Source organism: Trinickia sp. (genome assembly GCF_057351765.1).
This window is the reverse complement of record NZ_JBMRBK010000004.1, coordinates 1-113,865: the sequence shown is the minus strand read 5'-3', so window position 1 is coordinate 113,865 and position 113,865 is coordinate 1. Positions and strand designations below refer to the sequence as shown.

General features: G+C 63.6%; 102 protein-coding genes, 2 pseudogenes and 1 riboswitch (1 of these 105 only partly in view). Of the genes and pseudogenes, 59 read left to right on the top strand and 45 right to left on the bottom strand.

Annotated elements, in window-relative coordinates; translation table 11 throughout:
* Nucleotides 1-157 carry the 5' portion of a phosphopantetheine-binding protein gene (locus ACO1XS_RS01030; RefSeq protein WP_481582434.1) on the bottom strand. The gene continues 104 nt to the left of window position 1, outside the view, so only the first 157 of its 261 coding nucleotides appear in the window; the start codon lies at nt 155-157; its stop codon lies off the left edge, out of view.
* A 491-nt stretch (nt 158-648) separates the two neighbouring features.
* On the opposite strand from ACO1XS_RS01030, the gene ACO1XS_RS01025 reads away from it, so the two are divergent.
* The 10 genes from ACO1XS_RS01025 to ACO1XS_RS00980 all read left to right on the top strand — a co-directional run bounded on the left by ACO1XS_RS01025 (nt 649) and on the right by ACO1XS_RS00980 (nt 11,141).
* Complete coding sequence (locus tag ACO1XS_RS01025; protein ID WP_486389830.1) at nt 649-1,308, top strand: COG4648 family protein; 660 nt, start codon at nt 649-651, stop codon at nt 1,306-1,308.
* Nucleotides 1,309-1,383: 75 nt separating this feature from the next.
* A complete protein-coding gene (locus tag ACO1XS_RS01020) occupies nt 1,384-3,147 on the top strand; it encodes an AMP-binding protein (RefSeq protein WP_331570193.1) in 1,764 nt (587 codons plus the stop codon).
* Nucleotides 3,144-4,115: a lysophospholipid acyltransferase family protein gene (locus ACO1XS_RS01015; protein WP_486389829.1), complete on the top strand. Its 972-nt coding sequence runs from the start codon at nt 3,144-3,146 to the stop codon at nt 4,113-4,115. The genes ACO1XS_RS01020 and ACO1XS_RS01015 overlap by 4 nt, the downstream gene beginning before the upstream one ends.
* The gene (locus ACO1XS_RS01010; protein ID WP_486389828.1) at nt 4,112-4,771 is read left to right on the top strand and encodes an outer membrane lipoprotein carrier protein LolA; all 660 of its coding nucleotides are present in this window, start codon (nt 4,112-4,114) and stop codon (nt 4,769-4,771) included. The genes ACO1XS_RS01015 and ACO1XS_RS01010 overlap by 4 nt, the downstream gene beginning before the upstream one ends.
* Nucleotides 4,772-4,782: 11 nt before the next feature.
* Nucleotides 4,783-7,302, top strand: a complete 2,520-nt coding sequence (locus ACO1XS_RS01005) for an MMPL family transporter (RefSeq protein WP_486389827.1) — start codon at nt 4,783-4,785, stop codon at nt 7,300-7,302.
* Nucleotides 7,299-8,213, top strand: coding sequence for a polysaccharide deacetylase family protein (locus ACO1XS_RS01000; RefSeq protein WP_486389826.1), 915 nt, complete (start codon nt 7,299-7,301; stop codon nt 8,211-8,213). The genes ACO1XS_RS01005 and ACO1XS_RS01000 overlap by 4 nt, the downstream gene beginning before the upstream one ends.
* A gap of 27 nt (nt 8,214-8,240) precedes the next feature.
* Nucleotides 8,241-9,482, top strand: a complete 1,242-nt coding sequence (locus ACO1XS_RS00995) for a beta-ketoacyl-[acyl-carrier-protein] synthase family protein (protein WP_486389825.1) — start codon at nt 8,241-8,243, stop codon at nt 9,480-9,482.
* The gene (locus ACO1XS_RS00990) at nt 9,479-10,291 is read left to right on the top strand and encodes a beta-ketoacyl synthase chain length factor (protein WP_486389824.1); all 813 of its coding nucleotides are present in this window, start codon (nt 9,479-9,481) and stop codon (nt 10,289-10,291) included. The genes ACO1XS_RS00995 and ACO1XS_RS00990 overlap by 4 nt, the downstream gene beginning before the upstream one ends.
* Before the next feature lie 4 nt (nt 10,292-10,295).
* Nucleotides 10,296-10,784 (top strand): hotdog family protein, encoded by a 489-nt coding sequence (locus tag ACO1XS_RS00985; protein ID WP_331570207.1) that lies wholly within the window; start codon nt 10,296-10,298, stop codon nt 10,782-10,784.
* A 60-nt stretch (nt 10,785-10,844) separates the two neighbouring features.
* Nucleotides 10,845-11,141 carry a hypothetical protein gene (locus tag ACO1XS_RS00980; protein WP_481582444.1) on the top strand — a complete coding sequence of 99 codons (297 nt, stop codon included), beginning with the start codon at nt 10,845-10,847 and terminating at the stop codon, nt 11,139-11,141.
* A 66-nt stretch (nt 11,142-11,207) separates the two neighbouring features.
* Here ACO1XS_RS00980 and arsH read toward each other — a convergent pair whose 3' ends face one another.
* Nucleotides 11,208-11,963 (bottom strand): arsenical resistance protein ArsH, encoded by a 756-nt coding sequence (arsH, locus tag ACO1XS_RS00975; protein ID WP_481582445.1) that lies wholly within the window; start codon nt 11,961-11,963, stop codon nt 11,208-11,210.
* Nucleotides 11,964-12,485: 522 nt separating this feature from the next.
* On the opposite strand from arsH, the gene ACO1XS_RS00970 reads away from it, so the two are divergent.
* Nucleotides 12,486-13,166, top strand: coding sequence for an exonuclease/endonuclease/phosphatase family protein (locus ACO1XS_RS00970; protein ID WP_486389823.1), 681 nt, complete (start codon nt 12,486-12,488; stop codon nt 13,164-13,166).
* A 15-nt stretch (nt 13,167-13,181) separates the two neighbouring features.
* On the opposite strand, the gene ACO1XS_RS00965 is transcribed toward ACO1XS_RS00970, so the two are convergent.
* Complete coding sequence (locus tag ACO1XS_RS00965) at nt 13,182-14,534, bottom strand: aminotransferase-like domain-containing protein (RefSeq protein WP_486389822.1); 1,353 nt, start codon at nt 14,532-14,534, stop codon at nt 13,182-13,184.
* A gap of 93 nt (nt 14,535-14,627) precedes the next feature.
* Between ACO1XS_RS00965 and ACO1XS_RS00960 the strand changes: the two genes are divergently transcribed.
* The 4 genes from ACO1XS_RS00960 (at nt 14,628) to ACO1XS_RS00945 (ending at nt 22,748) form a co-directional block, all read left to right on the top strand.
* Nucleotides 14,628-15,848, top strand: a complete 1,221-nt coding sequence (locus tag ACO1XS_RS00960; RefSeq protein ID WP_486389821.1) for an MFS transporter — start codon at nt 14,628-14,630, stop codon at nt 15,846-15,848.
* An 882-nt stretch (nt 15,849-16,730) separates the two neighbouring features.
* Complete coding sequence (locus tag ACO1XS_RS00955; protein WP_486389820.1) at nt 16,731-20,417, top strand: PLL family lectin; 3,687 nt, start codon at nt 16,731-16,733, stop codon at nt 20,415-20,417.
* A 100-nt stretch (nt 20,418-20,517) separates the two neighbouring features.
* Nucleotides 20,518-21,645, top strand: coding sequence for a hypothetical protein (locus ACO1XS_RS00950; RefSeq protein WP_440560798.1), 1,128 nt, complete (start codon nt 20,518-20,520; stop codon nt 21,643-21,645).
* Nucleotides 21,646-21,689: 44 nt separating this feature from the next.
* The gene (locus tag ACO1XS_RS00945; RefSeq protein WP_486389819.1) at nt 21,690-22,748 is read left to right on the top strand and encodes a hypothetical protein; all 1,059 of its coding nucleotides are present in this window, start codon (nt 21,690-21,692) and stop codon (nt 22,746-22,748) included.
* A 303-nt stretch (nt 22,749-23,051) separates the two neighbouring features.
* Here the strand turns inward: ACO1XS_RS00945 and ACO1XS_RS00940 are convergent, their stop codons facing one another.
* Both ACO1XS_RS00940 and ACO1XS_RS00935 read right to left on the bottom strand, forming a co-directional pair.
* The gene (locus ACO1XS_RS00940) at nt 23,052-25,325 is read right to left on the bottom strand and encodes a copper-transporting P-type ATPase (protein WP_414720234.1); all 2,274 of its coding nucleotides are present in this window, start codon (nt 25,323-25,325) and stop codon (nt 23,052-23,054) included.
* Nucleotides 25,326-25,827: 502 nt separating this feature from the next.
* On the bottom strand, nt 25,828-26,712 hold the full coding sequence (locus ACO1XS_RS00935) for a LysR family transcriptional regulator (RefSeq protein ID WP_486389818.1): 885 nt from the start codon (nt 26,710-26,712) through the stop codon (nt 25,828-25,830).
* A 122-nt stretch (nt 26,713-26,834) separates the two neighbouring features.
* On the opposite strand from ACO1XS_RS00935, the gene argC reads away from it, so the two are divergent.
* The 3 genes from argC (at nt 26,835) to ACO1XS_RS00920 (ending at nt 32,762) form a co-directional block, all read left to right on the top strand.
* A complete protein-coding gene (argC, locus tag ACO1XS_RS00930) occupies nt 26,835-27,761 on the top strand; it encodes an N-acetyl-gamma-glutamyl-phosphate reductase (RefSeq protein ID WP_486389817.1) in 927 nt (308 codons plus the stop codon).
* A 1,274-nt stretch (nt 27,762-29,035) separates the two neighbouring features.
* Nucleotides 29,036-32,395 carry an NERD domain-containing protein gene (locus ACO1XS_RS00925; protein ID WP_486389816.1) on the top strand — a complete coding sequence of 1,120 codons (3,360 nt, stop codon included), beginning with the start codon at nt 29,036-29,038 and terminating at the stop codon, nt 32,393-32,395.
* A gap of 28 nt (nt 32,396-32,423) precedes the next feature.
* On the top strand, nt 32,424-32,762 hold the full coding sequence (locus tag ACO1XS_RS00920; RefSeq protein ID WP_486389815.1) for a hypothetical protein: 339 nt from the start codon (nt 32,424-32,426) through the stop codon (nt 32,760-32,762).
* Between the two features lie 386 nt (nt 32,763-33,148).
* Here ACO1XS_RS00920 and glmS read toward each other — a convergent pair whose 3' ends face one another.
* The 5 genes from glmS to ACO1XS_RS00895 form a co-directional block, all read right to left on the bottom strand.
* Nucleotides 33,149-34,966, bottom strand: a complete 1,818-nt coding sequence (gene glmS, locus ACO1XS_RS00915) for a glutamine--fructose-6-phosphate transaminase (isomerizing) (RefSeq protein ID WP_486389814.1) — start codon at nt 34,964-34,966, stop codon at nt 33,149-33,151.
* 82 nt (nt 34,967-35,048) lie between these two features.
* The gene (gene glmU / locus ACO1XS_RS00910; protein WP_331572044.1) at nt 35,049-36,410 is read right to left on the bottom strand and encodes a bifunctional UDP-N-acetylglucosamine diphosphorylase/glucosamine-1-phosphate N-acetyltransferase GlmU; all 1,362 of its coding nucleotides are present in this window, start codon (nt 36,408-36,410) and stop codon (nt 35,049-35,051) included.
* A 97-nt stretch (nt 36,411-36,507) separates the two neighbouring features.
* The gene (gene ttcA / locus ACO1XS_RS00905; RefSeq protein WP_331572046.1) at nt 36,508-37,482 is read right to left on the bottom strand and encodes a tRNA 2-thiocytidine(32) synthetase TtcA; all 975 of its coding nucleotides are present in this window, start codon (nt 37,480-37,482) and stop codon (nt 36,508-36,510) included.
* A 1-nt stretch (nt 37,483) separates the two neighbouring features.
* On the bottom strand, nt 37,484-37,882 hold the full coding sequence (locus tag ACO1XS_RS00900; protein ID WP_331572048.1) for a dihydroneopterin aldolase: 399 nt from the start codon (nt 37,880-37,882) through the stop codon (nt 37,484-37,486).
* A 105-nt stretch (nt 37,883-37,987) separates the two neighbouring features.
* On the bottom strand, nt 37,988-38,848 hold the full coding sequence (locus ACO1XS_RS00895; protein ID WP_331572050.1) for an SDR family oxidoreductase: 861 nt from the start codon (nt 38,846-38,848) through the stop codon (nt 37,988-37,990).
* 13 nt (nt 38,849-38,861) lie between these two features.
* On the opposite strand from ACO1XS_RS00895, the gene ACO1XS_RS00890 reads away from it, so the two are divergent.
* Nucleotides 38,862-40,103, top strand: coding sequence for a class I SAM-dependent methyltransferase (locus tag ACO1XS_RS00890; protein WP_331572051.1), 1,242 nt, complete (start codon nt 38,862-38,864; stop codon nt 40,101-40,103).
* A 2-nt stretch (nt 40,104-40,105) separates the two neighbouring features.
* Here ACO1XS_RS00890 and ACO1XS_RS00885 read toward each other — a convergent pair whose 3' ends face one another.
* From ACO1XS_RS00885 to ACO1XS_RS00870, 4 genes are all read right to left on the bottom strand, one after another.
* Nucleotides 40,106-41,413, bottom strand: coding sequence for a multifunctional CCA addition/repair protein (locus tag ACO1XS_RS00885; RefSeq protein WP_486389813.1), 1,308 nt, complete (start codon nt 41,411-41,413; stop codon nt 40,106-40,108).
* Nucleotides 41,410-42,060 carry a glutathione S-transferase family protein gene (locus tag ACO1XS_RS00880; protein ID WP_331572055.1) on the bottom strand — a complete coding sequence of 217 codons (651 nt, stop codon included), beginning with the start codon at nt 42,058-42,060 and terminating at the stop codon, nt 41,410-41,412. Before ACO1XS_RS00880 ends, ACO1XS_RS00885 begins: the two co-directional genes overlap by 4 nt.
* 60 nt (nt 42,061-42,120) lie before the next feature.
* Complete coding sequence (locus ACO1XS_RS00875) at nt 42,121-43,074, bottom strand: complex I NDUFA9 subunit family protein (protein WP_486389812.1); 954 nt, start codon at nt 43,072-43,074, stop codon at nt 42,121-42,123.
* An 87-nt stretch (nt 43,075-43,161) separates the two neighbouring features.
* Nucleotides 43,162-45,129 (bottom strand): lytic transglycosylase domain-containing protein, encoded by a 1,968-nt coding sequence (locus ACO1XS_RS00870; protein WP_486389834.1) that lies wholly within the window; start codon nt 45,127-45,129, stop codon nt 43,162-43,164.
* A gap of 20 nt (nt 45,130-45,149) precedes the next feature.
* Between ACO1XS_RS00870 and ACO1XS_RS00865 the strand changes: the two genes are divergently transcribed.
* Nucleotides 45,150-45,749 carry a 5-formyltetrahydrofolate cyclo-ligase gene (locus ACO1XS_RS00865; RefSeq protein WP_486389811.1) on the top strand — a complete coding sequence of 200 codons (600 nt, stop codon included), beginning with the start codon at nt 45,150-45,152 and terminating at the stop codon, nt 45,747-45,749.
* A 41-nt stretch (nt 45,750-45,790) separates the two neighbouring features.
* Here ACO1XS_RS00865 and ACO1XS_RS00860 read toward each other — a convergent pair whose 3' ends face one another.
* Nucleotides 45,791-46,303 carry a winged helix DNA-binding protein gene (locus ACO1XS_RS00860; RefSeq protein ID WP_331572061.1) on the bottom strand — a complete coding sequence of 171 codons (513 nt, stop codon included), beginning with the start codon at nt 46,301-46,303 and terminating at the stop codon, nt 45,791-45,793.
* A 181-nt stretch (nt 46,304-46,484) separates the two neighbouring features.
* Here ACO1XS_RS00860 and pxpB point away from each other — a divergent pair, with 181 nt between their 5' ends.
* Genes pxpB through pxpA form a run of 3 tightly spaced genes read left to right on the top strand, consistent with a single transcriptional unit; the run spans nt 46,485 to nt 48,959 of the window.
* Nucleotides 46,485-47,138, top strand: coding sequence for a 5-oxoprolinase subunit PxpB (pxpB, locus tag ACO1XS_RS00855; RefSeq protein ID WP_331572063.1), 654 nt, complete (start codon nt 46,485-46,487; stop codon nt 47,136-47,138).
* A complete protein-coding gene (locus ACO1XS_RS00850; RefSeq protein WP_486389810.1) occupies nt 47,135-48,184 on the top strand; it encodes a 5-oxoprolinase subunit C family protein in 1,050 nt (349 codons plus the stop codon). Before pxpB ends, ACO1XS_RS00850 begins: the two co-directional genes overlap by 4 nt.
* Nucleotides 48,185-48,206: 22 nt before the next feature.
* The gene (pxpA, locus tag ACO1XS_RS00845) at nt 48,207-48,959 is read left to right on the top strand and encodes a 5-oxoprolinase subunit PxpA (protein WP_331572067.1); all 753 of its coding nucleotides are present in this window, start codon (nt 48,207-48,209) and stop codon (nt 48,957-48,959) included.
* 20 nt (nt 48,960-48,979) lie between these two features.
* Here the strand turns inward: pxpA and ACO1XS_RS00840 are convergent, their stop codons facing one another.
* The 7 genes from ACO1XS_RS00840 to ACO1XS_RS00810 all read right to left on the bottom strand — a co-directional run bounded on the left by ACO1XS_RS00840 (nt 48,980) and on the right by ACO1XS_RS00810 (nt 57,684).
* Nucleotides 48,980-50,119 carry a TraB/GumN family protein gene (locus ACO1XS_RS00840; RefSeq protein ID WP_414720299.1) on the bottom strand — a complete coding sequence of 380 codons (1,140 nt, stop codon included), beginning with the start codon at nt 50,117-50,119 and terminating at the stop codon, nt 48,980-48,982.
* The gene (locus tag ACO1XS_RS00835) at nt 50,112-51,128 is read right to left on the bottom strand and encodes a peptide ABC transporter ATP-binding protein (protein ID WP_486389809.1); all 1,017 of its coding nucleotides are present in this window, start codon (nt 51,126-51,128) and stop codon (nt 50,112-50,114) included. Before ACO1XS_RS00835 ends, ACO1XS_RS00840 begins: the two co-directional genes overlap by 8 nt.
* Nucleotides 51,125-52,123 carry an ABC transporter ATP-binding protein gene (locus tag ACO1XS_RS00830; RefSeq protein WP_486389808.1) on the bottom strand — a complete coding sequence of 333 codons (999 nt, stop codon included), beginning with the start codon at nt 52,121-52,123 and terminating at the stop codon, nt 51,125-51,127. The genes ACO1XS_RS00835 and ACO1XS_RS00830 overlap by 4 nt, the downstream gene beginning before the upstream one ends.
* A gap of 36 nt (nt 52,124-52,159) precedes the next feature.
* Nucleotides 52,160-53,077, bottom strand: a complete 918-nt coding sequence (locus ACO1XS_RS00825; RefSeq protein ID WP_331572073.1) for an ABC transporter permease subunit — start codon at nt 53,075-53,077, stop codon at nt 52,160-52,162.
* A 12-nt stretch (nt 53,078-53,089) separates the two neighbouring features.
* Complete coding sequence (locus ACO1XS_RS00820; RefSeq protein ID WP_481582467.1) at nt 53,090-54,100, bottom strand: ABC transporter permease subunit; 1,011 nt, start codon at nt 54,098-54,100, stop codon at nt 53,090-53,092.
* Between the two features lie 136 nt (nt 54,101-54,236).
* Complete coding sequence (locus ACO1XS_RS00815; protein ID WP_331572083.1) at nt 54,237-55,871, bottom strand: ABC transporter substrate-binding protein; 1,635 nt, start codon at nt 55,869-55,871, stop codon at nt 54,237-54,239.
* Nucleotides 55,872-56,043: 172 nt separating this feature from the next.
* The gene (locus ACO1XS_RS00810) at nt 56,044-57,684 is read right to left on the bottom strand and encodes an ABC transporter substrate-binding protein (protein ID WP_486389807.1); all 1,641 of its coding nucleotides are present in this window, start codon (nt 57,682-57,684) and stop codon (nt 56,044-56,046) included.
* Nucleotides 57,685-57,992: 308 nt separating this feature from the next.
* On the opposite strand from ACO1XS_RS00810, the gene ACO1XS_RS00805 reads away from it, so the two are divergent.
* Entirely contained in the window at nt 57,993-60,026 is a 2,034-nt protein-coding gene (locus ACO1XS_RS00805; RefSeq protein ID WP_486389835.1) for a hypothetical protein, read from the top strand.
* Nucleotides 60,027-60,116: 90 nt separating this feature from the next.
* Here ACO1XS_RS00805 and metF read toward each other — a convergent pair whose 3' ends face one another.
* The 3 genes from metF to ahcY all read right to left on the bottom strand — a co-directional run bounded on the left by metF (nt 60,117) and on the right by ahcY (nt 62,899).
* Nucleotides 60,117-60,944, bottom strand: coding sequence for a methylenetetrahydrofolate reductase [NAD(P)H] (gene metF / locus ACO1XS_RS00800; RefSeq protein ID WP_440558930.1), 828 nt, complete (start codon nt 60,942-60,944; stop codon nt 60,117-60,119).
* A gap of 21 nt (nt 60,945-60,965) precedes the next feature.
* A complete protein-coding gene (locus ACO1XS_RS00795) occupies nt 60,966-61,319 on the bottom strand; it encodes a phage holin family protein (RefSeq protein WP_173255805.1) in 354 nt (117 codons plus the stop codon).
* A gap of 158 nt (nt 61,320-61,477) precedes the next feature.
* Entirely contained in the window at nt 61,478-62,899 is a 1,422-nt protein-coding gene (gene ahcY, locus ACO1XS_RS00790) for an adenosylhomocysteinase (RefSeq protein ID WP_331567842.1), read from the bottom strand.
* Nucleotides 62,900-62,930: 31 nt separating this feature from the next.
* Nucleotides 62,931-63,034, bottom strand: a riboswitch (S-adenosyl-L-homocysteine riboswitch).
* A 157-nt stretch (nt 63,035-63,191) separates the two neighbouring features.
* Here ahcY and ACO1XS_RS00785 point away from each other — a divergent pair.
* Complete coding sequence (locus ACO1XS_RS00785) at nt 63,192-64,016, top strand: hypothetical protein (RefSeq protein WP_331567843.1); 825 nt, start codon at nt 63,192-63,194, stop codon at nt 64,014-64,016.
* A gap of 43 nt (nt 64,017-64,059) precedes the next feature.
* On the opposite strand, the gene ACO1XS_RS00780 is transcribed toward ACO1XS_RS00785, so the two are convergent.
* Nucleotides 64,060-64,797: an LrgB family protein gene (locus tag ACO1XS_RS00780; protein WP_331567866.1), complete on the bottom strand. Its 738-nt coding sequence runs from the start codon at nt 64,795-64,797 to the stop codon at nt 64,060-64,062.
* A gap of 30 nt (nt 64,798-64,827) precedes the next feature.
* Nucleotides 64,828-65,238 carry a CidA/LrgA family protein gene (locus ACO1XS_RS00775; RefSeq protein ID WP_331567844.1) on the bottom strand — a complete coding sequence of 137 codons (411 nt, stop codon included), beginning with the start codon at nt 65,236-65,238 and terminating at the stop codon, nt 64,828-64,830.
* Nucleotides 65,239-65,383: 145 nt separating this feature from the next.
* Between ACO1XS_RS00775 and ACO1XS_RS00770 the strand changes: the two genes are divergently transcribed.
* From ACO1XS_RS00770 to ACO1XS_RS00760, 3 genes are all read left to right on the top strand, one after another.
* Entirely contained in the window at nt 65,384-66,328 is a 945-nt protein-coding gene (locus tag ACO1XS_RS00770) for a LysR family transcriptional regulator (protein ID WP_331567845.1), read from the top strand.
* Nucleotides 66,329-66,594: 266 nt separating this feature from the next.
* Nucleotides 66,595-68,286: an isovaleryl-CoA dehydrogenase gene (locus ACO1XS_RS00765; RefSeq protein ID WP_486389806.1), complete on the top strand. Its 1,692-nt coding sequence runs from the start codon at nt 66,595-66,597 to the stop codon at nt 68,284-68,286.
* Nucleotides 68,287-68,332: 46 nt separating this feature from the next.
* Nucleotides 68,333-69,751, top strand: coding sequence for a coniferyl aldehyde dehydrogenase (locus ACO1XS_RS00760; protein ID WP_486389805.1), 1,419 nt, complete (start codon nt 68,333-68,335; stop codon nt 69,749-69,751).
* A gap of 34 nt (nt 69,752-69,785) precedes the next feature.
* On the opposite strand, the gene ACO1XS_RS00755 is transcribed toward ACO1XS_RS00760, so the two are convergent.
* Nucleotides 69,786-70,820, bottom strand: coding sequence for a serine/threonine protein kinase (locus ACO1XS_RS00755; protein ID WP_414720179.1), 1,035 nt, complete (start codon nt 70,818-70,820; stop codon nt 69,786-69,788).
* A gap of 128 nt (nt 70,821-70,948) precedes the next feature.
* Nucleotides 70,949-71,164, bottom strand: a complete 216-nt coding sequence (locus tag ACO1XS_RS00750; RefSeq protein ID WP_173255814.1) for a hypothetical protein — start codon at nt 71,162-71,164, stop codon at nt 70,949-70,951.
* On the opposite strand from ACO1XS_RS00750, the gene ACO1XS_RS00745 reads away from it, so the two are divergent.
* The 3 genes from ACO1XS_RS00745 (at nt 71,163) to ACO1XS_RS00735 (ending at nt 72,130) form a co-directional block, all read left to right on the top strand.
* Entirely contained in the window at nt 71,163-71,324 is a 162-nt protein-coding gene (locus ACO1XS_RS00745; protein WP_481582478.1) for a hypothetical protein, read from the top strand. The two genes, ACO1XS_RS00750 and ACO1XS_RS00745, sit on opposite strands and share 2 nt — an antisense overlap.
* Nucleotides 71,325-71,515: 191 nt before the next feature.
* Nucleotides 71,516-71,755: a hypothetical protein gene (locus ACO1XS_RS00740; protein ID WP_331567848.1), complete on the top strand. Its 240-nt coding sequence runs from the start codon at nt 71,516-71,518 to the stop codon at nt 71,753-71,755.
* Nucleotides 71,756-71,947: 192 nt separating this feature from the next.
* Nucleotides 71,948-72,130, top strand: a complete 183-nt coding sequence (locus ACO1XS_RS00735) for a hypothetical protein (RefSeq protein ID WP_331567849.1) — start codon at nt 71,948-71,950, stop codon at nt 72,128-72,130.
* Between the two features lie 30 nt (nt 72,131-72,160).
* On the opposite strand, the gene mgrA is transcribed toward ACO1XS_RS00735, so the two are convergent.
* Nucleotides 72,161-73,207: an L-glyceraldehyde 3-phosphate reductase gene (gene mgrA, locus ACO1XS_RS00730; RefSeq protein ID WP_486389804.1), complete on the bottom strand. Its 1,047-nt coding sequence runs from the start codon at nt 73,205-73,207 to the stop codon at nt 72,161-72,163.
* A 160-nt stretch (nt 73,208-73,367) separates the two neighbouring features.
* Between mgrA and ACO1XS_RS00725 the strand changes: the two genes are divergently transcribed.
* Nucleotides 73,368-73,580 (top strand): DUF3185 family protein, encoded by a 213-nt coding sequence (locus ACO1XS_RS00725; RefSeq protein WP_331567851.1) that lies wholly within the window; start codon nt 73,368-73,370, stop codon nt 73,578-73,580.
* Nucleotides 73,581-73,599: 19 nt separating this feature from the next.
* On the opposite strand, the gene ACO1XS_RS00720 is transcribed toward ACO1XS_RS00725, so the two are convergent.
* Nucleotides 73,600-74,361 (bottom strand): phytanoyl-CoA dioxygenase family protein, encoded by a 762-nt coding sequence (locus ACO1XS_RS00720; protein WP_331567852.1) that lies wholly within the window; start codon nt 74,359-74,361, stop codon nt 73,600-73,602.
* 305 nt (nt 74,362-74,666) lie between these two features.
* Between ACO1XS_RS00720 and ACO1XS_RS00715 the strand changes: the two genes are divergently transcribed.
* From ACO1XS_RS00715 to ACO1XS_RS00700, 4 genes are all read left to right on the top strand, one after another.
* A complete protein-coding gene (locus tag ACO1XS_RS00715; RefSeq protein ID WP_481582482.1) occupies nt 74,667-75,017 on the top strand; it encodes a hypothetical protein in 351 nt (116 codons plus the stop codon).
* A gap of 106 nt (nt 75,018-75,123) precedes the next feature.
* Nucleotides 75,124-75,351, top strand: coding sequence for a hypothetical protein (locus tag ACO1XS_RS00710; RefSeq protein ID WP_173255746.1), 228 nt, complete (start codon nt 75,124-75,126; stop codon nt 75,349-75,351).
* A 153-nt stretch (nt 75,352-75,504) separates the two neighbouring features.
* Complete coding sequence (locus tag ACO1XS_RS00705; protein ID WP_331567854.1) at nt 75,505-76,164, top strand: glutathione S-transferase family protein; 660 nt, start codon at nt 75,505-75,507, stop codon at nt 76,162-76,164.
* A 155-nt stretch (nt 76,165-76,319) separates the two neighbouring features.
* On the top strand, nt 76,320-76,952 hold the full coding sequence (locus ACO1XS_RS00700) for a LysE family translocator (RefSeq protein WP_331567855.1): 633 nt from the start codon (nt 76,320-76,322) through the stop codon (nt 76,950-76,952).
* A gap of 112 nt (nt 76,953-77,064) precedes the next feature.
* Here ACO1XS_RS00700 and metK read toward each other — a convergent pair whose 3' ends face one another.
* Nucleotides 77,065-78,252 (bottom strand): methionine adenosyltransferase, encoded by a 1,188-nt coding sequence (gene metK, locus ACO1XS_RS00695; protein WP_331567856.1) that lies wholly within the window; start codon nt 78,250-78,252, stop codon nt 77,065-77,067.
* Between the two features lie 323 nt (nt 78,253-78,575).
* On the opposite strand from metK, the gene ACO1XS_RS00690 reads away from it, so the two are divergent.
* The 11 genes and pseudogenes from ACO1XS_RS00690 (at nt 78,576) to ACO1XS_RS00640 (ending at nt 89,842) form a co-directional block, all read left to right on the top strand.
* Complete coding sequence (locus tag ACO1XS_RS00690) at nt 78,576-79,460, top strand: lipid A biosynthesis lauroyl acyltransferase (RefSeq protein WP_486389803.1); 885 nt, start codon at nt 78,576-78,578, stop codon at nt 79,458-79,460.
* Nucleotides 79,461-79,509: 49 nt separating this feature from the next.
* Nucleotides 79,510-80,376, top strand: a complete 867-nt coding sequence (dapF, locus tag ACO1XS_RS00685) for a diaminopimelate epimerase (protein WP_331567858.1) — start codon at nt 79,510-79,512, stop codon at nt 80,374-80,376.
* A gap of 59 nt (nt 80,377-80,435) precedes the next feature.
* Nucleotides 80,436-81,161: a DUF484 family protein gene (locus tag ACO1XS_RS00680; protein WP_486389802.1), complete on the top strand. Its 726-nt coding sequence runs from the start codon at nt 80,436-80,438 to the stop codon at nt 81,159-81,161.
* A 41-nt stretch (nt 81,162-81,202) separates the two neighbouring features.
* Complete coding sequence (xerC, locus tag ACO1XS_RS00675; RefSeq protein WP_331567860.1) at nt 81,203-82,132, top strand: tyrosine recombinase XerC; 930 nt, start codon at nt 81,203-81,205, stop codon at nt 82,130-82,132.
* Between the two features lie 105 nt (nt 82,133-82,237).
* Nucleotides 82,238-82,591, top strand: a pseudogene (locus tag ACO1XS_RS00670) (23S rRNA (cytosine(1962)-C(5))-methyltransferase RlmI); the annotation flags it as partial.
* Between the two features lie 102 nt (nt 82,592-82,693).
* A pseudogene (locus ACO1XS_RS00665) lies at nt 82,694-83,524 on the top strand (class I SAM-dependent rRNA methyltransferase); the annotation flags it as partial.
* Between the two features lie 130 nt (nt 83,525-83,654).
* The gene (locus tag ACO1XS_RS00660; RefSeq protein ID WP_486389801.1) at nt 83,655-84,728 is read left to right on the top strand and encodes a CobW family GTP-binding protein; all 1,074 of its coding nucleotides are present in this window, start codon (nt 83,655-83,657) and stop codon (nt 84,726-84,728) included.
* A gap of 503 nt (nt 84,729-85,231) precedes the next feature.
* Nucleotides 85,232-85,651 carry an RNA polymerase-binding protein DksA gene (gene dksA, locus ACO1XS_RS00655; RefSeq protein ID WP_173255829.1) on the top strand — a complete coding sequence of 140 codons (420 nt, stop codon included), beginning with the start codon at nt 85,232-85,234 and terminating at the stop codon, nt 85,649-85,651.
* 379 nt (nt 85,652-86,030) lie between these two features.
* Nucleotides 86,031-86,567, top strand: coding sequence for an ATP-dependent protease subunit HslV (hslV, locus tag ACO1XS_RS00650; protein ID WP_331567863.1), 537 nt, complete (start codon nt 86,031-86,033; stop codon nt 86,565-86,567).
* Nucleotides 86,568-86,574: 7 nt separating this feature from the next.
* Complete coding sequence (gene hslU / locus ACO1XS_RS00645) at nt 86,575-87,912, top strand: ATP-dependent protease ATPase subunit HslU (RefSeq protein WP_331567864.1); 1,338 nt, start codon at nt 86,575-86,577, stop codon at nt 87,910-87,912.
* Between the two features lie 196 nt (nt 87,913-88,108).
* Nucleotides 88,109-89,842, top strand: coding sequence for a carboxylesterase/lipase family protein (locus tag ACO1XS_RS00640; RefSeq protein ID WP_486389800.1), 1,734 nt, complete (start codon nt 88,109-88,111; stop codon nt 89,840-89,842).
* A 121-nt stretch (nt 89,843-89,963) separates the two neighbouring features.
* Here ACO1XS_RS00640 and ACO1XS_RS00635 read toward each other — a convergent pair whose 3' ends face one another.
* The 4 genes from ACO1XS_RS00635 to ACO1XS_RS00620 are packed head-to-tail and all read right to left on the bottom strand — an operon-like array spanning nt 89,964 to nt 92,290.
* A complete protein-coding gene (locus ACO1XS_RS00635; protein ID WP_486389799.1) occupies nt 89,964-90,197 on the bottom strand; it encodes a hypothetical protein in 234 nt (77 codons plus the stop codon).
* Nucleotides 90,198-90,240: 43 nt separating this feature from the next.
* Nucleotides 90,241-90,783 carry a response regulator transcription factor gene (locus ACO1XS_RS00630; protein WP_331571184.1) on the bottom strand — a complete coding sequence of 181 codons (543 nt, stop codon included), beginning with the start codon at nt 90,781-90,783 and terminating at the stop codon, nt 90,241-90,243.
* Nucleotides 90,780-92,045, bottom strand: coding sequence for an ATP-binding protein (locus ACO1XS_RS00625; protein WP_331571186.1), 1,266 nt, complete (start codon nt 92,043-92,045; stop codon nt 90,780-90,782). Before ACO1XS_RS00625 ends, ACO1XS_RS00630 begins: the two co-directional genes overlap by 4 nt.
* Nucleotides 92,046-92,053: 8 nt before the next feature.
* Complete coding sequence (locus ACO1XS_RS00620; protein WP_486389798.1) at nt 92,054-92,290, bottom strand: cysteine-rich CWC family protein; 237 nt, start codon at nt 92,288-92,290, stop codon at nt 92,054-92,056.
* Nucleotides 92,291-92,499: 209 nt separating this feature from the next.
* On the opposite strand from ACO1XS_RS00620, the gene argB reads away from it, so the two are divergent.
* From argB to ACO1XS_RS00585, 7 genes are all read left to right on the top strand, one after another.
* Complete coding sequence (gene argB / locus ACO1XS_RS00615; RefSeq protein ID WP_173255834.1) at nt 92,500-93,399, top strand: acetylglutamate kinase; 900 nt, start codon at nt 92,500-92,502, stop codon at nt 93,397-93,399.
* 66 nt (nt 93,400-93,465) lie between these two features.
* The gene (locus ACO1XS_RS00610) at nt 93,466-94,230 is read left to right on the top strand and encodes a pyrimidine 5'-nucleotidase (protein ID WP_486389797.1); all 765 of its coding nucleotides are present in this window, start codon (nt 93,466-93,468) and stop codon (nt 94,228-94,230) included.
* Nucleotides 94,217-94,900, top strand: coding sequence for a nucleoid occlusion factor SlmA (slmA, locus tag ACO1XS_RS00605; protein ID WP_331571192.1), 684 nt, complete (start codon nt 94,217-94,219; stop codon nt 94,898-94,900). Before ACO1XS_RS00610 ends, slmA begins: the two co-directional genes overlap by 14 nt.
* A 249-nt stretch (nt 94,901-95,149) precedes the next feature.
* Entirely contained in the window at nt 95,150-96,310 is a 1,161-nt protein-coding gene (gene metX / locus ACO1XS_RS00600; protein ID WP_331571194.1) for a homoserine O-succinyltransferase MetX, read from the top strand.
* A complete protein-coding gene (gene metW, locus ACO1XS_RS00595) occupies nt 96,307-96,939 on the top strand; it encodes a methionine biosynthesis protein MetW (protein ID WP_331571196.1) in 633 nt (210 codons plus the stop codon). Before metX ends, metW begins: the two co-directional genes overlap by 4 nt.
* A gap of 38 nt (nt 96,940-96,977) precedes the next feature.
* Nucleotides 96,978-98,264 carry an AmpG family muropeptide MFS transporter gene (locus tag ACO1XS_RS00590; protein WP_440559106.1) on the top strand — a complete coding sequence of 429 codons (1,287 nt, stop codon included), beginning with the start codon at nt 96,978-96,980 and terminating at the stop codon, nt 98,262-98,264.
* Nucleotides 98,261-99,271, top strand: coding sequence for a M48 family metallopeptidase (locus ACO1XS_RS00585; protein WP_486389796.1), 1,011 nt, complete (start codon nt 98,261-98,263; stop codon nt 99,269-99,271). Before ACO1XS_RS00590 ends, ACO1XS_RS00585 begins: the two co-directional genes overlap by 4 nt.
* A 19-nt stretch (nt 99,272-99,290) precedes the next feature.
* Here the strand turns inward: ACO1XS_RS00585 and ACO1XS_RS00580 are convergent, their stop codons facing one another.
* The 5 genes from ACO1XS_RS00580 to gatC form a co-directional block, all read right to left on the bottom strand.
* Entirely contained in the window at nt 99,291-100,064 is a 774-nt protein-coding gene (locus ACO1XS_RS00580) for an exodeoxyribonuclease III (RefSeq protein ID WP_331571200.1), read from the bottom strand.
* 66 nt (nt 100,065-100,130) lie between these two features.
* Nucleotides 100,131-100,970: a PPK2 family polyphosphate kinase gene (locus ACO1XS_RS00575; protein ID WP_331571202.1), complete on the bottom strand. Its 840-nt coding sequence runs from the start codon at nt 100,968-100,970 to the stop codon at nt 100,131-100,133.
* Between the two features lie 39 nt (nt 100,971-101,009).
* Nucleotides 101,010-102,485 carry an Asp-tRNA(Asn)/Glu-tRNA(Gln) amidotransferase subunit GatB gene (gatB, locus tag ACO1XS_RS00570; RefSeq protein WP_331571204.1) on the bottom strand — a complete coding sequence of 492 codons (1,476 nt, stop codon included), beginning with the start codon at nt 102,483-102,485 and terminating at the stop codon, nt 101,010-101,012.
* Nucleotides 102,482-103,969 carry an Asp-tRNA(Asn)/Glu-tRNA(Gln) amidotransferase subunit GatA gene (gatA, locus tag ACO1XS_RS00565; RefSeq protein ID WP_331571206.1) on the bottom strand — a complete coding sequence of 496 codons (1,488 nt, stop codon included), beginning with the start codon at nt 103,967-103,969 and terminating at the stop codon, nt 102,482-102,484. Before gatA ends, gatB begins: the two co-directional genes overlap by 4 nt.
* A 33-nt stretch (nt 103,970-104,002) precedes the next feature.
* Nucleotides 104,003-104,302 carry an Asp-tRNA(Asn)/Glu-tRNA(Gln) amidotransferase subunit GatC gene (gene gatC / locus ACO1XS_RS00560; protein WP_331571208.1) on the bottom strand — a complete coding sequence of 100 codons (300 nt, stop codon included), beginning with the start codon at nt 104,300-104,302 and terminating at the stop codon, nt 104,003-104,005.
* A gap of 394 nt (nt 104,303-104,696) precedes the next feature.
* On the opposite strand from gatC, the gene ACO1XS_RS00555 reads away from it, so the two are divergent.
* The 5 genes from ACO1XS_RS00555 (at nt 104,697) to rodA (ending at nt 110,875) form a co-directional block, all read left to right on the top strand.
* Complete coding sequence (locus ACO1XS_RS00555; RefSeq protein WP_017772379.1) at nt 104,697-105,740, top strand: rod shape-determining protein; 1,044 nt, start codon at nt 104,697-104,699, stop codon at nt 105,738-105,740.
* 99 nt (nt 105,741-105,839) lie between these two features.
* Entirely contained in the window at nt 105,840-106,946 is a 1,107-nt protein-coding gene (mreC, locus tag ACO1XS_RS00550; RefSeq protein ID WP_486389795.1) for a rod shape-determining protein MreC, read from the top strand.
* Entirely contained in the window at nt 106,943-107,455 is a 513-nt protein-coding gene (mreD, locus tag ACO1XS_RS00545; protein WP_173255846.1) for a rod shape-determining protein MreD, read from the top strand. The genes mreC and mreD overlap by 4 nt, the downstream gene beginning before the upstream one ends.
* A gap of 19 nt (nt 107,456-107,474) precedes the next feature.
* The gene (gene mrdA, locus ACO1XS_RS00540) at nt 107,475-109,715 is read left to right on the top strand and encodes a penicillin-binding protein 2 (protein ID WP_331571212.1); all 2,241 of its coding nucleotides are present in this window, start codon (nt 107,475-107,477) and stop codon (nt 109,713-109,715) included.
* An 11-nt stretch (nt 109,716-109,726) separates the two neighbouring features.
* Nucleotides 109,727-110,875, top strand: coding sequence for a rod shape-determining protein RodA (gene rodA / locus ACO1XS_RS00535; protein WP_331571214.1), 1,149 nt, complete (start codon nt 109,727-109,729; stop codon nt 110,873-110,875).
* 15 nt (nt 110,876-110,890) lie between these two features.
* On the opposite strand, the gene ACO1XS_RS00530 is transcribed toward rodA, so the two are convergent.
* The 4 genes from ACO1XS_RS00530 to queC all read right to left on the bottom strand — a co-directional run bounded on the left by ACO1XS_RS00530 (nt 110,891) and on the right by queC (nt 113,627).
* On the bottom strand, nt 110,891-111,625 hold the full coding sequence (locus ACO1XS_RS00530; protein ID WP_331571216.1) for a tetratricopeptide repeat protein: 735 nt from the start codon (nt 111,623-111,625) through the stop codon (nt 110,891-110,893).
* Between the two features lie 95 nt (nt 111,626-111,720).
* Nucleotides 111,721-112,167 (bottom strand): 6-carboxytetrahydropterin synthase QueD, encoded by a 447-nt coding sequence (gene queD, locus ACO1XS_RS00525; protein WP_331571270.1) that lies wholly within the window; start codon nt 112,165-112,167, stop codon nt 111,721-111,723.
* A gap of 10 nt (nt 112,168-112,177) precedes the next feature.
* A complete protein-coding gene (gene queE / locus ACO1XS_RS00520) occupies nt 112,178-112,810 on the bottom strand; it encodes a 7-carboxy-7-deazaguanine synthase (RefSeq protein ID WP_331571218.1) in 633 nt (210 codons plus the stop codon).
* An 82-nt stretch (nt 112,811-112,892) separates the two neighbouring features.
* Nucleotides 112,893-113,627 carry a 7-cyano-7-deazaguanine synthase QueC gene (gene queC / locus ACO1XS_RS00515; RefSeq protein ID WP_486389794.1) on the bottom strand — a complete coding sequence of 245 codons (735 nt, stop codon included), beginning with the start codon at nt 113,625-113,627 and terminating at the stop codon, nt 112,893-112,895.
* Nucleotides 113,628-113,865: the final 238 nt, after the last annotated feature.

The following is a 113,865-nucleotide window of genomic DNA, read 5'->3' as shown; positions in this document are numbered from 1 at the left end:
TCGAGATGAGAAGCGCGATCTCGAGAATATCGATGGAATCGAGCCCAAAGCCTTCACCGTACAAAACCGTGTCGCCGGATACGTCGGTGATCTTGATATCCTCGAGGTTCAATTCGCCGATGATCAATCCGGCGAGCTCTTGTTCCAATTCATTCATGATGCTTACGGCGAGCTGACAACAAGGATGCAGCCTGAAACGGCGGGCGCGCGGCGCTGGGCGAGCGGGCACGGCGTCGTTGGTCCGCTCCGGCTTATTGGGGGGCCCATCCGGGCCGATTAAGGGGTCCCTTCAGGTTCGAGCGATTCTAGACGAAGCGTTTCCTGCCGTATACCCGAATGGTTACTGAATGAAGCAGCCGAACAACGGGCGGCCTCCCCGGACGAGGCCCCGTTGCGCACGGTGCCTGTTCGTTCGGAGCGGCGACGTGCGCTAAAATCCGGCGCTGCCCGCCGGTGATCGACTTGCAAAAAAGTTACAAAACGCAGCACCGGCGCCCACTGAACTCCGTATGATCGATCGCACAAAGCGACAGACTCAAAACTCGCGGGCGGTTGCCGTCGGCGGGTCTTATTCGGGATGGCACTGATTTTTTTTCGCCGGGTTTCATTCGCGCGTAACACAAGGTACTGCAGCACGGGGAGCGTCGAATGAGCCGTTTGCGATCCATCGTTCGCGGCGCAGCCGGAGCCGCACTCATCGTCGGCTATGAGATCGGCGCGCATCGCGCCGTCAGCACGCCCGGCCTGGAACCGCTCGGCCTTGCGCTCGTGCTCGCGCCGGCGCTCGTTCTCGCCCTCGGCTACGCGGCACGCTCGCCGCGGCGCGCCGTGTTGCTGCCGCTCGTGGCCATGGCCGCCGCGGGGCTGTGGCTCGCGCGGGGCGCGCTCGTGCGCCATTACGAGTGGGGGCTTTTCCTCGAACACGTGCTGTTCAACGGCGCGCTCGGGTACCTGTTCGGCCGCACGCTCGCGAAAGGGCGCGTGCCGCTGTGCACGCAGTTCGCCGCCCTCGTGCGGGGCAACCCGCTTGCGCCGGAAATCGCCGTCTATACGCGGCGGGTCACCGCTGCCTGGACGCTCTTTTTCGCGCTTGTCATCGCTGTCTCGACGCTGCTTTTCGCGACTGTCCCGATCGAAATCTGGTCGACCTTCGCCAACTACCTGACGCTGCCGCTGACCGCGCTCATGTTCATCGCGGAACATGCATGCCGCCGGTTCGCGCTGCCCGGTGTGCGGAGCTCGGGGATGGTCGCGAGCATTCGTGCTTATCGGCGCTCGACCGCGGGGCGGCCCGCCACGCAGCGATGAATGTCCAGGGAAGGTCTGCCAGGCATCGCCTGCGAGCCGCCCGCTTACCGCTTATGCCAATTCGCTAGCAACGTTATGTCGAGTTTTCCGCTGGTCTCTCATGTATCGCTCGATCGGACCATCGCCTGGCGCGATGGGGCGAGTGTCACGGTACGTGAATTTCTCGTCGACGTCAGGACGCTTGCGGCCGCCCTGCCGGCGGGCCGGCATGTGTTCAATGTCTGCAAGGACCGCTACCGTTTCACGGTCGGCCTCGCCGCCACGCTGCTCGCCGAAAAGGTGAGCCTGCTGCCCTCGACCTACACGCCGCAAACCGTGCGGCAACTGCAAGCGTTCGCCCCCGACGCGTTCTGTCTTCACGACATGGACGAGTGCACGATCGAGCTGCCGCGTTTTCGCTACCCTGCCGCGCCGCGCGCAGCGCTGGCGACGTACGACGATATCGCCGTGCCGCAGATCGACGGCGCGCGCATCATGGCGTACGTATTTACTTCGGGCTCCACCGGCGCGCCGGTGCCGCACCGCAAGACCTGGGGATTTCTCGTCAAGAACGTGCGCGCCGCCGCGGCGCGGCTCGGCCTCGTCGAAGCGGCTGGCACGACGCTCGTCGGCACGGTGCCGCCGCAGCACATGTACGGGTTCGAATCCACGGTGCTGCTCGCATTGATCGGCGGGCTCGCGTTCAGCAACGGTCAGCCGTTCTATCCCGACGATATCCGCGGCGAACTCGAAGCAGTACCGGCGCCGCGCGCGCTCGTCACCTCGCCGATCCACCTTCGCGCGCTGCTCGCGTCCGAGCCCGCGTTGCCAGGTGCGGCGCTGATTCTCTCGGCCACGGCACCGCTTTCGGAAAAACTGGCGAGACAAGCCGAAGCGCGCCTCGGCGCACCGCTGATGGAGATTTACGGCAGCACGGAGACGGGCCAGATTGCGACGCGCCGCACCGCGCATAGCGCCGCCTGGGAGCTTTTCCCCGAAGTCACCTTGACGGCGCGCGACGCGGCGACCGGCAGCGACGAGGGTCCCGAAATATGGGCGGCCGGAGGCCATGTCGAGGTGCCGGTACAAATGGGCGATGCGCTGGAGTTGATCGATGCAACCCACTTCTTGCTGCACGGCCGCAAGGGCGATTTGATCAACATCGCCGGCAAGCGCTCCTCGATCGCCTATCTCAATCATCAGTTGATGGCGATTCCCGGTGTCGACGACGGCACCTTCTTCATGCCCGACGAAACCGCGACCGACGGATTGGACGCCGATACGCAAGGCGGTCCGCCTGTCACGCGGCTGATGGCCCTCGTGGTGGCACCGACGCTTTCGGCTGCCGAGCTGCAACGCAAGCTGCGCGAGCGGATCGATGCCGCATTCATGCCGCGCCCGCTGCTATTCGTCGACAGTTTGCCGCGCAATGGCACCGGCAAGCTCCCGCGCGATACGCTGGCGCCGTTCGTGGCCGCGCTGCTGCAGCGCTGCGCTGCGCCCGCGAGCGAGGCAAACGCACCGCCGCCGAGCACCCGGAGTGCGGCCGAGAGCCAGCACGAACCGATCGTCTTCGAGATTCCGGCCGATCATCCGGCGTTGCCGGGTCATTTTCCGGGCCGGCCGATCGTACCGGGTGTCGTACTGCTCGACCATGCGATCGCGCGGATCGGCGCGGCCCTCGGGTGCGAGTTGAACGCATGCACGATCGGCTCGGCGAAATTCACCGCGCCCGCTTCGCCCGGTGAACCGCTCGCGCTCTCGTTCAGCTGCGACGAACGCGGCGCGATCCACTTCACCATCCGCACCGGCGAGCGCACGGCAGCCGCCGGTGTGCTGACACGGCGGCAACGGGCATGAGTACGAAAGGGAACCGCGATCATTCGACGTGGGCCGAACGCCAGGAGCGCGGAAACTTCGCCGTGCTGCGCATCATGACGTGGCTCTCGCTGCACTTCGGCAGACCGTTGACGCGCATCGTCCTGCACGGCATCACGTTCTACTTCCTGCTGGCCGCGCCGCTCGCACGCCGCGCCTCGCGCGCTTATCTCGCGCGCGTGCTGGGACGCCCAGCGCGTTGGCGCGAGATCTACCGGCACCTGCTCGTCTTCGCGACGACGATCCATGACCGCATCTATCTGCTCAACGAGCGGTTCGATCTGTTCGATATTCGCGTCGAAGGCGGTGCGCTCGTCGACGAGGCGCTTGCCGCGGGGCGCGGCGCATTTCTCATCGGAGCGCATTTCGGCAGCTTCGAGGCGCTGCGCGCGATCGGCCGCACGCGCCCGAATCTGCGTGTCGCGATCATGATGTACGAGGAGAACGCCCGCAATATCAACGCAGTGCTCGCGACCGTCAATCCCGCCGTGAAGCAGGACGTCATCAGCCTCGGCCGGCCCGAAGCGATGCTCGAAGCCGTCGAATATCTCGATAGCGGCGCGATGATCGGCATGCTCGCCGATCGAACGCTGCGGCAAGAAGACGGCAGCGCGCTGCAGCAGTGCGCGTTTCTCGACGGCCGCGTCGGATTTCCGCTGAGCCCCTTGCGCATGGCCGCGATGCTCAAGCGCCCGGTCATTTTCATGGCAGGGGTTTATCGCGGCGCAAACCGCTACGACATCCACTTCGAACCGCTCGTCGATTTCTCGGACGCCGGGGCCGGCGATCGCGCGGCGCGCGTGCAAGCCGCGGTCGAGCGGTATGTCGGACTGCTCGAGCAGCACTGCCGCAGCGCCCCCTACAACTGGTTCAACTTCTTCGATTTCTGGCAGGACGGCGAGCCCACCTTGCCGTGCACATCTCAATCGGCGAGCGAGGTGGACGCATGAGGCGAACGTCTGACTTCAACGCTTTGCGCGCTAACGCGCGTGCGGCGTGGGCCGTCGCCATACTGGCCGCCGCCACGTGCTGTCTGAGCGCCGCGCCCCTTGCCACGGCCGCGGCAACGCCTGCGCCTGCGGCTGCCGGCACGGCGCAATGGACGCTCGACCGGCTCATGTCGACGCTGGCACACAACAAATCCGGTCGCGCGAGCTTCACCGAAACGAAATATCTCGCTATCGCGGACAAGCCCATCGAATCGACGGGCGAGCTGGCCTTCGTCGCGCCCGATCACCTCGAGAAAGTGACGGTGACTCCGAAGCCCGAGCGGCTCGTGGTCGATGGCGACAAACTGACGGTCGATCGCAATCAGCGCAAGTACACGGTCTCGCTCGCGCACTACCCCGAGCTCGCGGCATTTATCGAAAGCATCCGCGCGACGCTGGCCGGCAATCGTTATGTGCTCGAACAGCTCTACAAGGTCTCCATCGGGGGCCACGGAGACGATTGGACCTTGACGCTGACGCCGCTCGATTCCCGGATGCTGAAGACGGTGCAGACGATCAAGCTCGACGGCACGCGCGATGTACTGCGCACCGTCGTGATCGAACAAGCCGATGGCGATCATTCGGTGATGCAGCTTCGCAACGCTTCGAGACAGTGATGCGAGACCCCATGGCGCACCGACCCGATTCCGGTTCTCCTCGCCGCGCGCTACTGCGCCGGCGCGCGGTGCAGCTCTGGTTGCTGTTTCTGATCGGCTGCGCGATCGCGATTCAACGCGCCCACTTCACGGCCGACCTTTCCGCATTCCTGCCGCGCGCGCCGAGCGCGCAGCAGCGTTTGCTCGTCGATCAATTGCGCGAGGGCGTCATCTCGCGGCTCATCATCGTCGCCATCGAAGGCGGCGATGCGGCCACGCGTGCCGAGCTCTCGCGCGGCATTGCCGCCACACTGCGCCGCGATTCGCGCTTCGTTTCCGTGAACAACGGCGAGCCCGTCACGCAGGCGCGCGACGAGCGCTTCGTTTTCGAGCATCGCTATGTACTGAGCCCCGCAGTCACGCCGCAGCGGTTCTCTGCCGAGGGCCTGCACAGTGCGCTTGGCGAGAGCCTCGATCTGCTGAGTTCATCGGCGGGGCTCATGTCGAAAGCGCTGCTGCCGCGCGACCCGACGGGCGAGGTGACGGCCATCGTCGGCCAGTTCGACGGCGAGGCACAGCCGGCCTCCGCCGATGGCGTATGGGCCTCGCGCGACGGCAAACGCGCGTTGCTCGTCGTGCAGACGGCCGGCGCCGGCTCCGACACCGACGCGCAGGAAAGTGCGATCGCCGCCGTGCGGGCGGCATTCGCCTCAGCCGCGCATGGCAAGCCAGCCGCATCGTCATGCCGGTTGCTGCTCACGGGGCCCGGCGTGTTCTCCGTCGAAACGCGCGATACGATCAAACACGATGTCGAGAAGCTGTCCGTCATCAGTCTCGCGCTGATCGTCGGGCTGTTGTTGCTCGTCTATCGTTCCCCGCTCACGCTGGCGCTCGGGCTCGTTCCCGTTGCGTCGGGCGTGGCTGCGGGCCTCGCGGCAGTGAGCCTTGCGTTCGGAACCGTGCACGGTCTCACGCTCGGATTCGGTACGACGCTGATCGGCGAAGCCGTCGACTATTCCATCTATCTGTTCATTCAATCGGCGCGGCATGACAAGCCAGAGGGCAATGGCGATGCGATGCGCGCATGGATCGCCCGTTATTGGCCGACGATCCGGCTCGGCATGTTGACGTCGGTCTGCGGCTTCGCGTCGATGCTGTTCTCAGGCTTCCCGGGGCTCGTGCAACTGGGCCTCTATTCGATGGTCGGCCTCGCGGCGGCCGCCGCGGTGACGCGTTATGTGCTGCCTCACCTGGGCACTCGCGCACCGGCCGTTCGCGATCTCTCGGGTCTCGGCACCTTGCTGGCTCGAGCGGCGGATGCGGCAGCTCGCCTGCGCTGGCCGTTCGCGGCGCTGATGATCGGCGCAGTGGCCGCCCTCGCGCTGCATCGCGGGCAGTTGTGGAGTCACGAACTGTCGTCGCTGAGCCCCGTCCCCGCGTCGAGCCAGGCGCTCGATGCGGCGTTGCGGGCCGATGTCGGGGCACCCGATGTCCGCTATCTGGTTGTCGTCTCGGGCGCGAGCGAACAGGCCGCGCTCGAAGGCGCCGAAAAAATTGCCGCGCGGCTGCAACCGCTGGTCGATTCGGGCACGCTCGCCGGCTTCGACAGCCCGGCCCGCTATCTGCCGAGCGACACGACTCAACGCGCGCGGCTCGCGAGCCTTCCGCCGGCGGACGTGCTCGAAACGCGCATGCGCTCGGCGGTGGCCAACCAGACTATCGGCGTAAAGCCCGGCGTTTTCGCCCCGTTCATCGCCGATGTCGAGAAAGCGCGCAACGCTTCGCTTTTGCGTCGCGAAGATCTGCGAGGAACGTCGATGGGGCTGGCCGTGGACGCGCTGCTGACCGAGCGCGAGGGCCAGTGGCAAGCGATGCTTTCATTACGCGCGCCCGCGCAGCCGGGCGCTGCAACACAGCCCGCGAACGAGACGAGTCTCGACGCGCATGCGATCCAAACGGCCGTCGCCAGTGCCGGCGTAGCAGGCGCCCTTTTCGTCGACCTCAAAAAAGAAGCCGACGCCCTCTACGTGAACTACGTGTACGAGGACATTCGTTTGTCGCTGGCTGGATTCGCGGCGATCGTCGTGCTGCTGTTCGTCGCATTGCGCGACCCGCGGCGCGTCGTCAGCACGCTCGTGCCGTTGATCGCGGCCGTGCTCGTCGTCACGGCTGCGTTCGCGCTGTTCCATGAGCCGCTCACGATCCTGCATTTGATCGGGCTGCTGCTGATTGTCGCGATCGGCTCGAACTATGCGCTGTTTTTCAATCGACGAAACGATGCGTCGCGTGCCGATTCGGCCGGGACGTCCCCCGCCGCACAGACCGTTGCACCGCTGACGCTTGCCTCGCTGCTGATCGCCAATCTGGCGACTGTCGCAGGATTCGGATTGCTGGCGCTCTCGCATGTGCCGATGCTCGAATCGTTCGGGCTCACTGTCGGCCCGGGCGCGATTCTGGCGCTGCTCTTTTCGGCGATTCTGGCGCCGCGCGCACCGCACACGGTATTGTCGCGGGCAACGACCGATGAACCGGGCCAAAGGAAGACGGCATGAACGAGCCAACGCCACTGCCGCTCGTCCGTCCGTCTGCCGGTTCGCAGGCCGGCAACCCGCGCCGCTGGCGCCCCACCCCGCTCGTCGGCAGCACGATTGCATTGCACGCAGGCGCCGTCACAGCACTGGCCGTGCAACCGGCGTGTTGGCCCTATGCGGCCGGCGCAGTCGCGCTTTCTCATACCGTGCTGACGGCCGCAGGGCTGTGGCCGCGCAGCGCGTGGCTCGGACCCAACTGGACCGCGTTGCCCGAGTCCGCCGCTGACCGGCAGCAGATTGCGATCACGATAGACGACGGCCCCGATCCCGAGGTCACGCCGCGCGTGCTCGACCTGCTCGATCGCTATGAAGCTCATGCGACGTTCTTCTGCATCGGCGAAACCGCGCGCCGCCATCCCGCGCTCGTCGAAGCGATCGCGACGCAGGGACACGCCATTGAAAACCACAGCCAGCATCATCGGCATCATTTTTCGCTGCTTGGGCCGGGCGGCCTGCAACGCGAGATCGATGCCGCCCAACGCACGCTGACGGAGTTGAGCGGTACGGTGCCGCTCTTCTTTCGCGCGCCCGCCGGACTGCGCAACCCGTTTCTCGAGCCCGTGCTGTGCCGGCTCGGCCTGCAGCTCGCGAGTTGGACGCGGCGCGGATTCGATACTCGGACATCCGATGCCGGCCTCGTCGCAAAGCGGCTGCTGCACGGCCTCGCGCCGCGCGACATCCTGCTGCTGCATGACGGCCACGCCGCGCGCGACGTGCGAGGCCGGCCGGTCGTGCTCGATGCACTCGACACAGTATTGCGTGCGGCGCGCGACGCGCGACTGCAATGCACGACGCTGCGTGCCGCCATTACGGAAGTACCCGAGACCAACGCAACGGTAACGGTCGCCAAGACGACCGCTCATCATCGATAAAGTACATCGGCATCCGGATTGATTCCTGTGAAACCACTGCAACTGACCCACTTCACCGCGACGAGCTGCATCGGCAGAGGCCTCGACGCCACTTTGCAAGCGTTACGCGAGTCTCGCGGCGGCCTGGCGCCGTGCCGCTTCGAGCGTGCCGAACTCGAGACATGGATCGGCACCGTCGACGGCGTCGACGACACCCCGGTACGCGCCGATCTCAGCGCGTTCGATTGCCGCAATCATCGGCTCGCGCAACTCGGTCTGACGCAGGACGGTTTCGCCGAAGCCGTCGAATCCGCCGCGGCGCGCTACGGGGTCGCGCGCGTCGGCGTGTTTCTCGGCACGAGCACCTCGGGCATTCTCCAGACCGAGCTCGCCTATCGACGGCGCGATCCGCAAAGCGGCGCGCTGCCGGCCGACTTCCACTACGCCGAAACGCACAACACGTACTCGCTCGCCGCTTTCGTGCGTGCGTACTTCGGCCTCGTCGGGCCGGCGGCCGTGATTTCGTCGGCATGTTCATCGGGTGCGAAGGCTTTTGCTTCGGCCCGCCGCATGATCGAGGCCGGGTTGATCGACGCGGCCGTTGTCGGGGGCGTCGATTCGCTGTGCCTGACCACGCTTTACGGTTTCAACTCGCTCGAACTGCTTTCTTCCGAACCGTGCAAGCCATTCGATATAACGCGCAAGGGCATTTCGATAGGAGAAGCAGCGGCATTCTTCCTGCTCGAGCGGCCGCGCAACGGCCACCGTGCGGGGATGGGTACGGAGACGAGCGATGACGCGATCCTGTTGCTCGGCATCGGTGAATCGAGCGATGCGCATCATATGTCGTCGCCGCATCCGGAGGGACTCGGTGCGCGGCGCGCGATCGAAGGCGCGCTTGCGACGGCCGGCTTGGGCCCAGCCGATATCGACTACGTCAATCTGCACGGTACCGCGACGCCGAGCAACGATGTCGCCGAATCCCTTGCGCTCAATGCCCTGTTCGACGGAACGCCTGCGAGCTCCACCAAGGGTGCGACCGGCCACACGCTCGGCGCGGCAGGCGCATTGGAGGCCGTGGTTTCGGCGCTCGCGTTGCGCCATCAGTTCGTGCCTGCCGGGGTCGGCACGACGCAGCCCGATCCGGTCTTGCAACTGGACTATGTCCTTGCAAGCCGGGACGCGCGAGTGCGTACCGTACTCAGCAACTCGTTCGGTTTCGGCGGCACCAATTGCAGCCTCATTCTTGGCCGCCGTAATAGCGTGCGCGGAGGAAGTGAAACATCATGAGCAAGACGAGCGCATATATCGAGGGGCTCGGACTCATCGGCCCCGGCTTCGCCAATTGGCCGCAAGCCGTGCCGGTACTGAGCGGCGCTCAGGCGTATGTCCACGCGCCGGCCGCCATTCCCGCACCCGCCGCCCTGCCATCGGCCGAGCGACGCCGCACGAGCCAACCCGTGCGGTTGGCGCTCGCAATCGGCTTCGAAGCGGCGCAAGCGAGCGGGCGCGACGCCGACGCACTGAGCACCGTCTTCACGGCATCGGGTGGCGATGGAGAGAACTGCCATGCAATCTGCGAAACGCTCGCAGGCGACGAACGGGAGATTTCGCCGACACGGTTTCATAACTCGGTTCATAACGCGCCCGCGGGATATTGGAGCATCGCGGCCCATGCCATGACCTCGTCGAACGTCTTGTGTGCCTACGATGGGAGCTTCTGCGCGGGGCTGCTCGATAGCCTTTGCGCGGTCAGCGTGGATGCGCAGGATTCGCTGCTGATCGCATTCGATACCGAATACCCGGATCCGCTGCGCGGTGTTCGCCCTACGGCGGATGCATTTGGCGTCGCACTGGTGCTGACGCCGCGCGAAAGCGAGCGCGCCGTGGCGCGTATCGATGTCGAGTTGACCGATGCGCCGGCGACGACGCTTGCGTCGCCGGCACTCGAAGCGGTGCGTCTCGGCAATCCCGCGGCGCGTGCATTGCCATTACTCGAAGCGCTGGCCGCAAAGCAGGCCCGGACCGTTGTGCTCGATTATCTGGACCATTTACGTCTGCGGGTGGAGGTCGTGCCCGTCGATGCTAGTAAAACCTGACGCAATGACTGCTGACAATCGATCCTCACTGCCGCTCGATCATGCGTGGATCGCCGCGCACATTCCGCATAGTGGCGCGATGTGCCTGCTCGATGAAGTCGTGCAATGGGATGAAGAAACCATCCGCTGTACGGCAACGAGCCACCGCGATCCCGGTAATCCACTGCGCATGAACGGCCGTCTTGCCGCTGTTTGTGCGATCGAATATGCCGCGCAAGCGATGGCGGTACACGGGGCGGTGCTCGGCGCAGCTTCGGAGCGGCCGCGCGCGGGGTTTCTCGCGAGCGTGCGCAACGTGCAAACGCATGTCGAGCGGCTCGACACACTGGAGGCACCGCTTGTTGTCGAAGCCACGAGAATCAGTGGCGATGTCAACAATATCCTCTATCGGTTCGTTGTTAGCTGTGATCACCAGACGATAGTCGAAGGGCGCGCCGCCGTGATTCTCGACGCCTCGGCTGTCGGTGCCGTCTCGCGGCAAGAGGCCGGTTGAAAGGATGGCCGATCTTCAGGACCTCCGATGAACTTTATGACGATGAAAAGGAGCAATCATATGAGAACAACAGTCCGTCGTTTGCTGCTTGTCGCTTTGATTCCGGCGATATTGAGCCCTGCCGCTTATGCGGACGTGAAGGAAACGGCGCATGAGGCGAAAGAGAACGTGAAAGCCGCCGGCAAGAAATTCGGCGAGGATGCGCGCGAGGCTGCACATGGCGCGGCCAGTACCGCCAAGGCAGCCGGCCACGCCATCGCAAGCGGTGCGCGCAGTGGGTACTACGCGACCAAACATGCTGTCCGGAAGGCGGTCGGCAAGGATAAGGCGACGTCGGACGAAGAGACGAGCAAGTAGCCGAAGCCTGGGCGGTGGGCGGCGTTCGATGAGCTTCGGCGATGGATCGCAGCGTTGCGACTGCTTTTACTCGATGTCATCTTGCGGTGGCGTCGACTCGCCCCGCCCCACCGCCAACGACGCAAGGTCGGTCGCCGGATCGAGCGGCCGCCCTGCTGCGACACGTTCGCTGTATCGGTCGACGAGGTAATCGGACCGCCCGCGTAGCAGCAACGTGAACTTCACGAGTTCCTCCATCACGTCGACGACGCGGTCGTAGTATGGCGACGGCTTCATACGCCCTTCGTCGTCGAACTCCTCGAACGCTTTGGCGACCGAACTTTGATTCGGGATGGTGAACATGCGCATCCATCGGCCGAGCTGGCGCAATTGATTGACCGTGTTGAACGATTGGGAGCCGCCGCTTACTTGCATGACGGCGAGCGTTCGGCCCTGCGTGGGGCGGATACCGCCCATGAACAGAGGTAGCTGGTCGATCTGCGTCTTCATGACGCCGGAAATCGTGCCGTGACGTTCAGGACTGCACCAGACCTGGCCCTCGGACCAGATCGAAAGGTCGCGTAATTCCTTGACCTTCGGGTGGTCGTTGCCTTCGACCGCATCGGGGTAAGGCAGCCCGCGCGGATCGAATATGCGCGTCTCGGCACCGAAATGCTGCAGCAGGCGAGCGGCTTCCTCTACGAGCAAGCGGGAATAGGAACGCTGGCGCAACGAGCCGTAGAGCAGCAGGATGCGCACCGGTGGGGCGTCCGGCATGCCCAGACGTGCCGCTATCGCGGTGTCGAGGAATTCGGGGTTGGCGGCTGGGAGGAGAGGGTCCATTACGTCGATATTAAGGCAATTGTCTGCGATGCGATGAGCTCACCGCGACGGCTCGCATTTGCACGGGCGGAGGCGTTTGAAGGAGATCTGCTCGGCCGCCAGGCGCTTCGCGCGTGGCCGGCTGTCACCGATGATAACGGCTTCCGTTCCGCAGCCCGCGAGTTCGGTCATCAGTCTGGCATGGGCTTGATCTCGACCAGCCGCTGGACGCCGTGCCGAACGAGATACGTCGCGAGTTCGAGATCGGTGGGAATGGGTTCGTCTGTATCGCGACACACCCAAGGCTCAGCAAACGATCGACCCAGTCGCGAGGCAATTTCCCGGTTTCGCTGCGTTTCGTCGGGTGATACCGCATTTGACGTATTTATCGCGGACCTGCTGTTCCCGTACCTTCCCAAATACGCGAGACGCGTCTCGGATCAGCCCCATCGATCCGAGCTATTCCGGTGTCGGCCCCGCAGCCGAGACGCATGACATACATCGCCAGCAAGTCCCCACATTGCTTTGAGAGGAGCAACGAACATGACTTACATCACCATCGCAGCTTTCAACATCGAGAAAAACGGGCAGTCGTCGGATCCCTTCAAGCAGCAAAAGGTTTCCGAGTTCGTCGACTTTTGCTGCAAGCGAGGGACGGACTTGATCTTTCTCTGCGAGGTGCACTCGGCGCGAATCCAAGACTACATTGCTTTTCTAAAGAGCGTGTATTCCGAGCACTACCTTTGCGAATCGCTCGACGGTGGGCATAGCAATGCCTATGTCGTCATGCACAAAAAGTCCGTCGGTTTTAGTTTGTCCTACGACCAGCTGAACCACCTGAATCGCAACTTCCTGTTGTGTACGATCGAGAACAAGCTCGGGGTCGGATTTGCTCATTTCAAATCCGGTCAGACGGGCCTGACAAAAAACCAGATCGAGAATGCAGCCGAATTCATGCACGGTGCGCTCGGCGACACCTGGGCGATCGCGGGCGATATGAACTGGGATATGGCCAACTTCAACAAGCTCAACCTACCAGCCGGGTCCCATTGCGCGAGCTGCTGGCCCGATATGACGCAGGCTAGCGGCGGCATCCTGGATTGGTGTCTTGCAGGCAAGGGCGTCAAACTGGCGGCAGCGAACGGTTACACAGAGTTCCATAAGGACTTCCAGACGATGGATGGTCCTGATCACCGGCCGGTGTTGTTTCAGCTCGAGTTTTGATCGGGGGGATGGGAGTTAGCACGGTCCCTTTATCAGCGTATCGGCCACGGTTGCAAGCCCGATTTCGAGCTGCCGGATCGTCATGGGAGCAGCCATGGCGATCCTCACAGACCGGGTTGACGGCACATTAGGCGTAGCGAATGCGGCCAAGGGCGCAATCGCTACGCCTTGTCCTTTCAATGCGTCTACCAAGGCGTCAGGCCTCCATGGTTTCGGCAGCTCGAGTAAGAAATGAAAACTAGTTGGGTGCGCCGTGATCGGCCATGCCCCGAGGAGACGTCGTGCAACCTCTTGCCGCAATCGCGCCTCGTTGCGCTTCGCGACGATCCAGCGAGCAAGCGTTCCGTCGCGCATCCACGCGGAAACCAGCCCGGCAGTGATTGCGCTTGCCGACCATAGGGTGGCATGCAGTCCTTCATAAAGTCGTTTTCTGAGCCGCGCGGGCGCGACCAGATAGCCCGTTCTCAAGCCCGGTGCCGCGCTCTTCGACATGCTGTGAATTTCCACCACCCTATCCGGAGCCAGGCTTCGCAGCGTCGGTGGCGGCGAAGCCTCGAGAAATCCGTATACGCTGTCATCGACCAATAAGAGGTCGTGACGATGTGCCACGTCAACCAGGGCGAGCCTGCGTTCGAGTGGCATTACCACACCGGTCGGGTTGTGGACCGTGGGCATCGTATAGACGACCCGAATTCGGCCCCGATGCTTGCGGCAAAGCTCATCCAGAGAATCCGGAACGATGCCGCTGTCGTCCATCTGAACGCCGACCAATGGGATGTCCAAAAGCTTTGCGGCATTTTTGAATCCGGGATACGTCAATGACTCGACGGCGACGAGATCACGCCGAGTGAGAAGGCTCGACAAAATGACGTTAAGGGCATGCTGGCTACCACTGCAGACCATGACGTCCGCGGTATCGATGGGAGCGTCGGCAGTGGATAACCACTTTGCTGCCGCCTCCCTGTCCTCCAGACGTCCGGGGGGCGGGTGATAGTCGAGCAACGTCGCTATGTCTCCCTTGTCCGATAGCGTTCGCAGCGCTCGACGCAACTGCACGGCTTGCTCAGGCAAAACCGGATAGTTAAACGCCAAGTCGATCAAATCCGCGTCACGCTCGCTGGTCTGCGAAAACTCCGCCGCGGCGCGCGTCACCTGCGTGCGGACAAACGTGCCGCGTCCTACTTCGCCTACCGCCAAGCCGCGCTCGATCAGTTCTCGATATACGCGGGCAGCGGTTGCCGCAGCAATGCCATGTGCTTGCGCGTAGTCGCGGTGGGCCATCAACTGACTCCCCGCGGCGAGCGAGCCATCCTGAATCAACGAAGCAAGTCTTTCCAGATGTTCTCGGTATCGCGCCGGAGCAGCCATGATCTCGATGAATTGATATTAGTGCAATGTAATGATTGCACTAGAAACGGAACGCAGCAATACTTTCGCGAAAATCAATTTCCGAAGGCGCCCATGAGCGATGTTCTTTTCCCATCCGGTTCACGCGCGGATCGATGGCCCGTCTACGTAGTAGCGTTGACGCTTTTCCTCATTACGAGCGCGGTGAACCTTCAGGCGCCGCTCTATACGACCTACGCCAGAGCCAGTCACCTGGGCGCCGGGGCACAAACGGTTGCCTTTGCCTGTTACGTGGCGGGATTATTGCCGACGTTGATCTTTCTGGGCGGCATATCGGATCGCTTCGGGCGTAAGTGGCCGTTGGCTATCGCGCTACTGCTCACGACTGTTGCAACAGCGGTGCCGATGAACTGGCCTCGACTGGAGGCTCTCGCGGCGGCGCGCATATTGTGCGGCATTGCCACAGGCCTGATGGCCGGTTGCGGAACCCAGTTCCTGGTCGAACTGCTCGGGTCTCGCTCGGCAGCGTCCACGCGAGCGGCGGTCATCGTGGCGGCATCGACCTCGCTGGGATTTGGTAGCGGCGCGCTCGCTACTGGCCTTTGCCTTCTGGCTGCGCCGTCTCAGCACACTCCGATAAGCTATGGTGCCTATATTGGTTGCGCCGTGTCGGGTATGGTCTTGCTGGCCATGATCCGAGAGTCGTCATTTTCCCGTTCGTCATCATGGCTGCGCATGCCTGTCTTCGTCAGCGGAACGCTGCCCTACGGCATCGCCGTATTCATTGCATGGTCTGCATCCGGAATGGTCATCGGTCTCGTTCCTGCAGCGCTCTCGTCCCATGGACACGATGCATGGACCGGTTTCGCGACGTTCTTCGTCATCTCGACCGGGCTCGTCGTTCAGCCGATGGCCCGCAAACTATCGCCTCTGAGTTCGCTGCGCATCGGGATGCTCCTCATACCGTGCGGTCTCACAGTCTTGATTGCCGGCGTAGTGCTTCAGTCATTGCCGGTGCTTCTGATCGGTGCAATGCTCGTCGGAGCCGCTTCATACGGCTTTACCTATTCCGCGGGCCTCGCTGCAAATGCGGCCAGTGCGAGCGACGCCAACCGAGCACGAGCGACATCCGGCTATTTCCTTTTTGCATATTGCGGATTCAGCGTGCCCGTGGTCGCAAGTGGGCTAATGGCGGACCGCATCGGCGTGAACCCGACGCTTTGGGTCTTCGACGGCGGGATCGTCATCGCAACGGCGTTGCTTGCGCTCTGGATGGTATGCACGCGAGAAACGACTCCCGCGTCCGCTTATGCGCGAGTCACGCCTGAAAATTGAGTTGACCCAATATAACGGTCCAGCGTGCCGATAGGCGATGCGTTCGTCTGGAAATGCGGTTTCGGCGAATCCGCTCAATTCAATATGGCGATGGCCGCGCTCGGTCCACGCCGCACGCTGCACAAAAGCATGGTAGCCGTCCAACGATCGTGACCAGCCAGATGCCCTTTGAGCATTGGCACGATGCGATCGGCGAGCCCACCTCGCCGGGGAATCCATGTGCAAGCGTCGAAATGGTTTGAACCGTCGCCGAACGGTTTATCGGGAAATTCCATTTCGGGGTAGATCTTTTCCCTCTAAAAACGATTACAGCGTCATTTAAACAATACCGCACACGACCGTCGCAGAAATAACGATGGTCTGCAGTATTGAGTTTCATACGCAAATCGCATCGGAAATCCGATGAACTTATGAAATAAATACTACATTGGGTGATCATACCTGTTAACTCTAACAGCTACTTGTATGTTCCCCGGAGAACTAGATTACGCAACAGGTGTCGTTTTTAATAACTAAGGGACACGATGAGCCCGATATTTCACCATGCCAGCCCTCCTTGTGGCGCAGCAATTCACGGCACCACTTCAGATTATCGCTTATTAATCTCAACGTAATCGATTTCAAGGGCGAAAAGCCCTCAGCTTTATCGCCGTCTTGTGCGCGAGAAGAAACCTGATCAAGCCGACACTCGACGACGAATCAAGGGAATAAGAACAGACGATGTACGGGGCATCGGTTTTGTCACCCTCACCTAAACATCGCTTCTGAGACGTCAATTTCGTTTGCTCCGCCCATGAAGGCGGATCTCGAAACCATCGGGGAGCACGGTGGGGGTCACGCCTCGCCGGGTCTGCCCGACCACTTCTACAGGAGTTGTCAGTCATGACCCAGAAACTTCCCAGCATCAAGACGGCTGTGGCGCAAGCCGTGGCTAGGCCTTATGCCCGGGCAACCGACGCTTCCTCTCCCCGCATCGAGACCGAAACCAAGTTCATGCAGCAATACCGGATCGCTGCAGCCGTACATGGCGGGGGAGACATCGTCGCCATACGAAACGGCAACGGTCAGGTGGAAGCGTTCACTGTCGGCACCGATGGCACCGTCTGGAATTTCTTTCCCGATCCGACGAGCGACACCGGCTACAACGCAATGAGCACGGGATTGGCCGCGCGCTGGGTCGTGGCCGGGCTGAACTCCGCGGGCCGCATCGTACTGTTCGCGGCAAACAATCTCAACCTCAACTACGTTGTCGAGACCAGCAAAACGGGAGCCGCCCGCTGGGGAAGCATGATGACGGCCACTTTACCGCTGCCCGTGAACGCGACGGCTATTGCAGGCCTGTATGCCGCGCAGGTAGCAGGCAAGCTCTATGTGGCCGCACTCACCAAGTTCCAGAGCGCGTCCCCGGGCAGTTCCTATGCACTGGCGACCTCCGTTTGGGATCAAAAGCCGGGCGTATTTCAGTCCACGTCAGTGACCCTGTCTTCGCTCAATTGCGTCTGGTCCGGCTCGTCGGCCAGCACCGCCGAATTCACGGTGCTCGATACGGTGTACCTCGGCTACAACGTCTCGACGCAGCAGGTGAAACGCTATCCGTTCGCCGCCACGTTCAAGTCCTTGGCGGTCACGACGAGCCTGGATACCGCCGGCAACAACAAGTATTTCAGCGTGCTGTCCGACGGAAACCTTTATCAGATGGTGGGCGGCTCGGGTGGCGTCCCCTATAGCTGGGCTCAGGTCACCCAAAGCATGAGCTTCCGGGACGTGCAAAGCGCGGTGTCTGCGTCTGGGCAGATCGAACTGTTCACGCTCGACACCGGCGCGCATTTATGCCATTTCACACCGAACCAGCAATCGGCCACGGGGTGGTCCAACACCATGGTGATCCAGACGGGTGTCGCGCTGCTCGGTGTGACTCAACTCGATCAGGGAGACATCGAAGCATTCACGGTGGGAACGACCCAGGCCACGCTCAGCCTGCTCATCGAGCAGCAGGACAGCGGCAACTGGCAGATTACCTCCCTGGAGGTGCCAACTTCGGGGCAGGTCGAGGAGTTTATCTCGTACTCCACCGACATCATGGTTTATGACGCGGCTGGCGCCCCGATGCCGAATGCACCCGTACAGGTATGGGCGTCGTCGCAAACTCAGATCGTCGTCAACGGGGCGAGCTACACCGTGGACGCCCATACGCCAGCGAACCTTACCTGTTCGCCCGGTGGATCGCTGAGCATCACGCAAGGCACAGGCATGCTCGGCATTCCCGCGCTGCAGATCAATCTCGTCAACGTGATGCCCTCAGGGCAAGCGATCGCGCTCGAACAATATGCCGGAGTACAGGCGCAACTCGCCACAGTCACCGGCAACGACTTGATGGACGCGCGCACGGCGGATGGACAGTACCTACTGCAAGACCAGTACCGCACCGTCGAACAGACTAATGAACTTGCCTCGGCCTTCAACGAGTGCATGGCGCTGACGCAGTCCGCTTCCGTGAAGCGCTCCTTGCAAACTCCTGTCCTGGGCGCGGCTCCCAAGCAGGGTGTGTCGTGCGTCGAAGCCGACCGAACCGCGGACTTGACCCGTCTGGGTGCCCCGACTCAAGCCCGGCATTGGCAGCTCGATTTCAGCGCGGGCAAGCCCAAGTTCCGCACGCTGACGGCGCAGCAGGCCGAGCACCTGATCCACGAAAAACGTGCCAAGCATGTGCTGACCACTCAGTCGGTGGGTGGCTTCATGGACTGGATCGGCAGCATCGGCGATTTCGTCGAGGGGGTGGTCAGCGGCATCCTGGACGTCGTCGACACCATCATCACCACGGTCGGCAACGCCGTCAAAGCAGCCATCACCTTCGTGGTCAACGGTGTTCAGTACCTCTTCGAGACGATTGTGCAGTTCGTGCAAGACGCCTTCGACCTTGTCGAGGTGTTCTTTGCCCAGGTGAAGGTGATCTTCGAACAGATCTTCGAATGGCTCGGCTTCCTGTTCTCCTGGCCGGACATCCTGCGCACCCACGATGCGCTGTACTACACACTGGACCAATTCCTGGATTTCCTCCCCGGTGCGGTCGGCGGCATCCAGGTCAAGTTCGACCAGGCCATCGCTCAGGTCAAGGACCAGATAAGTATCATCTTCGATCAGTTGGTCAACAGCGTAGGCGGCACATCAACGCTGGGTGGCTACACCGATTCGCAAACGCCGACCGAGCCGGTCTACAGCTCGGGCAATTCCAACAACATCGTGCTTAACGCTACTGTGGAGAACTCGCCCGCAGCGAAGCAAACCACGGCGGTGCCCGCCTCCAACACCGGTCCTTGGGACATCTTGACCCAGCAGATACAGAGCCTGGCAACGTCAGTGGAGAACGATCCAGCGTTCAATGACGCGCTCGCGTACATGAACAACCTGGGCGGCAGTCCCGACCAAATCTTCAGCCAACTACTCAGCGCACTGTTGCGGGTCATGCAAGGCCTCGCCAACGCTATGCTCTCGGGCGTTCAAGCCGTCGTCGACGGGGTGCTGCAGTTGGTGCAGACCTTCCTGACTTCGCTGAAGGACCTGTTCACCGCCGATTGGAACATCCCGTTCGTGACGCAGTTCTACGCTTGGCTCACGAATGGATCGCAGATGAGCCTGGGTGACTTGTTTGCACTCGTGCTCGCCATTCCCTCGACGATCATCTACAAGGCGATCTACGGCAAGGCGCCTTTCCCGGATCAGGCGAGCGTGGACAGCTTCAAGGCCTCCTTCAGCGCGCAAACGATGCTGACCAACTCTGGCCTCGCGGCGACCAGCGCGGCCGGCAAAGCCGTATCCGTCAAGGCATCCAAGGTGCAGGCCACGTCCGTCCAGGACAACACGCCGAGTGCAGCGCAAGAACTCTTGGGCATTGCCTCCATTGTCTCCACAACGGTTTACGCCTTCGTCTCCGCGGCCCTCGACGTGCGCCCTACTACCGGGGCCGGTGTCGTGGACCCTTTGGTCAAGACGCTCACGAAGTTTGCCCTGGGCGGCGAGATCGTCGCTCAGGCCGCAGCCTGTCCGTGGATTTTCTCGTCCGGCGGTCCGGACTGCGCCACGGCCGACGGTGCAAGCAAGTGGATGTACCTCTACACGACCCTGGGCGTGACGCTCGACTCGGCCTTCACGATCTACGACGAGGCATTCCCCGAGAACAACGACACCGTCTGGGGCATTGTGCTGGCGTCGCTTTATGGCGTAGGTCACGCGGTGGTCACCGGAGTCACTTTCACAAAACTCTCGGGCTACTCGCAGGCTGGCAACATCGTGATGCTCATCCCGGAGATCGGCAAGCTGCTCAAGCTGCCCGCTGTCGAGACCGCGACGAGCGGGATCTCTCTGGTGGTGATCGCAGCGGCGGATGCGCTGTGCCTCACGTCTGCCGGCATCCTGGGATTCGCGGATCTGAACAATTCGAGCAACGAGTCGCGTCGCTTGGCAGCGGTGCCTGGCGCCGTGCCTCGCATCGGGCTCGACGCCATGCTTGGCGCAGTACGCGGCGCCGCGTCCGGCGCTGCGCCTGACGCTGTGCCGGCTCTCGCACACTGAGCCAACCGAGCCAAGACGCCGGCAAGAGTCGGCATCTTGGCTCGCCTCATAGCCATCGCTACCCCCGACTTACTCACCCCTCCCAAAATAGGAGACCGCTATGCTCATTCGCACACCCAAGAGCTCAGCTTTCGTCAGCCGCACGCCTGTGGGCCTGCCGTTGGTCCTGGTCCAAGGCACGAGTGAATTCAATGGGACCTATATGCGTCCCAACTCGGGCAACACGGGAAGCGTCCCTGCCGGCGGCCCATACTCTGCCTCGCCGGACATCTGGTTCGCCGGCAGCACGCCCATCGCAAACTATCAAACCGCTCTCGCCACGGACTCGAGCTACGCCACGTCGTCGAACAACAACATCTACTCAGGCCAGACCAACATCCTCTACGTTCGCGGCAAGAACGGGGCGACCTCGAACAAGACCAACACGGTGCAGCTGTACTACGCCCCTTCCGGCATCATCAATGCGCCGAGCCAGTGGCAGAACAATGTCATCAAGACGGACATCGGCGGCACGTCCGGCAACATCACCAACCTGGCTCCCGGCGCGGTGGGCGTGTGCGATGCGACCTTCGTGTGGACCAATGTCACTCCGCCCCCTCCGGGCAGCGATCACTACTGCGTGTTCGCCCAGTTCAACGACGCTAACAACAGCAATCCCTTTCCAAGCGTCGATACCGCGTTGGACATGGGCGCGTTGATCATGAACAACCTGGGCTGGGGGTGGCGCAACACATCGATGATCGCAGCCACGCCAACGTGGCAGTACACGACGCCGCTCAACATTCCGAGCGACTACCCAACCACCAATGCGTATTCCATCTTCATCGCCCCCACCGGCTATGTCGGCTGGGATGCGGAGTTCTACAGCAGCCGCCCGGACTCACAAGGCAATCCGATCAAGCTTGGCCGCACCAAGGTCACGCAAGACGGAATTCTTTTGGGCGTGTCATCCGCCGTTCTGGATCCGGGTTACCAGTCGCTCATGACGGTCAACATGTACAGCCCCAACGGCCAGCCGCCGACTTCAGGGGCGCGCGTGCCGATGTCGGTCAATTACGTGGCAGGCACGCAAAGTTATCTCGAAGCAATCTCGCGCAACCTCATCGATACCGAGTTCATGTTGCGCCTGCGCCGTAGTTGTCCCGAGCTGGTCGGCGTCGAGCCTACCGCTTGGATCATCCAGGGCACCTACAACTGGCAAGTTACGACCAACCCGGCCATCAAGTGACGGCCCCGAAGATTTCCGTCATCCCTAGAGCAAGGAGACTTTCAATGAGCACAGCATTTGCGCATGACGCAGCGCCGGCGCTGCAGGGAACCGCTTCGACCTACGACGGCCTGTATCTGCGAGACAACCTCAAGTCTCAAGGCACGCTTCCGGCCGTGGCCCCGTTCAATGCCTGCCCCGACATCATTCAGAGCAGCACGCCGGTTGCCGACCCGCAGAAGACTTTCGGCACGGTCAGCAGTTGGAACACGATCTATCCCACTTCTCCAACGCCGGGCAAAAACTACTACTACGTGCGCGGGCTTAACGGCTCGACGGATGACTTCGACGGCGAAATCAGCCTGTTCTGGACGCCGGCCCAGTTGATCCTATTTCCTTCGACCTGGAAGAACAATCCGCTGCTGACCGCTGCCGGCAGCGAAGGCGTGAAGGTGCAGGCCGCGCCGGGCTTTGTCGGGGTCGGCAACGACGGCTTTGTGCTCGACACCGGCGTCGAGTCACTGCCGAACCCCAACGCGTTCTATAGCTTCGTTGCGCAGAACAACGCGGCGGCCATCCCCACGATAAGCAGTTGGCTGGAGATGTCTCAACTGCTGACCCAGCAAATGGGTATCGGGTTTCGCAACGTACTGACCTTCGACCCGGTCAATGGTCCTCTGCTCGCCCGGATGGGATTCAACATTCCGATGAGCATCGGAGAATCCGCGACGTTGCAACTCACGATATCCACCCAAGGCATCCCAGCGGGCGACACCATAGCTCTGATCGGCGACTGCTTCACTCCTGAAATGAAGTCCATCCTGCTGCAGCCGATGAAGACCACGGGCAATAGCTACGTAGCCGGCATTCAGATCGACGTGGACCCCGGGTTTAATTCATCCGTCGCGTTCCAGTACTGGAATACCTCAGGTCAAGTACCTGCTGCGGGCAGTTCCCTCACCCTGAGCGTGAACTACGAGGTGCCGCAAGAAAAATATGGTCGTGCGCTGGAGCTTGGAGTGCTCGATTCACGGTATGCACAAGCTCCGCAGACGGTAGGCGTCGGGCCACAACAGATTGCACCGGTTGGGCAGGTGACCTACGTGGTGGCCGCGTCTAGCTAGGCAGTGCTTGGTTCGATACGCGACTCGCGGCGGCGAGGCGCGTATCGTGTCCCAACTTTGACCCTTCCCCTCTTCGTGCGTTAGGTGATGAAATCCCGATACGGCGATGCTTCAGCCTTGACGAGCGCCTGCAGGTTGGTGGGCCGATTTTAGAGCGCGGGCCGGTAGGGTGGGCCTATTACAAATGATGGACGGGGCGGCGGCGCGCGCCGTGTGCTCTTGGGTGCGTCCTGCCTGTGGTTATCCGATTCACAATATCGGTTGCTTCGCCGTCCGTGCTAACGCTTCATGCTGCACGACAAGCTAAATCTTCGCGTTTCGCAGTCGCAGCGCGTTCGAAATGACGGAAGCTGAACTCAGGCTCATCGCAAGCGCTGCAATCATCGGCGAGAGCAGCAACCCGGTGAACGGGTAAAGCACGCCGGCCGCCAGCGGAACGCCGAATGCGTTGTACACGAACGCGAAGCCAAGGTTTTGCTTCATGTTGGCGACCGTTGCCTCGGATAGCTCTCGCGCACGCGCAATACCGCGCAAGTCGCCCTTGACGAGCGTCACTTGCGCACTGCTCATCGCCACGTCCGTGCCCGTTCCCATCGCAACGCCGACATCGGCTTTCGCGAGTGCCGGAGCATCGTTGATACCGTCCCCAGCCATCGCCACGACATGTCGGGCTTGCTGAAGCTGTGTCACCAGTTCGAGCTTGTCGGCAGGCTTCACCTCGCCATGGAACTCATCGATGCCGAGCTTCTCGGCGACGGCCTTGGCAGTGACCACGCCATCGCCGGTCGCCATCACGACGCGAATACCGTTCTCCTTCAATGTCGAAAGCGCCTCCGGCGTCGTCGCCTTTATCGGGTCCGCGACTGCCAGCAGTCCGGCCAGGCCGCCATCGGCCGCCAAGTACATGACACTGGCGCCTTGCGCGCGCATACCGTCCGCCTCCTTGGCCAGGGATTCCACAGAGACAGCGTCAGTCTGCATCAGCGCGGTGTTGCCAAGCGCGAGTGTTCTGCCGGCGACCAGTCCTCGCACGCCAATGCCCGTCGCAGATTCAAAATTGTCCGGGCGGTCCAAAGTGAAATTCTTCTCACGCGCAGCGGCAACGATGGCTGCGGCAAGCGGATGCTCACTACCTTGGTCCAGACTCGCCGCCAGACGAAGCACTTCATCGCTCGTGTATCCGTTTGTGCCCACGGCCTGCTCGAAAGCTGGACGCCCCTCGGTCAGCGTTCCCGTCTTGTCGACAATGAGCACATCGACCTTGCGCAGATTTTCGATCGCGGCTGCATCTCGAAAGAGAATCCCGGTTGTGGCGCCTTTGCCGCTTGCGACCATGATCGACATCGGCGTCGCAAGGCCCAGCGCACACGGGCACGCGATGATGAGCACCGCCACCGCATTGATTAGACCGAATACCCAGCTAGGCTGGGGTCCAAAGATGCCCCACACAATGAAAGTGAGAAGCGCGACGCTGACGACCCCGACGACAAACACCCCGGCTACCTTGTCCGCCATACGTTGCATGGGCGCCCGAGACCGTTGCGCCTGCGCGACCATCTGGACGATTTGCGACAGTACGGTCTCGGAGCCGACCTTTTCTGATCGAATGACGAGACTGCCCGTCGCGTTCATCGTTGCGCCAATGACGTGGTCCCCAACGCGCTTCGTGACGGGAATGGGCTCGCCAGTAATCATGGACTCGTCCAGCGAACTCGAGCCATCGGTCACCACGCCATCCGTGGGGACTTTCTCGCCGGGTCGCACGCGAAGCAGGTCGCCCACATGCACATGGGACAACGGAACGTCTTCCTCGGAGCCGTCGGGGTTGATGCGTCGGGCGGTCTTGGGGGCGAGCCCGAGCAGCGCCTTGATGGCTGCGGATGTTTGCGAGCGGGCCTTCAGTTCGAGCAATTGCCCGACAAGCGTCAGCGAAATGATGACCGCCGCCGCTTCAAAATACACGCTGACTCGGCCGTGCGCGCTGTACGTTTCAGGAAATACGCTGGGGAAAAGGGTGGCGATGACACTGTAGATATAAGCCGCGCCTGTCCCTAGCCCGATGAGCGTCCACATGTTGGGGCTGCGGTTCATGAATGAGCGCACGCACCGTTCAAAAAACGGCAGGCCTGCCCACAGGACGACTGGCGTAGAGACGATGAACTCGACCCAGTTTTCGGTGCCGGCGTTCATCAGTCCGAGGCGATGGCCAAACATCGCCAGCACGAAAACTACGACGGTCAGTGGCAACGTCCACCAGAACCGGCGTCGGAAATCCACCAGTTCCGGATTCTCACCATCGTCGACGCTGGGCAGAATCGGTTCGAGCGCCATGCCGCACTTCGGACATTGCCCGGGATGGTCCTGGCGAATTTCCGGGTGCATCGGGCACGTGTAGATGGTGCCCTCACGAACTTCGTGTGGCTGCTGATGGTCCTGATGGTGATGAGCATGCGCGTCGTGTCCGTGCCTCGCGCAAGGGTCGTGCTCGTCCGTCTCAGGTGCGTCATGCCCGCCCGGTGACGCGTGCCCGGAAATCCGGTGACGGTGAGGCTCGTCTGCTCCATGTTGACCGCTCATCTTGACGCTCCTTTTCTACTCTCCGCCAGCACCATGCGGATTCCTCGCGATTCACGGTTCTCATATCCGGTATCTATCCTGGGTCAACCGCAATGCGGTTGACCGGCCAACTGCTGAATCTTCAACCTTCCCACAATGGGAAAGTCAAGAGCGCCATATTGCGAGTATCGGCCTATGGGCTCGGCCGCGGATGGGCTCTCGAGTGCTGCCAAGAGTTTCGGCATTTCTGTCTGGCGTTCGCTTCCCGGTGCATCGAGCAGGCCCACCTTGCAGGCCACGACCGGACGGGTGAAACCCGGCGGCTACTACGGCCCGATAGGCTTCGGCGGGTACAAGGAGTCTCGGGGGAAGCCAAGCTGGCACCGACGGCGCAGGACCCCGCGCTTGCACGGCGACTCTGGGATGCATCGGTCGCAGCCACCGGCATCGATCCGGGGCTTGCGGCGGTGCGCTGACAACGCCTTCGCCGAGAGCCGGTCAGCCCTCCGGAGCGCGCCGCAATCTACCGCGCCTTGAGTTCCCACAATGCGTCGAGCACGTGCTGTGTCGCGCGCTCGATCGGGCCCGCCCGATGGGCAATGCCCAGCTCCCGCGAGAGGGCTGGGCGCAGCGGACGCATCACAATGCGCGCATTCGACTGCGGCGCCCCCGCCTCATGCGGCAAGAGCGCCGCGCCATAGCCTGCGGCGACAAGGCTCTTGATTGCGTCGTTGAAATTGAGTTCGATCCGCGGCACCGGCCGGTAGCCGCCCAACGCGAACCATTCCGATATGAGCCGCGACAGGCGCGTTGTCGCATCGTTGAGAATCAGGGGTTGCTTCGCGAGCCACGCGGGCGTAATTCGGGCCGGGCAACGCCAGTCGGCAGGCAGGAAGGCCATGACCGGATCGCGGCGCCACGACCGGATCGCGAGTCCCGCGACCGGGGATTGCGGCAGGGCGACGAGCCCCACATCGAGCGTGCCTTGCGCGAGCCGCGCCAGCGTCTCCTGCGACGTGAGTACCGCGATCTGCACGTCGATGTCCGGGTACTGCTCGCGAAGTTGCGCTACCGACTGCGGCAACAAATGCGCGATCGCGCCGGTAGACGCGCCCAGGCGTACGCGCCCGGCCAGCCCCTGCACCTGCCGGCTGAGGTCGTCCAGCGTCGACTCGATCTCTGCAAGCAGATGGCGCGCCCGCTCCACCAGCACTTCGCCGATTGCCGACGGCCGCACGTCCCCTCGCTTGCGGGACAGCAACGGGGCACCGACGCGGTCTTCCAGTTCGGCGATGTGGAGGCTGACAGTCGGTGGTGCGAGATGCAGCAGCCGCGCCGCAGCTAAAAAGGACCCGTGGTCCGCGATCGCAACCAGCGTGCGCAGGCGGTCGAGACTGATCTCGCGCATCGAAATTCTCCAGTTTGGAAAATCTGAATCAGCTGCTCAGAAAATTCAACTTTTCCTATTCAGGTCAGTAGGCGGATGATACAGCCTCCCCCGCATGATCGAATTCGAGGAGCGCAGCCACTATGAGCCTACCTACAGTTTTTATTGACGGCGACCAGGGCACCACTGGGCTGCAGATCCATGAGCGTCTGGGCGAGCGCGCCGACTTGCGGCTCGTCGCGCTGCCCGCCGCGGAGCGCAAGGACCCGCGGCGGCGAGCGGAAGCGATCAACGCATGTGACATCGCAATTTTGTGCCTGCCCGACGCCGCCGCGCGCGAATCAGTCAGTTTCATCCGGAATCCGCATGTGCGCGTGATCGATGCGAGCTCAGCCCATCGCACCCAGCCTGATTGGGTTTATGGCTTCCCGGAAATGGCCGACGGGCACGCACAGAGAATCATGGAGGCCCAGCGCGTTACCAATCCGGGCTGCTATCCGACGGGAGCGATCGCCTTGCTGCGGCCGCTTTTAGAGGCCGGCCTGCTGCCGCACGACTACCCCGTGGCGATCCACGCGATCTCCGGCTACTCGGGGGGCGGACGAGCAGCAGTCGACGCATACGAGTCGGACGGCGCCTCGCGTGCAGCACCCGTTCAGGTCTATGGCCTCGCACTCGAACACAAGCACACGCCGGAGATCGAACTGTACGCGGGGCTCGCGCACCGTCCGTTCTTCGTACCGGCCTACGGCGCGTACCGGCAAGGGATCGTTCTCACCGTGCCGATTGAGTTGCGCCTGCTCTCGGCCCGTGTGGACGGCGAGCGGTTGCACGAATGCCTGGCGCATCGATATGCACACGCGCGTCATGTCGAGGTCATGCCACTAGCGGATGCGGACGCGCTAACGCATCTCGATCCGCAAGCGCTGAACGGAACCAACAACCTCCGGCTCGGCGTATTCATCAATGCGGACCGTGGCCAGGTGCTACTGTCCGCCGTCTTCGACAACCTCGGTAAAGGCGCATCCGGCGCGGCCGTACAAAACCTGGATCTGATGCTCGCCGCATAAGCGGCGACAATGTCGGCCCACCGTGATGGCGGCCGAGGCGATCGAATTGTCCCATCCATTGGCCCGCGTCTTCGGCACATTGTGCTTGGGATGCCGTTTCCCAGGTTCGTCTTCCTATTCCGGCATGCCGGCCTCGGCTTTTTTCAGAAACCCGATGATTTAGTCTTCCGTAAAGCGCTTTTTCATGCTCGTCTTCTTCTCCGAAAACGGACTTTACTAGGTTCTGACTGGCTTGGTTTGTTGGGGGCAGGTCACACGTTGCGTGCCCCCTGTGGCTGACGCCTTACTAGCGTGGCGGCGAGACAGAACATGATGTTTCTTTACCGAGCCCACCGGTTGAATGCTAGCATCCAACCGGCGGGCGGGCGCGAACATTAAGCCCCCGCGAAAGGCGTAGTGTCGCGCTAGCCCCATCGTTGGCCATCGGTAGCCGGTCTTCTATGCCGGCGAAGGGACACTATTCCAACTCTGAGGTCGTTGGCAAAGTCTCTTCGCATCGGCATTCGCGCAGCCCGCCAGCGGCTCTACCGCCGTACACAATTCGTGTGCGGTCTACGAGCTGCCTCCGAAGTCGCACGTTCGCTTTTCGTCATCCATTAGCCCGCCAATCCTAGACATCACAGCATTCTGAGTACGCTCCACGCTATTGACGAGGGGGTCACGTTCAACCTCTTCTAGCAAGTGCGACGACGACTGCATTGGACTGCTCCGCGACATTTGCTCCTTTCTTTCATTGGCTAAGCTTTTCCAATCCTCCCACAGAGACGCAATGAGTTCGTCGTGCTGCTTACACCAAACCATCCGAGCCTCTCGATTGCTAACCGCAGCGGTCAGACGGACGTTCTCCGCTTCAGACTTTTCGAGCTGAGCCTGCCGAGTCGCGGCCAAAGACTCCCAGTGCCGCGCAGCGTCGAGCTCGGATTTCGGCGCCACGACGTAAGGTCCGCCAGACATAAACCCACTCCAGCTCGGTAGCTTGACTGCCAGTCCGATGACGAGCAGTACGCCCGCTCCGAACGAGAGTGGACTAACGCGAAACGCGCGGAAAATGAACTTTCTAAACCAACTCGATTCTGCCATCGGTTAATCCCCAGTAGTCTGTCAAGACAGAAGAACTATCGGCAGAAACGGTGCCGGCTTTAGCCATAGCCCGACCTTTGCTTTTGTCTTTTCCGCTTTTTGTCAACGGCGCCCAGAAGCGCGAGGCCTGACCGCGGCGACCGAGTATTGCAGTTGTACAATCAACAGGACGGGGCTCCACGGAAGAAATCGAGATGAGCGCGGACAGCGAATTGTGCGGCGCATGCGCGCGGGTTGAGGTGTTGCTCGGGCACGACATCGAAGAACCAACGGAATTACGATTTCTCCAGAGGCTCCGCGCGGACCTTGAGAGTAGCGGCGAGCCAGCACTAGTCCTGGGGAATTTTTATTGCGGACTTCGTCGTACCCAGGTGGACTTCGTCGTAGTCACGAGGCGTGGCGCCACGGTCATCGAGATAAAGGGCTACCGGCTACCTGTCGAGGGTGGGGTCAACGGGCAGTGGGTATCGCTGTTTCCCGGAGGAGCGCGTCGGACAATCGTTTCCAAAAATCCATTCCAGCAAGCGCTGGACGCTCGATATGCCGTTGCAGACGCGCTCGCGAAGATAGCCGCCGTTGACTCGGTCAGTGCAAAGCGAGCGGTTGGTGGAAGCCTTTGCTTGTTCCCCGAGCCTCTAGTGGGCTCCAATATTCCGGAAAGCAACTTCAAGTGTACGGTCGGCGGTTATCGTCAGCTCTTGTCCCAAATACAGGGGGCACGCGAGGGGGCGATATCGCTTGATACGTGGCGCGAGTTTGCCAGCCAAATCGGCCTGACTCCGCACTCGGATGTATGCCATAGCGAGTGGGAAAGCTTTGCGGCCGAGTACAACTCTCAGTGGCAGGCAACCACTGCCGCGACCAGCAGACCGTTCGTCCCGTTGCCACTCTTGATGGATGAGCGCGCGGTCCCCCTTGCTGAATGCGTGCAGCAACTGCATGAAGGCAACAATCTGTTGGTCGTCGGCCCGTCAGGTTCAGGAAAGTCAAGGGTGCTGGAGGAGTTGTCGACGCTTGTGGGCTCGGCCTGCATCCTGCCCATATCGGTTGAGGCACGCGTCTTTTGCGGAAATCTTCGACCGCTCTTAGAGCGGTCGGTCTCCCTAGCGACGAACTATACGCTGGCCGATGTATTGCGATGCTCGCGTCGCAGCGCTAATGCTGCGGTTGTGCTCGTCGACGGCTTCAATGAATGTCCGTCTGAGCATCGACAAGCTCTCATACGCGCGCTCTTTGCTTTGCGTCGCCGCTACGGTGTCCGCGTGGTTGTATCTAGCCAGAACGAGATGCCCGTGCCATGGTTGCCAAGTGCCCTTGCAAAGGTACCGGTGCCAAGTTCTTCGCATTTGAGAGGGGTGCTTGAATCACACCTTGGTCGGAGCATTGTTGAAACTGAAGAACATGCGTTGGAAGTCGTTGCTACGGCGCATGACGCCGAGATACTTGCGAGCGTTATAAGCAATCTAGCCTATTTGGACGGGCGATTTTCGCTGTACGCGGCCTTTACTCGGCAACTCCTAGGTTGCCAAGCGCCTGCAGGACATCCTGCTCTCGCCCGCTTGGCTGCTCGGATGCGCGAGCGGTTTCTTTCCAGTCTTTCTGAGCACGAGTTACTCCGCGAACTCACTTCGTTGCTTGAATCGGAGACTGCAGCCACGCGGGTGTGGGAAGTCGCAAGAGATTCCGGCGTGATGGTAGTCCGGTCCGGCCGGGCATTCTTTCGACACGACCTCCTCGGCGACTATTTCAGTACCGTCTCGCTGTTGGCGCAATGCAAGGACGCCGGCGCGAAGGTTCGTGCATTAGACAGGCCAATCAATTCACCGCTGCTTGAGTTCGCTGTTGGTGCGTGTGAGACCCTTTCCGATGTGGGGATGCTATTGCAATCGGCTTCGTCCGAGTTGTTGATGGCATGCCTGGACGGGAAGTGTGGTGCCAAGGCCAAGTCGTATGTCCTCGACCGAGTACGAGATGTGCTGGATGTGGTCGTCAGTGACTATCGTCGACTGGTAGTCGAGCTTGTTACAGATGGTGACGGTCGGCATCACGTCAATGTTCGCTTGCCGGATAGCGAGGAGACACCTTCGTACGGTAACTTTATGGCAGTCGTCCCGTACGCACTGCGCCACGGCGTGTTGCAGGACGTATTGCGAACGTTTGGACAGGTGGACCGGTACATCCGGGACGCAGCTGAGCACTTGCGCGCCCAACATTCGGATATCAAGATTGCATTTCGCCGGCGAGCCTATAACGCCATTTACGGTTCGCCCGGTGACCTGCTAGTCAGAGCAATGCGCGATATCCAGCAAGGCCTCTCGTTACTGTACCGACGTAGCGCACCGGGTGCCCTAAGTGCGGCATTGTGGGAGAGGCTCTCACGTCCAGCAGACCTATCACCGGGGCAGTTGCTCGTCGTCACGGCCGTACTAGGTCAGCTTGACCTACAACCGAGTTGCGTCCCGGTGAACTTCCCAATCGTAGCTCAACAACTCTGGGACACCGGGCTTCAGCGATTGCGCTCGGAGGTCGTCCAACTCGCACGGCGCATCGGTCCGCAACTTGATGCCCAACAGCGAGACGAACTTCGGGACACGCTAAGCTCGTGGCTCAGCGATAGCGATATCTTCACTAACTCGATGGTTTTCGATGCCTTGCAGGGTGTAGGCGGTCCAGAGACGGACCTTTCCGTCGAGTCTGCCTACGAAGAGTTTCTTGACGTGCTAAGGATGCAGCACTCGGAATCGGCATGCGAGCGTGCGATGCACATGTATGTGTGCACGTTCGACCATCCTTGCGAAGAGCTCTACGCAGAGGCGTTCAACGAGCGGCTGGCGGATAGTGAGCGGCAAGAACTGCTACTTCGAGCGGCGGCAGCCTCATATTCTGACTTGACAACCCCGATGGTTATCGCGGAGCTAGCGCGATACCCTGTTCCTGCTGCCGTACAGTGCTTCAAAAAGTTTGCGCAAGCCCCCGAGATGGGCGGCGCATGGGTGGAATCGGCGGTAGAAACGTACTTGCGGTCAATCAAGGCACTTGCCGAGATGGGCGTTCCGTTCGAATTCGCGGACGGTGTCGTCGCCGGTACGTCGGCCTGGAGCCAGGCTGCGCCGCTTCTGCACTTGCTGTGCTCACGCTTGGGCGACCCGGAAGGTAAGCAGTTGGCTCTTCTGTGGGAGCAACTCGAGAACTGCGGTGTCGGACGCGCATTCGACGTGGTCATGCGTACTGAAACGAGCTTCATGTTCCACGGGAAGGACACCAAAATTTCGTTTGTACCCGCGTGTAACGATGGGGTGCGCAGATTGGCGCGTGCCGTATTGAGCTCCGACTACCAATCAGAGACCGAATTCGAGCGACTGTCACAATGGCACGACGTTACGAGTGAGCATCGGGTTTTTGCGTTGCAGGTGTTGGGGCACATTGGTCGGAAAACCGACATCGAACTGGTCAGGGACTGGACTGAGGATGCGACTCTCGGACCACACGCGATTGCTGCTGCGAGGGCACTTGAATCCCCGACATGGGTGGTGGATGCCGGCGGTTCTCGCTAAGAAAAATGCCAATGTATACGAGGTAAGAATGGACGAGTCGGGCTCGAAGGAGTTGGATGTCGACGCGTGGTTTGCCGCAAGACCGACATTGACCGAGGAGCGCAGCCACCCAAATCACTGGTTCAATCGCGCGGCTGACCTGCATGCGTCGGCAGGCGCCCTGTGGTACTCAATGGAAAATGATGGACGCCACGGCATCGGCGAAGAGCTGGGCTTCTCGAAAGATTTCAGTATGAATGTCGCGTGTTACCCCGTTTACCAACAAACCAGCGAAGCGGTGCGGGTGCTTGCGGAGAATTGGCCGCAGTATTACGCGGGAGGAGCGGTTGAGTGTCCGCTAGTGAGAGACGGCGGCCGCCCGCGCTGAGTGTTCGAGAGGGGGGAAGTAAACGGAGCCTGCGCGCCTGGAAACAACGGGCGTTCCGGTGCTTGTCTCGCGGCAGACGAAGGCCAAACGGGAGCTTGGGAATGTCTTAGGCGCAGCGCCGGTATAAACCCGATGCACTAAACGCTCGGTCGCGACTTGCGCACCGTAACGACGACTCGGGAACTGGGCCGCCCCGCATCCAGTTCTCGAGTCGTCGACGCTTGGGGCTGAGAGCGCGACAAAAGCATCATTTCTCGCTTTTCACAACCCCGACCACATGAAAAGCCTTTAAATCAATAAGTTATCGATGACCGTCACAACATGTGTGTCACAGAAATCACAACTATGATTGTCATCGGTCAAGAGACAGTTACGGTATTCCCCCCTCACTCCACCGTAACCGACTTAGCCAAATTCCGCGGCTTATCGACATCCGTCCCACGCGCACAAGCCGTGTGATACGCCAACAACTGCAGCGGCACCACATGAAGAATCGGCGAGAGCATTCCATAATGCTCGGGCATCCGAATCACGTGAATGCCTTCTCCATTCCCGATCCGCGTATCCGCATCGGCAAACACATACAGCTGCCCACCGCGGGCCCGCACTTCCTGAATATTCGATTTCAGCTTTTCGAGCAGCGCGTCGTTCGGCGCCACCGTCACCACCGGCATCGCCTCCGTCACGAGCGCGAGCGGCCCGTGCTTGAGCTCTCCAGCCGGATAAGCTTCCGCATGAATATACGAAATTTCCTTGAGCTTCAACGCACCTTCTAGCGCGATCGGGAAGTGCATGCCACGCCCGAGGAACAGCGCATTTTCCTTGCGTGAAAACTCTTCCGACCAGGCGATGATTTGCGGCTCCAGCGCCAGCACGCTGTTCAATGCCGCGGGCAAATGCCGCAAGCTCTTCACATACTGCGCCTCGAGCTGAGCATCCACATGCCCGCGCAGCTTACCGAGCGTCACCGCCAGCACAAAAAGCCCAACGAGCTGCGTGGTAAAGGCCTTCGTCGAAGCCACACCGATCTCGCGCCCGGCCCGCGTCATAAACGCCAGTTCCGTCAAACGCACCATCGCGCTCGTCGAAACATTGCAAATCGCGAGCGTATGCTTATGCCCCAACTCCTGCGCATGCTTGAGCGCCGCAAGCGTATCGGCCGTCTCGCCCGATTGTGAAATCACCACCACCAGCGCCTTCGGGTTCGGCACCGACTCGCGGTAGCGATACTCGCTGGCAATCTCCACCTGCGTCGGAATTTTCGCAATCGATTCGAGCCAATACTTCGCGGTCAGCCCCGAGTAATAGCTCGTGCCGCAAGCCAGAATCAGCAAGCTGTCGATCTCGCGAAACGCCGCTTCGGCGCCTTCGCCAAACAGCGCAGGGTCAAGCGTATCGCCCTGCGGCAACGTATCGGAGATCGCGCGCGGCTGCTCGAAGATCTCCTTTTGCATGAAGTGCCGATACGGCCCGAGTTCAACGGCACCGCCATAAGCGTGAACCGTGCGAACTTCGCGCTGGGCGTCCTGCCCGGCACGATCGCAAATGCGCACGCCGTCGAGCGTCAGCTCGCAAACATCGCCCTCTTCCAGGAACATGAACCGGTCCGTGCTGCCGGCAAGCGCCAGCGCATCGGACGCCAGAAAGTTCTCGCCCTCACCCAAGCCCACGACGAGCGGCGAACCTTGTCGCGCGCCCACCACCGTATGCGGCTCGTCCTTGTGCACGACGGCGATCGCATACGCGCCATGCAGTTGCCGCGTCGCCTCGCAAACGGCCTCGTAGAGACTGCCGCGATAAAGGCTGTGCACGAGATGAGCGATCACCTCCGTATCAGTCTGCGAAACGAACTCGTAGCCCTTGCCGCGCAGCATCTCGCGCAGCGACTCGTAGTTTTCGATGATGCCGTTGTGAACGAGCGCGACGGCATCGCGCGAGAAAATCGGGTGAGCGTTGTCGGTCACCGGGGCGCCGTGCGTGGCCCAGCGCGTATGCGCGATGCCGGTCACGCCTTCGAGCCGTCCTTCATGGACTTGCGCATCGAGGTCCGCCACGCGCGACACGCTGCGCGCACGGCGCGGCGCGTCGCCGGCCAGCACGGCCACACCGCAAGAATCGTAGCCGCGATATTCGAGGCGGCGAAGTCCTTCGATGAGAACGGAGACGATATTTCGCTGCGCAACCGCGCCGACAATGCCACACATGGTTCTATCCCTTCCTCGATGAAACTTCCGCCATTTGCAGCGCACGCCGCGCGCGCGCCGGTTCGTATTCTGATCGGCCTCGTCAGCCCTTTTTCTTCACCGGACGCACGTAACCCGTTCGGGTACGCTGCGTCTTCTCATTGAGCACGAGCGTATCTTCGGGTACATCCTTCCAGACGGTCGTCCCCGCGGCAATCGTGACGCCCCGCCCAACACGCACAGGTGCCACGAGCTGCGTATCGGAGCCCACGAACACGTCGTCCTCGATCACCGTGCGATGCTTGTTCGCGCCGTCGTAGTTGCAAGTGATCGTACCGGCGCCCACATTGACCCGCGCCCCGACGTCCGCATCGCCGATATAAGTGAGGTGGTTCGCCTTGGAGCCCCGCCCGAGCGCGGCATTCTTGACTTCGACGAAGTTGCCGATGTGCACCTCGTCCGCAAGCGCCGTGCCGGGCCGCAGCCGCGCATAAGGGCCAAGTACGGTGCGCTCGCCCACGGCCGCCCCGTCGATATGCGTGAACGGCTCGATGCGCGTACCGGCGCCGATCGTTGCGTTGCGCAACACGCAGTGCGCGCCGACGCTCACGTCGTCACCGAGCGTGACCTCGCCTTCGAACACGCAGTTGACGTCGATCGAAACGTCGCGCCCGCAGCTCAATGCACCGCGCACATCGAGCCGCGCGGGATCGGCCAGCGTCACGCCGGCTTGCAGCAACGCGTCGGCGACGTTGCCTTGATGAATCCGCTCGAGCTCGGCCAGTTGCGCCTTGCTGTTCACGCCAAGGGTTTCCCATTCCTCGTCGGGCTGCGTCGTGACCACATCGAAACCGGCTTCGATGGCGCGCTCGACGACATCGGTCAAATAGTACTCACCCTGCGCGTTGTCGTTCTTCAGCGCGCCGAGCCACATCGCGAGCTGTGCCGTGGGCGTCACGACGATGCCGGTATTGATCTCGGCAATGCGCAGCTCTTCGAGCGTGGCATCCTTCTGCTCGACGATGCGCACGACGTAGCCCGCGGGGTCCCGCACGATGCGGCCGTACCCGTGAGGATCGTCGAGCGTGACCGTGAGCAGGCCATAGCGGCCGTCCACGGCTGCGTCGACGAGGCGTTTGAGCGTCGACGCCTTCGTCAGCGGCACATCGCCGTACAGCACGAGCGTGGGCTGGGCCGGATCGAGCAGCGGCAGGGCCTGCTGCACGGCGTGACCGGTGCCAAGCTGCTCATGCTGCACGGCGAACTTGATGTCCGGGGCGGCCACGGCCTGCTGGACGGCCTCGCCGCCGTGCCCGACAACGACGACGATGCGAGTCGGAGACAGCATTCGCGCCGTTTCGATGACATGGGATAGCAATGGCCGGCCGGCCAATGGGTGGAGCACTTTGGGCAACGCGGAGCGCATCCGTTTGCCGGCGCCTGCGGCCAAGACGACGATATTCATTGCGTCGACACGAATAGAGAGGTATCAGGTGCGCGATTCTAACATCGCGCTCTTTACACCAAAGCGGCACGGCACACGCTCAAGGCGCGCCCGCGCATCAGAGGTCGTCGAATTGCGCGAACGAGATCGGTTGTGCTGCGCCGGCATCCCCGCCGCCCGCTCCGTCCGCTGAACAAGGGTCATCGTCGAAAGCGATGTCTCCAAGCGGATCGGCGTTGCCCGTCGCGCGCAATCCCGCAAACGGAAAAAGCCGCGGATCCATCAAATGCGACGGCACGACGTTCGACAGCGCATTGAACATGTTCTCCACACGCCCCGGAAACCGTTTGTCCCACTCGCGAATCAGCGCTTTCATTTCCGCACGCTTCAGATTCGGCTGACTCCCGCACAGATTGCAGGGAATGATCGGAAACGCACGTAATTCGGCGTATTTCTCGAGGTCGGTCTCTTTAACATAGGCGAGCGGCCGGATCACGACGTTCTTGCCGTCGTCCGACTGCAGCTTGGGCGGCATGCCCTTGAGCTTGCCGCCGTAAAAAAGATTGAGCAACAGCGTCTGCAGGATGTCGTCGCGATGATGGCCGAGTGCGATTTTCGTGGCGCCGAGCTCGCCGGCCACACGGTAGAGAATGCCGCGCCGCAGCCGCGAGCACAGCGAACAGGTGGTCTTGCCCTCGGGCACGAGCCGCTTGACGATGCTGTAGGTGTCCTGGTTCTCGATATGGAACGGCACGTTCATGCTGCTCAGATATTCGGGCAGCACATGCTCGGGAAAGCCGGGCTGCTTTTGATCGAGGTTCACGGCCACGATATCGAAATGGATCGGCGCGCGCTCGCGCAGCCGCAGCAAAATATCGAGCAACGCGTAACTGTCCTTGCCGCCCGACATGCAGACCATGACCTTGTCGCCATCCTCGATCATGTTGAAATCGCCGATCGCCTGCCCGACCAGACGCGCAAGCCGCTTGAACAGCTTGTTGTTCTCGTAGGCTTCCTTCTGTTCGCGGCGCGTGAGCGCCTGGCGCGCTTGCCCTGCCTCGGCGTTCGCGGCGGCGTGTTCTGGCGCATTCATCTCAATCTTCCTCTTTGATGCGAAAGACTTCGACGCCCACGGCATCGCAGTCCGGATAAACGTCAGGCTTTTCGGTCGATACGCTCACGGCCCTCACCTGCGGATGCGCGAGCAGCACGCGGGCGACGTCGTCGCACAGCGTTTCCTGCAGATGGATATGGCCGCGGCCGACGCGATCGGCGATCGTCGCGCGCATGAAGTCATAGTCGACAACCTCATGAAGCTTGTCGTCGACAGGCGTCGTCTGCGCGAGCGGCACGAACAGCTCGACGTTGATGACGACGCGCTGCTCGCCGCGCTTTTCGAACTCGTGCACGCCGATATTGATGAAAACTTCGTAATTGCGCAGAAAAAGCCTGCGACAGTCGGCGAGCCGGGGGTGCAAGAGAGCGCAAACCATATTCATTCCAATCAAAAAATGCGCACCGGCGATGCCTCATCGCATCCGGCCAAGCTCGCCAATCGAGCGTCGCGCCCGGCACAGGCGCCCCGGTCTCCCGAAACGCTACTTGCCTTCGGGCGTCAAAAACATCACATCGCGCGGCAGCGGCACGAGATGCTGGCCACCATCCACGACGAGCGTCGCCCCCGTCACGCCCGACGCATCGGCGAGATAGCAGGCCGCCTGCACGATGTCCTCGAGACGCGACGCACGGCCGAGCGGCGTGACGCGGTGCGCGGCGGCAAAGCCTTCGGGCGTCTGATCGGCCGAGGGCAAGGTCAGCCCCGGTGCGATACCGACCACGCGCACTTTCGGTGCCAGCGCCTGTGCCAGCGCCACCGTTGCCGTCTGCAGCGCCGCCTTGGACAACGTGTAGGACAAATAGTCCGGATTCAGGTTGTAAAGCTTCTGATCGAGCACGTTGATGACGACACCGCGCTCGGCCTCGTCTTCGCACGCGGCCGCGGGCGTCGCCGCATGCAGTGCGCGCGCCAGTACGAGCGGCGCACCCAAGTTGACCGCCATCAGTTGCAGCAGCGTCTCGTAGCCGACGGTCACCGCCGTATCCTCGACGAAACGCGAAGCGTTGTTGACGATGCAGCGCGGTCGGCCCAGCGCGGCCGTGCAGGCCGGCACGAGCTGCGCCACGTCCTCCTCGACCGCCAGATCCGCTTCGAGCGCGCAAGCGCGGCGGCCCAGCGCGCGAATCTCGGCGACGACGCCCTCGGCCTCGCGGCCCGATGTGCCGTAATGGACGGCCACATCCCAGCCTTTTGCAGCGAAGCCGAGCGCCAGTGCCCGGCCGATGCGCCGCGCCGCGCCCGTGACGAGCACGACGCGCCCGTGCGCGCCGGCGCCACCGGCGGGAGTGGCGCGACTGGCACCTGCGTCAGGACTCGCGCGCGGATCGGATGGGGCGCTCATTTACAATGCCGGAATGAATCAGAATGCTCACAAACCCGGTAGTTTACCCGTTCCGGACGCGGACGCGCTGGCGGCCTCCCAGGCGCTCGTCGCGCTCGTTCGAGACGACATCGCGGCGGCGGGCGGCTGGCTGCCGTTCGATCGATACATGGAGCGCGTCCTGTATGCCCCGCGCCTCGGCTACTACAGCGGCGGAGCGCGCAAATTCGGCCTGCGCGCGCAAGACGGCAGCGACTTCGTCACGGCGCCCGAACTCTCCCCGCTTTTTGCGTCGACACTCGCGCGCCCCGTCGCCCAAGCGCTGGCCGAGAGCGGCACGCGCGAATTGATCGAATTCGGTGCCGGCACGGGCAAGCTCGCCGCGGGCCTGCTCACGGCACTGGACGCGCTCGGCGTGCCGTTCGACAGCTACGCCATCGTCGAGCTGTCGGGCGAGTTGCGCGAGCGCCAGCGCGAGACGATCGAGGCGCTCGCCGGGGAGCTCGCGCAGCGCGTACGCTGGCTCGATGCGCTGCCCGAGCGCTTCGCCGGTGTCGCGTTAGGCAACGAGGTACTCGATGCGATGCCGGTCAAGCTTTTCGTACGCACGGGCGGCGTATGGCATGAGCGCGGCGTCGCGACGGGCGCGGACGGAAAACTGGGCTTCGCCGACCGCCCCACCGGGCGTGAAGACGCCAACGCTGAACATGGCGGCACGGTGCTCACCGATTACGACGCCGCCGTGCTGGCCGAACTCGACGAGCGGATCGACCCGTCGATCGACTACGTAGCGGAAACGCACGCGGCTGCCGCAGCCTTCACACGCACTGTCTGCACGATGCTTTCCAGCGGCGCGGCGTTTTTCATCGACTATGGCTTTCCACGTCACGAGTACTACCATCCGCAACGTGCGCAAGGCACGCTCATGTGCCATTACCGCCACCACTCCCACGACGATCCGTTCTTTCACCCGGGATTGCAGGACATCACCGCTCACGTCGAATTCACGGCGATTGCCGTCGCGGGAACGGAAGCGGGCGCCGATCTGCTCGGCTATACGTCGCAGGCCCGGTTTCTGATGAATGCGGGCATCACGGAGGCACTGGCCGAACTCGACGCGTCCGACACGTCGCGCTTCCTGCCGGCGGCGAATGCGGTACAGAAGCTGCTATCCGAAGCCGAGATGGGCGAACTCTTCAAGGTGATCGCCTTCTCGCGCGGCATCGAGCGGACCGTGGATGCGTTCGCGCGCGGCGATCGTTCGCACACGCTATGACGTCATGAAGCGCCGGCGTCCTCGCTGAGCGCGTCGGGCGCCTGGCCCAGCGCCGCCGCCACGGCCGCGACACGCGCGCGATGCACGGCTTCCTTTATCTTCTCGGCTCCCGCGGGCTTGCCCTCCTGCGCTTGCCCCTGCCCCTGCTGCGCCTGGGCTTGGGCGATTGCCCCGGCATCCACCGCCCGGGCGGCCACGAGCGCCACGCGCAACCGCTCGGCCTGAGGATACTCGCGCATTTCGAAGCCGAGCCGCCCGCGCGCATCCGATTCGCAGGCCTGTAGCGCTTCGGCGAAGCGCGCCGGCTTGCGCAGTGCATCGGAGCGCTCCAGAAGGCGCACGAGTGCCGCCGCGCCCATCTCCATCACGCGGTGAATGTTGCCGTGCTCGCGCGCCACGAGCAGCGCCAGATCGCGGCATTCGTTCGGCACACGCAACCGCTCGCACATCGGCCTGAGCAGATCGACGCTGCGCATCTCGTGGCCGACATGTCGCGGCAAGACGTCAGCCGGTGTCGTCGCCTTGCCCAGATCGTGCGTGAGTGCGGCGAATCGCACGGCCAGCGCATAACCGCGCGCGGCGGCGTAATCGACGACCATCATCACATGCACGCCGGTATCCACTTCGGGATGGTAGTCAGCGCGCTGCGCGACACCGAAGAGCGCGTCGACCTCGGGCAGTACGCGCGCCAGCGCCCCGCAGTCGCGCAATGCCGCAAACATGCGCGAAGGCTTGTTTTCCATCAGGCCGCGCGAGATTTCCTGCCAGACGCGCTCGGGTACGAGCGCATCGACTTCGCCGGCCGCGACCATCGTTTTCATCAGCGCCAGCGTATCGGGCGCCACGTCGAAATCGTGGAAGCGGGCCGCGAAGCGCGCGAGGCGCAAAATGCGTACCGGATCTTCGACGAACGCCTCACCGACATGCCGAAACCGCTTTTCAGCGAGATCGCGCTGCCCAGCGAACGGATCGATGACAGGCCCCGTCAGTTCGCCGTCGGGCCGGACTTCGCGCGCCATCGCGTTGATGGTCAGGTCGCGCCGTGCCAGATCCTCTTCGAGCGTCACGTCCGGCGCATAGTAGAACTGAAACCCGTGATAACCGGCGGCCGTCTTGCGCTCGGTACGCGCGAGCGCGTACTCCTCCTGGGTAGCCGGATGCAGAAAAACGGGGAAGTCCTTGCCCACGGGGCGATAACCCTGCGCAACCATCTGCTCGGGTGTCGCGCCGACCACGACATAGTCGCGGTCCGACACGGGCACGCCGAGCAGTTCGTCACGAATGGCACCGCCTACAGCGTAAATCTTCATTGCGGCGTTTCGTATTTGTCGAGCCGATGCGTTTCCCGCAGGGCGCTTTCGATCCACTCCCGCACCGCCGGCAACGCGGTGATGTGCCTGGCGTAAGCGCTCGCCGCCTCGGACAGCTTCGGGGCATAGGTATTGAACCGCATGACGACCGGCGCATACATCGCATCGGCGATCGTAAACGACGCGCCAAAGAGGAAAGGACCGCCGTAGCGCGCAAGGCATTCGGACCAGATCGCATCGATGCGGGCAATGTCGGCCAACGCACCGGGCGTGGCATTGGCACCTGGCCACTTCGCCCGGATGTTCATCCACATGGCCGAACGAAGCTCGCCGAAGCCGCCGTGCATTTCGCTGGCGGCCGAGCGCGCATGCGCGCGCGCCGCGGGTTCGCGAGGCCATAGCGCCAGCTCGGGAAAGCGCTCCGCGAGCGTTTCGGCAATGGCCAGCGATTCCCATACCGACTGCCCCTCGTCGGTGACGAGGCAAGGCACCTTGCACGAGGGCGAATACTGGAGAATCCGTGCGGGCGTGGACGCTTCTCCAAGCTCGATGGAGATTTCGTCGAACGGAATGCCCGCCTGGCGCATCAGCACCCAGGGCCGCATCGACCACGAGGAATAGTTCTTGTCACCGATTACGAGTTTCATATCGCGAGTTGTGATGAGAAGGTTGAGCAAGCGACTGACTACGGCACATCACGACGGCCGTCAACGACCGGCCGTCGTACGAAACGCACTGAAGCGCGATCTGAGCGAAGCATTGCCGAGATAGGCCGGCGCGATGGCCTCCATGCTCGCCGGCTCGATGCCGAGTTCGGGTGCAAGCGGGCCGCTCAGCACGGCATCGCGCGTCATCGAATCGAGGTTGTCTCGCGTGAGCACGGCTCCCGGCAACATCTCGAACGTCATGGCCTGCATATAGGCGAGAGCATCGGGCAAACGCACGATGCGCGCGTGACGCCGCACCGCGTCCCCGCAGAACTTCACGAGCGCTTCGAGCGTATAGACCGTCGGCCCGCCCAGTTCGTAGGTGCGCCCGCTTGCCGCATCGAGATCGAGCGTGTTCACGATCGCGCTCGCCACGTCGCCGACAAAGACGGGCTGAAACTTCGCATCGGGCTTTGCGAGCGGAATCACCGGAAAGAGGCGCTGCAGTAGGGTAAAGGTATTCAGGAAGTTGTCTTGCGGCCCAAATACGACCGACGGACGAAAAATCGTCGTGGCCAGGCGCGATCCGGCGCGCACGGCTTTTTCGCCATCGCCTTTCGAGCGCAGGTACATGCTCGGCCCGGCGGGATCGGCATTGAGCGCGCTGATATGAACGAGCCGATGCACACCCTTGCCTTCGCAAGCGGCCACGATTTTCGCCGGGAGCTCGACATGCGCGCTCGCTAATTCGCGCCCGTAGGGACGGCCCCGCCCGCCATGGAGCGTGCCGACCAGGTTCACGACCGCATCGGCGCCCTCGACGAAGCGCGCGAGCGCGACAGGATCGAAGACATCGACTTCGAGCACGTCGATGGGCAGCATCGTCAGATGACGTGCGCGTGTGCGACTTCGCGTGGCCAGCCGGACGGACTTGCCCGCCGCGACGAGCGCATTGGCCAGATGTGAGCCGATAAAGCCGGAACCGCCGATCAACGCTACGGATTGATGCCGCATCTTCGCCTCCTTTCGCTATGGCCGCCGAAGCACTCGCGCGCGCAGGGCGCACAGCGAGCTGCGCACCGGGGCGGCCGCTAAGCGGCGTCAGTTTGGCAGGATGGCGCCGAGCCTGGCCTTCAGCGATTGCGGACGGCCTTCGAACAGCGCCGCGTAGTAGACCGTGTTCGACAGCACATTCTTGACGTAGTCGCGGGTCTCGTTGAACGGAATGGTCTCCGCGAAAATGGCCCCTTCGACGGCACGCGGCAACGCCGCCTGCCATTGCCGCGGCCGCCCCGGGCCGGCGTTGTAGCCGGCGGTCGCGAGCACGGCCGAACCGTCGAACTGATTGTAGATCATCGACAGATAGGTCGTGCCGAGCAGGATATTCGTGTTGATGTCGTTGAGCTCGGCCGGCGAGACGGCGCCAAGACCGATCTTCCTCGCGACCATCTTCGCGGTGCCCGGCATCAGCTGCATGAGGCCGCCCGCGCCGACACCCGAGCGCGCGTCGATGATGAAGCGCGACTCCTGACGAATGAGCCCGTAGGCCCATTCCACGTCGAGCCCGTTGGTCTGGGCATCGCGCTCGACGATATCGCGAAACGGCGACAGGTACCGCAGCGAAAAATCATGCTCGGTTCGCGTGCGATCCGCCGTGTTGACGGTGCGATCGTAAAGCTGGATTCGGCGGGCATACTCGGCCACCGCCAGCAATTGGCGGTCCGTCATCCCGCGCAGCGGCCAATTCCACTCGCGATTGCCCTCGAGCCGCAGGTTCAGCGCAAAAAAGCGCCGCGCGAGCTCGAAGCCCGGCGTCTTGGCGACAGCCTCGACTTCCGCGTCGGTCACCGTGGTCTTCGGCGGGATCTCGATCTTGCGGCCCAACTCTTCGGTGGCCAGTTGGCCATAGAAATCGAAGCGCGAGGCGATACGCTCGAATTCCTCGTTCGCCGCGGCCGTCTCGCCGGCCTGCTTCAGCGCGCGCGCGTGCCAGTAGACCCAGGCCGGCCGGCCGCGCAGCGGTGTGGGCATCTGCTCGATCGACCAGCGCACCATCGTCCAGTCGCCCGCCAGCAAGGCGCTGCGTGTGCGCCACTCATAGGCCGGGTACGAAAGCGGTGCATTCGCGGACAGGCGGAACCAATCGACCGCGCCCGGCACCTGCCGCGCCGCGGCCTGATAGCCGATCGTGCCCCAACCGATCGCACGTTCGGCGAGCGAAAGCTGCGGCGCGACCGTCGCGAATGTGGCGGCCGCCGCGGCCGCGTCGTTGCGCGCCATGACGGTGATGGCCAACAGGGCGAGCTCGTGCGAGGCGGAATCCGCGCCGATACCGTTCGCGAGCAGGAGCGGCGGCGCGCTCGTCGCCTGTTCGAAGCGCGTCGCATCGGGTCGCGCCGCGCCGAGCGCGTCGGCAATACGGCTGCCCGTCGTCGTGGCGTTCTGCTCGTAGGCGAGCAGGATCTGCTGCCACACGTCCTCGGGCGTGAATTGCTTCTCAGCCGCAAGTGCGGTGATCAGATCGACGCAGCCGTCGCCGTAATAGCGCGGCTCCACGAGCAGCGCGCGCGCCGCATCGGCCACGTATTCGCCGCGCGCGGCGCGCGACTCGAGCGCATAACATTTGATCTGCGTATCGTCGTCCAGCACGAAGCGGGCGTATTGGGCGTCGAAATTGCGCCAGTCGTGCCGCGCGCCGAGCACCGTCAGATAGTCGTTGCGCATGCGGTCGGCGAGCGCTTCGCCGTCGTGCCGCTTCAAGAAAGACAGCACGGGCTCGTCGGGCGCGTCGAGCCGGGCATGGCCCGAGCTGTCGAAAAGCTGGGGCTTGATCTGGAAGTACTCGAGATAAGACGGCGCCGGATAGTCCGGGATCATGCTCGCGAGCTGCGCGGCACGCGCCGCGTCGTTGTTGCGGGCCGCCTCGCGCAATTGCACGAAAATGCGGTCGTCGCTCATCGGAGCGAGGGCCGCGTGACGCCCGGCGGACGCCGTGCCGCACGCAACGAGTGCCGCCGCGGCGAAAGCGGAGCAAGCCGCGCGATATACTCGAAAGAAGCGTTTCGACATCATGATCGGTGGAGCAAAAATTGAGCGACAGCATAGCACGCAACGTTGCGTCGAATTCGAAAGCCGAACTGCGCAAAGCCTTGCGTGACGTGCGTCACGCGGCGGCTGCGGCAACCGGCGCGAATGCGGCGCTCGGCATGCATGTGCTCGAAGCGCTCGAGCGCTTCGCGCCGCACACGGTGGGGTTCTATTGGCCGCTGCCGGGGGAATTCGATGCACGCGACGCACTCTCGCGCTGGCTCGCGCAAGACGTTCGTCGGCAAGCCGCTTTGCCCGTCATCACGATGAAAGGCCATGCCCTCGTTTTTCATGCATGGGCACCCGATACGCCGATGCGAATCGGCCATCACCGGATACCCGAGCCGCTCGACACACCCGCCGTGTTGCCCGACCTGCTGCTGATTCCATGCGTGGGCTTCGATGACGAAGGCTACCGGCTCGGCTACGGCGGCGGCTATTACGATCGAACACTGGCCGGATGGCCAGGCACGAGCCGTCCAGCGACCGTCGGCATTGCCTATGACGCCTGCCGCATCGCCTCGCTGCCGCGCGAGCTGCACGATCTGCCGCTCGATGCCATCGTCACCGAAACGGGCGAACGCGCGCGCTTTACGACCTGAGCGCGCCCGCGCCAACGAAGGAACCGAGCGCCGCCGCGCCGCTACAGCGAAGCCGCCGCGCGCGCAGCCGTATCGTAAAGGCCCGATGCGTTTCGCATGAGTTGCGCCGCCGCGCCGATCTGCTCATTGACGAGGCCGCTTTCCTTGAGCGCGGCGATGAGGCAACGCTCGCGGACATCGCGGTACCGCGCGCAGAGCTCGCGCCCGGTGGCGGTCGCCGAGAAGAACACTTCCTTGCCTGTCTTTTCGCTTTTTACATACCCTCTAGCCACGAGCTTCTTCAACGCATACGTGGCGACGTGCGTATCCTCGATGTTCAGCACGAAGCAGATGTCGGCGAGCTTCTTTTTGCGGTCCCGATGGCTCACGTGGTGCAGCAACGACACCTCGACAGGCGTCATGTCCTTGCCGCCGGCGGCTGCCATGCAGCGCACCATCCAGCGATTGAACGCATTGCTCGCCATGATGAGTCCATACTCGAACTCGGACAGCTCGGCACTGGTCTCGGAAACGAGGTGCTCCGAGGACACGATCTTGGTCGGTTGACGCGACATGGCAGCCACTTTGAATACGACGAAACGATGATGGTCGCAGTGTACGACGCGCGCGCCGCCCGCACGCTTGGCGAAAACTCTTATTTGTAAATTATCGATATTTTATCGATAATACGTTAGAACGGAACGAGCGGCGGCTTTGGCGCGCCCTTTTTGGATCGATGTCAACGAGACTCCGGCGATGACCCCACCCCGCATCTTTCCGTTCGGCGACGCAGCCTTGGTCTGCGAAGTGCCGCCCCCCGCCACGCTCGAGTGCCAGGAGCGCCTCTGGGCCATGGCCGAGATTGCGCGGCACTGGCCGCACGTCGTCGAAGTCGTTCCCGGCATGAACAATCTGACAATCGTCTTCGATCCGCTCGCGGCCGATAGCGCAACGCTAGCCGGCGGGCTGGCGACAGCCTGGGAAAGCGCCGAAAGCGCCGCGACGGCGGGGCGCCTCGTCGAGATCCCCGTGCATTACGGCGGCGAATCCGGGCCGGATCTCGCCGATGTGGCGCGGCACACGGGGCTCGACGCGGAAGCACTCGCCAGGCGGCATGCCGCGGGCGAATACATCGTGTTCTTTCTCGGCTTTCAGCCGGGCTTCGCCTACCTCGGGGGGCTCGATCCCGCGCTCCATACGCCGCGCCGCGCGGTGCCGCGGATCGAAGTTCCGGCAGGCTCCGTGGCGATCGGCGGCGCACAGACCGGTATCTATCCGGCTGCATCGCCGGGCGGCTGGCACTTGATCGGCCGAACGGCCGTGACGCTCTTCGATCCCGCCGCCACACCGCCCACGCTCTTGCAACCCGGCGATCGCGTCCGCTTCACCATTGCGGAGATCGAACGATGATCGAAGTGCTTCGCGCAGGCATCCTGACTTCGGTGCAGGATCTGGGCCGCCCCGGCTACCGGCATCTCGGCATCGCCACGGCGGGCGCGCTCGACACGCTCGCGCTCGAAGTCGGCAACCGGCTCGTCGGCAATGCGCCGCAGGCCGCGGCCATCGAGGTGACGATGGGGCCGACCGCGCTGCGCTTCACGCAAGCCACACGCCTTGCGATCACGGGCGCGCAGTTCGACGCCTCGCTCGACGGCAAGCCCATCTATGCGTGGTGGAGCCTTCCCGTGCGGGCGGGACAGGAACTGATCTTGCATGGGGCCGTGCGTGGCATGCGCTCCTATGTTTGCGTGCGCGGCGGCATCGATGTGCTGCCGATGCTCGGCTCGCGCAGCACAGACCTGTGCGCGCGCTTCGGCGGACTGGGCGGACGGGCGTTGCGCGAAGGCGATCGTCTCGCCGTCGGCACGCCGTCGACACAACCGGGCTCGGGCATCGCTGTGCAGGCGCCGCCTTTCGGCGTCAAGGCGCCGCAATGGTGCCGCTTCGCGGCGGCCGGCCAGGAACCGGTCCGGCGCGGCAAGCATCTGGCCGGGGCCGAGCGTGCGGTGGCGATACGCGTGCTGCGCGGCCCCGAGTACGAAAGCTTCACGGCGCTCGCGCATGAAGCGCTTTGGTCCGACGAGTGGCGCGTGACGCCGCAGAGCAACCGCATGGGCTACCGGCTCTCGGGCTCGACGCTCGCGCGCGAAGCGCAAGGCGATCTGCCTTCCCACGCTGTCTTGCCGGGCACGATCCAGGTGCCGCCGAGCGGGCAGCCCATCGTGTTGCTGGCCGATGCGCAGACCACGGGCGGGTATCCGCGCATCGGAGCCGTCATTCAGGCGGATTTATGGAAACTCGCGCAACTGCGATTGAACGGCAGCGTACGGTTCGTACCGAGCTCTCGCGAGGAAGCCGTCCTCGCCCTCGGTGAAGAGCGCGCCTATCTGCGCCAGATCGATGTCGCGATGGTCATGTATGAGGAGCGGTTGCGACAGTCGGCACGCGCCGCTTGAGCGGTCTTGGAACGAGGAAGTCATGGAAATCGATTTGAATGCCGATCTTGGCGAAGGCAGCGGCTCCGACGAAGCGCTGCTCGATCTCGTCAGCTCGGCGAATATCGCGTGCGGCTGGCATGCCGGCGGGTCCAACGCGATGCGCGACTGCGTGCGTCTCGCGCTTGCCAAGGGTGTCGCCATCGGCGCGCACCCGAGTTTTCACGATCCCGCCAACTTCGGCCGCAAGGAAATGGATTTGCCGGCCGAAGACATCTATGCCGGCATCCTCTATCAGCTCGGCGCGCTCGCCGCCATTGCGCAGGCTCAAGGCGGCCGCATCGTGCACGTGAAGCCGCACGGTGCGCTCTACAATCAGGCGGCGCGCGATTCGGCGATCGCCGATGCGATCGTCTCGGCCGTGCATGACTTCGATCCGTCGCTGGCCATTTTCGGTCTCGCCAACAGTGGTTTCATCGAAACGGCCCGCCAGGCCGGCCTCGCGGCAATCGAGGAGGGCTTCGCCGATCGCGGTTATCGCGCCGACGGCTCGCTCGTGCCGCGCAGCGAACCGGGCGCGCTGATCGAATCGGAAGACGAAATGCTCGAACATGTGCTTTCGATGGTGCGCGACAAACGCGTGCGCACAGTCGACGGAACGTGGGTGCCGCTCAACGTGCGCACGCTGTGCCTGCACGGCGACGGCCCGCACGCGCTTGCGTTCGCGCGCCGGCTGCGTGCCGTCCTCGAATCGAACAACATCGACGTGCAACCCGCCTGGACCTTGCGTACGTAACGCCCGCGCACCTGCGCCCATCACGCCGGATCGACGACGAACCCCCGCTCGCGCAGCAGCGCGAGGACACCCTTCGGCCCACCCAGGTGCAGCGCGCCGATCGCCACGAATATCGGACGATTGGGCGCGGCGAGCTGGACCATGCGCGCCGTGAACCGGCGATTGCGCTCGAAGACGATCTTGTTGTCGAGCGAGCGGGCAGCAGCCTTCGACGACGCGAGCCGTTCGGACTTCGCCGAGGCCCACGCCGAAATGGCATCGGCATCGCCCACGCGCCAGAGCCGGTGAAGCGTCTTGACATCGTCGACCGTCTGCTCCGGCGTCTCCTCCAGATCCTGCGCGAGCATTTCGCGCTGTTCGGCCAGCGTCAGGTTCGTGAACGCGCGCATCTGCTCGCCGAGCGTCTCGAGACCGACCACCTTGCCGCGCGAGCGCAGATAGACGTTTTGCAGCTGGGCCTCGGTGCCATATTCGGTCTGAAGACCCGCGCTCAACGATCCATAAGTCTCGACGAGCAGTGCCGCGAGCCACGGCCGCGTCTTCTTGATCTCGCGCAGCGCGGCCGGGTTCTCGCGCAGCCGCGCGGCGAGCTTGCGCATGAGCGGCGCCGGTAAAAGCCGCGGAAGGCAAGCGTAGTTGCACACGCCGTATTTCGATACGTCGTCTTGCGAGGCAATGAGGTCGTCCGGCGAAAGTTCCAGCGCGAGCGTGGGGGCGGCGGCAAGCGCCGCCAGGATCGGCCGTCTGAACGGCGCGCTCGGCGGATAGTCGGCCGGATCGCCGACGTGCAGCGTGCCAAGCACGTAGATCGTCGTCGTACCCTTCGTCGCCACGTAAAACGGCATATGCGCGGGCTGCGCGACGACCGGCCCGCTCGCACTCGTGCTCGACGCCTCGGGCGGCCCGTGAAACCCGGGAATGACGGGAGCAGGCGCCGCCGGGGGCGGGGGCGCGGCAACGGCCGAACCCGGAAGACGCACCGGCGGCATCGCAGTGCCGCTCGGTCCGGCCACCGCGCGCGCGAGCCCGAGCACCGCCTGCGCCCCGCAGTCGACGGCGTTCGACAGCAGCAGCACCAACACGAACGCGCGCAAGCGGCGCCGCCGCATGCCGGCGGCCGCGCCGCCACGCACGTGCCGCGCCGCCTGCGCATCAGGCATCCGCGTCCCCCACCTCCTCGGCGCGATGACAAGCCACGAGACGCCCGTCGACGTCCCGCAAGCGCGGCTCCTCGACGCGGCACTGCTCGATCGCATACGGACAACGCTGATGGAACGTGCAGCCCGACGGCGGATTGAGCGGCGACGGCAACTCGCCTTGCAGCTTGATCTGGATGCGCCGGTCGGACTCGAAAATGGCCGGCGTCGCCGACATCAGCGAGCGCGTATACGGGTGGCGCGGATTGGCGAAGATCGTCTGCTTGGGGCCAAGCTCGGCGATGCCGCCGAAATACATGACCATCACGTCGTCGGCGATATGCTCGACGACGGCCAGGTTGTGCGAGATGAACACGTAGCTCGTCTTGAACTGCTCTTGCAGGTCCATGAAAAGATTCAGAATCTGCGCCTGGATCGAGACGTCGAGCGCGGAGACGGGCTCGTCCGCCACGAGGATGCGCGGGTCCAGAATCATCGCACGCGCGATCGCGATGCGCTGGCGCTGCCCGCCCGAAAACATATGCGGGTAGCGCTTGGCATGCTCGGACCGCAGCCCGACCGTGCGCATCATATGAGCGACGCGTCCGGCGCGCTCCGACGCCGAGAGCGCCGAGTTGATCGCGAGCGGCTCGCCGAGCGTCTGCTCCACGGTCTTACGCGGATTGAGCGACGCGAACGGGTTCTGGAAAACCATCTGCACATGGCGGCGCAACTGGGCAATGCGCTCGCGCGACGCACCGGCAACGTCCTCGCCCTCGATGACGAGCCGCCCCGAGGTGGGTGTCTCGATCATCGTCAACTGGCGTGCAAGCGTCGATTTGCCGCAGCCCGATTCGCCGACGACGGCCAGCGTCTTGCCGCGCGAGAGCGCAAACGAGACGTCGTTGAGCGCTTTCACCGTGGCGTGGCCGAAGAGACCGCGACGCACCGGATAGTGTTTCGTCAGCCCCTCGGCGACGAGCACGGTGTCGCCGCGCTCGGGCGCACGCGGTGCTTCGGGTACTGCGTTCATCGTGCGCCTCCGTGGGTCGAGCAAATCGAATCGAGATTGAGCGGCTTGATGCAGCGCGCACGCATGCCGTCGTTGCCCGCTTCCAGCGCCGCGAGTTCGGGCCGGCCTTTCCAGCAATCGTCGGCGACATACTTGCAGCGCGGCGCGAACAGGCACCCGCGCGGCCGGTCGTCCCGGCCGGGCACCATACCCGGCAGCGCCGCGAGACGCTTCGCGCCGAAATTATGCTCGGGAATGGCCGCGAGCAGCGCCTCGGTATACGGGTGGTGAGGGCTCGCGAAGATGTCGGGAACGCGATTCGTCTCGATGATCTCGCCCGCGTACATCACGGCAACCCGCTGCGCGACTTCCGAGACGACGGCAAGATCGTGCGAGATCAGCACGAGCGCCATCCCGCGCTGCTTTTGCAGGCTGACGAGCAAGTCCATGATCTGCGCCTGGATCGTGACATCGAGCGCCGTCGTCGGCTCGTCGGCGATCAACAGCTTCGGGTTGCAGGCGACGGCCATGGCGATCATGACACGCTGGTTCATACCGCCCGAGAGCTGATGCGGAAACGCGCCGAGGCGGGTTTTCGCATCGGGAATGCCGACCTGGTCGAGCAATTCGAGCGCGCGGGCTTCCAGCGCCGCGCCGCGCAGGCCCTCGTGCAGCCGCAGGACCTCCTTGATCTGGTAGCCGACCGTATAACTCGGATTGAGGCTCGTCAGCGCGTCCTGGAACACCATCGCGATGTCCTTGCCCACGGTCTTGCGGCGCTCCTTGGGCGAGGCGTTCATGAGATCGCGCCCGTCGAAGGCGATCTCATCGGCCGTCACGATGCCCGGTGCGTCGATGAGCCCCATGACGGCCATCATCGTCACGCTCTTGCCCGAGCCCGATTCGCCGACGACGCCGACGACCTCGCCCGGTGCGATGGAGAAGTTCACGCCATCGACGGCAGGCGCGCCGCCGAACGTGACCGACAGATTGCGGATCGTCAGAAGGTCGCGCATGGCAGTGTCCCGCGGTGAGTGTGGAGGTCGTTCCATTCATCCCATCCGTTTCAATTTGGGATCGAGCGCATCGCGCAACCCGTCTCCGAGCAGATTGATCGCCAGCACCGAGATCAGTATCGCGAGACCCGGCATCGTGACGATCCACCAGGCGTTGTCGATGTAATCGCGTGCGGAGGCGAGCATCGCGCCCCACTCGGGCGTCGGCGGTTGAACGCCGAGGCCGAGAAAACCGAGCGCGGCCGCATCGAGAATAGCCGACGAAAAGCCGAGCGTCGCCTGCACGATCAGCGGTGCGGTGCAATTGGGCAGCACCTGCGAAAACATGAGCCGCAACGTCCCCGCGCCAGCCACGCGCGAGGCGAGCACGTACTCCTTGTGCAGCTCGCCTTGCGCCGACGCCCGGGTCAAGCGGACATAGCCGGGCAGCGCGACGATCGCGATCGCGAACATCGTGTTGACGAGACCCGGTCCGATGATGGCGACGACGGCCACCGCGAGCAGCAGCGAGGGCAATGCGAGCAGCACGTCCATGAGGCGCATGATCGGCGTATCGGCCCATTTGTCGAAAAAGGCGGCGACGAGCCCGAGCACGATGCCCGGAATGAGCGCCAGCACGACGGACACGCAGCCGATCCAGAACGACATGCGCGCACCGTAGATGAGGCGGGACAGGATATCGCGGCCCGCCTCGTCCGTGCCGAGCACGAAGTGCCAATTGCCGCCCGCGAGCCATGCGGGCGGAATCTTGACGAACTCGCGATATTGCTCGATGGGACTATGCGGCGCGACCATCGGCGCGGCCACGGCGAGCACGATGAACACGAGCACGATGACGCCCGCCGCCACCGCGCCGCGATTGCGCGAGAAGTTGTGCCAGAACTCGCGGGCGGCGAGCCTGCGGCCGCTCGCCGGTGTCACGGCCTCGGGAATTGCGTTTTGTATGTCTGCCATGTCGGGGCCTCGCTAGCGCGTGTGACGGATGCGCGGATTGAGCACGCCGTACAGCAGATCGACGGCAAGGTTCACGATGATGACGAGCGTGGCGATCAGCAGGATGCCGCCTTGCACGACCGGATAGTCGCGCCGGCCGATCGCGTCGATGAGCCACTTGCCGATGCCGGGCCACGAGAAGAGCGTCTCGGTCAACACCGCGCCGGCCAGCAACGTGCCGACCTGCAGCCCGATCACCGTCACGACGGGAATCAGCGCATTGCGCAGAGCATGCACGATGACGATGCGCGCCGGCGAGAGCCCCTTGGCGCGCGCCGTGCGGATATAGTCCTCGCGCAGCACCTCGAGCATCGACGAGCGCGTCATGCGCGCCACGACGGCCAGCGGAATGGTGCCGAGCACGATCGAAGGGAGAATCAGGTGGCTCACGGCCGAGACGAACGAACCTTCGTCGGGCACGAACAGCGAATCGATGAGCAAAAAGCCCGTGACGCGCGGGATGTCGTACTCCACGGCGATGCGGCCCGAGACCGGTGTCCAGCCGAGCGTCACCGAAAACAGCATGATGAGAATCAACCCCCACCAGAAGATCGGCATCGAATAGCCGGCCAGCGCCGTGCCCATGACACCGTGGTCGACGACGGTGCCGCGCCTGAGCGCCGCGAAGATGCCCGCCGGCAGACCCAGCACGAGTGCGAACACCATCGCGCAGATCGACAGCTCGACGGTGGCCGGAAAACGCGCAAGAAACTCGCCCATCACGCTCGTGTTCGTGATGATCGATGTGCCGAGATTGCCGTGCAGGGCTCGCCACACGTAGTGGATGTACTGCAACGGCAGCGGCTCGTCGAGGCCGAGCCGGTGCAGCGCCGCCGCGTGCATCGCGGGATCGACGCCGCGCTCGCCCATCATGACTTCGATCGGATCGCCGGGAATGAGGTGAATGAGCGCGAACGCGAGAATGGTGATGCCGATGAAAGTCGGTATCACCATTCCCACGCGGCGCAAAACGAATCGGAACATGGTTCGCCCCTTGATCTGCGTGGGGAAAAATGCGACCGGCGACGAGAGGCGCATGTCCTCTGTCGCCGGATCGATCGCGGCACCTTCCGGTTACCGCAAATGACGTCCATCGAACATACCGGAGCGACGCCGGCGGCTACTTGAGGCTCACCCCGTCGAAACGCGTATAGCCGAGCGGATCGATCTTCATGTCGACGACGTTCTTCGTCGTCGGCTGATAGACCGTCGAGTGCGCGATCGGCGAAAACGGCAGCTGGTCGGCGAAGATCTTTTGCGCCTCTTCGTAGTATTTCGTGCGCTGCGCGCGGTCCGTCGTCGTCCGGCCCTTTTGCACGAGCTCGTCGAACGGCTTGTAGCACCACTTCGAGAAGTTGTTTCCGTTGATCGCCTCGCAGCCCAGCAACGTCCCGAGCCAGTTGTCGGGGTCGCCGTTGTCGCCGGTCCAGCCGATGAGGTAAGCGTCTTGCTCGCCCGCATGGCCGCGCTTGATGTACTCGCCCCACTCGTAGGTCACGATCTTCGCCTTCACACCGATCTTCGCCCAGTCCGACTGGATCATTTCGGCCATCAGCTTCGCGTTCGGGTTGTAGGGACGCTGTACGGGCATCGCCCACAGCGCGATTTCAAAGCCGTTCGGATAGCCGGCCTTCTCGAGCAAAGCCTTCGCCTTCGCGGGATCGTACGAGGCGGCCTTCAGGTCCTTGGCGTAGGACCACTCGGTCGGCGGCATCGGATGCGTCGCCGCCTGACCCGCGCCCTGATAGACCGAGTCGACAATGGCCTTCTTGTTGATCGCCATGTCGAGTGCGCGGCGCACATCGACATTGTCGAGCGGCTTATGCTGCACGTTGTAGGCGAGATAGCCGAGGTTGAAGCCGGCTTGACTCGGCATCTCGACACTGCTGTCGCTCTTGAGCGTGGCGATGTCGGCCGGCTTCGGATAGCTCATGACCTGGCATTCGTTGCGCTTGATCTTCTGGGCGCGCACGTTCGAATCCACCGTGATCGAAAAGATCAGCTTCGAGACCTTGACCGTGTTCGGTTTCCAGTAATCGGGGTTGCCGTCGAAACGGATCGTCGCGTCCTTCGTATAGCTGCGGAAGATGAACGGGCCCGTGCCGACGGGGAACTGGTTGATGTCGGAGGCCTTGCCGGCTTTCAGCAACTGGTCCGCGTATTCGGCCGACAGAATCGACGCGTATTCCATCGCCAGATTCTGGATGAACGGCGCGTTGACCTCGTTCAGCTCGAAGCGAACCGTATACGGATCGACCTTTTCGACCTTCTTGATGAGCTTGTCGAGGCCCATGTCGGTGAAGTACGGGAACGATACGTTGTACGCCTTGCGAAACGGCTGATTCGGATCGAGCATGCGCTCGAACGTAAAGACCACGTCGTCGGCATTGAATTCGCGCGTGGGCTTAAAGAACGAGGTCGTCTGGAACTTGACGCCGTGACGCAGATGGAACGTGTACGTCTTGCCGTCGGGCGTGACTTCCCATTTCTCGGCCAGCCCCGGCTCGATGTTCGTGCCGCCGCGCGCGAATTCGACGAGGCGGTTGTACACGGTAAACGTGTTGGCGCTGAAATCGACGCTGGTCGTGTATTGCGCGGGATCGAAACCGGCGGGACTGCCTTCCGAGCAGTAGACGAGGGTCTTGTTGGGAATCGTCGCGGCCTGCGAGATCGTCGCGGCGCCAAGCGAGGCCGTCACGGCTGCGGCCGCGAGAGCGGTGACCCGCGCGGCACGCAACAGTTTGTTGAGTTCCATCATTCCTCCAAGTCGTAGTCCGGCTAGCCGGCGTAGCCGGATATTACTGACCTTTGATTACCCGAACAAGCGGTCGAAAATATATGATGGCGGGTTGGCCCCAGCGCCGGCGCGGGTCGCAAGAAGGGGGCCCGGCCCAATTCGGGCCAACGCCTCGGCTCCGGGCTTCGCGCTAACGCAAGCCCACGTTCCAGAACTGCGTCGGTCCGAACGGATCGATCTTGAAGCCCGTCACCTCCTTGCGCAGCGGCTGATAGACGAGCGAATGAGCGATCGGCGTGAACGGACGTTGATCGGCGAAAATGCGTTGCGCCTGCCGGTAGAGTTTCGTGCGCTCCGTTGTATCGGTCGTTTCCCGCGCCTTGACGATCAGATCGTCGAACGGCTTGTAACACCATCTCGCGAAGTTGCTGCCGCCGACGGCCGAGCAGCCCAGCAATACGCCCAGCCAATTGTCCGGGTCGCCGTAGTCGCCCGTCCAACCGATCAGCAGCGTGTCGTATTCGCCCGCGTGCGCGCGTTTCACATATTCGCCCCACTCGTAGGTCACGATGTTCGCCTTCACGCCGATCTTCGCCCAGTCCGCCTGGATCATCTCGGCCATGAGCCGCGCATTCGGGTTGTAAGCGCGCTGCACCGGCATTGCCCACAATGTGATCTCGAAGCCGTCCTTGAATCCGGCATCGGCGAGCAGCCGCTTTGCTTTTGCGATGCCGCGCGGCGCGTCGGCGATCGACTCGTCGTAAGACCACTGCGTGGGCGGCATCGGATGGCTCGCGATCACGCCCGCGCCCTGATACACCTCGGCCAGAATCGCCCGCTTGTCGATCGCCATGTCGAGCGCGCGGCGCACGTCGACGTTATCGAGCGGTTTTTTCGTCGTGTTGTAGGCGAGATAGCCAAGATTGAAGCCGGCTTGCGACGGCACCTGCAAATCGGGATCGGCTTGTAGCGAGGCGAGGTCGGCCGGGCGCGGGTAGGTCATGACCTGGCATTCGTTGCGCTTGAGCTTCTGTTCGCGCACGCCGGCGTCAGGTGTAATCGAGAAAATCAGCCGCCTCAAGCGCACCGCGCCCGGCTTCCAGTAATCGGGATTGCCGTCGAAACGGATCGACGCATCTTTGGTATAGCCGCGAAAAATGAACGGCCCCGTCCCGACGGGAGCGTTGTTGATCTCCGACGCCTTGCCCGCGTTCAGCAGTTGCTGCGCATACTGGGCCGAGAGCACGGACGCAAACGGCATCGCCAACTGCGAAAGGAACGGTGCATTGACAGACGCCAGTTTGAATCTCACCGTGTATGCGTCTATCCGCTCGATGCGCTCGATAGTCCTGTCGAGGCGCAGGTCCGTGAAATAGGGAAACGCTACCGGATAGGCCTTGCGAAACGGCTGGTTCGGATCGCGCATGCGCTCGAACGTGAAGACGACGTCATCGGCGTCGAACTCGCGCGTCGGCTTGAAAAACGAAGTCGTCTGGAACTTCACGCCGTGGCGCAGATGGAACGTATAGGACCTGCCGTCCGGTGAAACCTCCCAGGACTCGGCCAGGCCCGGTTCGACCTTCGTGCCGCCATGCTCGAATTCGACGAGCCGGTTATAGACGGTATAGGCCGCGGCCGAATTTTCGACGCTGCTCGTGTATTGCGCCGGATCGAAGCCCGCCGGACTCGCGTCGGAGCAGTAGACGAGGGTTTTGGCGGGAAGCTCGGCGGCCCCGCAGGCAATGCTGCCGAACATGGCGCAGGCCACTGCGGCCGCTGAAACGATGAACGAAGTCGAACGAACGCCAAAAAGCGGGTGACGGACCGACATGGGCACTCCCTCGGTAACCGGGCCGCACAAGCGTAGCACGGCGCGTTCGCATCGCGGTCCGCGGATCAGCGGATCAGCGGATCAGCGGCCAGGGCGAATCGAGGAGAAATCTGATTCGGCCAACGTCTTTGGGCCCGTTGCGCTGGAATCAGTCCTAGATTTTCGCGAATAACGCTGTCTCTCTCACCTGGCGGTTAGCCTGCGCACCGCAGTCGAGCGCGCGTTCGTCGCGTCTCGCGCTCCCGATTCGTTCACTCATAGAGGCATAGATGTTTCGTTGTTTATCGGTCCGTATCCGCACGATCCCCTTGGCATTGCTGCTAGCGACCACATCGGTCGTTTCGCTCGACGCGCTCGCCGATTCAGGCGACTACCGCATGCGAAGCGAAACGCGCTCGAATGGCGTAGGCATCGTCCAGCAAGTCGACGCCAACACGTTTCCTCAATTTCAGGGTTCGCGCCCGGCATCCTCCGCCCCGGACACGCCGGGCGTCGAGGCGAGCCACCTGCGAGCCATTCGCATGCTGGTGCCGAGAGCTGGCGATATCGCCATAGCATCACAGGACGAATCGACCCAGTTCATCGTCGAGTTCTACAATCACGCTTTGTACGTGGTCTATGGCGGCCCTTCCCTTTCGAAATCCAAAAATCCCTTCCTGCGGACCGACAGAGGGTCGACCTGGCGAGACGACACGCGCCGGTGGGCGCAGACGGTGAAGGTCAGCGCTTCCCGCGCGACGCATTTCATCGTGACGCTGTATGTCGTTCCCCGTCTCGACGACACATCGTCGTCCAACGGCAAGGGCAACTTGCTCCTCACAGTCAACGAGGCCACCGTGCAAGGCATGCACGTGATCACCGGGCGAACGCTGGCCAATGACATTGCGCTCTCGGTGGATGAAAGCAACTGGTCGCATTGGCGGCAAGCACCGTTGCGTGCGGGGCTCGTACGCCGGCACCAGGACGACGTGCTCCATCCGCTGCGCACCTCGACCAGCCGCCTGCCCTTCATCGAACAGCGAACGCTCGATCTGCGCGCCGATTCGGGCGGACGCCGGCGCGACAAGCGGTGCCTGAACAACGTCATCTTCGACATGAGCAATCTCATGCTGCCGTTGTTGCTGGACGTCTACTTCGGCCGCGCGGATCTGTGCTCATTCGATCCCCATCCCAACGAGGACATTGCCGCGCCGCTGCCGCTCGTGGAAGTGACCGATCCTCAGGACATCCCGCGTCTGCCCGAGCCAACCGTTTTCGAGGCCTCCGCGCTCGAGCCGAAAGAGTTCGGTTACACCGATGCATTCGACGCCGCCATGGGCGTCCAGTTTTGCAATTCCAACCACCTCGCCGGAGAGGGCGAGCAGCCGTGCACGGACGAAGACCGGCGCGCGGTTGCAGCCATTGGCGAGCTCACCCCGCTGGAAGTCGACGAGTTGCTTGCCAGCATCGCTCGCATGTTCGCGCCCGATCAACAGGGCGCGGGTACGCTGCGCACCGGCAACGCCGAACTCGATCGATGGCTCAACGCCGATGTGAACCGGGCCGAGCAGGCGCTCAACGCGGCCAAGGCGATCGTGCGCGTCTCCGATGCCGCGGCAAACGTCAACGAAACGATCAAAAAGAAGAAGAACAAGAAGGAAAAAGTCGTCAAAGCGAGCTGCGTCATCAAGCAGAAAGACGACGGCTCGGACGAGGTGAAAAACGGCGCGGACGACGAATTCACGCTTTGCGTCAAAAAAGCGAAGAAGCAGCTCGGGGAGACCGGCCCGACCGTGGCCCTGCCACCGCATGTCGACGATAGCGATCGTTTCCATCTGCGCGGCACGCCGGGATTCACGCGACTCGTCCGGGAATTCCGCAACACGGGCAGAAGCCTGCCTCCAGGCATGGCCGGCGATCATTTCGCCCAATTCACGACAGCAATCGCCCGAGATCGCGCGCCGACCGGCGACAATCTCGGCCTGATCTACATCAACGATCCCACGCTGCGCGGCAATGTCCGGTTCAAATATGGAATCGAGCACATCTGGGCACCCGGCGCAGGCGGTGGGGACGACGCGGGGCACCGGGATGACTGGCAGACTCGTCTGCCGGGGCTCTCGGTGAGCGGGCGCGACGTGCTGACACAGGTAATCATGGCCGCCTTGACCGATCCATTCGCCCAATTCAGGCAGACGCGCTCACGCAACGGCAACGTCGTACGCACGTTCGAGTACTTCACGTTCCGACAGGGCCAACGTCTTTTCGCCATCAGGAACGTGCGAATCGTGCTCGGTCAGAATGGGATGGTCATTACGGCATTCCCGCTGAAAAACGCCAGCGCGCAATCGCTCGAAATGTAAGCCGTTCCGGCTGCGGGGGAAGACATCCCCGCAGCATCGGTACCCGCGCGGCGCCGGGACTGCTCGACGGATCCGGCGGCCGGCGGGCGTTCAGCCCAACCGCTCGCAAATCGCCTTCGTTGCCGCGGCTCCATTGAGCGTATAGAAATGCAGCCCCGGTGCACCTTCTTTTACGAGGCGCTCGCAAAGCTGGGTGACGACATCGAGTCCGAACGCGCGAATCGACTCGCGATCGTCGCCAAAGCTTTCGAGCCGGCGCGCGATCCAGCGCGGCACTTCCGCACCGCACATATCGGAAAAGCGCATCAGTTGCGTGTAGTTCGTGATCGGCATGATGCCGGGCACGATCGGCACATCGACGCCGAGCTTACGCACATCTTCGACGAAGCGGAAATAGGCGTCCGCGTTGTAGAAGTACTGCGTGATCGCCGAGTTGGCCCCCGCTTTGACCTTGCGTGCAAAGTTCTCGAGGTCTTTTTGCGGCGAGCGCGACTGCGGATGATATTCGGGATAGCCCGCGACTTCGATGCGAAACCAATCGCCGTATTCGGCGCGAATGAAGGCGACGAGCTCGGACGCATAGCGCAGCTCGCCGACCTCACCCATGCCCGAAGGCAAATCGCCGCGCAATGCGACGATATGACGGATGCCGTGACTGCGATAGCGCTCGAGAATGTCGCGCAGGCTCTGCTTCGACGAGCCGATGCACGACAAATGAGGCGCGGCTTCGAGCCCGTCGCGCGCCAGTTCGAGGACGGTATCGAGCGTCCCTTGCTGGGTCGAACCGCCGGCCCCGAACGTGACCGAGACGAACTTCGGCGCGAGCCGCGCGAGTTGCGCGGCGGTGGCGCGTAGCTTCTCGACGCCGTCGGGTGTCTTTGGCGGAAAAAATTCGAAAGAGATTTCGATGGTGGCCATGGTGCGACAGAAGAACGGCAATCAGCCTAAGCTGCGATTGCCGAATATGAGGGCCGACAGCAACCACGACACGATGCTGTACAGAATCGAGCCGAAAAACGCCGACCAGAATCCCGACACTTCGAAGCCTTTCAGTAGCGACGCCGCGAGCCAGAAGCAAAGCGCGTTGACGACGAGAATGAAAACCCCGAGCGTAACGATCGTCACGGGCAGCGTGAGCAGAATCAGCACGGGACGAAGCACGGCATTGATGAGCCCGAGCACGAGCGCGACGATGAGCGCTGTACCGAAGCTGCGAATATGGATCGACGGCACCAGGTAGGTGATGATCAAGAGCGCGAGCGCATTGATCAGCCAGGTCAGCAGCACGGTCATCTCAGGACTCCTTTCGGTTTCGTTTCGGTTCGGTATCGGTTCGAGGTCGCCGCCGGACGCAAGGCGAGGCCCGCCGCCGGCCAGGGCTGGCTAGGGGCGGCCGTCGACCGGCGCGTTCCGCGCAAGCATGCCATACGCGCCGGCGCGGAGCCGACCGTTCAATAACGGTAGTGATTCGGCTTGAACGGACCGTTCTTGTCGACGCCGATGTAGCTCGCCTGATCGTTCGTGAGCTCGGTCAGCTGCACGCCGATTCGCGCAAGATGCAAACGCGCGACCTTCTCGTCGAGATGCTTCGGCAGCACGTAGACCTTGTTCGCATACTCGGCGCCGCGCGTGAACAGCTCGATTTGCGCGAGCGTCTGGTTGGCGAACGAGTTGGACATGACGAACGAGGGGTGGCCCGTTGCGCAGCCGAGATTCACGAGGCGGCCTTCGGCCAGCAAAATGATGCGCTTGCCGTCGGGGAACACGATGTGATCGACTTGCGGCTTGATGTTTTCCCACGTGTACTGGCGCGTGGAAGCAACGTCGATCTCCGAATCGAAGTGACCGATATTGCAGACGATGGCGTTGTGGCGCATCGCCTTCATATGCGCGTGCGTGATGACGTGATAGTTGCCCGTGGCCGTGACGAAGATGTCGGCCTTGTCGGCCGCGTACTCCATCGTCACGACACGATAGCCTTCCATCGCGGCCTGCAGCGCGCAGATCGGATCGATTTCCGTGACCCAGACCGTTGCGCCGAGCCCGCGCAGCGACTGCGCGCAGCCCTTGCCGACATCGCCGTAGCCCGCCACGACCGCGACCTTGCCGGCGATCATGACGTCGGTCGCGCGCTTGATGCCGTCGACGAGCGATTCGCGGCAGCCATAGAGGTTGTCGAACTTCGACTTCGTCACCGAATCGTTGACGTTGATGGCCGGAAACGGCAGGCGGCCGTCCTTTTCCATCTGATAGAGGCGGTGCACGCCCGTCGTGGTTTCCTCCGTCACGCCGCGGATCTGCGAGAGGCGCTTCGAATACCACGTCGGATCGATGGCGAGATGGCGTTCGATCGATTTGAAGAGCGCCGTTTCCTCTTCGTTCGTCGGCTTGGCGATCGCGCTGCGATCCTTCTCCGCCTTCGAACCCAGGATGAGCAGCAGCGTGGCATCGCCGCCGTCATCGAGAATCATGTTGGCGAATTCGCCGTTCGGCCATTCGAAGATGCGGTGCGAGAATTCCCAGTACTCGTCGAGCGATTCGCCCTTGAACGCGAAGACCGGCGTGCCGCCCTTGGCGATGGCCGCGGCGGCGTGGTCCTGCGTCGAAAAGATGTTGCACGAAGCCCAGCGCACGTCGGCGCCGAGCGCCTCGAGCGTCTCGATCAGCACGGCCGTCTGAATCGTCATATGCAGCGAGCCCGCGATGCGCGCGCCCTTGAGCGGCTGCGCGGCTTTGTACTCTTCGCGGATTTGCATGAGCCCGGGCATTTCGGTCTCGGCGATGTTGAGCTCCTTGCGGCCCCAGTCCGCAAGCGAGAGATCGGCGACAACGAAATCCTGCGAGTGATTCGATTCGATAACTGCGGCGTTCATCACGCCCTCCTTTCTAAATGAGTTCTAGAAATAGACGTGAGCGCCGTTCGATGGAACCGCCGCGCGTTTTCATGCGGGGTCCGATTGAAGTTTCCGAGCCTGGCGGGCAAAGCCGTCGCAACGCTCCTCGGAAACGGGGGGAATTGTAGCAAAAACACGCGCGCAACGGTCCCGGCATCGCATGCTGCCCAGGCTTGCGATCCCGCAGTCGGATAAACGAGAGTTTTCTCGTTGCCGCTCTTGCAGCCGTTCCGGATAGTGCCCGGATGTTTTCGTCAAAAAAGGGATACCCGTGTCATTCGGATTGAACAGCCAATTTCGCAAGGCTACGCGAGGGTTCATCAGCCAGATGGCGATCTCCGCGAAGGCGATTCAGGCAGGCGGCGCCCACGGGGCTGGTTTCGATTTGCGGATACCGTCGACCGTCAAAGGACCGACCGTCCATCTCGGCTATTGGGGAGCGGGCAGCCGTTCCGATGAAATACTCCCCGGCTACTGGGTGCCGCAAGGTGGCTATTGCGACATCCCCAAGACGCCTGAGGAAAAGTGCTTCGTCTTCACACCCGACTTCAGCGGTTGCTCGCTGCTGGTGGACCAGATCGGCAACGACGCGTATCGCGTCTATCACGTACAAGGCGGAAGCGCCCGTTTGCAGCCGGAGTATTACCGGCGCCACGACAGCACGCCGCAGCGGCTCGGCCTCGCCGCGGCGATGACCTTCGGTGACTATGGGCACGTCTGCGGGGATCGGTTTGGAATGGGACAGGTCCGCACCGAACGACGTGGTTTCGCATTCCTCAAATACGAGCAAGGGCGCTGGTGGATCTACTTCCAGGGACAGCACGAATTGACCGACTTGAACTGCGACGCATCGCGGGACCCTCTTACGCTCGGCGTGCGTAACGGAGGGCGCATCCCTGTGGCGGATCTCACGTGTGAAGTGCCGCGGATCAACGCGCGACACGATCCGCAGGTCGAGCGCAAGCGCAACGAGGCCTGCCTGCCGCCGAAAGCGCCTTTGCACGATCTGCCGATCAGCCGTCAGATCAAAACCCAGCGGCGCCTGCTGCCCAACGACGAAGTATGGGCGGGCTTTTCCCCGGCATTCGGTCACTGAGGGCGCTGCGCCGGCGCGGCGCCGGCCCCAACCGCGGCACGCGTTACCCGAACGCGCTGCCGAGCAGCGAGCCGATCACAGGTGCAATCAGCACCATGACGACACCCGCGATCATCATCGTGAGGCTTGCGATCACGCCTTCCTCGCTGCCGAGTTCGCGCGCCTTTGCGGTGCCGACCGCATGGGCCGCCGCGCCGAAGAGCGCACCACGGGCGAGCCGCGTGCGCAGCGGCATGAGCGCCAGGACGAACTCGCCGAGCAGCATGCCGCACACGCCCGTGGCGATGACGAACAGCGCCGTCAGTTGCCGGGGCGCATGGATTTCATCGGACACGGCGAGCGCGAACGGTGTCGATACCGAACGCGTAAGCAGACTGCGCGCGACGTCCGGGGCCAGGTGCAGGAGCTTGGCCAACGCGAACGAGCCGCTCACGGCTACGACGATGCCGACGGACACGCCCGCCGCGAGCGAGAGCCAATGGCGCTTCATCAGTTCGCGGTATTCGTAGATCGGCACGGCGAATGCGACTGTCGCCGGCCCGAGCAGCCACATGAGCCAGCGCGTATCGGCAAAGTACACGGCATAGGGGATGTGGGCGATGACCACGAGCGTCGCGAGCAACGCGGGCACCACGACGAGCGGCGTCAGCCACGGGCGCGAAAATCGCGCATAGAGCCGCTTGCCCGCGGCATAGAGCGCGATCGTCAGCGCGAAGCAGACGGCCGCGATGGCTTGCGGACCGAAAGCGGACACCGGCGACGACAACATCGAGGCAAGCATGGTCATGTTCCGTTCAGGTGAGGCGAGCCATCAGCCGCGCGCGACGCGCGCATGCCGCAGGGCAAGTCGGCGTTCGAAACGCGCGGCCTGATCGACGGTGAAGGCCACTGCAACCATGACGGTCAACGTGCCGGCCACGACGACGAGCGCGAGCCGCCAGCCGTCGGACTTGAAAAGCCCGCCGTACTGGACGACCGCGACGGCCGCCGGAATAAAGAAAAGCAGCATGTTCGACAGCAGCCAGTCCGCCCCCGCCTTCACCCACTTCGGCGCGATGCCACCGGTGAGCAGCAGTGCCAGCAACGTCGCCAAGCCGACCACGCTGCCCGGCACCGGCAGGCTCAAGCGCCGTGCGGCTTGGTCGGCGAGGAACCAGAGTGCGGCCAGCAGCGCGCTTTGCGCGACGATTTGCGCGAGATTCCCGATGCGCTTGACGGTCATGGCAGAACTCCCTATTGACTTCATGAACCAAGTGTAGTCAGCTCGCGTCCATAAATAAAATGACTTAAAATCATCCGATCCATTCCAATTTGGAACAACATCGACGCGGGGCGGCCTCGCACCGCACGGCGCTGGAGGGCAGGCCATGGAATTGCGCGCGCTGCGTTATTTCGTCGAAGTCGTGCGGCAGCAGAGCTTCACGCTCGCAGCCGAGCGTCTTTTCGTCACACAGCCGACCATCAGCAAGATGGTGAAGGCTCTCGAAGAGGAGGTCGGTGCGCCGCTCCTGTTGCGCGAAGGCCGGCAAATGGTGCTCACCGACGAAGGCCGCATCGTGTTCCAGCGCGGCCAGGACGTATTGGCCGCGCACACGCGGCTACAAGCCGAGCTCGACGATATCGGCACGCTGGGGCGCGGCGAACTCACCGTCGGCATTCCGCCGATGGGCGGCTCGCTCTTTACGCCGGCCATCGCCGAATTCAAGCGTCGCTATCCCAAAATCGAGCTGAAGCTCTTCGAACAAGGCTCGCGCGGCATCGAAGCCGCGCTCGCGGCGGGCGAGCTGGAGCTTGGCGGCTTGCTGCTGCCCGTCGACGCCGAGCTTTTCGACGTGCTCCCGATGTCGCGGCAGCTGCTGTGGCTCGTGGCGCGCACCGGCACACGCTGGGACAACGTGGAACGGGTCGGGCTCGCCGACCTTGCCGAAGAACCGTTCGTCTTTTACGGCGAGAGCCTCGCGCTGAACGATGTCGTTACGCGTGCGTGCCGGCAATCGGGCTTCGCTCCGACGATCGTCGCGCGCAGCAGCCATTGGGACTTCATGGCGGCGCTCGTGCATGCGGGGCTCGGCATCGCGTTGCTGCCCGCCCCGTACTGCGACCGTCTCGATCCGACACACTTCACCTGCCGCCCGCTGGGCGAGCCCGAAATTCCCTGGGAGATGGCAATCGGCTGGCGGCGCAACGGCTATCTCTCGCATGCCGCCCGTGCCTGGCTGGAGGTGGCGCGGCAAACGCTGCCAGGCCAGCCGGGCGACGATTTCGTCTATGCGCGCACCGGCAAGGCGGCCGGCAGTCCGGATGTCTGGTGAGCCGTGCGGGGCGTGAGCTCGTCGTCATCGGCGGTGGGCTCGATTGACAACCGACATGAGGCGTTCGATCGTTGTCGCGAGCCCTCCCTCTAATCGTTCGGCCCATTCAGAACCTATGATGCAGGTGCGATGCACCGACGACGCCACCGGCGCGGCAGGAAGCGTCGCAGCCGCCAAGCCAGCGATCGCCGGAACGGGCAGCGGGCAGCTGGCGGCTGTAGTGTCCTCCTCGGACGAAAGTCCCAGGTTTCTCGGAGCAAACTCGGATGAAACCGCAGAGCACCCACGAAGTCACGAATCAAACGCCGCCGCTCGAAGGCTATAACCTCTTTGCGAGCGACCCGGTACTCGCCGCGGCCGTCGATCGCGAAGGCGCGCACTGGCACGCCGAGGCGCTCGTGCGCGATGGTGCACGCATCGGCAGGCGCGAGATTCTGGCGCTGGCCGATCTCGCCAATCGCCACGCCCCCGAGCTCTTTACATACAGCCCGCGCGGCGAGCGCATCGACACACTCGAATTCCATCCCAGCTGGCACCGGCTGCTCGAATTGCTGCGCGAAGAGGGTCTGCACGCGCTGCCGTTTTCCGAGCCGCGCCCCGGCGCCATGGTCGCGCGATGCGCTGGCTACTTCCTGCACGCCCAGCTCGAATCGGGTTCGCTGTGCCCGTTGACGATGACGTTCGCGAGTATTCCGGTATTGCGCCGCGAGCCGGCGCTCTTCGCGGCGCTGGCCGACAAGCTTTATTCGCGCGAGCACGATCCGCGCGACGCGCCGCTCGAGGAGAAGCGCTCGATGCTGGTTGGCATGGGCATGACGGAGAAGCAAGGCGGCTCGGACGTTCGCTCCAATCGCACGAGGGCGTTCGCACTGGATCGGGGAGGGCGCGGCAACGCCTACCGCCTCGTGGGGCATAAGTGGTTTTTCTCGGTGCCGCAATCCGACGCGCATCTCGTTTTAGCGCGCGCCGACGACGACGAAGGACTCTCGTGCTTCTACATGCCGCGCTTCGCCCCCGACGGCACGCGCAACGCAATCCAGATACAGCGGCTCAAGGACAAGCTCGGCAACCGCTCGAACGCGAGCAGCGAAGTCGAATTCCTGGATGCGTTCGGCATCATGATCGGCGAGCCGGGCAGGGGTGTACCGACGATCATCGAGATGGCGAACTACACCCGGCTCGACTGCGTGATCGGCAGTGCCGCACTGATGCGCGCGGCGCTCGTGCAGGCCATCCACCACGCCCGTCACCGGATGGCATTCGGCAAGCGGCTCGCCGAACAGCCGCTGATGCGCAACGTGCTGGCCGATCTCGCGCTCGAATCGGAGGCGGCGACCCTGCTCTTCATGAGGCTTGCCCGCGCGTTCGACGCACACCTCGCCGCCGATGCGGGCGAACTCGGGGCCGACAGCGATGCCGAGCGTGCCTGGCGGCGCATCGTCACACCCGCGGCCAAGTTCTGGGTATGCAAGCGCGCGCTCGAGTTCACCGGCGAGGCAATGGAAGTGCTCGGCGGCAACGGCTATGTCGAAGAGAGCCCGATGGCGCGCTTTTACCGCGAGGCACCCGTCAATTCGATCTGGGAAGGGTCGGGCAACGTGATGTGCCTGGACGTGCTGCGCGCGATCGAACGCGATCCGCCCGGTATGCAAGCGCTACTGGCGCAATGGCGACGGAATGCTGACGGACACGCCGTGCTCGGCACCGCCCTCGCCGAACTCGAGGCCTTGCTCGGCGGCCCCCCGGACGCGCGCGAAGTGCTGGCGCGCCGGCTCGCGCAGCACATCGTCCTGTGCGCGCAAGCTGTGTCGATGCTCGAGGCAGCGCCCGCCGCGAGTGCCGATGCCTTCATTGCAACGCGGCTCGGGCAGGGTGCGGGCCGGTGTGGCCGCGTCTATGGAACGTTGCCGGCGTCGTTCGACCACTCGGCCGTCATCGCGCGCGCATTCGAGCATTGAGCGAGCGCCGAACGCGCGTTGGATCGACACAGGGAGCAACGGCGCCATGAACAACGATTTACCCGAGGATGCAGCGCTCGGCGACTTGCTGCACGCTCAGCGTGCGGCCTTCCTGCGCACGCCGTACCCCGACTGGGCGCAGCGCGCCGCGCATCTGAAAGCGTTGCGCGCGATGCTGCTCGATCACCGCGACGCACTGGCCGCGGCCGTCGACGCGGATTTCGGCCAACGCGCGAAGGCAGAAGTCCTGCTCTCCGAGGTCTGGCTCATCACAAACGAAATCGATGCGGCGCTTCGGCACGGCAAGCGGTGGATGCGCGCGCGCCGCCGCGCGACCGGCATCTGGCTCAGGCCCGCGCGCGCGAAAGTGATGCCGCAGCCGCTCGGCGTCGTCGGCATCGTCGCGCCGTGGAACTACCCGCTGCTGCTGTCCGTCGGCCCGCTCGTCTGCGCGCTGGCGGCCGGCAACCGCGCGATGGTGAAGATGCCGGAACTTGCGCCACGCACGTCCGCGCTGTTCGCGCGTTTGATCGCACAGACGTTCGCGCGCGACCATGTGAGCGTCGTGACCGGCGATGCGGCGGTCGGGGCGGCGTTTTGCGGACTTGCATTCGATCATCTGCTGTTCACGGGCTCCACGGCGGTGGGCCGCGAGGTCATGCGCGCCGCGGCGGGCAATCTCACGCCGGTCACGCTCGAGCTGGGCGGCAAATCGCCTGCAATCATCGGCCCGCACGCCCGCTTCGACGCCGCGGTGGACAGTATCGTCGCGGGCAAGACGCTGAACGCCGGCCAGACCTGCATCGCGCCCGACTACGTGCTGTTGCCGCGCGAGCGCGTGACCGCCTTCATCGAGCGCGCCCGCGCCCGCGTGGCCAAGCTGTACCCCGATCTCCGCGGCAATCGCGATTACACGTCGATCGTGGCCGAACGGCATTACGCGCGGCTCATGCGCATGGCGGACGAGGCCGTTCGGGCAGGCGCGCAGCTCCATCCGCTGTCCGACGCGCCCAACGATGCGGCCCGCCGCGTTTTTGTACCGTGCGTCATCACGAACGCGCCCGAGCACACCGCCGCCATGCGCGAAGAAATCTTCGGCCCGCTGCTGCCGCTCGTACCTTACGACACGCTCGACGAGGCGATTCGTTACGTCAACGGCCGCGAGCGCCCGCTTGCGCTCTATCTGTTCGACGACGATCGTTCGAACGTCGAGCGCGTACTGCGCCATACCGTCTCAGGCGGCGTTTCGGTCAACGAGACACTGCTGCATATCGCATGCGAGGGACTGCCTTTCGGCGGCGTGGGCGCGAGCGGAATGGGCGCGTATCACGGTTATGAAGGATTCGTGACTTTCTCGACGCTCAAGCCGGTGTTCGTGCAGGCGCGCGTAAACGCGCGATCGCTGCTGCTGCCCCCGTACGGGCTGCGCTTTCGGGCCATCATCGCCACGATGCTGAAACTCTGACCGTGGCGATTCCGATTCCAATTCCAATAGATGCTCAGACCGGCCAGAGCGGCCCTTCCTGCATCGCGCCGATTTGCTCGCGCAGTTCGAGCACGCGCGCTTCCCAATAACGCTGCGTGTTGAACCACGGAAACGCGGCCGGAAACGCCGGGTCGTCCCACCGACGCGCGAGCCACGCCGCGTAATGGATGAGCCGCAGCGTGCGCAGCGCTTCCACCAGATGGAGCTCGCGCGGCTCGAAGTCGCAGAAGTCCTCGTACCCGGCAAGCAGATCGGTCAACGCGGCTGACGCATCCGCTCGTCCGCCCGGCAACAGCAGCCAGAGGTCCTGCACCGCCGGCCCCATGCGGGAATCGTCGAAATCGACGAAGTGTGGGCCGGAATCGGTCCATAGAACATTGCTCGCATGGCAGTCCCCGTGCAGCCGAAGGTGCGCCACCTCGCCGGCCGCCTCGAACGCGCGCTCGACCGCATCGAGCGCCATCGCAGCCGCGGCGGCATAGGCGTCGCGCAGCTCGGCCGGAATGAAGTCGTGAGCCAGCAGGTAATCGCGCGGCTCGCGGCCGAACGACGCGATGTCGAGCGTCGGACGCACGGCGTAGGGCACGCGCCGGCCCACCGCATGAATGCGCCCGATGAAGCGCCCCATCCATTCGAGCGTGTCGCGCCGGTCGAGATCGGGCGCGCGCCCGCCTCGCCGCTCGAAGACGGCAAAGCGAAAACCGTCGAATGTATGCAAGGTACGCGATTCGACGATACGGGCCGGCACGGCGGGAATCTCGTGCTCGACGAGCTCGGCGACGAAGGCGTGCTCTTCGAGAATCGCCTCGTCGGACCAGCGCTCGGGCCGATAAAACTTGGCGATGACCGGCGGGCCGTCTTCGACGCCGACCTGATAGACGCGGTTTTCGTAGCTGTTCAGCGGCAGCAGCCGCCCATCGGTGCGCACACCGGTCGGCGCGAGCACCGTATCGAGCGCATCGAGCACGCACTCGGGCGTGAGTCGCGTAAAGGGGTGCGTGGACGACTGATCGTCCATGCCAGGTCCATCGGGAAAATGATCGTTCATGCCGGCATTGTGCCGCAACGGCACGCGTACGGCATCCACGCAGTGGGGCGAAGCGGCATCGCCCCCACGGCCCGCCTGTTGGGGCCGGCGTTGGCTGTCAGACGGCGGCTGTCAGGCGGCGGCCGCCGTCAGTGGACGAGCGCGCCAGCCGGACGGGCGACGAGTTCGCCCGTATCGATGAGATCTTCGAGGAAAAAAGGCTCGGTGCTCAGTTGCAGCGATGCGCCGGGTTCACCGGCGTACCAGACGACCATCGCCATATCGCCGAGTATGCGCATGACGATGCCGCGCGCGCCCGTGGGCACGGCGATATGCACGGACCTGACGATCGAACCGACTTGCATGATGTTTCCCCCGTGTCAGTGGTGGATGATGAAGATGCGCGAAGACAACGCGCCCGAGCCGGCAGACAACCGTATGGCGGGGCAAAACGCACATTCGATGACACCTTGGCACATGCAGGCATTGTTGCCGGAACCGGCCGCAGTGCAAAGCAGAATGTAACGGGCTATCTGCCGTCACTTCCCCCGATCATCCTTACAAAGTACTGTCGCATTCGGCCTGCCGGCGGCCCGTGCCCCGGGGTACGATTGGTGCTGTAGGCCGGGGGCGGCTTTGCGCGTGATCCGAGACGCGCGTTTTCCACGGAGCGCGAGCGTGCCCCCGCTCGAGCGCTCGGGACAAGGAGATCATCGATGAACACGTTGCTGCCCTACGCGATTGCCGCCGTGTCCGGCGCTGCGATACTGGCCCTCGGCGGGTGCGCGCACGGGCCCGATTACGTCAAGCCGACATCGACCACCGCCAAGGTGTCCGATGCAGCACCGGTCCAGCCGCAGCCCGATTTGCAGCGCCCGCAACGCGGCGATACACCCCCGCCCGGCGACCCGGCCGCCGCGAAGGCCCGCCCCACCGCCCCTGGCGTCGACGGTTGAGACGCCACGGAAGGCCTGTTCGCAGGCCCCAAGGCCCAGCCCTTCGCGCATATGACGCAGCCCAGGATATAACCGCCAAGGGCGGCGCCATCTCCTATACTCGATCAATAACGCGCCGGGTTTTCGCCGGCGCGACGATTACAGCTTGCACCGGCAGCGAATCTGCTGCGGGCTGCGGACAAGGAGACGGGCATGGCGACGTTCACGGTCAGCGACTTCATTCTCATGATCCCGATGGCGCTCGCGGGCGCGCTGTTTCTCGGCGCGCTGCCGACCTCCTCGAGGTTCCTCCACAACGTGCTACGCGTGTTCGGCGCACTGCTCGGCGTCGTGTTCGCGGTCGCGCTCGTGGAAGGGTTGCCCGCGCTGGTGTAGCGGCGTGCGGCAGCGCGGGCGGGTGCCGCCTTAGCGGATCGGCTGATCCGTCGAGGGCTTTTCCCAGAGGTTGATCCCACCCTCTGTCGCATAGCGATCGATTTCGGCGAGTTCTTCGGCCGAAAACGCGAGTTGCGCGAGCGCCCCGACGTTCTCGCGCACCTGCTCGGCCCGGCTCGCGCCGATCAGCACGGAAGTCACGCGCCCATCGCGCAGCGCCCAGGCCAGCGCCATTTGCGCCAGACTCTGGCCGCGCCGCTCGGCGATCGCGTTGAGCTTGCGCACGTGCTCGATGTTCTGCGGGCTCAAATGGCTTTGCTGCAGCGAACCGCCACCCGGCTTGTTGATGCGCGCGTCGGCCGGGATGCCATTTAGATATTTGGAAGTCAGCACTCCCTGCGCCAGCGGCGTGAAGGCGATGCAACCGGTTCCAGTCTCCTCCAGCGCATCGAGCAGTTCGTGCTCGACCCAGCGGTTGAGCATGTTGTAAGCGGGCTGGTGAATCAGCAGCGGCACCTTGTACTCACCGAGCAACCGTGCCATCTCGCGCGTCTTTGCGGCCGAATACGACGAAATGCCGACATAGAGCGCCTTGCCTTGCTGCACTGCGCTCGCCAGCGCGCCGGCCGTCTCCTCGAGCGGCGTATCGGCGTCGAAGCGATGCGAATAGAAGATATCGACATAGTCGAGACCCATTCGTGCGAGGCTCTGATCGAGGCTGGCCAGCACATATTTGCGCGAGCCCCCTCCCTGGCCATACGGTCCCGGCCACATGTCCCAGCCGGCCTTGGTCGAAATCAGCAATTCGTCACGATAAGGGCGGAAGTCGTCCCTGAAAAGCCGCCCGAAGTTGGTCTCGGCGGTGCCGTAGGGCGGGCCGTAGTTATTGGCCAGATCGAAATGCGTGATGCCGAGGTCGAACGCGGTGCGCAGGATTTCGCGCTGCGTCGATAGCGGCGTCGTATCGCCGAAGTTGTGCCATAGGCCAAGTGACAAGGCCGGCAGCTTCAAGCCTGACTTGCCACAAGTGCGGTACTGCATATCCGAATAGCGTTGCGAAGCAGCTTCATAGCCCATAGGAATTCCTTTCATGCGGGTCGACAAATGACGATGCTGTGCTGCCGATGCCTCGCGATTGCGCAGCGAAAAATCGGCAGCCGGATGCACGCCGGGTGGACATCGACGGTGCAACTTTCATACACTGCGCCGTTAGCGTGCCAATGACGGAAACTTCTCCATGATCAAAGCGATCTCGATTGCGTTACTTGCGGGCGGCGTCATATTGCTCTATTTCGGCGGGCAATCGTTCCATTCTTTCGCCAACGACATGTCGCGCATGTTCACGGGCGCCCCGACGAACAAGACGATATGGCTCATTGCCGGCGGCATCGTGGCGACGCTCGCGGGTCTCATCGGGCTCATATCGACGGGCCCGGGCCGCAAAGGCTGATTCGCACGCCCCGCCGGCACTACAGTACGATCTCCGGTTTCGAAGCCGAACGCGTGCCTGGCAACGGCACGTTGCTCGCGCCATGGTAAGTGAAAACGAGCGAGAACTTGACCTCGTCGGTCTGGTTGCGACCGGCCGAATGCAGCGTGTTGCAGTGAAAGAAGACGACATCGCCGGTCTGCAGTTCGGGGCAAACGGCCGTGTCGATGATCGACTTGTTTTCGGGTAAGTCGGCACGGAAGAATTTCGCCGCGTCGAAACGGTCCGACGTGAAAGTCATGGCATGCGAGCCGGGCACGAGCCAGAGCGCGCCGTTCTCGACGAATTCGGGACCGAGCGCAAGCCACGTCGAAACGAGATCGTCGCGCTCGAACGACCAGTAGCGCGCGTCGCGATGCCATCCGGTCAGACTGCCGTACGCCGGATGCTTCGTCATCATGCAGTTGTGATGGGCGCGCGACAGGTGCGGCGTCTCGCCGAAGTAAAGCTCCATCCAGCCCCGGATCTCGGGCGAACTCGCCCATTCGCGCATCAGCGCATCGCGCCCATACGCATCGAGCAGCCGCCGGACCGTATGGCCGCCCGGCGCGTGTTTGGACTCGGGCGCGCCGGGATAGCGCAAGTCGGCCTCGTATTCGACTGGCTGCGCGGCTTCCCGCAATTGTTGCTGCGCGCGGGCCTTGATGGCGGCGCACCGCTCGGGCGAGACCAAGCCCGGCACGACCACGAAACCGCGTTCGCGCAGCGCCTGCACCTGTTCTTTTTTCGAATGCTCTGACATGAAACGGTCCGTTCGCCGATGGCGGTTGGTCGGAAACGATTTATTTTAAAGCGCCGGAGCGTGCACGGCACGCGTGCCGGCGCACCGCCATTGTGCATGAATGCGCTCGGGTCGACCCCGACTTACGCATGTCACGATTCGCGTGTAGGCTGCCACCCATGTCGATAGTCCTACAACGCCCGCCGCGCACGCGCGCAGGTGCGGCTCTTCCTGCCGGTTTTGCCTCTCCGTTTCGCGATGGCATGGTTGCTGCATCAAGCGCAGCGCCTCCCGTCGATCGCGACACCGTTTCCGTTTCGGTTCCCATGCACAGACGAATCGCCATCCGCCTCAAGCATGCCGCGCTCAAAGCCGCACGCCCCGCGCGGCGCGGCGTCGTTCGCGCGCTGCGCCACCACGCCGTGCGCGCACGCCGCAGCGTCCGCTCTTTCGATCATCAGGCGCCCACCGGCTTGCTGCGGTCCTGGCTGCGGGCCCTGGTCGCCGTGCTGCGCACGCGTCGTGCCGCGCGGCGCTTTTCGCTGCGCGCGCTGCTCGTGAAGCCGGCCGTGCGCCGTGTGCAAGCAGCGCAAGCGCGCTTCGTACACCAAGCGACGAGTCGGCGGCCGCGCAGGCTCGCGCCGAGCGCCGGATGGTTCGCGTTCGCCGCGCGTTGAATCGGCTGTCACCGAGCGGTATCGAACCGGATGCACCCATCCGTCGCCTGATCCCGTTCCGGCGACAGGGCTGGCATGCCGGCCCCGATAGCGGTTTAATGTCGGCATGAACACGCCATCTCGGGGCAGCCCCGATCCTCATCCGCACAAGCGCCCGTCGAAGCGGATGCTCACGGCGCTGACGTTCCTCGTCGGCTTCGCGACGCTCGGCCTCGGCATCGCCTGGCTTGTCTATAGCTGGATCGTCGACCGGGAAGTGCCTTACTTCGCCATCCCGCTCGTTCTTACGGTGCCTGTCATCGTCGCCGTCGCTTTTCGCAATTGCTGGGATTAGCGTCGTTCGCGGGAGTGACGATCTCGCGAACGTCGCCGCGGCAATCAGGCGCCTCAGGTGTCGATTTCGAACGGGCTCGTTCGTCGTCAAGCTGAACGGCAACGAGCCGTTCCGGGGAAATCCCCGCTGCTCATTCGACGAACGAGGCTCCGAATGTCATTGATTCTGTACGCGCACCCGTTTTCTTCCTACTCGCAAAAAGTCCTGGTCGCACTCTACGAGAACCACACGCCGTTCGAATGGCGCCAGCTCTCGCGGGAAAACCCCGAGGTGCTCGCTCAGTTCGCGGCGCTTTGGCCAATCAAGCGCTTTCCGCTACTGATGGACGGCACGCGCGTCCTGAAAGAGTCGACGATCATCATCGAATATCTCGCGCTGAATCACCCCGGGCCCGTCCAACTCCTGCCCACCGATCCGCAGGCCGCACTGGAGGTACGCAGCATGGATCGCTTCTTCGACAATTACATTTCCAGGCCGCAGCAGCAGATCGTCGCCGATGCGAGGCGCCCCGACGGCACGCACGATACGTATGGGGTCAAAGAAGCCAGGGAGATGCTCGAGACGGCCTATGCGTGGCTCGATAAAGTCATGGCCGAGCGACAGTGGGCCGCTGGCGACATGTTCAGCCTTGCCGATTGCGCGGCCGCACCGTTTCTCTTTTACGCGGATTGGTCGCACCGGATCGATCCGTCGTTTTCGCACGTCATCGCATACCGCAAGCGGTTGCTCGCGCGCCCCTCGTTTGCGCGCGCCGTCGATGAGGCGCGGCCCTATCGATCGTTGTTTCCGCTCGGCGCGCCCGACCGGGATTGATCGTCGGCGAAGACGGCCGATGCTGCCGTCTTCAAGCGCTCGCCCTTTTTCGTAGTCGGCGCCGTGGCGGCTCCCGCGACTGCCGTATGTTCGTGCCGCACCTGGCGCCGCGCACCCTATACTGACTCGCTCCCACCTCGCGAGGCGTCTGCTCCATGCATGAGACCACACTGGCCGTTTTCGCCGCTGTCGCCTTTGTCGGCATCGCCACGCCCGGCCCCACGGTGTTGCTCGCACTCACGAACGGCTCGCGGTACGGGCTTCGCCGTGCGGCCTACGGCTTCGCTGGCGCCGTCGCGTCAGACTTCGTCCTCATTTCGGCGGTGGCGATCGGCCTCGGCGCATTGCTCGCGGCCTCGACATTCTGGTTTTCGGTCGTCAAATGGGTCGGCGCGGCGTATCTCGCCTACGTCGGCGCGCGCCTGCTGATGTCGAGGGGTGCGTTCGAGCTCGATGACGAGCAAGCGTCGGGTGGACGTCAGCGCAATCGTGCGATCTTCCTCAAGAGCTTTCTGACAGCCGTGACGAATCCGAAGGGCTATCTGTTCTTTTCCGCTTTCTTGCCGCAGTTCATCACGCCCTCTGCACCGCTCGCGCCACAGTATGTTGCGCTCGCAATCACTTTCGCGGCCCTCGATCTCGCGATCATGTTCGGCTATGCGTTGCTCGGTGCGCGCGCCATCCGCCTGCTCAAGCGCTCTGGCGCCCGTTGGCTCGAACGCGCCTGCGGTGGGATGCTGATCGGTCTTGCCGGCTCGCTGGCGCTTTACCGCCGACATGCGGCGTAAAGCGCAGGCGGGCGGCCCGCTTCGCTGACGGGGCGTGTACGTCACCGACGTGCCAATAAAAACCCCGACCTGAAGTCGGGGTTTTCTTCACACCGCGCATGACCGCAATGCGTTACGCCACAGCCGCGACAGCCTCCGTCCCGGCCGCCTGCGCAAGCACGAGCGCTTTGTCCGTGCTTTCCCACGTGAATTCGGGTTCCTCACGGCCGAAGTGACCGTAAGCCGCCGTCTTTTCGTAGATGGGGCGCAGCAAATCGAGCATCTGAATGATGCCCTTCGGACGCAGATCGAAATGCTCGCGCACGAGTTGCGTGATCGTCGCATCGGACACGCGGCCCGTGCCGAACGTATTGACCATCACCGAAGTCGGCTGCGCCACGCCGATGGCGTACGACACCTGGATCAGACAGCGCGAGGCCAGCCCGGCCGCCACGATGTTCTTCGCCACGTACCGGCCGGCGTACGCCGCCGAGCGGTCGACCTTCGACGGATCCTTGCCGGAGAACGCGCCGCCACCGTGGGGCGCCGCGCCGCCATAGGTATCGACGATGATCTTGCGGCCCGTGAGGCCGCAGTCACCTTGTGGGCCGCCGATCACGAACCTGCCGGTCGGATTCACGAGGAACTTGATGTCGCCCTTGATGAGCTCGGCAGGCAACGTCGGCTTGATCACTTCTTCGATGACCGCTTCGCGCAGCATCGACAAATCGATATCGGGCGCGTGCTGCGTCGAAAGCACGACGGTGTCGATCGAATGGGCCTTGCCGTCGACATAGCGCACCGTGACCTGCGACTTCGCATCGGGACGCAGCCACGGCAAGCGGCCATCGCGGCGCAGGCTCGCCTGACGCTCGACGAGACGGTGCGACAAGTGGATCGGCAACGGCATCAGCTCGGGCGTTTCGTCGCACGCATAGCCGAACATCAGACCTTGGTCGCCTGCGCCTTGATCGAGGTTGTCATCGTGCGCGCGATCGACGCCCTGCGCGATATCGGGAGATTGCTTGTCATAGGCAACCAGCACCGCGCACCCGCGATAATCGATGCCGTAGTCCGTGTTGTCGTAGCCGATACGTTTGATCGTATCACGCGCGACTTGAATGTAATCCACATTGGCCGTCGTCGTGATTTCGCCGGCCAGTACGACGAGACCCGTATTGCAGAGCGTTTCGGCGGCAACGCGGGAGTATTTGTCCTGCGTGAAGATGGCGTCGAGGATCGCGTCCGAAATTTGATCCGCGACCTTGTCGGGATGGCCTTCGGAAACGGATTCGGACGTGAAGAGGTAGTCGTTTGCCACGTTGCAGACTCCATTGGTTACGGTTGTCGATTTCACGTAGCCAGCTCCGGGAGCCTGAAGCGGCGACGCTTTAGCGGATTTCCCTTACCGCGAGTGGGCCTTTAAGTGCCCCCTGCGGCTTCGCCCCGCAAGTTGTCTATTAACTCGGCGAAGTCCGTATTATAGCGACTTCTCGTTCCTGTCACAGAGTGAACTGCCGTGTCTTGTGCCCCCTGTTTGCCGCATTGCGCGCTTACACCGGTCCCGTCGTTCGTATCGGGCACCATGCCGCCTTTCGCGCCGGCGCGACATGCGCCGCGCCCGCTGCCGACTGGAGCACGCGTATGTTGAGGCGCATCGGCACGAAGTTCGCCATCGGCTTGCTCAGGTTCCTCGCGATTCTGCCTTATGGCCTCGTCGCGCGCTTCGGCGACGGGCTCGGCTGGCTGCTCTATCAGGTCCCGAGCCGGCGCCGCCGTATCGTTCACACGAATCTGTCGCTTTGCTTTCCGCAGTGGAGCGACGAAAAGCGCGCACAGATCGCACAGCAGCATTTCCGCCATGCGATCCGCAGCTACGTCGAGCGTAGCGTTCAATGGTTCGGCTCGCAAAGCAAGCTCGAAAAGCTCGTGCAAGTCGACAGCGCCGTCGATCTGACCGATCCCGATCTGCCGCCCACGCTCTTTCTCGGCTTGCACTTCGTCGGCATCGAGGCGGGCTCGATCTTCCTCAATCACGCACTCGGGCGCCGTTGCGGCTCGCTCTATCAGCCGATGTCGAACCCCGAACTCGAGGCCGTCGCCAAAGCGGCGCGCGGGCGCTTCGGCGCCGACATGGCAAGCCGGGCCGACAGCGCCCGCGTGGTGCTGCGCTGGCTGCGCGATCGCAAACCGGTCATGCTCGGTGCCGACATGGATTACGGCCTGCGCAATTCGACCTTCGTGCCGTTTTTCGGGGTGCCGGCCTGCACGCTGACCGCCGTCGGCCGCTTCGCCAAGGTCGGCCACGCCCAGGTGGTGCCGTTCATCGGCGAAGTGCTGCCGAACTACAAGGGCTACCGGCTCAAGGTCTTCGAGCCGTGGCAGGACTACCCGAGCGGCGACGACGACATCGATGCGCGCCGCATGAACGCTTTTCTCGAACAACAGATTCCGCGGATGCCGGAGCAATACTACTGGGTTCACAAACGCTTCAAGACGCGTCCGCCCGGCATGCCGAGCGTCTACTGATCGGGCGTCGCCCGATACGCGCCGCGCGTCGCTTACAATAACGCCCATCATGAGACTTCAATTCACCAAGATGCAGGGCGCGGGCAACGACTTCGTCGTGCTCGACGGCTACAGCCGCCCGCTCTCGCTGACGAGCGAACAGGTGCGCGCGCTGGCCGATCGCCATTTCGGCGTCGGCGCCGATCAGCTGCTGCTCGTCGAGCGGCCGAGCGCGGCCGGGGCCGATTTCAAATACCGCATCTTCAATTGCGACGGCGGTGAAGTCGAACATTGCGGCAACGGCGCGCGCTGCTTCGTCAAGTTCGTGCGCGACGCCGGGCTCACCGATAAGCGCAGCGTGCGCGTCGAAGTACACGGCGGAATGATCACGTTGACGATGCAGGACAACGGCGAAGTCGTCGTCGACATGGGTCGCCCCGTCTTCGATCCGGCGCGCGTGCCGTTCGATACCCAAGGCCTCGCCGCGCGCACCGAGGGTGCCGACGCACTCTGGCCGCTCGAGGCGGCCGGCGAGCCGCTCGAAGTCTCCGTGGTCTCCATGGGCAACCCACACGCCGTGACGATCGTCGACGACGTCGAGGCCTACCCTGTTTCGTCGGTCGGTCCCGCGCTGGAACGGCACGCGCGCTTCCCGCAGCGCGTCAACGCCGGCTTCATGCAGATCGTCTCGCGCCATGAAATCGCGTTGCGCGTGTTCGAGCGCGGCGCCGGGGAGACGCTCGCCTGCGGCACGGGTGCTTGCGCAGCCGTTGCCGCCGGCATTCGGCGCCATCGGCTCGACTCGCCGGTGCTGGTGCGCACGCACGGCGGCACGCTGACCATCGCCTGGGACGGGGCGCGCGATGAAACGTCCGCGCTGACGATGGCCGGCCCGGCCGTGACCGTCTTTCGCGGCGAGATCGAATTGGCCGACTGAGAACCCACCCCACCGTCCGCGCGCTTGCCGCTCACTTATCCGCCCAAAACGCTCACACCATGAACGATCGCGAAGTCGCCGAATACCTGCTCGCCAATCCCGAATTTTTCGTGCAACACGCCGAGCTGCTCGCCGCGGTGCGACTCGCGAACCCGCATGGCAAAGCCGCCGTGTCGCTGCAAGAGCGGCAGATGGAAATGCTGCGCGAAAAGAACAAGCTGCTCGAAAGGCGCCTGGCCGAGTTGCTGCGCTACGGGCACGAGAACGACAGCATCGCCGCGAAGTTCAACCATTGGACCGCACGCGTCATCGCCGAGCGCGATCCCCACGCGCTGCCGCGTACCGTCACGCATGGGCTCACGGAGGTCTTCGACGTTCCGCACGCGTCCTTGCGCCTCTGGGACGTGGCCGATGTCTACACGCAGGCCGAGTTCGCCCGTCAGGTAGGTGAAGAAGTCCGCATCTTCGCCAACAGTCTGGGCGCCCCGTACTGCGGAGCGAATACCGGTTTCGAAGCCGCCCAGTGGCTCGGCGCGGGCGCGCAGCCGAGCGCCCCCGCTTCGGCCGAAGAAGCCGGCACGCCCCCGGGCGAAGCAGGCGGCATCCAGTCGGTCGTGCTGCTTGCGCTGCGCGATCCGCAGGCCGATGAAAGTGCGCCCGCCTTCGGCCTGCTCGTCATGGGCTCGCCCGATCCGCGCCGCTTTCACGAAGGCATGGCGACGGACTTCCTCATGCAGATCGGCACGCTCGCGAGTGCCGCGACGAGCCGCCTGCTTGCCCGCTGAGTCGGCTGCCAGCCGCATCCAGACCATCCCCGCGAAACGCCATGCAGCCGGCCGATACGGACCTGATCGCCGCCTACCTCGCGAGCCTCGCTCATGGACGGCGCCTGTCCGAGCACACGCTGCGCAGCTATACGCACGAGCTTGAGGGCTTGACCGCGCTCGCCAACGGACGCCCGCTTGCGAGCCTTTCGGCTACGGATATCCGTTCGGCGGTCGCGCGCGCGCATAGCGGCGGCTTGTCCGCGCGCTCGATCGCGCATCGGCTGTCGGCCTGGCGCGCGTTTTACCGATGGCTCGCGGAACGCGTCGACTTGCCGGCGAACCCGGTAGCAACGGTACGTGCGCCAAAGCAGCCGAAGCGCCTGCCTAAAGCGCTGTCCGTCGACGACGCCAACGCGCTGATGGAAGCCGCCTCGCCCGAAAGCGGCGAGGGGCTGCGCGACCATGCGATCCTCGAGCTCTTTTATTCGTCGGGATTGCGCTTGGCCGAACTGGTTGGGCTCGATGCCGGGTTCGCCGAGGGCGATGGATATCGTTCGGCGGGCTGGCTCGCTCTCGATACCGCTGAAGTGACGGTTCTCGGCAAAGGCAAGCGGCAGCGCACGGTACCCGTCGGCAAAAAGGCCATCGAGGCGCTCGAGGCCTGGCTCGCGGTGCGCGAGCAGTTCGTCAGGCACGACCCGCACCCGCTGTTTCTTTCGGTGCGCGGCGCGCGCATGTCGCCGAACGTCGTACGCGAGCGCATCAAGCGCGCCGCCCGTACCGCGGGAATTCCGGCGAACGTCCATCCGCACGTCCTGCGGCACTCGTTTGCAACGCATCTGCTGCAATCGAGCGGCGACCTGCGTGCCGTGCAGGAGTTGCTCGGCCATGCGAGCGTGGCGGCGACACAGATCTACACCTCGCTCGATTTTCAGCATCTCGCGCAGGTCTATGACACAGCGCATCCTCGCGCGAAAAAGCGCGACTAGTTGCAATCGATCGCAATGGGCCGCGGCGGCTCGGGTCGACACCCGATCCCCGGCTCGCCTGCCGGTTCAGCCGAACCGGCAGCGACAACTCGTTTCTCATACCGCATGAATACCGTAACGCTCAAACCGTCGAAGGAAAGATCGCTGCTGCGCCGTCATCCATGGGTGTACGCGAACGCCATCGAGCGGATCGACGGCAAACCCGCCTCGGGCGCGACTGTCGTCGTACGCGCGCACGACGGACGCTTTCTCGCGCGCGCCGCCTACAGTCCGCACTCGCAGATCCGCCTGCGCGCCTGGAGTTTCGACGAAGCCGAACCGATCGATCACGCCTTTTTCAAGCGCCGCGTCCAGCAAGCGCTCGCGCATCGCCGATCGTTCGTGCCCGACACCGGCGCCGTCAGGCTCGTCTTCGGCGAAGCGGACGGCCTGCCCGGCCTCATCGTCGACTATTACGTTCCCGATCTGGCAATGGCCGGCGGCCCAGCGCCGGCAGATCCAAACCCGACGCTCGCTACGCGGGCAAGCCACCTGCCGCTGCCCGGCGACGAGGCCGCAGCACATGGCCAGCTCGTCTGTCAGTTCATGGCGGCCGGCGTGGAGGCGTGGAAAGATGCGATCGTCGCCGCTCTCACGGGCGCAACGGGCTGCCCCAACGTCTATGAGCGCTCCGACGTCTCGATCCGCGAAAAAGAAGGGCTCGCGCAAACGACGGGTGTCCTCGCGGGCGCCGCGCCCGCCGATACGCTCATCGTCGACGAAAACGGCGTGCGCTATCGCGTCGATGTCCGCAACGGCCACAAGACGGGCTTTTATATCGATCAGCGCGAGAGCCGAGCCCTCGTGCAGGAGTACTCCGCCGAGCGCGACGTGCTCAACTGTTTTTGCTATACGGGCGGCTTTTCTCTGGCGGCACTGAAGGGCGGGGCACGGCGTGTCGTATCGATCGATTCGTCGGGCGAGGCGCTCGCGCTCGCACGCGCAAACGTGGAGGCGAACGGCTTCGACGCCGCACGCGCCGAGTGGCTCGACGCCGACGCGTTTCGCACGCTGCGGCGTCTGGCCGACGAAGGCGAGCGCTTCGACCTCGTCGTACTCGATCCGCCGAAGTTCGCCCCGGCCCGCGAGCATGTCGACCGGGCGGCGCGCGCATACAAGGACATCAACCTCTCCGGTTTCCGCCTGCTGCGCCCGGGCGGGCTGCTTTTCACCTACTCGTGCTCGGGCGCGATCGATGCTGAGCTGTTTCTGAAGATCGTCGCCGGCGCCGCGTCCGACGCGCGGGTGGATGCCCGAATCCTCAAGCGGCTCGGCACCGGCCTCGATCACCCGCTGCTGGCTTCGTTTCCGGAGGGCGAATACCTGAAGGGGCTGCTGTTGCAAATTCTCTGAGCGCCCGCATCTGTTCCGCGCGAGCGCGCTCCGAGCGGGACGTCCCGCTTGACAGGTATGCTTCAATATTTCCAGGCCAGGGTGCCGAGCTGTACCGGCCCCGATTTCATCGAAAAACAGGCGAGTCACAATGATTCCAGTCACCATCCTGACCGGCTTTCTCGGCAGCGGCAAAACCACGTTGCTCAAGCGCATCCTGAGCGAAAAGCATGGTATGAAGATCGCCGTGATCGAAAACGAGTTCGGCGAAGAGAACATCGACAACGAAATCCTCGTACAGAACGAAGCCGAACAAATCGTGCAGATGAGCAACGGCTGCATTTGCTGCACGATCCGCGGCGACCTGGCCCGCGCGCTCGGCGACCTGGCTGAGCGCAAGCGTTCGGGCGAGATCTCGTTCGACCGCGTCGTCATCGAAACGACGGGTCTCGCCAATCCGGGCCCCGTTGCCCAGACGTTTTTCATCGATACCCAGATTGCCGACGAGTTTCTGCTCGACGCGATCATCACCCTCGTCGACGCGAAGCACGCCAACGCTCAGCTCAACGAACACGAGGTGGTGCAACGCCAGGTCGGCTTCGCCGACCGCCTGTTCCTCACGAAGGCCGATCTCGTCGACGAAGCCACGCTGGGCGATCTACGCCACCGGCTCGTTCATATGAACCCGAAAGCGACGATCAAAACCGTGAACTTCGGCGACGCCGATATCAAGGAGATCTTCGATCTGCGCGGCTTCAACCTGAACGCGAAACTCGAGATCGATCCGGACTTCCTGGCCGAAGACGACCACGAGCATCACGATCATGACCACGACGGCCACGATCATGCCCATTGCGATCACGACCATGGCCAGTGCGAACATGACGGGCACGAACACGGGCACCACCATCATCACGCCCATCACGACGACCGGATCAAATCGTTCGTCTATCGCAACGACCGGCCTTTCGATCCCAACAAGCTCGAGGATTTTCTCGGTGGCGTGCTGCAAATCTACGGCGAGCGGCTTTTGCGTTATAAGGGCGTGCTCTATATGAAGGGCGTGGACCGCAAGGTCGTATTCCAGGGCGTGCATCAAATGATGGGCAGCGATCTGGCGGCCAAATGGCTGCCGGTGGAGAAAAAGACCAGCAAGATGGTCTTCATCGGCATCGATCTGCCGCAGGACTTGATCACCGACGGTCTCGATGCCTGTTTGGCGTGAGCGTGTACGATACCGCTCGCAGCTTGCACCAGGAGTTCGCTTTTTATAAATTCGCGCGTTATATTTTCGTGCTAATAGGGCCGCGCAGCAGGGTTTTCTCTGTTGCAGCGCGCAAGGGCGATTCAGTTACAATACGTGCCCGCTGGACCTTGACCAGTAAGCAGCGAAGCCCGCGCCCCATACGCGCGGGGCGTAGCGAACGGCGCCGGAAAACCTGATCCGGGCAACGCCGAACGAAAATGACAAAGCGGAAGGCCGGGCGAAACCCCGGGCGACACGGCGCTTCGTGCCGGTGTCGCCTAAGGAAGGCGTGCCCGGCAAGGGACACCTCATCGAAACGGGAGTGCATCCAAAGATCGGTTTCCAGAGGAGTTCGGCCCCGCACGGGCGCTGGCCGTCACGACTGCCAGACATGCCGAGTGGCGCACAGTGCGCTGCTTGCGGGCAACACGAAAGTGCGGGCAATATGTATGGGTTTTGCCTCACATTGAAGAAGCACGCAGATGACGACGAAACGACTCTTGACCGAAGCCGAAATCCTGAAGATGAGCGACAAGGATTACATGAATGAAGACCAGCTCGCCTTCTTCAAGAACCGGCTCGAACAGCTGCAGGCAGAGATTCTGCGCAATGCCGGCCAGACAACGGAGAACCTGCGCGAAACGGTGATCGTGCCGGATCCGGCCGATCGCGCGACGATCGAGGAAGAGCATGCGCTCGAGCTGCGCACGCGCGACCGCGAGCGCAAGCTGCTGAAGAAGGTGCAGCAATCGCTCGCGCGCATCGAAACGGGCGAGTACGGCTGGTGTGAGGAAACGGGCGAGCCGATCGGCATTCCGAGGTTGCTGGCACGTCCCACGGCCACGCTGTCGCTCGAGGCGCAAGAGCGCCGCGAGCTGCGCCAAAAGCTGTTCGGCGACTGACCGGACCAGACCCGCGCGGCGATGAAGGCCGCGCGTCTTGACGCTGCTTCGAAGAGGCGCGCGGCATCCCGCGCGCTTTTTCTTTGTCGACCGCGGTAAGTGCCTCGGCACTTCCGCAGTCCGATTCCTACTGAAGAACACCCCTTTTTGCCCGCCCGCTCGCCATGTCGCGCGAAAGCGCGTTGCGGCGCCCGCGGGGCGGCAATCCACACGTACCTGTTGCCTTGGCTCTTGATAAAGCCGCACTCGCCCTAAAATGAATCCGACGTGCGTCATCCGCGAGCCGCGGCGCCGTTGTGACCGCAGCTCGTCCACCACCCGATTCCTCCGTCCGGCGCGTTTTGCCGGCGGCGCTTTCGACGTTTTTGAAGGAACGAGAATGGAGCAATTTCACGGCACGACGATCGTTTCCGTGCGACGCGGCAGCCAGGTCGCGCTCGGCGGCGACGGCCAGGTCACGCTTGGCAACATCGTCATGAAAGGCGGTGCGAGGAAGGTCCGGCGCATATACAACGACAAGGTGCTCGTCGGCTTCGCCGGCGGCACGGCCGATGCGTTTTCGCTGCTGGACCGCTTCGAGGCGAAGCTCGAAAAACACCAGGGCAATCTGACGCGCTCAGCCGTCGAACTCGCCAAGGACTGGCGAACCGATCGCATGTTGCGCCGCCTCGAAGCAATGCTTATCACGGCCGATGCGCAAACGACGCTCGTCATCACCGGCAACGGCGACGTGCTCGACCCGGAGGGCGGCATTTGCGCGATCGGCTCGGGCGGCGCCTATGCGCAAGCCGCGGCCCGGGCGCTCGCTGAAAACACCGATCTGTCCCCGCGCGATATCGTCGAGAAATCGCTCTCGATCGCGGGCGACATGTGTATTTACACCAACCATAACCGCGTCATCGAGACGATCGAGTGAGGACACGATGAGCACTATGACACCGGCCGAGATCGTCTCGGAGCTCGACAAGCACATCATCGGACAGAACAAGGCCAAGAAAGCCGTCGCTGTCGCCCTGCGCAACCGTTGGCGCCGTCAGCAGGTTGCCGAGCCGTTGCGCCAGGAAATCACGCCCAAGAACATTCTGATGATCGGGCCGACGGGTGTCGGCAAGACCGAGATTGCGCGGCGGCTGGCCAAACTGGCCGACGCGCCCTTCATCAAGATCGAAGCCACGAAGTTCACGGAGGTCGGTTATGTCGGCCGTGACGTGGATAGCATCGTGCGCGATCTGATCGAAATCTCGCTGAAGCAGACGCGCGAATTCGAGATGCGCAAGGTGCGTTCGAAGGCGCAGGACCAGGCCGAGGACCGCGTTCTCGACATCCTGCTGCCCACCGCGCGTCCGGTGGGTTTCGGTTCCCATTCGAGCGAGGCAGGTGAAGACAACGCCACGCGCCAAACCTTCCGCAAACGGCTGCGCGAAGGGTTGCTCGACGATAAGGAAATCGAGCTCGACGTCGAACTGCCGCAAGTCGGCATGGACATCATGGGGCCGCCCGGCATGGAGGACATGACCGAGCAGATCCGCTCGATGTTCGCCAATCTCGGCGGCGGCAAGAAAACGCGCCGCAAGCTGAAGGTCAAGGAAGCGCTGAAGGTGCTGACCGACGAAGAAGCGTCGAAGATGCTCAACGAGGAAGAAGTCAAGGCGAAGGCCGTCCAGAACGTCGAGCAAAACGGTATCGTGTTTCTCGATGAGATCGACAAGATCGCTTCGCGCGGCGAAGTGGGCGGCGGCGAGGTGTCGCGTCAGGGCGTGCAGCGCGACCTGTTGCCGCTCGTGGAGGGCACGACGATCAATACCCGCTACGGGATGGTCAAGACCGATCACATCCTTTTCATCGCGAGCGGCGCATTTCATCTGTCGAAGCCGAGCGACCTGATTCCCGAATTGCAGGGCCGTTTTCCGATTCGCGTCGAACTCGATTCGCTGTCGGTCGAGGATTTCGAATCGATTCTCGTGGCCACCGACGCGAGTCTCGTGAAGCAGTATCAGGCGCTGCTCGCAACCGAAGAAGTCGAGCTCGAGTTCGGCGAGGACGGCATTCGGCGCATGGCGGAAATCGCGTATTCCGTGAACGAGCGCACGGAGAACATCGGCGCGCGGCGGCTTTACACGGTCATCGAAAAGCTGCTCGAGGACGTGTCGTTCTCGGCCGGCAATCACACCGGCAAGAAAGTGCGCATCGATGCGGCGTACGTCGATAAAGCGCTGGGCGATGTAGCGCAAAGCGAAGATTTGTCGCGCTACGTGCTTTGAGTCGGATGGCGGGATGGCCGCGACGGTCGTCCCGCCTCGATGCCGGCACGCGGCGGCCCCTCGCTCCTCCGCACCGTTATTCCGTCTGATTCGAAAAATCGAGACGAGCCCCGATTATTTCGACATCAATGATCGAGCCTCCCACCGAACGGTGGGGTCGTAGACCCACAGTTCAACCACAAAAGGAGGCAAGACTGTGAGAGTTTCGTTCGATCGTGTCACCCATCGTGCCGTTGTTGCGGCGCTCGCCGCCAGCGGCTCTCTCTTGTGCATCGCTCCCGGCGCTCATGCCGCCCGCGCGCCACTAGCCCCCGAAGTCCGGCTGACCGACGGCGTCGTCGAAGGCATCAAGATGCGTGGTCAGCATAAAGACATCCGCGTGTTTCGCGGAATTCCGTATGCGGCACCGCCCGTCGGCGAGTTCCGCTTTCGCGAGCCGCAGCCCGTCGCACGCTGGGCTGGCGCATTGAAAGCCCGGCAGTTCGGGCCTCGTTGCATGCAGGCGCCTGTGACCGGGGCCGCCAAGCCGGATTTCCGCTCGAAGGAGATGAGCGAAGATTGCCTCTACCTGAACGTCTGGACGCCGGCGAGCAATGCGGACGCCAAACTGCCCGTACTCGTCTATTTTCACGGCGGTGGATTCGTCTCGGGAGATGGCTCGGAGCCTCGCTATGACGGCACGGCCATGGCTTCGCGCGGCGTCATCGCGGTGACGGTCAACTACCGGCTCGGTGTATTCGGATTCCTGGCATCGCCCGATGCCGCAACGGAATCCTCGAACGGTGCGATCGGCAACTACGGTCTCCTCGACCAAGTCGCCGCACTGCGCTGGGTACGGGACAATATCGCGCAGTTCGGCGGCGATCCGACGAAAGTGACGATCGCCGGCAATTCGGCCGGCTCGGTCGCGGTCAGCGCTCACATGGTCTCGCCGCTCTCGCGCGGGCTCTTTGCCGGAGCCATCGGCGAAAGCGGCGGCGCATTCGCGCCGAACCGCCTGTGGGCGCGGGAGCAGGCAGTCGCGGCGGCGACTCAGTTCTCGACGCGCGTCGGCGCAACATCGCAGCAGCAACTGCGCTCTTTGCCGGCACGCACGCTGCTGACGGCGTCCACCCAGCTCAAGTTCGCGCCGGGCTCGGCGATTTTCTGGCCGCATGTCGATGGCCACTTCCTGCCTGCGTCGCCCGAACAGGTGTTCGCCAGCGGCGGGCAAGCGCAGGTGCCGCTGCTCGTGGGATCGAACGCCCAGGAACAGCCTTTCACGGCGCTGCTCGGCAAAGCGGCCCCCACGCCGGAGGCTTGGCGGGAAGCGATTCAAACGCACTTCAAGGATCACGCGGAAGAGGTCCTTGCGCATTACCCCGGCAACGACACGGAAGAGGTCAAGCATGCGGCGGCCGCGCTGGCAGGGGATCTGTTCGTCAACCACAGTACGTGGCGGTGGATGGATCATCATCGGCAGACGGGCCAGTCGCCCGTCTTCTATTACCGCTACACCCAACCTCTGCCACCGGAGCTGAAAGCGTCGTCCGAGCCTGCTCAGCCGGACCAACCCGCGCCCGGAGCGGCGCATAACGCGCAGGTGGCCTACTCGCTCGGCAACCTGGAACACTTGCGGCAGTACGCGTGGACGGCGGCTGATTACGACGTTTCACGCGTGTTCTCGCGTTATATCGAGCAGTTCGTGAAGACGGGCAATCCGAACGGTGCAGCGTCAGGCGCGGCGGCAACGGAACAAGGCGTAGTGGCCACGGCGGGCTCCGTGCCGGATTGGGGCGCCGTTCGTACCGATAATCGCGGGATGTTGCAGCAGATCATCGGGGAGAACACCCATGCTTCGTGGGATCGCAGCGCACCGCGGCAAGGGTTGATCCAGCGCCTCGTGGAAAGCGGGCAATTGAACGACTTCGCGCTTCCCATCCCTCAATAGCAGGCGTCTGTCATCCTGTAGCGCAGCCGTCATTCAACAACGGCTGCACCGGACCGGGCGTCGACGAGCGGGTCGACGCCCACCGCAGCCCTGCGGCAGCTTTGCCGCTCATGCTTCTTCTTCAATCGCGGCGATACTTGCGCGCATATCGCTCCCTGACGAAGCGGCTGATGTAAGTGCTCAGTCCCGAGCCGGCGCGCGCGAGGCGCTGCATTTCGGCCACATCGTTCGCGCCTGTGCTTTGCGCGGTATACAAGTAGACCCAGCCGTCCTCGAACTCGACGGCAATGCGCTCCCGGCCGATCTCATACGACACGACGCCCGATCGGCCGCTCACGTTGCGGTAAATCTCCATCGCCGGTCCCTTCGCATGCGCCCAGAGCAAGTCGCAAACTGCCCTACTGCTTCACCGGCCGCTTTGCCAGCTTCCTTTGCAGCGTCCGCCGATGCATATTGAGCGCCCTCGCCGTGGCCGAAATGTTGCCGCCGTTCTCGGCCAGCGCGCGCTGAATATGCTCCCATTCGAGCCGCGCCACCGAAAGCAGCGCCGGGCTTTCGAGTGCCGCTTCCGCCTGCTCGACGCTCGCTTCTTCCTTCAGCGCGCTCAAGATCGACTCGATATTGGCCGGCTTCGCAAGGTAATTGTCTGCCCCGTCCTTGACCGCCTGCACAGCCGTAGCGATGCTCGCATAGCCGGTCAGCACCAGCATGCGCGCGTCGGGCTGAAGCTCGCGCAGCGGCGCGACGAGGTTCAAGCCGGAATCGCCGCCCAGATGCAGATCGACCGTGATCAGATCGAACTTGTGCGCATTGGCAAGGTGAATCGCCTCCTGCGCGTTATGCGCCTGATGAACCTCGTAGCCGCGACGCGTCAGACCGCGCGCAAGAATGCCCGAGAATACTTCGTCATCGTCGATGACGAGAAAAGGGGTGTCGCTCATCGTAGGGTCTCCCTGGAATCGGATGAAGAAGAGGCGGCGGGCACACGCAGAATCGCGCGCGTGCCTCGCGGCACACCATCGGCCAGCTCGATCGAGCCGCCCAGGCGCGCCGCCGCCGAAAACGCGAGATAAAGCCCGACGCCATGACCGCCTTGGGCGCTATCGACCGGCGTCGCGCCGAGTTGCGCACGCAGCGCGGGCGCGATGCCGGGCCCGCAGTCGCGCACTTCGAATTCAATGACGCCCGCCGACACCATCGCCGCAAGCGTCACGCTGTCGCGACTCACGCGCGCCGCGTTGTCGAGAAGGATGGTGAGGATCTGCCCAACGGCCGTCGTATCGTCGACCCACGCTTCGGCGCAAGGTGCGCCGAGCCGCTCGTATTTCACGTGGGGATGGCGCAGGCGCCATTGCTCGGAAAAACCGCCCAACCATTGCTCGAGATTTTCGCGATGCGAAGATTCGGAGGCACGGCTGCGCAGCCGTGCGAGCGCCGACGTGCAAAGCATCATCTGCTGCTCCAGCAGATCGAGGTCCGGCGCATAGGGCGCGAGTCCCTTGTCGTGCTGGGCTGACACGCGCAGCTCCTCGGTCAGCATGGCGATCGTCGAAAGCGGCGTGCCCATCTCGTGCGCGACGGTTGCCGCCTGCACCCCGAGCGCCACGGCGCGCTCGTCGCGCAAGAGCCGCTGCTGCGCCTCGCCGAGCGCGGCGTCGCGCTGGCGCAGCGCATTCGACATGCGTGCGACGAACCAGGCGATGAGCCCGACGCTCACCATGAAGTTGACCCACATGCCGGCGCGGTAGTAATCGAACAGATTGGCCGGGTTGTCCATATTGAGCGGCACGGAATCGAAGCCGAGCGCGACATAGCAACACATCGCAAAAATGGCCAGCCAGATCATGTGTCGCCAGGGCAGCACGGCGGCGGCGATCGCAAGCGAGGGCAGATAAAGCGAAACGAATGGATTCGTCGTGCCGCCCGACAGAAAGAGCAGCCCCGAAAGCGCCGCGAGATCCACCCAAAGCTGGCCGAGCAACTCGAGATCGGTTTCCGGCCGGGCGCTGGCGACGCGAACCCAGGTCAACGCATTGAAAAGCACCTCGAGCCCGATGATCGCGAGCATCGCCGGCAGCGGCAGATGGACGCCGAAGAACTGCTCGACGACGGCGATCGTCGCAAGCTGGCCGATGATGGCCAGCGAGCGAAGCCAGAACAGATGGGCCAGGTTCACGCGGCCGGTATTGGTGATTCGGTGCATCGAAAGACTCAGTCGGGAAACGCAGGCGTGGGCGGGCAGCGCGGCGCGCTCGCTTCGGCGAGACACCGCGGGCACAGGCACCCACACCCCGGTACGAGCCGCTCGGCCGCCACCGGCGGCAGCGAAGCACACCAGCACTCGAGGGGCTTCGCATCGCGGCCGCAATCGAACGGCGTACCGCACCGGGGACACCGGGCAGGGCGCGCCGCCGGGCACTCGGGCGATTTGTGCTGAGAACGGCTCATGACGATTGCCCGCAAAAAACCAAACATGGACGACAAGTGCATCATGCCAGCGTTCCCGGCACGGCGCATGCGTGCCCTCCCGCCAAGCCGCATGCGGCCGTGGGACCTGCGACCAAAAACCGCGGAACATAGCACCAGTCCTGTACAATTCGGCCTGTTTTCGCCTGTCCCACTCGTTCGAACCCCTGTTGCCTGCCGAGCTTGCCGCCATGTCCGAGCCTCACGACCTCGCCCAGATCGCGCCTACACTGAAAGCCGAAATACTGGCCGAGGCCCTGCCTTATATCCGTCAGTACCACGGCAAGACCGTCGTCATCAAATACGGCGGCAATGCGATGACGGAAGAGAGGTTAAAGCAAGGATTCGCACGCGATGTGATCTTGCTCAAACTTGTCGGCATCAATCCCGTCATCGTGCACGGCGGCGGCCCCCAGATCGATCAGGCGCTCAAGAAGATCGGCAAGCAAGGCACGTTCATCCAGGGCATGCGGGTGACCGACGAAGAAACGATGGAAGTCGTCGAATGGGTGCTGGGCGGTGAAGTCCAGCAGGACATCGTCACGCTCATCAATCACTTCGGCGGCCAGGCCGTAGGTCTGACAGGCAAGGACGGCGGCCTCATCCATGCGCGCAAGCTGATGATGCCGGATCGGGACAATCCCGGGCAGTACGTCGATATCGGCCAGGTGGGCGAGGTGGAGGCGATCAATCCGGCCGTCGTGAAGGCGCTGCAGGACGACGCGTTCATCCCCGTCATTTCGCCGATCGGCTTCGGCGAGGACGGCCTGTCGTACAACATCAACGCGGACCTCGTGGCCGGCAAGCTGGCCGTCGTGCTCAATGCCGAAAAGCTCGTCATGATGACGAACATCCCCGGCGTCATGGACAAGGCCGGCAATCTGCTGACCGATCTTTCGGCACGCGAGATCGACGCGCTTTTCGCCGACGGCACGATCTCGGGCGGCATGCTGCCGAAGATCGCCTCGGCGCTCGACGCCGCTAAAAGCGGTGTGCGCTCGGTACACATCATCGACGGCCGGATCGAGCACTCGGTGCTGCTGGAAATTCTGACCGAGCAGCCGTTCGGCACGATGATCCGCTCTCACTGAGGCCACGAGCGCGGCGCGGCTGCCTGCGGCCCCGGCGCGCCGCGCCGCCCCCTGCCCGCCCACGTCATGCCAATTCCCGCTTCCCGCCGGCGCCGTCCCGCACATCGCGGCGGCGGCCCCGTCTGGCTGTTCGATCTCGACAACACCCTCCATAGCGCATCGCACGCGATCTTTCCGTCGATCAACGAGGGGATGACGCGCTACATCATCGACGCGCTCGGCATCGGGCGCGCCGAAGCCGATGAATTGCGGCTCGCCTATGTGCGGCGCTACGGGGCAACGCTGCTCGGCCTCGCGCGCCATCATCCGGTCGATCCGCACGAATTCCTGCGCGTGGCGCACGCGATGCCCGAACTGCGCCAGATGCTGCGCGCCGAGCGGGGGTTGGCGCGCCTGATCGACGCGCTGCCGGGCCGCAAGATCGTGTTGACCAACGCGCCCGAGGGCTACGCGCGGGCCGTGCTCGATGAACTCGGCATCGAGCGCCTGTTCGAGCGAGTCATCGCGATCGAACATATGCGCCGGCGCGGCCAGTGGCACGCGAAACCCGATCTCGCGATGCTGCGCCACGTGCTGCGAGCCGCGCGCGTGCGGCTCGCCGAAGCCGTGCTCGTGGAAGATACGCGCTCCCATCTGAAGCGCTACCGGCGCCTCGGCATCGGCACCGTGTGGATCGTCGGACACCTCGTCGCACCGGTGCGCGGCGCAGGCGGCGAGCGCCGCGCGGCTCGAATGCCCGGTACAGGACGCCCCCACTATATCGATAGCCGCATTCGTTCGCTAAAATCGCTCCGACGGGTCATCTCGCGGAGCTCCCATGCGCTCGACTGAACGGCAAGCAGCGATCCTCGACGGCGAGGCCGAAGGTGTAGCGAACCCCGTGGGGGCCGGCAAAGCGCCGCGCATGAAACCGGGCGAGCGGCGCGTGCATATCCTGCAGACGCTCGCCACGATGCTCGAAGCCCCGAAAGGCGAGAAAATCACGACGGCGGCGCTCGCCGCCCGGCTCGGCGTCTCCGAGGCGGCGCTTTATCGGCAGTTCGCGAGTAAGGCGCAAATGTTCGAAGCGCTGATCGAGTTCATCGAAAGCACCTTTTTCGGGCTCATCAACCAGATCGCGGCCAAGGAGCCGAACGGCGTGCTGCAGGCGCGCGCGATCGGCGTCATGCTGCTGAACTTCGCGGCCAAAAATCCCGGCATGACACGGGTGCTGACGGGCGAGGCGCTCGTCGGCGAGCACGAACGCCTGAGCGCGCGCGTCACGCAGATGCTCGAACGCGTGGAGACCTCCGTGAAGCAGTGCCTGCGCGTCGCGCTCATGGAGGCGAACCAGGGCGCGCACGACGCGGCCGCGCCGCTGCCGGCCGACTACGATCCCGCGCTCCGAGCCAGTCTGCTCGTCAGCTACGTGCTCGGCCGCTGGCACCGCTATGCGCGAAGCGGCTTTGCGCGCGCGCCGGCCGAACACGCCGAAGCCGAATTGCGGCTGATTCTCCAATAGCGCAAGCACCGGATTTCCGCTATTCTTTGCCGTCTGCTTGCTGGATGCGGCCCCGGTCATGGGGTACCGTGTCGGGTGGCTCGAGGGTTCGAGCTCAAGCTGCGCGCCGATTTGTCGACTTGATTGCGGGCGCGCGAATCCCCCGAGACGGGATTCACTATAAATGCGGCTAAAGAGGTCGTCAGCCGCGCCCGCCTTGCCCCGCGCATCGCCGACACCATTTAGCCGCCCTGTCATGAGGCGGAATGAATGGAATCGATCGGTATCGTCACGCCACAACGTATGCAGTTCAATGAGCCGCTCGCGCTGCAAAACGGCAGCACGCTCGCAGGCTACGATCTCATGGTCGAAACGTATGGCACGCTCAACGCCGCGCGCTCGAACGCGGTGCTCGTCTGCCATGCGCTCAATGCCTCCCATCACGTCGCAGGCTTCTATGCGGATCAACCCAAGGACATCGGCTGGTGGGACAACCTCGTCGGCCCCGGCAAGCCGCTCGATACGAACCGGTTCTTCGTCATCGGCGTGAACAACCTGGGCTCGTGCTTCGGCTCGACGGGGCCGATGAGCATCGATCCGGCCACCGGACGCCCGTATGGCGCGAGTTTTCCCGTCGTGACCGTCGAGGACTGGGTCAACGCGCAGGCGCGCGTGGCCGATGCGTTCGGCATCGAGCGTTTCGCCGCCGTCATGGGCGGCAGCCTCGGCGGCATGCAGGCGCTCGCCTGGAGCACGATGTATCCGGAGCGCATCGCGCACTGCATCGACATCGCTTCGACGCCGAAGCTTTCGGCACAGAACATCGCGTTCAACGAAGTGGCGCGCTCGGCGATCCTGTCCGATCCGGATTTTCACGGCGGCGACTACTACGCTCACGGCGTCAAACCGAGGCGAGGCCTGCGGGTCGCCCGCATGATCGGGCATATCACCTACCTGTCCGACGACGACATGGCGACGAAATTCGGCCGAGCGCTGCGGCGGGAGAACGGCGAGAACGGAGCCGCCGGTGGCGCCGCCTACAACTTCAACTTCGAGGTCGAATTCGAAGTGGAGTCGTACCTGCGCTATCAGGGCGACAAGTTCGCCGATTACTTCGATGCGAACACCTACTTGCTGATCACGCGCGCGCTCGATTATTTCGATCCCGCCCGCGCTTTCGGCGGCGATCTGACGGCCGCGCTCGCCGCGACGCGCGCGAAATATCTGGTCGTCAGCTTCACCACCGACTGGCGCTTCGCGCCGGCGCGCTCGCGCGAGCTCGTCAAGGCGCTGCTCGATCACAAGCGGCAAGTCACTTACGCGGAAATCGACGCGCCGCACGGTCACGACGCGTTCCTGCTCGACGACGCGCGCTATCACAATCTGCTACGCGCCTATTACGCGCGCATTGCCGAGGAGGTCGGCGCATGAACCAGTCCGCTATCGATTCGCTCGCCACACGCGCCGATTTTCGCGCCATCGCGCGCTGGGTCGAGCCCCGCTCGACCGTGCTCGACCTGGGCTGCGCGGACGGCACGCTGCTCGCGCTGCTCACCGAGGAGCTCGAGGTGCGCGGCTACGGCATCGAGATCAACGACGCCGGCGTGCTGGCGTGCGTCAAGCACGGCGTGAACGTCATTCAGCAGAATCTCGAAGATGGCCTGCGACTCTTCGAAGACGACAGCTTCGATTTCGCGATCCTCTCGCAAACGCTGCAGACGATCCATCAAACGGCAGCGATCCTGCGCGAAACGGTGCGCGTCGGCAAGGAATGCATCGTCTCCTTTCCGAATTTCGGTTACTGGCCGCATCGCCTGTCGGTGCTGTGCGGACGCATGCCCGTTTCGCGTTCGCTGCCTTATCAATGGCACAACACGCCGAACGTGCGCGTACTGACGATCGAGGATTTCGAAGCGCTCGCTCCCGAAGTGGGAATCGAGATCCTCGATCGCGTCGTCCTGCATGAGGGCCGGACGGTGCGCTGGGGCCGAAACTGGCGTGGTAGTCTTGCGGTCTATCGCGTGAAGCGCGCCGCACCGGGTGTTCCGTCCCCGGGCTGACGCCGCACCAATCCGAGAGGCCGCCTATCAAACGAGATATTCCGAACCCGCCGCACGAGCATGCCCCGCTGGGCGCTCACGAGGACCATCCCGGCTGGCGGGCATTCCTGAACCGGCACATGCTGATTTGTGTCTTTCTCGGCTTCACGTCGGGATTGCCGCTTTTTACGCTCGTCTATCTCGTACAAGCCTGGCTGCGCTCCGAAGGCGTCAATCTCAAGGAAATCGGCCTGTTCGCACTGATCCAGTTTCCCTATACGTGGAAGTTCGTCTGGGCGCCGTTGATGGACCGGTACGTCCCACGGCTGCCGGGCTGGCGTCCGGGGCGCCGTCGCGGCTGGATGCTCGTTACTCAGTTGCTCGTCGCCGGCGCGATCGCGGCGCTCGGGTTCGTGTCGCCGCGCGAGGAAATCTGGACCGTTGCGGCACTGACGGCACTCGTCGCGTTTTTCGGTGCGAGCCAGGACATCGTCATCGATGCCTATCGACGCGAGTTGCTCGCCGATACCGAGCAGGGGCTGGGCAACGCGATACATGTGAATGCCTACAAGGTCGCGGCGCTCATTCCGGGCTCGCTTTCGCTGATCCTTTCCGATCACCTGCCGTGGACCGTCGTGTTCGCTGCCACCGCCGCATTCATGCTGCCGGGCATCGTCCTGACGCTCGTGGTGAAGGAGCCGCAGGTCAGCGGTAAGCCGCCGAAAAACCTGCGCGCGGCTATCGTGGAGCCATTCACCGAGTTCATTTCGCGCGACGGCTGGAGCGCAGCACTGCTGATCCTCGCGTTCATCTTCCTCTACAAGCTCGGGGATGTGATGGCGACCACGCTGTCCACTTCGTTCTTTCTCGACATCGGCTTCGACAAGACCGCGATCGGGGTGATCGCCAAAACGACGGCGTTCTGGGCAAGCCTCGCGGGCGGCATCATCGGCGGCGCCTGGCTCGTGAAAGTCGGCATCGCCCGTGGGCTTTGGGTGTTCGGCGTGGTACAGATCGTCTCCACGCTCGGCTTCGCCTGGCTGGCCAAGATCGGCCCGTCGCCCGCGGCACTCGCGCTCATCTACGGGTTCGAGACATTTGCCACGGGTTTGACGCTGGCAGCCTTCACAGCCTATATCGCCAGCACCACCGATCCGCGCTACACCGCGACCCAATTCGCGCTGTTCACGAGCCTCGCTTCCGTTCCACGAACGCTGGCCTCGGCGGCGAGCGGTTACATCGTCACGGAAATCGGCTGGTTCGACTATTTCTTTCTCTGCGCCTTGCTTGCGGTACCCGGCATGCTGCTATTGCCGAAAGTAGCCCCATGGAACTCGCGCGCATGAAGCGAGGGGCCACCTCGCGCCGTTCCCGCCACTGCACGGTGCGGCCCCTCGTGCGAATACCCGCGCTGGCATCGGCCGCCCTCGTGTTGCTGGCGGCGCAACCGGTGCAGGCCGCCAATCCCGGCGCCAGCTCGGCGGCGAGTGCGCCGGCCGCGGCACCCGCCCCGGCATCGAGCCCACTCGCGCCGAATGCGACCGTGCGTTTCGGCAGCGGCCCGACGTTCCGCAGCCTCGTTCCGTCGCCGCTTCTCGAAGCGCAGTCGGCCGTCGAGTACACGCAGTTGATCGAGCGGGCGCGCGGCGAGGGACGTCTGCTGCCGGCGAGCGACCCGCGCGTCGAGCGCGTGCATTCGATCCTCATGCGCTTGGCGCCTTACGGCGATAAATGGAGCGAGCGCGTCAAGGATTGGCGATGGGAAGTCAACGTCGTACGCTCGCGCGAGATCGGCATGTTTTGCCTGCCGGGCGGCAAGCTCGTCGTCTATAGCGGCCTGCTCGATCGCATGCGCCTCAAGGACGACGAACTCGGCTTACTGTTCGGCCACATGATCGCCCATGCGCTGCGCGAGCAGGTGCGCGACCGGCTCAGCGCTCAACAAGCGGCACCGTTCGGTACCGATCCGCTGCCGCAGCTGTTCGGCGTGACCGAGTTCGACGGCTCACCGCCCCAGGCGCCGGGCCTCGGCAGTCCGATCCTGGCCATGCGCTACGATGCGACCGACGAAACGGAGGCCGACGTGATCGGCGCCGACATCGCGGCGCGCGCGGGCTTCGATCCCCGCGCGGCGCTGTCGCTCTGGGACAAGCTGGCCGACGCGACCCGCGGCGACCGCGGCACCGGCTTCATTCACGTCCACCCGTACAGCGAAGCACGCAGGCTCGATATCATCAAGCGCCTGCCCGACATGCTCGCGCAGTACGCGAAAGCGCGCGGCGTCGACCCCGACCGGCTGCCCGACTATCCCGGCGTCAAATCGCCGAAGGCGCGGCCTACGCGCGATCGTTGATCGCGACGCCCCGTCGCGATCAGCCCCAGTGATCGTAATCGACGGTAAGCGGCGCGTGATCGCTGAACTTGATGTCGCGGAAGATGGAGGTCCGTTTGGCCTTCGCGGCAATACCGGGTGTCGCGATCTGATAATCGATCCGCCACCCGACGTTCTTGGCGTAGGCTTGGCCCCGGTTGCTCCACCACGTGTACTGCTCGGGGCGCGGATCGAGCGTGCGAAAGACATCGACATAACCGACTTCGTCGAACAGCGTCGTGAGCCATGCCCGCTCCTCGGGCAGGCAACCGGAGTTCTTCTGGTTGCTCTTCCAGTTCTTGATGTCGATTTCCTTGTGGACGATATTGACGTCCCCGCAGAGAATGACCTCGCGCGATTCGCGCAGCTTGGCCAGATGCGGCATGAATTCGCCCATGAAGCGGTACTTGGCCTGCTGGCGCTCGTCGCCGCTCGAGCCGGACGGCACATACACCGAAACGATCGACAGTTCGCCGAAACGCGCTTCGACATAACGACCTTCCGGATCGAATTCCGCGCTGCCGAACCCGATGACGACATCGTCGGGCTGGCGCCGCGTGTAAAGGCCCGCGCCGCTATAGCCCTTTTTGACGGCGTGCTGGAAATAGCCCGTGAAATCGTGCGGCGCAAGGAACTCGGGCGTCATGTCCTCCTGCGAACATTTGACTTCCTGTACGCACAGAACATCGGCTTCCTGGTTGCCGAACCATTCGAAGAAGCCTTTTTTCGCGGCAGACCGAATGCCGTTCAGGTTGGCGGTAATCACGCGCAGCATGCTCGTTTTCCTTTCGTTGCTCGTTGTTCGTTGATTCGACTGCGGCCCGCGATACCGAGGCACGCGTCAGACGACGGTCACGCCCGTCAGGGACGCCTTGGCGGGCGGATACTCGAGCGAAAGACTTTCGAATACGCGCAGCAGCAATGCCGCCACCATCACGTTCCGATGCGATTTCGAGTCCGCCGGCACCACGTACCAAGGGGCGTAGTCGGTCGATGTGGCCGCCAACGTATCGCGGTACGCCTTCTGGTAGTCATCCCATTGTTTGCGCGCATCCAGATCGGACACGTCGAATTTCCAATGTTTGGTCGGGTCGTCGATGCGCGCCTGCAGGCGGCCGCGCTGCTCTTCCTTCGAGATGTGCAGGAAACACTTGAGAATCGCCGTCCCGGAATCCGCAAGGAGCGCCTCGAAATGACGGATATGGCGCGTGCGGGCGGCGAACGCCTCGTCGTTCAGTTGTCCGTGCACACGCGGCACGAGCAAATCCTCGTAGTGGCTCCGATTGAAGATCGTCAGCTCGCCCGCCGCGGGCGCGTGGACATGCACGCGCCAAAGAAAGTCATGCGCGGCTTCGTCGAGTGTCGGCGCGCGAAACTGCACGATGCGCAGGCCCAGCGGGTCGACCTCGTGGAACACCGCGCGAATCGTGCCGTCCTTGCCGCTCGTATCCATGCCCTGCAAGATCAGCAGGACACGCTCGCGGCGTTGCGCGTGCAAGCGCTCCTGCATTTCGTCGAGTTGGACGGCGAGCGCCGCCAGCCGCTCGCGATCGGCCTGCTTCGAGCGGGCGGAGAACGGCTTGCCGGCCGGATCGAAGTCCGTCAGATTGAAGGCGTCGCTTTTCTTGCCGCTGTCGAAGAAGGGGACTCGGAAGTCGTCCAGATGCACTTGTTTTGCCATGACTTCATTCACGCCTTTCGAAGCCGCCGCCGTACCGCTTCATGAGAGCTTCTTCTTCAGTAGCTCGTTGACCTGCTGCGGATTGGCCTTTCCTTTCGTCGCCTTCATCGCCTGCCCGATCAGCGCGTTGAACGCCTTTTCCTTGCCGGCCCGATACTCGTCGACCGATTTCGGATTGGCCGCCAGCACTTCATCGATGATCGCTTCGAGTGCGCCCGTATCGGATATCTGCTTCAAGCCCTTGGCTTCGATGATGCGGTCCGCCGCAGCGTCGTCGGTCGCCTTCTCGTCCCAGATCGCAAGGAAGATCTCCTTGGCGATCTTGTTCGATATGGTGCCGTCGGCGATCCGTTGCAGCACAAGCGCCAACTGCGCCGCCGACACCGGGCACGCGCCGATCTCGAGACCATCGCGGTTCAGTTGCGACGAGACCTCGCCCATCAGCCAGTTCGCGGCCGTTTTCGCCTGCGAGGCGCCCAGCTTCGCCACGACAGCCTCGAAGTAGGCCGCCATTGCCTTGCTCGATGTCAGTACAGCGGCATCGTAGGGCGTCAACCCATACTGCTGCACGAACCGTTCCTGCATCGCGGCCGGCAATTCGGGCATCTCGAGCTTCACGCGCTCGATCCAGCCCGCATCGATCACGAGCGGCATCAGATCCGGGTCGGGGAAATAGCGATAGTCGTGCGCGTCTTCCTTGCTGCGCATCGAGCGCGTCTCGCGCTTATCCGGATCGTAAAGACGCGTTTCCTGCACCACGGTGCCCCCGTCTTCGATCAGTTCGATCTGCCGGCGCACCTCGTATTGAATCGCCTCTTCGAGAAAACGGAACGAATTGAGGTTCTTGATCTCGGCGCGCGTACCGAACTGCTCCTGGCCTACCGGGCGCACCGATACGTTGGCATCGCAGCGGAACGAGCCTTCCTGCATGTTGCCATCGCAAATGCCCAGCCAGACGACGAGCGCGTGGAGCGACTTCGCGTAAGCGACGGCCTCCGCCGCGCTGCGCATGTCGGGCTCCGTCACGATCTCGAGCAGCGGCGTGCCGGCACGGTTCAGATCGATACCCGTCATGCCGGCGAAATCCTCGTGCAGCGACTTGCCGGCATCTTCCTCGAGGTGCGCGCGCGTCAAATGGATCGTCTTTTCATAGGCGGCGGTGCCCGTCTTCTCGTTGGCCGGAACCTGGATCGTGATCGCGCCGCCCTGCACGACGGGGATTTCGTACTGGCTGATCTGGTAGCCCTTGGGCAGATCGGGGTAGAAGTAGTTCTTGCGCGCAAAAATGCTGCGCGGCGCGACCGTCGCCCCGACGGCGAGTCCCAGGCGGATGGCCCGCTCGACCGCGCCCTTGTTCATGACCGGCAACACGCCGGGCAGCGCCAGATCGACGGCGCATGCCTGCGTGTTGGGCTCGGCGCCGAAGCGCGTCGAGGCGCCCGAAAAGATCTTGGAGGCCGTCGAGAGCTGCGCGTGCGTCTCGATGCCGATTACGACTTCCCATTGCATGGTCATGCCTCCGGCGCTCGTTGGTGCCAGTCGGTCGCGCGCTGATACGCGTGAGCGATCTGCAACATACGGGCCTCGTTGAAGTAATTGCCGATGATCTGCAAGCCCACCGGGCGCTTCGCGCCCGCACCGGCGCCGAAACCGCAAGGCACGCTCATGCCGGGCAGGCCGGCCAAGCTCACCGAGAGCGTGTAGACATCCGCCAGATACATCTGCACGGGGTCGTCGCCTTTTGCGCCGATATCCCATGCGACCGTCGGCGCGACGGGCCCCATGATGACATCGCAGTGGTGGAAGGCTTCCTGGAAATCCTGCGCGATGATGCGGCGAATCTTCTGTGCCTGCAGGTAGTAGGCATCGTAGTACCCGTGCGAGAGCACGTACGTGCCGACGAGAATGCGGCGCTTGACCTCGGGGCCGAACCCTTCGGCGCGCGACTTCTTGTACATTTCGAGAAGGTCACCGTACTGAGCCGCGCGATGACCGTAGCGCACGCCGTCGAAACGCGACAGGTTCGATGAGGCCTCGGCCGGCGCGATCACGTAGTAGACCGGGATCGACAGCTCGGTCTTCGGCAGCGAAACGGGCACGAGCGTCGCGCCGAGCGCCTCGTACTCCTTGAGCGCTGCGTCGACGGCCGCGCGGACGTCATCGGCCAGACCGGCGCCGAAATACTCGTTCGGCAAGCCGATACGCAGGCCGGCAAGCGGTTTGTCCGCGCTGCCCGACGCACCCCAAGGCTTGTCGAGATAACGCCCGAAATCCTCGTCCTCTCTCGCGAGGCTCGTGGAATCGCGTTCATCGAAACCGGCCATCGCATTGAGCAGCAGCGCGCAATCCGCGGCGCTCTGCGCCATGGGCCCGCCCTGGTCCAGCGAAGACGCGAACGCGATCATGCCGTAACGCGATACGCGGCCGTAGGTGGGCTTGATGCCCGTCACGCCTGAAAACGACGCCGGCTGACGGATCGAGCCGCCCGTATCGGTGGCGGTCGCGGCGGGCGCGAGCCGGGCGGCGACGGCCGCGGCCGAGCCGCCCGACGAGCCCCCCGGTACGGCTCGCGTATCCCACGGATTACGCACCGGCCCGAAGGCGGAGTTCTCGTTCGACGAACCCATCGCGAATTCGTCCATGTTCGTCTTGCCGAGCGTCACCATGCCGGCTCGCGCGAGCCGCTCGACGACGGTCGCATCGAACGGGCTCTCGTAGCCGGCGAGCATTTTCGAGCCGGCCGTGGAGTGCCAGCCGCGTGTCACGAACACGTCCTTGTGGGCCACCGGCACCCCGGTGAGCGGGCCGGCGTCGCCCGAGGCGATCCGGGCGTCGGCCGCGCGCGCGGCCTCGAGCGTGCGCTCCGGCGCGACTTCGATGAAGGCGTTCAATTCGCGCGCAGATTCGATGCGCTCGAGAAAGAGCTGCGCGAGCTCGACGGCCGAGATCTGCCGCGTCGCGAGCGCGCGGGAGAGCTCGGTCAAACTGTTGGCGTGCATGTCTGGTTCGTTCCTGTCTTGAAGACGATTCGGTTACTCGATCACCTTCGGTACGAGGTAAAGGCCGTCCTGGACGGCCGGCGCGCACTGCTGGTTGCCTTCGCGTGCGACTGTTTCCGTGACGACATCGTCCCTGAGCCGCAACGCGACATCCTCGATCTGCTCGATCGGATGCGCGAGCGGGGCGATGCCGGCCGTGTCGACCGCCTGCATCTGCTCGACGAGGCCGAAAAACTCGTTGAGCTGGGCGAGCGTCGGCTCGGCGTCGGCCTCGGGCAGCTCGAGCCGCGCGAGATGGGCGATGCGTTTCACATCGGTCAGGGTCAAGGCCATGCGTCTCACCGGAGAAAAAGGGGCCTCGCGCGGTGCCCGAAACGGCGCCGCGCGAAACTGTTGGAGTGCCGCTCCAGACCCCCGAACAGCGGGCCGGGAACGGCAAAAAGGACCGTCCGTTTACTACAAATAGGTCGAAATTATAAGGTATCATTACGCGTTCGAACCAAACCCGGACCGTCCCTCGCAGGGGGTTTTGGCGCTGAAAACCACGCTGCCGCCTCGCCTCGTGCGGCCTTCCGGTCGAATTCATCGCAGCTTCGCGCTCGCGGTGGGCGGTACGCAGGTATCGGCGCACCGTTCACGCCCGATCCCGAGGCTTTTATTTTTTCCGCTGCCGCGGCAGCGCCCAAGGTGGCGAAGCCCGGCTCTTCCCCGGCGAGACAGGAATTTCATGTTCGGCTTTTTGCGCAGCTACTTCTCGAACGATCTGGCGATCGATCTCGGCACCGCCAACACCCTCATCTACATGCGCGGCAAGGGCATCGTCCTCGACGAACCTTCCGTGGTATCGATCCGCCAGGAGGGTGGTCCGAACGGCAAGAAAACCATCCAGGCGGTGGGCCGGGAAGCCAAGCAGATGCTCGGCAAGGTGCCGGGCAACATCGAGGCGATCCGGCCGATGAAAGACGGCGTCATCGCCGATTTCACGGTCACCGAGCAGATGATCAAGCAGTTCATCAAGACGGCGCATGAATCGCGCATGTTCTCGCCGTCGCCGCGCATCATCATCTGCGTGCCCTGCGGCTCGACCCAGGTCGAGCGCCGCGCGATCAAGGAAGCCGCGCACGGTGCCGGTGCCTCGCAGGTCTACCTCATCGAAGAACCGATGGCCGCGGCGATCGGCGCGGGCCTGCCGGTGTCGGAGGCCACGGGGTCGATGGTCGTCGATATCGGCGGCGGTACCACGGAAGTCGGCGTCATCTCGCTCGGCGGCATCGTCTACAAAGGCTCGGTGCGTGTCGGCGGCGACAAATTCGACGAAGCCATCGTCAACTATATCCGCCGCAATTACGGCATGCTCATCGGCGAACAAACCGCCGAAGCCATCAAAAAGGAAATCGGCTCCGCGTTCCCGGGCTCGGAAGTCAAGGAAATGGAAGTCAAAGGGCGCAACCTGTCCGAAGGCATTCCGCGCAGCTTCACGATTTCGAGCAACGAAATCCTCGAAGCGCTGACCGATCCGCTGAATCAGATCGTCTCCTCGGTCAAGATCGCGCTCGAGCAAACCCCGCCGGAACTCGGCGCCGATATCGCCGAGCGCGGCATGATGCTCACGGGCGGCGGCGCGCTGTTGCGCGATCTCGATCGCCTGCTCGCCGAAGAAACGGGACTGCCCGTGCTCGTGGCAGAAGATCCGCTCACCTGCGTGGTCCGCGGCTCGGGCATGGCGCTCGAGCGGATGGACAAGCTCGGCAGCATCTTCTCGTACGAGTGATGAGCTTCGCGGGCGCGGCGCATACGCCATCGCCGGGTCTCCCGGTGCGCTGAAGCACTGCGCCGCCGCCCGCTCACGATCACGCCCCCGGCGTCGACCATGGAATACAGTCCGCCGCCTCTGTTCAAGCAAGGCCCGTCCGCGCTTGCGCGGCTCATTTTCTTCGTTGCACTCGCACTTGCGCTGCTGATTTCGGACGCGCGTTTCAAAACGCTCGAAATCGTGCGCGGCGTGCTCGACGTCGGACTCTACCCGCTGCAGCGCGCGGCGCTGATCCCGCGCGATCTCGCGCTCGGTGCCACGAGCTTTGCGGTGTCGACGGTTACGTTGCGCAGCGACAACCAGAAGCTCGCCGCGAAAAATCTTCAGCTGTCGGTCGAAGCCAATCTGAACGCCTCGCTGGCGGCGCAAAACGCTCACCTGCGGGCGTTGCTCGATCTGAGCCACGAAATCGGCACCCAAACGACACCTGCTGAAATCCAATACGACACGCGCGATCCGTTCACGCAAAAGGTCGTGATCGGCCGCGGTTCGCAGCAAGGCATTCAGAACGGCTCGCCCGTCGTCAGCGAAGACGGCATGATCGGCCAGGTCACGCGCGTATTCCCGATGCAATCCGAGGTGACGCTGCTCACGGACAAGGATCAGGCCGTGCCCGTGCAGATCGTCCGCACGGGGCTGCGTGGCGTCGTCTACGGCACGCCCGCGGGCAATGCGCTGGAGCTGCGCTTCGTGCCGATCAGCGCCGATATCGTCGCCGGCGACGAACTCGTGACGAGCGGGCTCGATGGCGTCTATCCGCCGGGATTGCCCGTTGCGAAGGTAGCGCGCGTCGACAAACTGGCCGATACGGCGTTCGCGCGCGTGATTTGCGTGCCTGTGGCCAAAGTGCGCGGTGCGCGCGCCGTCCTCGTTCTTCATTACCAGAGCAATCTGCCGCCACGTCCGGAGCCGCAGCCGGAGCCTGGCGCGAAAGACCCGAAAGGCAAGAAAACCGGCAAGGGCGCGGATAAAGGGCAAAAGGGCGAGAAAGCGGCAGACAAGGCAGCAGACAAGGACGCGGAAAAAAGCCCGGGCTCGGAAAAGGGCGCGGCGAACAGCGTGCCGAAAGCCGGCGAGAAACCTGCGGCTTCCCAGCCGCCCGCCGCGAAGCCGGCCGATCGCGCAACGACGCAAGCCGCGGCGCCGGCAGGAGCGCGGCGATGAACCGTCCGCAATACATTCTGCTGCCGGTCAATCCGTACTTCATCGCGTTCAGCCTCGCCGCGGCGTTCTTACTGAATCTGATGCCGTGGGGTCATCTCATCGGCGTGCCGGACTTCGTCGCGCTCGTCGTGCTGTTCTGGAACGTGCATCAGCCGCGCAAGGTCGGCATGGGCATCGCGTTTTTTCTCGGCTTGCTGATGGATGTACACGATGCGAGCCTGCTCGGCGAGCACGCCCTCGCTTACACGTTGCTTTCTTACGGGGCCATCACGATCCACCGGCGCGTACTGTGGATGCCGCGCGGTCTGCAGGTGTTCGCCGTGGCGCCGTTGCTCGTCATCGCCCAACTCGTGCCGTTCATTACACGGCTTTTGATGGGCGCGGCATTCCCGGGCTGGGGCTATCTCGTGCACGGCTTCGTGGAAGCGGCGCTCTGGCCGCTTGCCTGCACGCTGCTGTTGATGCCGCAACGCCGTCCGGCGGATCCCGACGACACGCGGCCCATCTGAGCATGCAGAGCTCGCGCGCATGACCGAATTCAAGAACACCCAGCAGCAGCTCTCGCGGTTTCGCGTGCGCGTCGCGGCCGCGGGCCTGTTCGTGCTCGTGTGCTTCGGGCTGCTCGTCTTCCGTTTTCTGTTTCTGCAGGTCTGGCATTACAGCAAGTACTCGCTGCAGGCCGACGAAAACCGCATCTCGGTGGCGCCGATCGTGCCGAACCGCGGCGTCATCACCGATCGCAACGGCGTCGTGCTCGCGCGCAACTACTCGGCTTATACGCTCGAAATCACGCCCTCGAAGCTCGACGATTCGCTCGAAAACGTCATCGACAAACTGGCCACCGTCGTCAACATCGACGCGGTCGACCGGCGCCGCTTCAAAAAGCTTCTCGAGGATTCGAAGAATTTCGAGAGCCTGCCGATCCGCACCCGGCTCACCGACGAGGAAGTCGCGCGCTTCACGGCGCAGCGCTTTCGTTTTCCGGGTGTCGACGTCCGCGCGCGGCTGTTCCGTCAATATCCGCTCGGCATGACGGCGGCACACGTAATCGGCTATATCGGGCGGATCTCGCAGCGCGATCAGGAGCGCATCGACGCGGCCAGCGAGCAAAACGACAGCGACCCGGATCATTACGATCCGCGGCTCGACGCGAACAACTACAAGGGCACCGACTACATCGGCAAGATCGGCGTCGAGCAAAGCTACGAAACAGAGCTGCACGGCCTGACGGGTTTCGAGGAAGTGGAGGTCACGGCCGGCGGCCGCCCGGTGCGCACGCTGTCGCGCACGCAGGCCACGCCGGGCAATAATCTCGTGCTGTCGCTCGACATCGGGCTGCAGCAAGTGGCCGAGCAGGCGTTTGCGGGAAGGCGCGGGGCGCTCGTGGCCATCGAGCCCGCGACGGGTGACGTGCTCGCGTTCGTGTCAGCGCCGAGTTTCGACCCGAACGCGTTCGTCGACGGCATCGATCAGCCGACCTGGGATGCGCTGAACAACTCGCCGGACCATCCGCTTTTGAATCGGCCGCTTCACAGCGCCTATCCGCCGGGCTCGACTTACAAGCCGTTCATGGCGCTGGCCGCGCTCGCGCTGAAAAAGCGGACGCCCGAATGGGGATTCCACGATCCGGGCTTTTATACGTTCGCTGGCCACACGTTCCGCAACGACGTGCCGCAGGGCCAGGGCTGGATCGACATGAACCGCGCCATCATGGTGTCGAACGACACCTATTTCTACATGCTCGCGCACGATCTCGGCGTCAACGCGATCGCCAACTTCATGAAACCCTGGGGTTTCGGCCAGATCACGGGCATCGACATCGCGGGCGAGGCGCGCGGCATTCTGCCTTCGACGGACTGGAAGAAAAAGGCGTATCGCAAGCCCGAACAGCAGCGCTGGTACGAAGGCGAAACGATCAGCCTCGGGATCGGCCAGGGCTATAACTCGTTCACGATGCTGCAGCTCGCGCACGCCACGGCGACGCTCGCCAACGACGGCGTCGTCATGCGGCCGCACCTCGTCAAGGAAATCGAGAACCCGATCACGCATCAGATGCGCCTCACGGTGCCGCATGAAAGCGGACGCATCACCACGGTCACCCAAGCCGATCTCGATCTCGTGAAACGGGCGATGGTTGCCGTCACGAGCAATCCGTCCGGCACCGCCTATCAGGTTTTCCGCAATGCGCCCTATGTCGTCGGCGGCAAGACTGGGACGGCGCAGGTGTTTTCGTTGCAGGGCCAGAAATATCATGGCGGCGCGCTGGCCGAGCATTTGCGCGACCATTCGCTTTTCATCGCGTTTGCGCCGGCCGACCATCCTCAAATCGCCGTTGCGCTCATCGTCGAAAACGGCGGCTGGGGGGCGAGCGTCGCCGCGCCGATCGTGCGCAGCGTGCTCGACTACTATCTGCTTCAACGTAACAAGCCCGGTGTGCTGCAAGCCGCCGTCGCGACCGCGGCCTCGGCCACGCAGGCGGCGTCGGAGCCGGCAATCGGGCAACCCGCGGCCCAGCCTGCAAGCGCGGCCACACCGGTCACAGTGGCACCGGGCTTCAAGCCGCTGCCGCTGCCCGAGGTTCCGGCCTCGGCAGCCGCGGCGCCGGCACCGTCGGCGGCCGCACCACAGCCCGCACCACAGCCCGCGCCGACACCGCCCAAGCCGCACACCGTATCCGACGAGGCTCTGGCGCCGGCGCGCGACAATCGCGCGGTGCGGACATCGGGCACGGCGAGCGCGAGGCCGGCTTCGGCCGGCGCCGACGATTAACGGAGGGCCACTTGAACTTCGATAAACGGGTCTGGCTCGAACGGCTCAAGAGCATGTTCATCGGCTTCGACCGCCCGCTCGCGCTGACTGTCTTTCTGCTGCTTTGCGTCGGTATCGTCACGCTATACAGCGCGAGCCTCGACGTTCCCGGGCGCGTGGAAGATCAAATGCGCAACATCGTGCTCACGTTCTTGCTGATGTGGGTGCTCGCCACCGTGCCGCCGACCACCCTCATGCGCTTCGCCGTGCCGCTCTACACGTTCGGTATCGCGCTGCTCGTGGGCGTAGCGGTCTTCGGCATCACGAAAAAGGGCGCCAAACGGTGGATCAACGTCGGTGTCGTCATCCAACCGTCCGAGATCCTCAAAATCGCGACGCCGCTGATGCTGGCCTGGTATTACCAAAAACGCGAAGCCGGCCTGCGCTGGTACGACTTCATCGTCGGTTTCGCCTTGTTGCTGCTGCCTGTCGGTCTGATCGCCAAGCAGCCCGATCTCGGCACGGCGATGCTCGTGTTCGCGGCCGGCTTCTTCGTCATTTACTTTGCGGGACTCTCGTTCAAATTGATCGCGCCGGTGCTGATCGCGGTGGTCATCGGCGCGAGCTCGGTCGCCATTTTTCAGGATCGGATCTGTCAGCCCGAAGTGCAATGGCCGCTCATGCACGATTACCAGAAGCACCGCATCTGCACGCTGCTCGATCCGACATCCGACCCGCTGGGCAAGGGCTTCCATACGATCCAGGCGGTGATAGCGATCGGTTCGGGCGGACCGCTCGGCAAGGGCTGGCTAAAGGGCACGCAGGCGCATCTCGACTTCATCCCCGAAAAACATACCGACTTCATCTTCGCCGTTTTTGCCGAGGAATTCGGGCTGCTCGGCGAAGTGGTGCTGCTATTGCTCTATACGGCGTTGATCGCGCGCGGCCTGTTCATCGCCGCCAATGGCGCCACGTTGTTCGGGCGATTGCTGGCCGGTTCGCTGACGATGGCGTTTTTCACCTATGCGTTCGTCAATATCGGCATGGTGAGCGGGGTCCTGCCCGTCGTGGGCGTGCCATTGCCGTTCATGAGCTACGGCGGTACCGCGCTGACGACGCTTGGTATCGCCGTGGGCCTCATCATGAGCGTCGGGCGACATAAGCGGCTGATGAAAAGCTGAACCGCCGGGCGGCGCTCAGTTCGATTTGGGCGGGCTCTTCGCCTCGCGTTGCAACTCGAGGCTCAGCTCCCTGAATTTGAGCCGCGCCGCCGGATCGCCCTGTGCCGCCGCAGCCGCGTAGTAGGCACGGGCGATATTGAGATTGCGCGTCACACCGTCCCCGCCGCGCTCGTAAAACGAGCCCGCGACATATTGCGCAGTGGCGTCGCCGCCCTCCGCGGCCTTTTTGTACCAATAGAACGCTTGCTGGTTATCGCGCGGGGTGCCGCGCCCGTCGAGGAACTGATTGGCGAGCGATAGCTGCGCTTGCACGTGGCCTTGCCGCGCGGCTTTCAAGAACCACCGGTGTGCTTCGGCGGGATCCCGCGCGACGAACTCGCCATCGTCGTACATCCTGCCGTAGACATACTGCGCATGCGACATGTTCGCGTCGGCGGCTTTGCGCAACCACTTGCGCCCTTCGTCGACGTTCGCCGGCCCCCCTTCGCCGTTGAGCAGCATCATCGCGTAGTCGAACTGGGCCAGCCGGCTGCCATGCTCGGCCGCGTGGCGAAAACCTTTGAGCGCGGCCTCGAAAGCGCCGGCGTTGTAGTCTGCAACCGCGCTTTGCGTCTCGGCATCGGCCGCGGCCTGGGGTACCCCCGCTAACGGCGAGACGCCCTGGGCGAGCGCGAATTCGCCGGGACCCGCCGCAGCGAGGCCCAACGCGAGCATCGCCAACGCTTTGAGGGGATTCGTGAATGGGCTCATCGTGCGCCTCCTCGCGCCAACCGGCTCTCACGATCATACCGTGACAATCGAGCCGGGGCTGTTCACGCTGACGGCAGGCCGGCGAACGGGGCCTTTCAAGCGCCGCGAGCGAAATCGGCCCAGCAGTTCGGCGTTTCGAAGAGCCGCACACGCGCGAGCCGCAAATTGACGCCATAGTGCGCGTCATAGACCGCGGCCAGCGTCTCGAAGGCGATCGCTGCGAGATTCTCGACGGTCGGTATCCGATCGAGTACGACGGTCTTATGCCCGGGCATCGAGTCGAGAAACGTCCGCACCGGCGTATCCCCGGCGTAGACGAGAAACGCGTGATCCCAGCGATTGACGAGATGCTCCATGGCCAGCGATTTCACATCGGCGAAATCCATCACCATGCCGCGATCCGGCGCGCCTTCCGTCTCCACGATATCGCCTTGCAGCGTGATCTCCAGCACGTAGCGATGCCCGTGCAGGTTGCGGCATTGGCTGCGGTGGTCGGGGATGCGGTGCCCCGCATCGAACTCAAGTTTTCGGGTAATCGTCAGCACGAGAGGCTCAGGGAATATTCAAATACTTATGGGTTTGCATCGACAGCCGCCACAACGGATGCCGCTTGCACCAGTCGATCGCGAGCCGCGTATTGAGGTCGCGCGCCGGCCCGTCCATCGGTTGCACGAGGAAATGCTCGAAATCGAGCAAAGCGTACTCCGCGAGGCGCTGATTGTCCTGAGGAATCACGACCTTCAACTCATTGCCTTTCGTCACGACGAGCGGTGCGTCCGCTTTGGGGCTCACGCATACCCAATCGATCGATTCGAGCACGGGCAGCGTTCCGTTCGTTTCGATGGCGACCTCGAAGTCCGCCGCGTGCAGCGCATCCACGAAGGCCGCATCGATCTGCAGCATCGGTTCGCCGCCCGTGCAGACGACGAAGCGGTGAGCCTCGCCGTCCGGCCACAGCGATGCGATCTTCTCGACGAGGGCAGCCGCGTCCCGATATTTGCCGCCATTTTCGCCGTCGGTACCGACAAAATCCGTATCGCAAAAACGGCAGACGGCTTGCGCGCGATCTTCTTCCCGACCCGACCATAGGTTGCAGCCGGCGAATCGGCAAAACACGGCAGGCCGGCCAGCGTTCGCGCCTTCGCCCTGCAGCGTGTAAAAAATTTCCTTGACCGCGTACGTCATGATTTCTTTCTGTCCATCTCGATGGGCCGGGCGGCGAATGAACGAGCGCCCGTACCGATATCGCCGAGCCGCCGCTACGTCGCTACGTCGGCGCCTGCGTCACTTTTTCGCCCGCGCGAAACGCCTCGTAACCGCGCTTTCGCAGGCGGCATGCCGGACATTCGCCGCAGCCGAAACCCCAATCGTGCAACTCGGAGCGCTCGCCGACGTAGCAGGTGTGGGTCTCCACGCGGATCAACTCGACGAGCGCGTGGCCGCCGAGCGATTCGGCGAGCCGCCATGTATCGGCCTTGTCGAGCCACATGAGCGGCGTCTCCAGCACGAACCGGCTCGCCATACCGAGATTGAGCGTGACTTGCAGCGCCTTCATCGTATCGTCGCGGCAATCGGGATAGCCCGAAAAATCGGTTTCGCACATGCCGCCGACGAGTACTCGCAGCCCGCGCCGGTAAGCGATCGCCGCCGCAATCGTCATGAACATCAGATTGCGTCCGGGGACGAAAGTGTTCGGCAGCCCATTCGCCGCCGCCTCGATCTCGATTTCGCGCGTCATGGCCGTATCGCTGATCGCGCCGAGCACCGACAGATCGACCGTATGGTCTTCGCCCAGACGTTCGGCCCACGCAGGAAATGCGCGCGAAAGCTGCTCGCGCACACCCTCGCGGCATTCGAGCTCGACGCGATGGCGCTGGCCGTAATCGAAGCCGATCGTCTCCACGGTGTCGTAGCGATCGAGGGCCCACGCGAGACACGTGGCCGAATCCTGCCCGCCCGAAAACAACACGAGCGCGCCGTTCTTAGCGTCTGTCTGAACCACCGTTAGAAACTCCGTGAACCAGGATGGGCGCGAACGCTCGCGCAGCGCCACCCGTGCAGTATATGCCTCGGCTTTTGGGGACAGGCGCCGTGGCGCTTATACGCAGTACCCGCCATGACGCATACGGATGCCGGGCCGATGCCATGAGAAAAACCCCAAGGACCTTTCGGTTCTTGGGGTTCGATACTGCTGGTGGCCTGGGGCGGAATCGAACCACCGACACGCGGATTTTCAATCC

Excerpts from the sequence above, each read along its gene's own strand:
- ACO1XS_RS01025 (WP_486389830.1), top strand. The coding sequence starts at position 649 with ATGAGCCGTTTGCGATCCATCGTTCGCGGCGCAGCCGGAGCCGCACTC.
- ACO1XS_RS01020 (WP_331570193.1), top strand. The coding sequence starts at position 1,384 with ATGTCGAGTTTTCCGCTGGTCTCTCATGTATCGCTCGATCGGACCATC.
- ACO1XS_RS01015 (WP_486389829.1), top strand. The coding sequence starts at position 3,144 with ATGAGTACGAAAGGGAACCGCGATCATTCGACGTGGGCCGAACGCCAG.
- ACO1XS_RS01010 (WP_486389828.1), top strand. The coding sequence starts at position 4,112 with ATGAGGCGAACGTCTGACTTCAACGCTTTGCGCGCTAACGCGCGTGCG.
- ACO1XS_RS01005 (WP_486389827.1), top strand. The coding sequence starts at position 4,783 with ATGGCGCACCGACCCGATTCCGGTTCTCCTCGCCGCGCGCTACTGCGC.
- ACO1XS_RS01000 (WP_486389826.1), top strand. The coding sequence starts at position 7,299 with ATGAACGAGCCAACGCCACTGCCGCTCGTCCGTCCGTCTGCCGGTTCG.
- ACO1XS_RS00990 (WP_486389824.1), top strand. The coding sequence starts at position 9,479 with ATGAGCAAGACGAGCGCATATATCGAGGGGCTCGGACTCATCGGCCCC.
- ACO1XS_RS00985 (WP_331570207.1), top strand. The coding sequence starts at position 10,296 with ATGACTGCTGACAATCGATCCTCACTGCCGCTCGATCATGCGTGGATC.
- ACO1XS_RS00980 (WP_481582444.1), top strand. The coding sequence starts at position 10,845 with ATGAGAACAACAGTCCGTCGTTTGCTGCTTGTCGCTTTGATTCCGGCG.
- arsH (WP_481582445.1), bottom strand. The coding sequence starts at position 11,963 with ATGGACCCTCTCCTCCCAGCCGCCAACCCCGAATTCCTCGACACCGCG.
- ACO1XS_RS00970 (WP_486389823.1), top strand. The coding sequence starts at position 12,486 with ATGACTTACATCACCATCGCAGCTTTCAACATCGAGAAAAACGGGCAG.
- ACO1XS_RS00965 (WP_486389822.1), bottom strand. The coding sequence starts at position 14,534 with ATGGCTGCTCCGGCGCGATACCGAGAACATCTGGAAAGACTTGCTTCG.
- ACO1XS_RS00960 (WP_486389821.1), top strand. The coding sequence starts at position 14,628 with ATGAGCGATGTTCTTTTCCCATCCGGTTCACGCGCGGATCGATGGCCC.
- ACO1XS_RS00955 (WP_486389820.1), top strand. The coding sequence starts at position 16,731 with ATGACCCAGAAACTTCCCAGCATCAAGACGGCTGTGGCGCAAGCCGTG.
- ACO1XS_RS00950 (WP_440560798.1), top strand. The coding sequence starts at position 20,518 with ATGCTCATTCGCACACCCAAGAGCTCAGCTTTCGTCAGCCGCACGCCT.
- ACO1XS_RS00945 (WP_486389819.1), top strand. The coding sequence starts at position 21,690 with ATGAGCACAGCATTTGCGCATGACGCAGCGCCGGCGCTGCAGGGAACC.
- ACO1XS_RS00940 (WP_414720234.1), bottom strand. The coding sequence starts at position 25,325 with ATGAGCGGTCAACATGGAGCAGACGAGCCTCACCGTCACCGGATTTCC.
- ACO1XS_RS00935 (WP_486389818.1), bottom strand. The coding sequence starts at position 26,712 with ATGCGCGAGATCAGTCTCGACCGCCTGCGCACGCTGGTTGCGATCGCG.
- argC (WP_486389817.1), top strand. The coding sequence starts at position 26,835 with ATGAGCCTACCTACAGTTTTTATTGACGGCGACCAGGGCACCACTGGG.
- ACO1XS_RS00925 (WP_486389816.1), top strand. The coding sequence starts at position 29,036 with ATGAGCGCGGACAGCGAATTGTGCGGCGCATGCGCGCGGGTTGAGGTG.
- ACO1XS_RS00920 (WP_486389815.1), top strand. The coding sequence starts at position 32,424 with ATGGACGAGTCGGGCTCGAAGGAGTTGGATGTCGACGCGTGGTTTGCC.
- glmS (WP_486389814.1), bottom strand. The coding sequence starts at position 34,966 with ATGTGTGGCATTGTCGGCGCGGTTGCGCAGCGAAATATCGTCTCCGTT.
- glmU (WP_331572044.1), bottom strand. The coding sequence starts at position 36,410 with ATGAATATCGTCGTCTTGGCCGCAGGCGCCGGCAAACGGATGCGCTCC.
- ttcA (WP_331572046.1), bottom strand. The coding sequence starts at position 37,482 with ATGAATGCGCCAGAACACGCCGCCGCGAACGCCGAGGCAGGGCAAGCG.
- ACO1XS_RS00900 (WP_331572048.1), bottom strand. The coding sequence starts at position 37,882 with ATGGTTTGCGCTCTCTTGCACCCCCGGCTCGCCGACTGTCGCAGGCTT.
- ACO1XS_RS00895 (WP_331572050.1), bottom strand. The coding sequence starts at position 38,848 with ATGAGCGCCCCATCCGATCCGCGCGCGAGTCCTGACGCAGGTGCCAGT.
- ACO1XS_RS00890 (WP_331572051.1), top strand. The coding sequence starts at position 38,862 with ATGAATCAGAATGCTCACAAACCCGGTAGTTTACCCGTTCCGGACGCG.
- ACO1XS_RS00885 (WP_486389813.1), bottom strand. The coding sequence starts at position 41,413 with ATGAAGATTTACGCTGTAGGCGGTGCCATTCGTGACGAACTGCTCGGC.
- ACO1XS_RS00880 (WP_331572055.1), bottom strand. The coding sequence starts at position 42,060 with ATGAAACTCGTAATCGGTGACAAGAACTATTCCTCGTGGTCGATGCGG.
- ACO1XS_RS00875 (WP_486389812.1), bottom strand. The coding sequence starts at position 43,074 with ATGCGGCATCAATCCGTAGCGTTGATCGGCGGTTCCGGCTTTATCGGC.
- ACO1XS_RS00870 (WP_486389834.1), bottom strand. The coding sequence starts at position 45,129 with ATGTCGAAACGCTTCTTTCGAGTATATCGCGCGGCTTGCTCCGCTTTC.
- ACO1XS_RS00860 (WP_331572061.1), bottom strand. The coding sequence starts at position 46,303 with ATGTCGCGTCAACCGACCAAGATCGTGTCCTCGGAGCACCTCGTTTCC.
- pxpB (WP_331572063.1), top strand. The coding sequence starts at position 46,485 with ATGACCCCACCCCGCATCTTTCCGTTCGGCGACGCAGCCTTGGTCTGC.
- ACO1XS_RS00850 (WP_486389810.1), top strand. The coding sequence starts at position 47,135 with ATGATCGAAGTGCTTCGCGCAGGCATCCTGACTTCGGTGCAGGATCTG.
- pxpA (WP_331572067.1), top strand. The coding sequence starts at position 48,207 with ATGGAAATCGATTTGAATGCCGATCTTGGCGAAGGCAGCGGCTCCGAC.
- ACO1XS_RS00840 (WP_414720299.1), bottom strand. The coding sequence starts at position 50,119 with ATGCCTGATGCGCAGGCGGCGCGGCACGTGCGTGGCGGCGCGGCCGCC.
- ACO1XS_RS00835 (WP_486389809.1), bottom strand. The coding sequence starts at position 51,128 with ATGAACGCAGTACCCGAAGCACCGCGTGCGCCCGAGCGCGGCGACACC.
- ACO1XS_RS00830 (WP_486389808.1), bottom strand. The coding sequence starts at position 52,123 with ATGCGCGACCTTCTGACGATCCGCAATCTGTCGGTCACGTTCGGCGGC.
- ACO1XS_RS00825 (WP_331572073.1), bottom strand. The coding sequence starts at position 53,077 with ATGGCAGACATACAAAACGCAATTCCCGAGGCCGTGACACCGGCGAGC.
- ACO1XS_RS00820 (WP_481582467.1), bottom strand. The coding sequence starts at position 54,100 with ATGTTCCGATTCGTTTTGCGCCGCGTGGGAATGGTGATACCGACTTTC.
- ACO1XS_RS00815 (WP_331572083.1), bottom strand. The coding sequence starts at position 55,871 with ATGGAACTCAACAAACTGTTGCGTGCCGCGCGGGTCACCGCTCTCGCG.
- ACO1XS_RS00810 (WP_486389807.1), bottom strand. The coding sequence starts at position 57,684 with ATGTCGGTCCGTCACCCGCTTTTTGGCGTTCGTTCGACTTCGTTCATC.
- metF (WP_440558930.1), bottom strand. The coding sequence starts at position 60,944 with ATGGCCACCATCGAAATCTCTTTCGAATTTTTTCCGCCAAAGACACCC.
- ACO1XS_RS00795 (WP_173255805.1), bottom strand. The coding sequence starts at position 61,319 with ATGACCGTGCTGCTGACCTGGCTGATCAATGCGCTCGCGCTCTTGATC.
- ahcY (WP_331567842.1), bottom strand. The coding sequence starts at position 62,899 with ATGAACGCCGCAGTTATCGAATCGAATCACTCGCAGGATTTCGTTGTC.
- ACO1XS_RS00780 (WP_331567866.1), bottom strand. The coding sequence starts at position 64,797 with ATGCTTGCCTCGATGTTGTCGTCGCCGGTGTCCGCTTTCGGTCCGCAA.
- ACO1XS_RS00775 (WP_331567844.1), bottom strand. The coding sequence starts at position 65,238 with ATGACCGTCAAGCGCATCGGGAATCTCGCGCAAATCGTCGCGCAAAGC.
- ACO1XS_RS00770 (WP_331567845.1), top strand. The coding sequence starts at position 65,384 with ATGGAATTGCGCGCGCTGCGTTATTTCGTCGAAGTCGTGCGGCAGCAG.
- ACO1XS_RS00765 (WP_486389806.1), top strand. The coding sequence starts at position 66,595 with ATGAAACCGCAGAGCACCCACGAAGTCACGAATCAAACGCCGCCGCTC.
- ACO1XS_RS00760 (WP_486389805.1), top strand. The coding sequence starts at position 68,333 with ATGAACAACGATTTACCCGAGGATGCAGCGCTCGGCGACTTGCTGCAC.
- ACO1XS_RS00755 (WP_414720179.1), bottom strand. The coding sequence starts at position 70,820 with ATGAACGATCATTTTCCCGATGGACCTGGCATGGACGATCAGTCGTCC.
- ACO1XS_RS00745 (WP_481582478.1), top strand. The coding sequence starts at position 71,163 with ATGATGTTTCCCCCGTGTCAGTGGTGGATGATGAAGATGCGCGAAGAC.
- ACO1XS_RS00750 (WP_173255814.1), bottom strand. The coding sequence starts at position 71,164 with ATGCAAGTCGGTTCGATCGTCAGGTCCGTGCATATCGCCGTGCCCACG.
- ACO1XS_RS00740 (WP_331567848.1), top strand. The coding sequence starts at position 71,516 with ATGAACACGTTGCTGCCCTACGCGATTGCCGCCGTGTCCGGCGCTGCG.
- ACO1XS_RS00735 (WP_331567849.1), top strand. The coding sequence starts at position 71,948 with ATGGCGACGTTCACGGTCAGCGACTTCATTCTCATGATCCCGATGGCG.
- mgrA (WP_486389804.1), bottom strand. The coding sequence starts at position 73,207 with ATGGGCTATGAAGCTGCTTCGCAACGCTATTCGGATATGCAGTACCGC.
- ACO1XS_RS00725 (WP_331567851.1), top strand. The coding sequence starts at position 73,368 with ATGATCAAAGCGATCTCGATTGCGTTACTTGCGGGCGGCGTCATATTG.
- ACO1XS_RS00720 (WP_331567852.1), bottom strand. The coding sequence starts at position 74,361 with ATGTCAGAGCATTCGAAAAAAGAACAGGTGCAGGCGCTGCGCGAACGC.
- ACO1XS_RS00715 (WP_481582482.1), top strand. The coding sequence starts at position 74,667 with ATGCACAGACGAATCGCCATCCGCCTCAAGCATGCCGCGCTCAAAGCC.
- ACO1XS_RS00710 (WP_173255746.1), top strand. The coding sequence starts at position 75,124 with ATGAACACGCCATCTCGGGGCAGCCCCGATCCTCATCCGCACAAGCGC.
- ACO1XS_RS00705 (WP_331567854.1), top strand. The coding sequence starts at position 75,505 with ATGTCATTGATTCTGTACGCGCACCCGTTTTCTTCCTACTCGCAAAAA.
- ACO1XS_RS00700 (WP_331567855.1), top strand. The coding sequence starts at position 76,320 with ATGCATGAGACCACACTGGCCGTTTTCGCCGCTGTCGCCTTTGTCGGC.
- ACO1XS_RS00690 (WP_486389803.1), top strand. The coding sequence starts at position 78,576 with ATGTTGAGGCGCATCGGCACGAAGTTCGCCATCGGCTTGCTCAGGTTC.
- dapF (WP_331567858.1), top strand. The coding sequence starts at position 79,510 with ATGAGACTTCAATTCACCAAGATGCAGGGCGCGGGCAACGACTTCGTC.
- ACO1XS_RS00680 (WP_486389802.1), top strand. The coding sequence starts at position 80,436 with ATGAACGATCGCGAAGTCGCCGAATACCTGCTCGCCAATCCCGAATTT.
- xerC (WP_331567860.1), top strand. The coding sequence starts at position 81,203 with ATGCAGCCGGCCGATACGGACCTGATCGCCGCCTACCTCGCGAGCCTC.
- ACO1XS_RS00660 (WP_486389801.1), top strand. The coding sequence starts at position 83,655 with ATGATTCCAGTCACCATCCTGACCGGCTTTCTCGGCAGCGGCAAAACC.
- dksA (WP_173255829.1), top strand. The coding sequence starts at position 85,232 with ATGACGACGAAACGACTCTTGACCGAAGCCGAAATCCTGAAGATGAGC.
- hslV (WP_331567863.1), top strand. The coding sequence starts at position 86,031 with ATGGAGCAATTTCACGGCACGACGATCGTTTCCGTGCGACGCGGCAGC.
- hslU (WP_331567864.1), top strand. The coding sequence starts at position 86,575 with ATGAGCACTATGACACCGGCCGAGATCGTCTCGGAGCTCGACAAGCAC.
- ACO1XS_RS00635 (WP_486389799.1), bottom strand. The coding sequence starts at position 90,197 with ATGGAGATTTACCGCAACGTGAGCGGCCGATCGGGCGTCGTGTCGTAT.
- ACO1XS_RS00630 (WP_331571184.1), bottom strand. The coding sequence starts at position 90,783 with ATGAGCGACACCCCTTTTCTCGTCATCGACGATGACGAAGTATTCTCG.
- ACO1XS_RS00625 (WP_331571186.1), bottom strand. The coding sequence starts at position 92,045 with ATGCACCGAATCACCAATACCGGCCGCGTGAACCTGGCCCATCTGTTC.
- ACO1XS_RS00620 (WP_486389798.1), bottom strand. The coding sequence starts at position 92,290 with ATGAGCCGTTCTCAGCACAAATCGCCCGAGTGCCCGGCGGCGCGCCCT.
- argB (WP_173255834.1), top strand. The coding sequence starts at position 92,500 with ATGTCCGAGCCTCACGACCTCGCCCAGATCGCGCCTACACTGAAAGCC.
- ACO1XS_RS00610 (WP_486389797.1), top strand. The coding sequence starts at position 93,466 with ATGCCAATTCCCGCTTCCCGCCGGCGCCGTCCCGCACATCGCGGCGGC.
- slmA (WP_331571192.1), top strand. The coding sequence starts at position 94,217 with ATGCGCTCGACTGAACGGCAAGCAGCGATCCTCGACGGCGAGGCCGAA.
- metX (WP_331571194.1), top strand. The coding sequence starts at position 95,150 with ATGGAATCGATCGGTATCGTCACGCCACAACGTATGCAGTTCAATGAG.
- metW (WP_331571196.1), top strand. The coding sequence starts at position 96,307 with ATGAACCAGTCCGCTATCGATTCGCTCGCCACACGCGCCGATTTTCGC.
- ACO1XS_RS00585 (WP_486389796.1), top strand. The coding sequence starts at position 98,261 with ATGAAGCGAGGGGCCACCTCGCGCCGTTCCCGCCACTGCACGGTGCGG.
- ACO1XS_RS00580 (WP_331571200.1), bottom strand. The coding sequence starts at position 100,064 with ATGCTGCGCGTGATTACCGCCAACCTGAACGGCATTCGGTCTGCCGCG.
- ACO1XS_RS00575 (WP_331571202.1), bottom strand. The coding sequence starts at position 100,970 with ATGGCAAAACAAGTGCATCTGGACGACTTCCGAGTCCCCTTCTTCGAC.
- gatB (WP_331571204.1), bottom strand. The coding sequence starts at position 102,485 with ATGACCATGCAATGGGAAGTCGTAATCGGCATCGAGACGCACGCGCAG.
- gatA (WP_331571206.1), bottom strand. The coding sequence starts at position 103,969 with ATGCACGCCAACAGTTTGACCGAGCTCTCCCGCGCGCTCGCGACGCGG.
- gatC (WP_331571208.1), bottom strand. The coding sequence starts at position 104,302 with ATGGCCTTGACCCTGACCGATGTGAAACGCATCGCCCATCTCGCGCGG.
- ACO1XS_RS00555 (WP_017772379.1), top strand. The coding sequence starts at position 104,697 with ATGTTCGGCTTTTTGCGCAGCTACTTCTCGAACGATCTGGCGATCGAT.
- mreC (WP_486389795.1), top strand. The coding sequence starts at position 105,840 with ATGGAATACAGTCCGCCGCCTCTGTTCAAGCAAGGCCCGTCCGCGCTT.
- mreD (WP_173255846.1), top strand. The coding sequence starts at position 106,943 with ATGAACCGTCCGCAATACATTCTGCTGCCGGTCAATCCGTACTTCATC.
- mrdA (WP_331571212.1), top strand. The coding sequence starts at position 107,475 with ATGACCGAATTCAAGAACACCCAGCAGCAGCTCTCGCGGTTTCGCGTG.
- ACO1XS_RS00530 (WP_331571216.1), bottom strand. The coding sequence starts at position 111,625 with ATGAGCCCATTCACGAATCCCCTCAAAGCGTTGGCGATGCTCGCGTTG.
- queE (WP_331571218.1), bottom strand. The coding sequence starts at position 112,810 with ATGACGTACGCGGTCAAGGAAATTTTTTACACGCTGCAGGGCGAAGGC.